This window comes from Tistrella mobilis KA081020-065 (assembly GCF_000264455.2).
GTDB lineage: Bacteria > Pseudomonadota > Alphaproteobacteria > Tistrellales > Tistrellaceae > Tistrella > Tistrella mobilis.
The window spans coordinates 1,025,589-1,126,962 of sequence record NC_017958.1 but is presented as its reverse complement, the minus strand read 5'-3'; the positions used below and the strand labels follow the sequence as shown (position 1 = coordinate 1,126,962).

The following is a 101,374-nucleotide window of genomic DNA, read 5'->3' as shown; positions in this document are numbered from 1 at the left end:
TCCTGAAATCCCCCGAGCAAAAGATGCTCAGGATGTGGGCTTCAGGTGGGTCAGTTTTACCCGCGCATCACCGCCGAAAGTGGGTCAGTTCTGGATGCGCGCCAACAGCCCGGAGAGGCGGGTGAGCTGTGGATCCGCGGGCCGATGGTGGTGAAGGGCTATTGGGCACGGCCGGATGCCAATGCCGAGAATTTCGTCTCGGGTTTCTGGCGCTCGGGCGATATCGGCTCGATGGACGAGGCCGGCTATGTGAAGGTCTTCGATCGCCGCAAGGACATGATCAATCGCGGGAGAGGCGGGTGAGCTGTGGATCCGCGGGCCGATGGTGGTGAAGGGCTATTGGGCACGGCCGGATGCCAATGCCGAGAATTTCGTCTCGGGTTTCTGGCGCTCGGGCGATATCGGCTCGATGGACGAGGCCGGCTATGTGAAGGTCTTCGATCGCCGCAAGGACATGATCAATCGCGGCGGCTATAAGATCTTCTCGGCCGAGGTCGAAAGCGAACTCTCCTTCCATCCCTGGGTGTCGGAAAGCGCCATCGTCTCGCGGCCCTGCCCGGTGCTGGGAGAGCGCACCCATTGCTTCGTGATGCTGAAGGGCGAGGGGCTGGAGAAGACCGAGGACGAGGTGGCCGCCACCCTGAAATCCTTCCTCGCCGCCCGGCTGTCGGACTACAAGGTGCCCGACTATTTCACCTTCGGCGCCGATCCGCTGCCGCGGAACGCCAACGGCAAGCTGCTGAAGCGCGATCTGCGCGACCGGGCGCTCGCCGAAGCGGCCGCCTGATCCCGACCGGTATTGCAGACAGCCACGGAACACCGTCCTCGTGACCCGACCTCTCCCCGATCTGGCCGCGGCGCTTGCCGCCGCGGCCGCCTCCGTCGAACATCCGGGCCCGCTGATCCCGGAGGGCGCGCTCGGCCCCGACTTTCCCGCCGCCCGCCGCGCCGATGTCGAACTGGTACTGAGCCTGCCCTTCCAGCGGCTGATGGGGTTCGAACTGGTGCGCATCACCCGCGACGGTGCCGAATCGCGCCTGCGCCTGGATGCCCGCCATGCCACCCCCGCCGGCACGGTCCATGGCGGCGTGCTCTACGGCCTGCTGGATCCTGCCGCCTATCTGGCCCTGCTGCCGCATCTGCCCGACGGCGCCAACGCCTCTACCCACGACATCTTCGTCAGCGTGATGCGCCCGGCCCCCATCGGCGCCGATCTGCGCTTCCACGCCCGTGTCATCCGCAGCGGCCGCCGCGTCGCCTTCCTCGACGCCGAGGCCCGGCTGGGCGACACGGTCTATGCCGCGGCACGGATCACCAAGACGGTGTTTGGGGCGTAAGGCCGCTCTGGCATCTTGCAGGCGGTGCGTGGCAGACTTAATTCATGTTCGAGCTGCGGCAGACCGAAACCTTCCGGAAGTGGCGAGCGCGGCTCAGGGACGACCGGGCCCGGGCGCTTATCGCGTCGCGTTTGAACCGTCTGGCTGCCGGTCATGCCGGGGATGTATCGCCGGTCGGCGGTGGGGTGAGTGAGCTGCGCATCCATTTCGGGCCCGGCTATCGCGTGTATTTTACCAGGCGGGGCAGCGTGGTGATCGTGCTTCTCTGCGCTGGCGACAAAGGCAGACAGGACCGCGATATCGTGATGGCAAAGCAGCTTGCGGCCAAACTGGATGATGATTATGGCTGATGTGTTGAGCATCTACGATCCGGCGGAGGATCTGGTCTCTGAGGACGGGATTGCGCTGTTTATGGCGGAGGCCCTGGAGACCGGCGACGCGGCATATATCGCCAATGCTCTGGGGGTGGTCGCCCGTGCGAAAGGGATGGCCGATGTGGCGACAAAGACCGGCCTTTCGCGAGAGCAGTTGCACATGTCGTTCGCCAGGAATGGTAATCCCAGCCTGCAGACGGTTCTCGCGATCATGAAGGCCGTGGGGCTGGACCTTACCGCCAAGCCCCACGCCGGCTGACGGCTCAGAAACGGTACGAAATCCCCCCATAGATCGCGGCGCCGTTGCCCGGATAGAACAGGGCGGCGTTGGCATCCGCGGTGGGGGCGACGCTGGTGGTGGCGATGTAGTCCTCGTCGGTCAGGTTGCGGCCGTCCAGGAACAGGGTCACGCCGCTGACCGGTTCCCAGCCGGCCCGGATGCCGAGCAGGGTATAGCCGGGCGCGTCCAGGCTTTCGGCATTGTCGACGGCATAGTCGACCGGCACCCATTCGACATTGGGCGCGATCCAGGCGCCCGGGGCCGGCTGCCAGCGCAGTTCGGCATACACCCGGTGCGGCGGCACGCCGGGCAGGGCGTTGTCGCCATAGGTCGGGTCATCGTCGAAGCGGAAATCCGACCAGGTGTAGGAGGCCTTGAGCGCCAGCGCCTCGGTCAGCGTCAGGTCGAAACCGGCTTCCAGCCCGCGATGGATCGTGCGGTCGGCATTGATGGTGGTGGTGCCGCCGGTGATCGTGCCGAAGGTCTGGAGTTCGTCGCGCAGGTGCGATTCGAACACCGCCACATCGAAGCCCAGCCGGCCGATGCGGCCGCGGCTGCCGATTTCCAGCGTCCAGGCGGTCTGGGCGTCGATATCGGCGAAGCCGGGGGCCGTGCTCGGGTTCACCTCCGACAGGGTCGGCGGTTCGGCGCTGCGCGAGAGGTTGCCATAGAGCTGCCAGTCGGGTGCCGCCTGCCAGATCAGCCCCAGGCGCGGGTTGAGTTCGTCATAGCGCGCCTCGCCCGAATCATCGCCATCCGACAGGAAGGCATCGTCATAGCCGCGGGTCGCATGCATCGCCTGCAGGCCCAGCACCAGGGTGAGGGCGGGGGTCAGGCCGATCGCGTCTTCCGCCCAGGCCTCGTAGGTGCGGCCGCGTTCGGTGCCCTCGGCGGTGAGTGCGCCGCGGCTGCCGCCGATGTTCACATAGCGTCGGGCATCGGTCTCGCCGCCGGCCAGCCGCACCCCGAAGGTGAGGCCGTGCGACATGCCGGCGAATTCCGTGGCGGTGGAAAGCTTCGCCTGCACGCCGCCATCCAGATAGTCGTAGTCGAGCACCTGGAAGATCGGGTGGTAGAGCGATTTGTCGAGCACCCAGCCGCCGAGTTCCAGCTCCGTCGCCTCGCCCAGCGAGATCGACCAGCGATTGGCGAGCCGGATCGAGGTGATGTCGCGGCGCTGGTCGCCGGTGATGTTGCCCGCCGCCGTGCTCCGCGGCCGGTTCAGCGCCTGATCCAGGGTGAGCGCACTCGGCAGTTCCTGCCAGAGATCGTCATAGCCCAGATAGAGCCGGGTTTCGACCGCATCGCTCACCCGCCAGCCGAGATTGCCGGCGAAGGTCTTGTTGTCATGGGCCGAATGCTCGCGAAATCCGTCCTCGCGGCTGAGCGTCGCCGAAAGATGGGCATCCATCCGGCCCTCGGCCACGCCGAAACCCGCATGGGTGCGCACGAAGCCGAAGCTGCCGGTCTCGGCACGGGCGGTGACGCCGGGATCGCTCAACCCCGTCCGGCTTTCCATCCGGATCTCGCCGCCCAGCATCGACACGCCATCGGACATCGCGTTGGCGCCTTTCAGCACCTCCACCTGGCGCAGGGTCAGCGGGTCGATCTGCTGGAAGTCGCCGGCGCCGTCATTGGTGTTGATCGGCAGACCATCGAGGCTGAGCTTCACCCCGCGCATATGGAAATTGCGGCTGAGGCCGGACCCCCGGATCGACAGCTTGGTCTCGGACTGGCCGAAGCGCGACTGGGCATAGACGCCGGGGACGGTCGCGATCATGTCGCCCAGGGTGAAGGCGCGGCTGTTCTCGAACGCGGCGGCCGGCAGCACGACGAAGCTGCCGGGCAGGCGCGCCTCCAGCTCGGCCGCGCGGGTTGCGGCATCGGGCGCCGTGCGCGAGGCCGTGGCCGGTGCCTCGACCTGAAGCCGGGGGAGCGCCGTGGCGGCATCCTCGGCCAGGGCTGCAAGCGGGGTTAGGGCTGCAAGCGGGGTGAGGGCGGTGACGGCCGTGGCCGACAGCAGGCAGCGCACGGCCGGCCGGGGACGGCCGCCGCGGGGCGGAAGACGGGTCATCATCTGGTCTTGTGTCCTGATCCTGGAAACCGGAAGGGGGGTCTGCGGGATCAGGGGGCGGGCGGGGCGCGCGGACGGCGACGGCGACGGCGGGTCGGCCGGTGGCGACAGGCGGGGCGCGCCGGTCGCAGGGCCCGGACATGGGCCTTTCCTGGCCGCGGCACCCATGGCGACGGGGCCGGCCTCGGCCATGGTCATGCCGGCCAGCATGGCGGGCTGGGTCAGCAGCAGGGCAAAAAGCGCCAGCCAGCCCGCTGCGCGGCGCAGAACGCGCCGTGCCGGTTGGTGAGCATGCCTGCCCTGGTCTGCGGTCCGCCGCCCGTGCCCCGTCATCGGCGCAGTGTAGGGATGCGGGGCGCCTCTCAGATCTGCGACATTACGTCGCAGCACCTGCCCTGGCGGCATCGATCCTGCGAATGAACTCCCTCAGCACGATCCGGTACAACTCGTCCTTCAGCACCGCATCCTCGACCCCGGCATCGATGTTCGGGTTGTCGTTCACCTCGATCACGAACACGCCCTCGGCATTCTGCTTCAGATCGACGCCATAGAGCCCGTCGCCGATCGGGGCGGCTGCGCGCAGGGCGGCATCGATCACCTCGGCCGGGGCCTCGTCGACGCCGAAGGTGCGGAAGCGCCCCTCGTCGATGCGGCCGTCGCCGCCATGCTTCACGATCTGCCAGTGGTTGCGCGACATGAAATACTGGCAGGCATAGATCGGCTGCCGGTTCAGGATGCCGACCCGCCAGTCGAAGGCGGTGTAGACGAAGGACTGGGCCAGTGCCAGCTCGCTGCGGGCGAAGACCCGGGCGCCCAGTGCCACCAGCTGCTCGCGGTTCTCGGCCTTGAAGACACCGTCCGAAAAGGCGCCGTCGGGGATCTTCAGCACGATCGGATAGCCCAGCGCTTCGGCCTCCAGCAGCCGGTCGCGATGCAGGATCATGGTGCGCGGCGCCGGCAGGTCGTGGGTGCGCAGCAGCTCGGCCAGATAGATCTTGTTGGTGCAGCGGACGATCGACTGCGGATCGTCGATCACCGGCATGCCTTCCTGCTGCGCCCTGGTCGCGAAGCGGAAGGTGTGGTGGTCGATCCGGGTGGTCTCGCGGATGAACAGCGCATCGTATTCGGCCAGCCGCGGATAGTCGCGCCGGGTGATCAGCTCCACTTCCATGCCGAGGGTCCGGCCGATCCTGCGGAACCGCTCCAGCGCCTTGGGGTTCGACGGCGGCAGCGGGTCGTTGGGGTCGTGCAGGATGGCCAGGCTGTAGCGGCTGCCGGGGCGCGGTTTCGGGTCGCGCCAGCGATCGGAGGTGAAGCGGTCGAGCGCTGTGTCGAACCGGCCGCGTTCGGCCGCATCCAGCCCGCGCAGGCTGCGGCTGCGCATGGAGCGCACCGTCCAGCCCAGACGGCCGCCGGCGGCCGGTTCCGACGCGCCGTAGGTGAGGTGCAGCGCCATCAGCGGCAGGCGGAACAGCTCGAAGGCCCGCCGGCCCAGCGCTGCGGTCTCGGCCTCGCAGGTCTCGCCGAAGATCACCGTGACCGTGCGGGCGACCGCGCCGCCGTCTGCCGGCGCCAGCAGATGCCGCCGGGCGATTGCCGTCAACTCGGGCAGCGCATGGGCGTAGATGCGCTTCGAGGAAATCTCGGTCAGGGCATGGGGGGTGGGGATGACCTTCTCGCCCCGGCCTTCCGCCAGCAGAGAGGCGTAATAGCCGAGCGAGAGATAATGGTGGTCCCGCACCAGGTTCACCACCTTGGCGCCGGGCTTTTCGGGCGGCGGCGCCTCGACGTATTCGCGCGCCGTCAGCACCACGCGGCCCGTGGCGGCAGGTACCGATGCCCGATCCTCGGGGCGGTCGACGATGACGATATGCCGGTGCATTGGCTCAGGAACCCGGGGTGGGAAGGGAGGAGATGAGGAGTGTGGCACGCAGCCCCGCGCGGCCATAGCGCGACATGCGCTCGAAATCGCGGCGGGGGACGGGGATGCGGATGCAGTCGATGGGGGCGCGGCCTTCGTCGCGGTCGACGAAGGGATCATGGATGTGAACGCAGGCGTCGTCCACCGCGACCACCACCACCCAATGCGGTGCCTTCTGCCGGTCGAAGCGCCAGGAACTGACCAGCTGCAGCGGGATCTCGCCCTGGCCGAGGGCCGTGGCGATGTCGTCGAGCGTGGCCGGCCGTTCGTCGAGGGTGATCAGCGGCTCGTCCGCGATCTCGCGCACGAATTCGGCCTGGACCATCTCGATCACCCGCTTCTTCTCCGGGCTGCGCACGCCGTCGACGAAGGGCACGCCCTGGCCGGTGACGTGCAGGCGGACACCGAAGCCGCGGGCGGCGGCCGCCAGCGCCAGACCATGGGGCGAGCAGCCGCCATGGCCGGAAGTCATGAAGATCGTGGTGGATTCGCGCCAGATCCTGAGTTCCTCCTCAGGGCCGGTGGCCCGTTCGGGGTCGAGCGCATGCATCGCCATGATCAGCGCCGCCGGCCCGCAGGTGAAGGGCAGGCTCTGTTCCACATAGGGCACGCGGTCGCGCGACGGATCCAGGCGCCGGGCCAGCGACTTCTCCATGCGGATCGCATCCACCGCATCTTCGTAATAGGCGACATAGCGGCCGAAGCGGCGATAGCCGGCATGTTCATAGATTGCCGCCACATCGGGCGCGTCGGCACGGACTTCCAGGCGGATGGTGGTGGCCTCGGCCGCCCGCGAGCGGGCCTCCACCTCGGCCAGCAGCCGGCCGCCGATCCCCGCCCCGCGCCAGCCGGGGGCGGTGGCGATGGAATAGAGCCGGGCGAGCCGGGTGCCGGTGTTGTAGAGCACCATCGCATAACCGGCGACGACCATCCGTCCGTCGGCACCCGCCGCTTCGGCGATCACCGTATCGGCATGGGCGCGGGTCAGCAGATGGCGGAAGCTGCGGCGGCTGATCCGGTCGTGGACGAAGGAGGCGTTTTCGATCGCCAGCAGCGCGTCGATATCGGCAAGGGTCGCGTCCCGGATGGCGATGGCGGGGCGCCGTGCCGCCGGGGCAATGAGCGCCGCCGCCGCACCCGCCGCATATCTGCCTGCCCCACCGTCATCCATGCCACCCGGGCTCCGTTCCGGCTCTGCCGTCACCGGATGGCAGAGATCTGTCTTGCCCTGACATGTTCACCGTCGGCGGCGCCGGTTCAAGTGGCAAGATCGGGACGGCCGTCCTGCGTTTCCCTCAGAGGTGCAGCAGTTCGCCGCCGTCCAGCAGGGCGAGCACGCCCAGCACGATCAGCAGGGCAGCTGCCGCCTTGCGGACCAGGCCCAGCGGGATGACCCGGGTGATGCGGTCGCCCAGGAACACGACCGGCAGGTTGGCGATCATCATGCCGATGGTGGTGCCGATGACCACCGCGATCAGCGGCGCATAATCGGCGGCAAGCGCCACGGTCGCGACCTGGGTCTTGTCGCCGATCTCGACCACGAAGAAGGTGAGGGTGGTGGCCAGGAAGGCGCCGCGGGCGGTGGTGCGGGGGCCTTCATCCTCGTCCAGCCTGTCCGGCACCAGAACCCAGAGGCCCATGGCGATGAACGAGGCGCCCAGGATCCAGCGCATCCATTGCGGATCGACATGGGCGGCGACGGCGGCCCCCACCGCGCCCGCCACGGCATGGTTGGCGAGCGTTGCAACCAGAATGCCAGCCGCCACCGGCCAGGGGGTGCGGTAGCGCAGCGTGAGCGCGAGTGCGAGCAGCTGTGTCTTGTCGCCGATTTCCGCCAGGGCCACGACGAGCGTGGAGACCGCGAGCGCTTCCATGATGTGATCTGCCTCCGAGGGTGGACGGCCGGACCTGAATTCCTGGCGCGCAAGCAGCGAGCACGATCGGACACGACACGCATCGGCCGGTCCGGCCGTCCCGTCGCGCTGGTGTCGACGGTCGATGCGATCGCGTCCGAAGGTCTCGCCGGCGCCGGGATGGTCCCCGTCGCTCGCACGCCATGCCGGATGCCGGCACACAGGGCCGGCGGGCAAGTCTGTTGACGTGCGATCCGTCCTGCCGGGCTGGTCTGCCCGGTCGCGGTCGGCTACTCCCCCTCGGAAGTGGGGGGAGCATGCCCCGGAGGCGGCTCGGGTGTCAATGTTTGCAGGCGTCATGAGCGGTCCGAGAGGGGGCGGAGGCGGTGCGCAGATTTTTTTTCGAAGGGGCGGATATGGCATTTTCATTACAGGTCAATGGTTTGGTTTCGGGCATGCCCCGGCCCCCTCAGAAATGTTGCGTCCCCATGAAAAAGACCTCTTGCGCTCCTCCCGGAGTATTGGCTATAAGACCGCCACGACGACGACGCCCGATGCGACCGTGGCGGAATTGGTAGACGCGCTAGTTTCAGGTACTAGTGTCTGTACGGACGTGTAGGTTCAAGTCCTACCGGTCGCACCACTCTCCAAAAGGAGGGTGACCATCGGGAAGCGTCATCGTCAACGAAACGCCCGCCTCGGTTCGGCGGGTTTTTTGTTGGCAAAGCCGAAATACCGGATCTTGTGTCGTTTTTCTGACGACGATGCTTGCATCCGGGACGGTTTTGCGTATAACCACGGACCACACGACACCGCTGCGACCATGGCGGAATTGGTAGACGCGCTAGCTTGAGGGGCTAGTGCCCGAAAGGGCGTGCAGGTTCAAGTCCTGCTGGTCGCACCACTCTCCCGAAGCAGGGCGAGCTGAAGATCGGATCAAGCCGGCACCTTTCATGGTGGCCGGCTTTTGTCGTTTTTAATCCCTGTCTTGGCGCGCAGAGTTCCGGCGCAGCCGCTACCCAAAGCGGGCAAAACCGGGTACGGTCGGCGAAACGGCCGTGTGCGCCCCTGCCGCCGGCCCATTTTCCCTGATCTCATGCCGGTCGGAGCCCCATGCAGACCATCTTCGTCCTTATCAAATGCGAACTCGGCAAGGCCTATGACGTCGCCCATCAGGCGGTGGCGACGATCGAGGAGATTTCCGAGGTGCATTCGATCTCGGGTCAGTACGACCTGCTGATGAAGTGCTATCTGGCGCCCGGCCGCGACATCGGGCATTTCGTGAACGAGAAGCTCCACGCCATTGCAGGCGTCAAGGACACCTTCACGATGATCACCTTCAAGGCCTTTACCTGATCCCGGGCCACCGGGACGGGCAGGCGGGTCCGCGGGGAGCGCGGGGCCGCCGGGAAAGGCTTGGCCACACCTCGCAGGGACGGGACGGGAGATGACGACGAACAAGGCGGCCTCGCGGATGATCGCGGCGGCGACGGGTATCGTGATGGGCTTCGGGCTGGCGGCGGCCCAGGCGGCCGATCCGGTGAAGATCGGCCTGCTCACCACCTTGAGCGGTGATGGCGCGGGGCTGGGGGTCGACACCCGCGACGGCTTCATGCTGGCGGTGACGGAAGCCGGCGGCAAGCTGGGCGGCGTGCCGGTCGAGGTGCTGACCGTCGACGACGCCCGCAAGCCCGAAATCGCCGTGCAGGCGGCCGATCGGCTGGTCAAGGAAGACGGTGTCAGCCTGATGACCGGCATCGTCTTCTCGAACCTGGCGCTGGCCGTGGTGCCCAAGGTCACCCGCGACGACGTGATCTATGTCAGCTCCAATGCCGGCCCCTCGCAGCTGGCCGGTGCCGGCTGCAGCCCGAACTATTTCAACGCCGCCTATCAGAACGACAACCTGCACGAGGCAACCGGTGCCGCCGTGGAGCAGGCCGGGCTGAAGCGCATGTTCCTGATCGCCCCCAATTATCCGGCGGGCAAGGATTCGCTGACCGGCTTCAAGCGCTATTACAAGGGGGAAGTGGTCCAGGAGGTCTATACCAAGCTGGGCCAGCTGGATTACGCCGCGGAAATCGCCAGCATCCGCGCGGCCGACCCTGAGGGCGTCTTCATCTTCCTGCCCGGCGGCATGGGGATCAACTTCGTGAAGCAGTTCGATCAGGCCGGTCTCAAGGGCAAGATCAAGCTCTACGGCCCCGCCTTCTCGTTCTCGCAGGACATCCTGCCGGCGGTGGGCGATGCGGCGCTGGGGGTGATCAACGGCGCGCAGTGGTCGACCGATCTCGACAACCCCGCCAACAAGGCCTTCGTTGCGGGCTTCGAGAAGGCCTATGGCCGTCTGCCCTCGGTCTATGCCATGCAGGGCTATGAAGCGGCGCATATCATGGGCGCGGGTCTGGAAGCGGTCGGCGGCGACGTCGCCAATCGCGACGGGCTGCGGGCCGGCATGAAGGCCGCAAAGTTCGACAGCGTCCGCGGCGAATTCCGCTTCGGCAACAACCAGCACCCGATCCAGGATCTCTACGCCCGCGAAGTGGTGAAGGATGATCAGGGCCGGCTGGTGAACCGCATCGTCGCGAAGGTGTTCGACGACCATGTCGACGCCTACGCGGCCGATTGCAAGATGTGATACCGGACCGGCCGGCCGCGGGGGAGGGGAGCTGACTCCACCCGATCCCGCGGCTGCCGGCGGTGATCCTGCATCCGCTCATGTCTTCCCTTGTCCTTGAGCAGGTCCTGAACGGCCTGCAGCTCGGCGTCATGCTGTTCATGATCGCCGCCGGCCTGACGCTGGTTTTCGGCGTGATGGGCGTGCTGAACCTTGCCCATGGCGCGCTCTATATGTGCGGCGCCTTCGCGGCCGCTTTCGTTGCGGCGGAGACGGGCTCGGTCCCGCTCGGCATCCTGGCGGCGCTGCCGGTGGCGGCCCTGCTCGGCTTCGTCATCGAACGGCTGGTCATCGCCCGGCTCTATGCCCGCGATCATCTGGACCAGGTGCTCGCCACCTTCGGCATCGTGCTGTTTGCCAATGAAATGGTGCGGATCCTGTTCGGGCCGCGGCCGCTCTTCCTCGACGTGCCCGCCTTTGCCGCCGGTACGGTGGAGGTGCTGCCCGGCACGCCCTATCCGGCCTGGCGGCTGGCGATCATCCTGGCCGGCCTGGTGGTGGCCGGGGGCCTCGCTTTGCTGATCGAGCGCACCCGCCTCGGCATGCTGATCCGTGCCGGCGCCCAGAACCGGCGCATGGTCGCAGCCTTGGGCGTCGATATCGGCCGGCTCTATGCCGTGCTTTTCGCGCTGGGCGGGCTGCTGGCGGGCCTTGCCGGCGCTATGGCCGGGCCGGTGCTGGCGGTGCAGGTCGGCATGGGGGAGCCGGTGTTGATTCTCGCCTTCGTGGTAATCGTGATCGGCGGCATCGGCTCGGTGAAGGGCGCCTTCATCGGCGCGATCATCGTCGGCCTCGCCGACACGCTCGGCCGGGCCTATCTGCCGCAGCTGGCGCGCGAGCTGCTGCCGCCAGCCGCGGCCGACCAGATCGGGGCCGCACTTGCATCGATGACGATCTATCTTTTGATGGCGGTGGTGCTGGCCATCCGTCCGAAGGGGGTGTTCGGTGGCCGGGACTGAGCGTCAGCCCGAAACTGCATCGACGTCGATGCATCCGGCCGGGGCGGGTGTTGCAGATGCATCGGCATCGATGCATATCACCGTACCCGGCCGCGGCGGCCGCGCGGCGATCGTTCTGCTGGTGCTGCTGGCCGTGGCACCCCTCCTCGCCGAGGCGGCCGGGGCCTCGTACCTGGTCTCGCTCACCACCCGGATCGCGATCTGGGGGCTGGCCGCCGCCAGCCTGCAATTGCTGATCGGCGGCGCCGGGCTGCCCTCGCTCGGCCATGGCGCCTTCGTCGGCATCGGCGCCTATGCGGTGGGTGTGGCCTTTCACCATGCCCAGGGCATGGAGGGCGCGCTGGGCTTCCTGGCCGGCACCGGCTCTGACAGCCTGCTGGTCACCCTGCCGGCCGCGGCGGTGGCGGCGGCGCTGATCGCGCTGCCGATCGGCGCGGTGAGCCTGCGCACGGGCGGTGCCTATTTCATCATGATCACGCTCGCCTTCTCGCAGATGCTCTATTTCGTCACCATCGCCTTCGCCGATTACGGCGGCGAGGACGGGCTGTCGATGTGGAGCCGCAACACCGCGGCGATCGGCGGTCTCGGCCTCGATACCGGCGACGATCTGGTGTTTCACTGGATCTGTGTGGCCCTGCTCGGGCTCTGGCTCGGCATCGCCCACCGGATATCGGGCAGCCGCTACGGGCTGGTGTTGGCAGCGGCGCGCGACGACGAACGCCGGCTCAGGGCGCTGGGCCGAAGCCCCTATGGCCTGAGGCTGGCGGCCTTCGTGACGGCGGCCGCGGTGGCGGGGGTGGCGGGCGCGCTCAACGCCAACCTGATCGGCTTCGTGAGCCCGACGCCGCTTGCCTGGACGACATCGGGCGAGCTGATGGTGATGGTGGTGCTGGGCGGAGCCGCGACGCCCGCCGGGGCCGTGGCCGGTGCCGCGATCATGGTGGTTCTGGAAGAGATGCTCGGCCGCTGGACCGAACATTGGGCGGCGATCCTGGGGCCGATGCTGGTGCTGGCGGCGATTTTCAACCGGGGCGGGGTCACGGGCACCCTTGGCCGGGCCTGGAGCCGGATCCGGCGGCGGGGGCGGGCATGACCGCGGCCCTGCTGGAACTGGCCGGCGTCACCCGCCGCTTCGGGGCGCTGGCCGCCGCCGACGACCTGTCGTTTCAGGTGATGCCCGGAGAGATCCATGCGCTGATCGGCCCCAACGGTGCCGGCAAGACCACGGCCTGCGCGCTGATTTCGGGCGAGATCATGACCGATGCCGGGCGGATCCTCTTCGACGGCCGCGATGTCGGTGCCCTGGGCGTGGTGACCCGCGCCCGGCGCGGGCTGGTGCGCGCCTATCAGATCGTCGCCCTGTTCCCCAGCCTGACGGCGATCGAGACCATCGAGGTCGGGCTGCTGGCGCCGACCCGCGCCGTCTGGCGGCCCTTCGCCGCCCGGGCGCGGGACCGGGATCTGACGGCGCGGGCGGCGGTGGTGCTGGCGCGCTTCGGGCTCGACCCCACCGACCGGCGGCCGGCGGCTGTGCTGTCCCATGGCGAGCGGCGGCGCCTGGAAATCGCGCTCGCCGTGGCGCAGCGCCCGCGGCTGCTGCTGCTGGACGAGCCGTTGGCGGGGCTCGGGCCCGACGAAAGTGCCGCGATGGTCGAGACCATCCGGGCCCTGGCGCGTGAGACCACCATTCTGATGGTCGAGCACGACATGGAGGCGGTGTTCGCGCTGGCCGATCGGGTGACGGTGCTGGTGGCGGGCCATGCGATCGCGTCCGGCAGCCCCGACGCGATCCGCGCCGATCCGAAGGTGATCGCCGCCTATCTGGGCGAGGACGAGGCATGACCGCGGTTCTGGAAATGGTCGGCGTCACCGGCGGCTACGGGCCGGCGCAGGTGCTGTTCGGCATCGATCTTGCCGTGCATGCGGGCGAGGTGGTGGCGCTGATCGGCCGCAACGGCATGGGCAAATCCTCGACCATCGGCGCGGCGCTGGGGCTGGTGACGGTGACCGGCGGCCGGGTCCGGGTGGACGGCACCGATGTCACCGGGGCCGCACCGCACCGCATCGCCCGCGCGGGGCTGGGCCTGGTGCCTGAAGGCCGGCAGGTTTTCCCCGGCCTCAGCGTGCACGAGAACCTGGTCGCCACCGCGCGCCCCGGCCCCTGGACCGAGGCCCGGGTGCACGAGCTGTTCCCGCGCCTGGCCGAGCGCACCGGCCAGCGCGCCCGGCTGCTGTCGGGCGGCGAGCAGCAGATGCTGGCGATCGGCCGCGCCCTGCTCACCAATCCCCGCCTGCTGATCCTGGACGAGGCGACCGAGGGGCTGGCGCCGCTGATCCGCCGCGACATCTGGGCGGCGCTGGCCCGGCTGAAAGCAGAAGGGCTGGCCATCCTGGTGGTCGACAAGGACCTGAAGGCACTGGCCCGTCTGGCCGATCGTGCCGTCGGCCTGGAACGCGGCCGCGTCGCCTGGGCGGGGCCGGGGGCGGCGCTGGCGGATACAGGCGGCGCGGCGCGGCGGCTGGTCGGGGTCTGATCCGGTCAACCGCGGGCGATATCGCCGCGGGCCGGGACTGGCGCGCCGGCCCGGGACCGGCCATGCTACCCGACATCGGAACCAGGAGTAGCCGACATGACCACCGAAAAGCCGACCGAAACCCCCGCCGATCAGCCGTCTGCTGATGGCGCCCTGCCTGACGAAGCCCTGGATCAGGCGGGTGGCGTGACCTACACCATCAATTTCAACAATCAGAGCGGCAATCAGAACGGCTTCTTCATCTTCCAGAAGCCGGCGACGCCGGATCCGGGATATATGCCGATTGCCTGGCAGGTGATCACCGGAGGATCGTAAGCCGGGAGATCGCGAGGGCATTCATCCCACAATCATCACCGCCGCCCCGGCGATGAGCGGCAGGGCGGCCAGGCCGAGCAGGGCCGGGGCGGCCCTGCGGGCGAGGGCCGGGCGGCGGCGCAGCACTGCCTGGCCACCCAGGCCCACCGCCGAAAGGGCGGGAACGGTGCCGAGACCGAAGGCGATCATGGCGAGCGCGCCGGCCAGCGGCCGGCCCGAGGCGAGTGCCGCCGCCAGCGCCGCATAGACCAGACCGCAGGGCAGGAAGCCCAGCACCAGCCCCGTGCCGACGCCGCGGCAGCCGCCGCCGGCGAGCCAGGGCCGCACCCGGGTGAGCATGCGGGCGGCGAAGCCGGCGACACCGCCGGCTGCAGGGCGGCCATGGCCGCCGGTGATCGCGTTCTGTGGCCTGACATGCAACCGGCCGAACAGGCCGAGCCGCGCTGCGGCGGAGGCGAGCAGCACCAGCCCGGCCAGCCCCAGCGGCACCGCCGCCCAGTCGCGCAGCCGGCCTACCATCGCCAGCCCGTCCCCCAGACCCTGACCGACCAGGCCCGCCACGGCGCCCAGCCCGGCATAGGTCGCGATCCGTCCCAGATGATAGCCGGGCAGCAGCCCCGCGCGGAGCCGGTTCGCTTCCGACATGGCTGCGACCGGCACCCGGGCGAGCCGGGCATCGACCTGGGCCAGCACGAAAATCCCGCACATCGGCGCACAGTGCATCAGCCCGCCGGCAAGGCCGGCGAGGGCGAGCGCACCCATGAGCGCCGCAAGCCCGCCCCAGCCCGCGGCATCGCCGCTGAAGGCCGGGCGGCACAGCGCCGCAAGCGTGTCGAGATCGATGGCATCGAACATGGGGGCCAGTCGTCCGGGTGATCGGAAGGCGTGGGTAACGGTTGTGCGACCATCCGCCGCGGTCCTGAACGCCATCCTGACCGATCCTCACCAGCCCTGTCACGACCCGCCTTGACCTGTGTCAAGGCTGTGAGCTTCCGGGCGGAATAGGGTCGCAACCATGGAGACGGGCAGGGGTGACGTGTGCCCCGGGTTCCGTTGAAAGCCGGCGGGGCGAAGCGGGCCCTTGACGCCGCCGCACCCGCAGATGGGCCAAGACTCGAGGATACGGGCATGAGCAACAGCGACAAGGGCGAGAAGAGGCCGATCGGCGCCGATGGCGTCTCGATCGTGATCGGCGCACTGCTGACGGTGGCCGGTGTGGTCGGCCTGTTCATGGCGGGACACGCCATGGACGTGGGCATCCGCATCTTCGGCCTGGGCCTGGGCGTGCTGGCGATCGTCTACATCGTCGGCGAGATCAACCGGCACTACGCAGCGGTCGAGACCGATGGCGAGGGACATCTCCCCGCCGACGGCCCCGATCTGTGACGCGCGCCCTCTGACACCGGAGCGGTGACCAAATGACGATGACCGCAACTTATGGCGACGGCACGACGCGCGCATCCGCGCCCGTGCGCAGCGCCGCCCGCTACGACGAAGAGACGGTGCGTCTGTTCGTCATTGCCGCGATGTTCTGGGGTGTCGCGGCCTTTCTGGCGGGCACCTATATCGCCTTCCAGCTGGCCTTCCCCTCGCTGAACCTCGGCCTGGAATACACCTCGTTCGGGCGTCTGCGCCCGCTGCACACCTCGGCGGCGGTCTTCGCCTTCGGTGGTAACGTGCTGATCGGTACCTCGTTCCATGTGGTGCAGCGGACCTGCCGCGCCCCGCTCTTCGGCGGCCCGGCACTCGCCCGCTTCATCTTCTGGGGCTACAACTTCTTCATCGTCCAGGCCGCCCTCAGCTACCTGCTGGGCTTCAGCCAGGGCAAGGAATACGCCGAGCCGGAATGGTATATCGACCTGTGGCTGACCATCGTCTGGGTCTGCTATTTCGTGGCCTTCATCGGCACGGTCGTGCGCCGGCGTGAGCCCCACATCTATGTGGCGAACTGGTTCTACATCGCCTTCATCGTGACCATCGCGATGCTGCACATCGTGAACAACCTCGCGATCCCGGCAAGCCTGGTCGGCTCGAAGAGCTATGTGGTGTTCTCGGGCGTGCAGGACGCGCTGGTGCAGTGGTGGTACGGCCATAACGCGGTGGGCTTCTTCCTGACCGCTGGCTTCCTGGCCATCATGTACTACTTCATCCCGAAGCGCGCCGAACGGCCGGTCTATTCCTACCGCCTGTCGATCGTCCACTTCTGGTCGCTGATCTTCCTCTACATCTGGGCGGGCCCCCACCATCTGCACTATACGGCGCTGCCGGACTGGGCGCAGACGCTGGGCATGGTCTTCTCCATCATGCTGTGGATGCCCTCCTGGGGCGGCATGATCAACGGCCTGATGACGCTCTCGGGCGCCTGGGACAAGCTGCGCACCGACCCGGTCATCCGCTTCCTGGTCACCTCGGTCGCCTTCTACGGCATGTCGACCTTCGAAGGCCCGGTCATGTCGATCCGCGCGGTCAACGCGCTCAGCCACTACACCGACTGGACCATCGGCCATGTGCATTCCGGTGCGCTGGGCTGGGTCGCCTTCGTCTCCTTCGGCGCGATCTACATGCTGGTGCCGACGCTGTGGAAGAAGAAGGAGCTGTATTCGCTGCCGCTGGTCGCCTGGCACTACTGGATTTCGACCCTCGGCATCCTGCTCTACATCACCTCGATGTGGGTGTCGGGCATCATGCAGGGCCTGATGTGGCGCGCCTATGACGAGCTGGGCTTCCTGCAGTACAGCTTCATCGAGACCGTCATGGCCATGCATCCCTTCTACATCATCCGCGGTCTGGGCGGCGTGCTGTTCCTCGTGGGCGCCCTGATCATGGTCTACAACCTGATCATGACGGTGCGTGCCGGCGAGCCGGTGGCTGCCCGCAAGCCCGCGGCCGCCGCAGCGGTGGAGGCCTGATCCGATGGCGCTCACGCATGACAAGATCGAGAAGCGCACCGGGCTTCTGGTCATCCTCACCCTCGGCACCGTCGCCATCGGCGGCATGGTCGAGATCATCCCCCTCTTCACCATCGAGACCACGGTCGAAGCGGTGGACGGGGTGCGCCCCTACACCCCGCTGGAGCTGGCCGGGCGCGACATCTACGTCCGTGAAGGCTGCTACACCTGCCACAGTCAGCAGGTGCGGCCCTTCCGGGACGAGGCGGAACGCTATGGCCATTACAGCCTGGCGGCCGAAAGCAAATACGACCATCCCTTCCAGTGGGGGTCGAAGCGCACCGGTCCCGATCTGGCGCGCGTCGGCGGCAAGTACTCCAACGAGTGGCATGTGGCGCATCTGATCGACCCGCGTGCCCTGGTGCCGGGCTCGGTGATGCCGACCTACGCCTTCCTCGCCGACCGGCCGCTTGAGACCAACAGTCTGAAGGGCCGGCTGGAGGCCAATGCCACGGTGGGCGTGCCCTATACGGCGGAGATGATCGACAGCCTCAAGGCGGATCTCGCGGCCCAGGCGGACCCGATGAGCGATGCCGAAGGCCTGCTCGCCCGCTATCCCGGCGCACGTGTCGACAACTTCGACGGTGATACCGCGAAGCTGACCGAGATGGACGCCCTCGTCGCCTATCTGCAGGTCCTTGGCACCATGGTGCGGTTCAACGACCTGACGGAAGACGAACTGCAGCAGTGAGGAGGCCACATCCATGCCTGGCTATGAGGAACTGGTCGCTGTCTATCAGTTCGTCCGCTCGTGGTGGATCGTCGCCGTCATGATCCTGCTCGTCGTGATCGGTGTGAGGGCCTTCCTTCCCGGCCAGAAGGCCGCGATGGACAGCGCCTCCCGCATCCCGCTTCGCGACGACGACGCCTGAAGGACTGGCGCCATGCCGACCAAGATCGAAAAGGATACGGCCACGGGCCGTATGACCACCGGCCACGAATGGGACGGGATCAAGGAGCTGAACACGCCGCTGCCAAAATGGTGGCTCTACGTGTTCTACGCCTGCATCGCCTTCTCGGCGGTCTGGGTGGTGCTCTATCCCGGCATCCCGCTTGGGACCACCTACTTCAAGGGCGTGCTCGGGTATTCCACCCGCGTTGAGCATGCCGAAAACCTGGCGGCTGTCGAGGCGGGCCGGGCCGACATTCTGGCCAAGATCCGCACGACCGATGTCGCCGACATCCTGAAGGACCCCGAGACCGCCACCTATGCGGTGGCGGGCGGCCGGGTCGCCTTCGCCGAGAACTGTGCCGCCTGCCATGCCGCCGGCGGTGCCGGTCAGGCGGGCTATCCGGCGCTGGGTGACGACGACTGGCTGTGGGGTGGCGACATCCATGCCATCCGCCAGACCCTGCTCCACGGTATCCGCTCGGCCACCGATGCGGATACCCGGACGTCGCAGATGCCGGCTTTTGGAGAGATTCTTGACAGGAATCAAATCCAGACCGTCGCGACCTATGTATTGTCGCTGTCAGGCGCAGCGGATCCGGCCCCGGCGGTGAAGACCGAAGGTGCCCAGATCTTCGCAGACAACTGCGCCTCCTGCCACGGCGAGACCGGGCATGGTGGCCGCGACTTCGGCGCGCCGAACCTTGCGGACCAGGTCTGGCTCTATGGCGGCAGCCTTGAGCAGATCACGGCCCAGGTCGCGCAGCCCCGCCACGGCGTCATGCCCAACTGGGGCGGCCGCCTGGACGACGCCACCATCAACATGCTCGCAGTCTACGTCCACAGCCTGGGCGGCGGCGAATAACCGCCCCCCCGCCCGGCCGGTCCCATCAGAAGGGCCGGCCGGGCCGACCTCTTCCCCGAGGAGCCAGGACCATGTCCACCGGCATCGACATGGGCGGTCACGACGACACCACCGCCCCGCCCGCACTGTTCGCCAACCGCCTGAAGGTCTATGCCAAGGCGGTTCAGGGTCCGGTCCGCCGGATCAAATGGGCCCTGCTGGTGGTGATGCTCGGCATCTATTACATCCTGCCCTGGATCCGCTGGGATCGCGGGCCGGGACGTCCGGACCAGGCCCTGCTCCTCGACCTCGAAGGCCGGCGCGGCTATTTCTTCAATCTGGAGATCTGGCCCGACGAGATCTACTACCTGGCCGGCCTGCTGATCTTCGGCGCCGTGCTGCTCTTCCTGGTGACCAGCCTCTACGGCCGCCTCTGGTGCGGTTATGCCTGCCCGCAGACGGTCTGGACCGACCTGTTCATGTGGGTGGAGCGCAAGATCGAAGGCGACCGCGCCGAGCGGATCCGCCGCGACAAGGCGGCTCTCAGCTTCGACAAGGTCTGGCGCAAGGTCGCCAAGCATGGCGCCTGGGTGCTGATCGCCGCCGCCACCGGTGGCGCCTGGATCATGTATTACCGCGACGCGCCGACCGTGACCATGGAGATGCTGACCGGCCAGGCCTCGGCTACGGTCTATTCCATGTTCGCGCTGTTCACCATCACCACCTATACGCTGGCGGGCTGGGCGCGCGAACAGGTCTGCACCTATATGTGCCCCTGGCCGCGGTTCCAGGCGGCGATGCTCGACGACCAGACGGTCACCGTCACCTATCAGGCCTGGCGGGGCGAGCCGCGCGGCAAGTACCGCAAGGGCGAGAGCTTCGATCTGCGTGGCGACTGCGTCGACTGCACCCAGTGCGTCCAGGTCTGCCCGACCGGCATCGACATCCGCGACGGCATCCAGCTGGAATGCATCAATTGCGGCCTCTGCGTCGACGCCTGCAACAATGTGATGGACAAGCTGCACCGGCCCAACGCCCTGATCACCTGGGACACCTTCGCCAATCAGGCGGCGCTGGCCAAGGGTGAGCAGCCCCGGCACATGAAGATCATCCGCCCGCGCACCCTGATCTATGCCGGCCTGATCGTGGTGCTGGGTGCCGTGATGCTGACCGCGATGCTGACCCGCACCCGGGTCGATGCCACCGTCATCCGCGACCGGGCACCGCTGTTCGTCACCCTGTCCGACGGCTCCATCCGCAACGGCTATACGCTCAAGATCACCAACCGCCGCCCCGAAGGGTCTGAATTCGCGGTGACCGTCGACGGCCCCGACGGCCTGGTCGCCAGCGTCCACACCCCCGACGGCCGCGAGCTGCCGGCCGACAATGTCGAGGTGCGCGGCGACACCCAGGGCGCGCTCCGGATGTTCATCGCCATGCCGCGCAAGGCGATCCCGGAAGAGCAGACCCCGATCGACGTGCATATCCGCAACCTCACCACGGGTGAGGAGGCGAGTGTGGCCACCGTCTTCGTGGCCCCGCCCTCGGGCGGCGACCGCACCCAGCGCGTGAACAGCGTGGCGCCCGTCCAGATGCCCTGATCATGGCGCCCCCTCCGATACCCCTCCAGGTGCCTCCGGGCACCTGGATCTTCTTTCAGAGCCAGGAGACGAGCCATGGCCCGCAGTCTTCCGATGCAGCCCCGCACCAAAGCTTCAGGCCGCAAGAGTGCCTGGATCCCCTGGGTTTTCGTCGGCGGCTTCCTGGTGGTGGTGGCGGTGAACACCACGCTGATCGTCAAGGCGCTGGACGGCTTCACCGGCGTGGTGGTGGAAAAGCCCTTCGAACGCGGCCTGGATTACGACCGGCTGGTCGCCGCCGTGGAGGCACAGGACCGGCTGGGCTGGACGGTGACCACCGCGGTCGAGCCGGGGGCACCTGCGGGCGAGAGCGATTTTGCCCTCACACTGGCCGGCCCCGACGGCCCGCTGACCGGGGCGAATGTCGAGGCCCGGCTGCAAAGGCCGCTGGACGGCGAGCGGGTGGCGCTGATGGCCATGCCGCGGCCGGGCGGGCCGGCAGGCGCCTGGCGGCTGGTGGGCCCCGGCGTGCGCCCCGGGCAGTGGGATCTGCACGTCATTGTCACGAAGGCCAAGGATCGCCACATTTCGACCCACAGGCTCTGGATCGCGCCCGTTGCGGGCGATGCCGGGGCGAAGTCGGGGCAGCCTGCCGCGGCGAAGGCGGGCGAGACGGAGTGACCTGAACCATGAGCATACCCTTGACCGGTACCGGCCGCGAGGATGCGGCCGCGGTCGCCTGCGCCCATTGCGGACAGCCGGTGATCGGGCGGGGAACCGCGGGTGTTGCCGGGAAACGGTATTGCTGCACCGGCTGCGCTGCCGCTGCCGATCTGGTCCGCGAACTGGGCCTCGACGGGCTTTATGCCCGCCGCACCCTGGACCCGACCGCCCGGCCGCCCAGGCCGGATGAAGAGCTGCCCGAACTCACCGCCCATGTCCGCACCGATGATCGCGGCCGCAACACCATCGACCTGATGGTCGACGGGCTGCAATGTGCGGCCTGCGTCCAGCTGATCGAGCGCGCGATCGCCGCCGACGACCGGGTGGCCGATGCGCGCATGAACATGACCACCCGGCGGCTGCGAGTCGCCTGGGAGGGGGCGCCGGAGCTGGCCGACCGGCTGGTCAATCCGGCCGTGCGCCTGGGTTATCGCCTGCTGCCCTACGACGCCGAGCGCATGGCGGCGGCCGACGATGCCCAGAGCCGCGACCTGATCCGCGCCATGGCGGTGGCGGGGTTCGCCGCCGGCAATGTGATGCTGCTGTCGATCGGCATCTGGGCGGCCGGCGATGCGGGCATGGGCGAGGCGACCCGCAGCCTGCTGCACTGGGCGTCCGCACTGATCGCACTGCCGGCCATCGCCTATGCCGGTCGGCCTTTCTTCAAATCGGCCTGGGCGGCGGTGTCGCGCGGGCGCACCAACATGGATGTGCCGATTTCCATTGGCGTGATCCTGACCGCCGCGGCCTCTCTGGCCCATACCTGGCGCGGCGAGATGCATGCCTATTTCGACAGCGCCACCATGCTGTTGTTCTTCCTGCTGATCGGCCGGGTGCTGGATGCCCGCGCCCGCGGCCAGGCCCGCCGCACCGTGGCGGAGCTGATCGCGCTGGCGCGTCAGCCGGTCTCGATCCTGGACCAGGCGACCGGCGCGCTGCGCCGGCTGGCGGCATCCGATGTGCGGCCGGGCATGATCGCCCGGGTGGCGGCAGGGGAGCGGATCGGCGTCGACGGCGTGGTGCTGCGCGGCGAGGGCGAGATCGACCAGAGCCTTGTGACCGGCGAAAGCCTGCCGCGGATGGTGGTGCCCGGCGACCGGGTGACCGGCGGCGCCGTGGTGCTGGGCGCACCGCTCGACATCCGGGTCGATGCCGCGGGCGAGGACGGCCAGCTGGCCGAAATGGCCCGGCTGATCGAGGCAGCCGAGCAGCGCCGCGCCGGCCGGGTCGCCTTTGCCGACCGGGTGTCGCGCGCCTATGCGCCGACCGTGCATCTGGCGGCTTTGCTCACCTTCTTCGGCTGGTGGGCGCTGGTCGGGATCAATTGGTACGATGCGTTGTCGCATGCGGTGGCGGTGCTGATCATCACCTGCCCCTGCGCGCTGGCGCTGGCGGTGCCGGCCACCCAGGTCGCCGCCGCGTCCGCCCTGGCCCGCCGCGGCGTGCTGCTGCAAAGCCCGCTGGCGCTGGAACGGCTGGGCCAGGTGGATCATGTCGTGCTCGACAAGACCGGGACGCTGACCCTCGGCCGGCCGCGGCCGGTGGGGCTGGAGGCACTGCTCGGCGATGCAGATGCCCGCGCGCGCCTCGGCCGGGCGGCGGCGCTGGCGGCGATGAGCCGCCATCCGCTCTCCCAGGCGCTGGCGCAGGCGGTGCCGGCCGATCTTCTGCCCGTGGCACCGGCGGGGGAGGGCGGGGAAACGGCGGTGGAACAGGCCGGCCACGGCATGGCGCTGGGCGCGGTGCGCCTGGGCAAGGCCGCGTTCTGCGGGCTGAGCGACGAGACGGCGGCAGCGATCCGGGCCGCGACACTGCTTGCCGGCGACGACATTCCCGGCCCGGAACTCTGGTATGTCGAGCCGGGGGCCGCGCCGCTGCTGATCCGCTTCGCCGATCCGCTGAGGCCGGCCGCGGCGGAGACCGTGGCGGCGCTGAAGGCGCGCGGCATGGGGGTGGAACTGGTGTCGGGCGACCGGCCCGAGGCGGTGGCCGCGATCGCGCGCGCGGTTGGCATCGAGCGCTGGACCGCCGAGGCCCTGCCGGCCGACAAGGCCCGGCGCATCCGTGATCTGGCGGGTGAGGGGCGCAGGGTTCTGATGGTCGGCGACGGGCTGAACGATGCCCCGGCGCTGGCCGAGGCTGCCGCCTCCATCGCCCCGGCCGGCGGTGCCGATCTGGCCCAGGGCGCCGCTGATGCTGTGTTCCGGGGCGAGCGGCTGGATGCCGTGGTCACCACACTTGCCATGGCGCGCGCCGCCGAACGCACCGCGCGTCAGAATGTCGCGGCAGCCATCGTGTACAATATGATTGCGGTGCCGGCGGCGGTGGCCGGTTTCGTCACGCCGCTGATCGCCGCCCTCGCCATGAGCGGCTCGTCGCTGATCGTGATCCTGAACGCGGTCCGGCTCGGCCGCGGCGTGCGGTCCTGACGTCCCCCTCCGGAAGGCCATCGTCCCATGGACGTTCTGATCTACCTGATTCCAGCCAGCCTGCTGCTTGCAGGTGGTGCGCTCGCCGCCTTCCTGTGGTCGCTGAAGAGCGGCCAGTACGACGATATCGAAGGCGCCGCCCATCGGATCCTGATGGATGACGATGATCAGCCCGCCGACGAACCGCCGGCGGAGAGACGGCGGCAGGGCTGATCCACCGCCGGTTCCGCTGGCGGGGCCAGTGGTCCGTCATATGGTCCGGAGACGACGGAAACGGCTGATCTTCAAGATTTCATGGGGGCCTGGGTCCATTTGGCGGACCCGGGCCTCTGCGTATGCAGGCCGGGGCTGTTAGGCTGACCCTCCACGGCCATGGTGATCGACGACCGGACAAGAACGGGTCGCGTGCCATGGCGACCGGTGCAGGGAGGAAAGCCCGGATGCTCAGAACCATGATCGGTCGCGGTCTCGCGACCTGTGCGACCGTGCTCGGTATCGCACTTGCAACCACCGGTGTTGCACGCGCCGAGGACATCGTCCTCAAGATGGCGCATGTCTACACCCCCGGCAACATCTGGTACGAGACCGCCGAAGCCTACAAGAAGGCGGTCGAAGATCGCACCCAGGGCAAGGTGAAGATCCAGATCGCCGATTCCGGATCGACCGGCGACTGGCCGCAGTCCATCGAAGGCCTGGCGATCGGCACCAACGACATCGTGCTGCAGTCGATCGGCACGCTCGACCGCTATGGCATCGTGGCTGGCGTCGAGGCCTTTCCCTATCTGATCCGTGATCTCGATCATTTCCGGAAGGTCTATGACGGCCCGATCGGTGCCGAGCTGGCCGATGCGATCGCCGCCCAGACCCGCTTCCGCATCGTCGGCGCCGGCTATCGCGGTGCCCGCCATCTGACCGCCAACCGCGCCGTACCGACGCTGGAGGATCTGAAGGGTCTGAAGCTGCGCGTGCCGCCGCTCAAGATGTATTCGATGACCTGGGCCAAGCTGGGTGCGAGCCCGGTGCCGATGGGTGTCGCGGAACTCTTCACCTCGATGCAGCAGAAGGTGGTCGACGGGCAGGAGAACCCGCTCGAGATCATCGAGAGCATGCGCTATGACGAGGTGCAGAGCCATGTCATGGAGACCGCCCATGTCATCGGCGCCATGACCTTTATCTTCTACGACGCGCGGATGAAGCGCCTGCCGGAAGACGTGCGCACCGTGCTGATCGAAGAGGGCCGCAAGGCCATGGACGATGCCAGCACCCGCATGGCGGCCATGGAGGCCGAGATCAAGAAGCGGCTTCAGGGTAAGGGCATGACCTTCGTTGCCGTCGACCGCGACGCCTTTGCGGCGAAGCTGGCCGACATGCCGGATGCCTTCCCCGATCTGAAGCCCTGGGTCGAGAAGATCCGCGCGGTCAAGTGAGCGCATGACCCCGCAGCGCGACTCCGGCCCGGGCGGCGTCGCCGTCGGGGCCGGACGTCTGGGACGCCTCGTCGAGCGTGTGCTCGACGGGGTGCTCGCCCTCATGATCGCCGCCATGACCGGGGCGATCGTCTGGCAGGTCTTTGCCCGCTATGTACTGGATGCCGCTCCCTACTGGAGCGAGGAACTGGCACGCTTTCTGATGCCCTGGGTCGCGATGGTCGGCTCGGCCGCGGTGCTGCGCGGCGGCGGCCATGTCGCGGTCACCGCCCTGATCGAGCGTCTGGGGTCGGGCCCCGCCGCCGCGATCCGGATCCTGCGCGATCTGGTGATGCTGGGGGTGGCGGCCGTGCTGGTGATCCATGGTCTGGCTTTCGCCGACCTCAATTCCTTCCAGGACAGCCCGGCTTTCGAGGTGCCGATGTCGGTGCCTTATATGGCGATGCCGGTCGGCGGCGTGCTGATCGCGATCATGGTGGTGATTGCGCGGCTGTCGCGGCCGGGTGCCGACTGGGCGCTGCCCGATCCGGATGCCCCGGTGGAAGACGAAGGTGAGGGCTTCGTGCCGGTCGCCATGCGCGCGGCCGAGGCGGCGCGTGACGGGGGCGTGCGTCGATGACCCTGGTCGAAATCCTGCTGATCCTGATCCTGGGCCTGATGGCGATCGCGGTGCCGATCGGCTTCGCGGTGATCGCGGGCGTGGTCGGCGTGCTGCTCTGGGTCGGCGACATCAATCTGATGGTGGTGCCGCAATCGATCTTCGGCGGCATCGACGGCTTCACCCTGCTCGCCATTCCCTTCTTCCTGCTCGCGGGCTCGCTGATGACCGCGGGCGGCATGACCCGGCGGCTGCTGGAACTGGCCGATGCGCTGCTCGGCCACAAGCCGGGCGGGCTCGCCATGAGCGGCGTGGTCGCCTCCACCCTCTTTGCCGGCATTTCGGGATCGGCCGTGGCCGATACCTCGGCGCTCGGCCGGATCATGATCCCGGCGATGATCAAGGTCGGCCACAAACCGGCGTTCGCCGCTTCGCTGATCGCGGCCGCCAATGTGGTGGCGCCGGTCATCCCGCCCTCGATCCCGTTCATCGTGATGGGGGTGCTGACCAACCAGTCGATCACCAACCTGTTTCTGGCCGGGGTGATCCCGGGCCTGCTCTACACCCTCGCCATGCTCTGGATCGCGCGGCGGCTGGCGATCCGCGATGCGCCGGCCGTGCGGACGGGACCACGGCCCCGCGGCACCGTCCGCCGGGCGCTCGCCCGTGCCGCCTTCGCTCTGCTGATGCCGGTCTTCATCCTGGTCGGCATCCGGATGGGCGTGTTCAACATCACCGAATGTTCCGGCGTGGCGGTGGTCTATGCGCTGTTCGTGGGCGGCGTGGTGCATCGGGAACTGAACCTGAAGCGGATCTATGCCGCCCTGGTTTCGGCCGGCCGCTCGACCGCGGTGATCATGATCGTGGTGGGTGCCGCCAAGCTGTTCTCGTGGCTGCTGGCCTATACCGGCGTCCCCCAGGCGGTGTCGGCCTTCGTGCTCGCCAATGTGTCGGATGCGCTGGTCTTCCTGCTGGTCGTGAACGTACTGCTGCTGATCATCGGCATGTTTCTGGAGGCCAATGCCGCCCTGGTGATGCTGGTGCCGGTGCTCTACCCGATCGCGCTCGCGCTGGGTGTCGACCCGGTGCATTTCGGCGTGGTGGTGGTGCTGAACCTGTGCATCGGCCTGATCACGCCGCCCGTCGGGCTCTGTCTGAACATCGCCTGCATGATCGCACGGTCGCCGCTGGAACGCGGCTCGGTCGCGATCCTGCCCTTCCTGGCGGCGGCGCTGGCCGTGCTGCTGCTCGTCACCCTGGTGCCGCAGGCCTCGCTGCTGCTGCCGGGCCTCGCCGCCGGCTGAGGCGTGCCCGAAAAACTGGAGCTTTCCGATGACCAAGCGTCTGGAGAACAAGACCGCCCTCGTCTTCGGTGCCGGATCGAGCGGCCCGGGCTGGGGTAACGGCAAGGCCACCGCCGTGCTTTTCGCCCGCGAGGGCGCGCGGGTGGTCTGCGTCGATCGCGTCGCCGAAGCGGCGGAAGAGACCGCCGGCATCATCCGCGATGAAGGCTTCGAGGCGATCGCGGTTACGGCCGACGTCACCTCTTCGGCCGAGATCGCGGCGGCGGTGGCGAAGACGGTCGAGACCTTCGGCCGGCTCGACGTGCTGCACAACAATGTCGGCATCACCGAGATGGGCGGGCCGGTGGAGCTGGACGAGGCGCGCTGGCGGCGGGCGATCGACGTGAACGCCACTTCCGTCTTCCTGGCCTGCAAGCATGCCATCCCGGAAATGCTGAAGGGCGGCGGCGGCGCCATCGTCAACGTGTCGTCGCTGGCGGCGATCCGCTGGACCAACTATCCCTATCTCGCCTATTACGCGGCCAAGGCGGCGGTCAATCAGATGACCGTCGCCATCGCGCTCGAATATGCGAAGCAGGGCATCCGCTGTAATGCCATCATGCCCGGCATGATGGATACGCCGCTGATCCGCACCCAGATCGTCGGCCAGTATGCCGATGCCGAGGACATGATCGCGAAGCGCCACGCCGCCTGCCCGACCGGGCGGATGGGCGATGGCTGGGACATCGCCAAGGCGGCGGTCTTCCTGGCCTCCGACGATGCCGGCTACATCACCGGCCACTGCCTGCCGGTCGATGGCGGGCTGTCCTGCCGCGCGGCCTGACGGCGATCCCGGACAAGGAGACGATCATGACCGGAGAACGCGATGAGCATGGCTTGCAGGATGGCCGCGTCGCTGTCGTGACCGGGGCGGCAAGCGGGATCGGCCTCGCGGCTGCCCGGTCCCTGGCCGAGGCGGGCGCCATGGTCGTGGCGGCCGACCGCGATGCCGAGGGTGCCGCCCGGGTGGCGGCGGATCTGACAGGGCAGGGGCTGCGTGCAGCCCCCGCCGCTTTCGACGTCGCCGAGCCCGAGGCGGTGGCGGCAGCCATGGCCGCGATCGCCCGCGATCACGGCCTGGTCCGGGTGCTGGTCAACAGTGCCGGGATCGGCGTCGACGTGCCGTTCCTCGACACCGATCCGGCGCTGCTCGACCGGATCATCGGCATCAATCTGCGTGGTACGATGATGCTGGGCCAGATCGTCGCCCGCGGCCTGATCGCGGCCGGCCGGCCCGGGTCGATCGTCAATATCGGCTCGGTCTCGGGGCTGCGTGGCAATCGCGGCCGGGCCGCCTATGGCGCATCGAAGGGTGCCGTCCATCTGCTGACCCAGGTGATGGCGCTGGAACTGGGCCCCCACGGCATCCGGGTCAACTGCGTCGCGCCGGGCCCGATCGACACGCCGCTGACCCGCGCCGTCCACCGCCCCGAGGTCCGCGCCTCGTGGGAAGAGCGCGTGGCGCTCGGCCGCTATGGCACGCCCGAAGAGATGGCCAGCGTGATCCGCTTCCTGGCCGGCGATGCCGCAGGCTATGTCACCGGCCAGATCATCGCCGCCGATGGCGGGTTTCAGGCGGTGGGGATCAGGGATTGAGTACGGGGCGCATTATAATCTGTTGAGTTTCTGCGGCGGGGCATCCAGTATCCGGGAAACAGACATCTCCCGAGAGCCACGATGTCCAACCTGCGGCGGGCGAAGAAAGAACAGCGGACGATCTTTTTCGTTGGGATCATCTTCGGCCTGATCCCTGTCCTGGGACACGCGTTGATTGCTGCCCTGGTGGAATTAAACCTTGTGGTGGCAATCGGGGCCTTGCCGTTCCTTGATCAGAACTGGCTGGGGCATTTTTCGCTCGTTGGCATATCAGTGGCGCTCGCCTCGTTTCTGAACTTCATGCGCCAGAAGAGATGGCCGACGCACGGGGTGATGCTGTCCTTTGCGGTGCTGGTGCTGTTCACGACACTGCTGTGGATCTTTTTCAGCGTTCTGGCCGTCTCCGGTGGACAGGTGAGCTTCGCGGTCTGGCGGCTGGGCATGGTCATGATTGTTTTGGTCGTGCTCACGGCATATATCGTGGACATGAGGATCGCTGTCTCGGAAAGCGGGGAGGACCGTCATGCAGCCTGACCTGATCAGCTTCCTGCTTGTCGTATCGGGGGCGCCGGTCATCTTCTGGATGGCGGAGCAGACCCGCCGCAGCCTGGCCGCCAAAGGGGGAGAAGACGGCGTGATCAATGCGCTCAGCTGGCCCTGGCGGCTGATGCTGCGCGCGACCGGCCGGGCCTGAGCCGGGGCGGGTCGTGGATGGCATCCTGACCGCCGGCACGGTGCTGGCGGCACTCGATCTGATCGGCACCTTCGTCTTCGCCCTGTCGGGGGCGGTGGTCGCGGTGCGCCGGGGGCTGGATCTCTTCGGCGTGCTGGTGCTGCTTTTGCGGCCGCGAGCGCGGGGGGCGATCCTGCGCGATCTGCTGATCGGCGCGGTGCCGCCGGCGGCGATCAGCCAGCCGCGCTATGTGCTCACCGCCTGCCTGGCGGGGCTGTTCGCCTTCTATCGTCATGCGCTGATCGAACGCTTCCGCAACCCGGTGCAGGTGAGCGATGCGGCAGGGCTTGCGCTGTTCGCGGTCTCGGGCGCGCAGAAGGCGCTGGGGGCCGGGCTGGAGCCGGCGATGGCGGCGCTGCTCGGCATGCTGACGGGTATCGGCGGCGGCATTCTGCGCGACGTTCTGGTCGCCCAGGTGCCGGCGGTGCTGAAGGCGGATCTCTACGCGGTCGCGGCGCTCGCCGGTGCCGGGGTGGTGGTCACCGCCCATGCCCTCGACCTGCCGGCCGCCCCCTCGATGCTGGCCGGGGCGGCGCTCTGTTTCGGATTGCGGGTCATGGCGATCCGGCATGGCTGGCAGCTGCCCGTCCCCCGCCTGCCGGATCGGGAGGACCGGAGCTGACGACCGGCCCCGACAGGACGGCACAATGGGGTTGCCATATCGGATTTGCGACACAGATCCGTATGAACGGGCCTGCGCCTCATTCCAGCCCGGTCACCGGAGACCCACCCCGATGACGGAGATGCCTTTCACCGGCCGACTCATCCTCCGGCCCACGCGTCGCGACGTCCTGGGCGGCCTGGCCGCCGGGGCGGCAGCGTTTGCTCTGCGGCCGGTTGCGGCCGCTGCTGCCGGGGCGGCGACGGCAGCCGACGGTCCGCTCCACCGGCCGATTCCCTCGAGTGGCGTTCTGCTGCCCGCGGTGGGGCTCGGCACGTGGATCACCTTCAATGTCGGCCGCGACGCGCAAGCCATCGCCGGCTGCACCGAGGTGATGCGTGCCTTTTTCGAGGCCGGCGGCCGGGTGATCGACAGCTCGCCCATGTACGGGTCGTCGCAGATGGTGGTCGGCCAGGGGCTCGCGGCGCTGGATGCCCGCGACCGCGTGTTCTCTGCCGAGAAGGTCTGGACCTCGTCGGGCGAAGACGGACCGGAGCAGATCGAGGAAACGCGCGAGTTCTGGGGCGTGAAACGGTTCAACCTGATGCAGGTCCACAACCTCCTCGCCTGGCAGGATCATCTGGAGACGCTGTTCGCGATGAAGGCCGAAGGCCGCCTGGGCCATGTCGGCATCACCACCTCGGAAGGCCGGCGCCACGACAGCTTCGAGCAGGTGATGGCGACGCAGCCGCTGGACAGCGTGCAGGTCACCTACAACCCGCTCGATCGCGAGGTCGAGGCGCGAATCCTGCCGCTCGCGGCCGATCACGGCCAGGCGGTGATCGTGAACCGGCCCTTCCGTCAGGGCGCGCTGACCCGGCGGCTGGCGGGGGTGCCGCTGCCCGGCTGGTCGCGGGAGCTGGAGGTGTCGAGCTGGGCGCAGGCGCTGCTCAAATTCATCCTGGCACATCCGGCGGTAACCTGCGTCATTCCGGCCACGACCCGCGTCGACCATGTCCGCGAAAATCTGGCGGCGGCATCGGGCCCGCTGCCGGACCGCGCCTTGCGGGAGCGGATCGCCGCGGATGTCGAGGCGGCAGTCTGATGCCCTGGACCGACTATACCCTGAACGACTTCCTGCTGTTTGCGCCTGAGACCTATCAGCGCCTGTTCATCCGCTATCACGAGGCGATCTGGCCGCTGCAGATCCCGGTGGTGATCGCCATGCTGGTGATCCCCTGGCTGATCCTGCGCCGCGGCGGGGTGGAGCCGCGGATGATGCGCATCGCCTTGCCGATCCTGGCGGTGGTCTGGGTGTGGATCGGCACCGATTTCCTTTATCAGCGCTATGGCGAGATCAACTGGGCGGCGGTCTGGCCGGCTGCCGGCTTCATGCTGCAGGGCGTGCTGCTGCTGGCGACGGCCTTCGCCGAGCCGGAACAGCCCCCGGATGTCCGCGTCCCGCCCGCCGCCCGCGATGCCGGCCTGCTGGTCATGGCCGCGGCCGTGATCCTGCTGCCGCTCGCCGCTCCGCTTTCGGGCCGACCCTGGCTCTCGGCCGAACTGGTGGGGGTGACCCCGGATGCCACCGCGCTCTTCACCCTGGGCCTGCTTGCCCTGAAACCGCTCCGCCTGCGCCTGCTGCTCCTGCCGGTGCCGCTGCTCTGGTGCCTGCTCTCGACCCTCACCCAGATCGCCATGGACTGGCCCGACGCCTGGATCCTGCCGGCCCTCGCCGCGGCGGCGGTGGCGGCGACGCTGTTGCCGCGGGAGAAGGTCGATTAGCCCGCAAATCTGATCGATATATTTTTCTGAAAAATCTACCTGGGGTTATGTAATATTGCATGTCAGATCGATGATGGGGGCATGGCATCGGAGCATGCTCCCAGGAGGCTGATGACGGGGGCTCCGCAGGTGAGCTGGGCATTATTTGTCGATGAATCGGAGCAGGATCGGCGGTACTCCCCTTATGAAGTTCTGGCCGGGGTTGCTGTCGAAGATCGCCGGATATGGCCACTGATCTGCCAGATTGCCGATGCACAACGGCACTTCTTCGGCATGCCTCTCTTTGAGGCCTATGGGACGTCACCCAATACCCGATCGGGTGATGCCAGATTGGTCGGTTTCAAGGCGGATCAGCTCTTCCTTCCCGCATTTCTCGCCCCCGCCGGCAGCAGCTCCACCAGGGCGGCGGCGATGATGCGGGTGGCGCGGCGGAGATCGTCGAGGGTGATGCGTTCATCGGCGCGGTGGCCGTGGGCGTCCTCGGGATCGCGGGGGCCGGCGCCATAGGTGATGGTGGGGATGCCGGCCGCGGCGTAGTGGCGGGCATCGGAATAGAGCGGGGAGGTGGCCTCGCCGATCTCTTCCCCCAGCTCCTGAGCGGCGGCGTGGCGGATCGCCTGCGACAGGCGGGCGACCTCGCCCACGGGGGTGAGGGGGCGGGCGAGCAGCAGGCGCGTGCAGTGGGTCTTGAGCGCACCGGCCCCGGCGCCGGTCCGTTCGACCAGGCGGATCAGCTCGGTCTCCACCGCTTCGGGATCTTCATCGGGGGTGATACGGCGATCGATCACGAAGCGGGCGCGGTCGGCGACCATGTTGGGGTTGGTGCCGGCGGCAAGGCTGCCGATCACCAGTGGCGGACGGCCGTCGGCGGCGAGCCGGTCGCGCAGCTCGTAGACCGCCTGCATGATCCGCAGCGCCGCCTCGATCGCATCTGCGCCGCTCTCGGGCCGGGCGGCATGGGCGGAGCGGCCCTCTACCGTCACCTCCAGATGCAGACAGCCGTTCTGCCGGGTGCCGACGGCGTAGGAGCCGCCCGAGCAGATCGCGAAATCGGGCCGGGTTTTCCGCCGCTCCAGGATCAGCGGCGGCCCGACCTCGCCGCCGCTTTCCTCGTCCCAGGTGACATGCAGCTCGATCGTGCCGCCGAGGCTGAGGCCGGCCTGTCTGATCGCCCGGAGCGCCAGCGCATAGGCGACGATGTCGGATTTGGCGACCGCGGCGCCGCGGCCATACATCCGCCCGTCGCGGACCACGGCGGCATAGGGTTCGATCGACCAGCCATGGCCCGGTGGCGGTACGTCGCCATGGGCGGCGAGTGCGACGGTCGGGCCGGGGCCGAATTCCTCGCGCACGATCAGGTTGGGGGCGGCGGCGACACCGGCTGCCCCGAAGGCTGCCTCGGGCACGTGCAGACGTTCCACCTCGAAGCCCAGCGTCTCCAGCCAGCCGGCGGTGACCTCGGCGATGGCGGTGCAGTCGCCGGGCGGCGCGTCGGAGGGCGTGCGCACCAGTTCGGAGAGGAAGTCGACCGCGGTCTCGTGGTTGCGGTCGACGATCCCGGCGAGGCGGGCGGTATCGGTGCGGGGACTGGCTGGCACGCTCACGGCTGGCGGCTCCTCGAAGATGGGCATCTCCCCCGGGCGGGGCTGCCTCTTCAACGCCGACGGAAGCGCAGCCGTTCCCCGAAAGCGAGATAGAGCCCGGCCGCGACCACGATGGCGGCCCCGGTCAGCGTCCACTGATCGGGCAGATGGCCGAAGATCACGAAGCCGACCGCGGTCGCCCAGATCAGCTGGGTATAGCTGAAGGGCGAGATCAGCGAGGCAGGAGCGAGGCGGAGCGCCGAGATCAGCGCAAGATGCCCGAGCGCGCCGAACAGGCCGAGCAGCGCCATCATCACCCAGGTTCGGGCATCGACCGGCGCCCAGTAGAACGGCACCGCGATCGAGGTGAGCGTGAAGCCGAACAGGGCGGCATAGAACAGCCCGACCAGCGGCCCGTCATAGGGCGAGATCTGGCGGGTGATGATCTGATAGACCGCGAAGCTGAGCGCCATGGCGAAGGCATAGAGAATGCCGGGATCGAGATTGCCCGGATCGGGGCGCACGGCGATGAGCGCGCCGCCGAGGCCGAGCAGCACCGCCGCCCAGCGCTTCGGGCCGATCGCTTCGCCGAGGAGCGGACCCGACATCAGGGTCACCATCAGCGGCGCCGTGAAATTTACTGCATAGAGCTGGGTGAGCGGCAGGCGGTGCACGGCCAAATAGGCGAAGACGGTCGACGAGATCAGCAGGGCCGAGCGGGCGAGCTGACGGCCGGGCACACGGGTGGAGATCATCCGCCGGAGCCCGAAAACCGGGATCAGCGGCAGCATCCACAGCAGATGGAAGCCATAGCGCGCCCAGACCAGCTGCGGCACCGGCTGGGTTTCCGAGAGCAGCTTGGCGATGGTGTCCATGGCCACGAACTGGCCCACCGCCACGATCATCAGGCCGATGCCCTTCAGGCGGTCGAGCGACGGGTTGGGGGCGAGCGACGGGTTGGAGGCCGCGAGCGACTGCGTTCCGACCGGCTCCGGGCCGGCGGGCGGGTTGGGGGTGGTGGTCATGGTTGGAACCGATCTGGCGCAGGGTCCGCAGCGCGGAGAAAGATGGTCCGCCAAGCTTGCCGGGGATCGGCGGCCAGGTACAGCGCTTCGTCCGCAAGGGTCCATGATCCGGCACCGGACCGGCATCCACCGACGTTTACGCAGGATCTTCAATCCACGCGCCGACAAAGCCGGACTGGTGCATACTGCATCCCAACCGGTCGCACGGGATGACGACGGCCGGAAAGGGGATGTGATGGGTGATGTGATGGCACATGTGACGAGACGCGTGCGGGCGGGTGTCGCGGCGATCGCCGTGGCGCTGGCTCTGGTGAGCCTGCCGCCGATGGCAGCCGGGCTGAACGCCGCCGAGGTGCCGGCGGTGAGCTTCGCGATCGAGGGCCGGGTGTTTTCGCTGGATCGCGAGGCCCTGCTGAAGCGGCCCGACCTGACCGTGATCGATGTGCCGGACGATGTCTCGTATCACCGGCCCATGCGCTACAAGGCGGTACCGCTGGCGCCGATCCTGGCCGATCACGGCCTGGCGGCCGACGACCATCTGGAGGTGGCGGCGCTGGATGGGTTCGTCGCCCAGCTGCCGGCGGCCCTGGTGCTGGAAACCCGCCCCGACCGCGCCCGGGCCTGGCTGGCGCTATCTACGGCTGATGGCGCCACCGCTGATGGTGGTTGGCCGACCCTGCCCGACAAGGATGCCGATCCGGGCCCGTTCTACGTGGTGTGGACCAATGCCGCGGCGAGCGGGGTGACTCAGGAGCAATGGCCCTATCAGGTGGCGAGCTTCACCGCCACCGTGCCGCTGCTGGACCGTTTCCCGCCGATGCGGGTGGCGGAGACGCTGCCGGCCGATGCGCCGGAGCGGAAGGGCGAGCAGGTCTTCGCGGTGCAGTGCGCCGCCTGCCACAAGATCAACGGTGCCGGGCCGGCCGAGCTGGGGCCGGATCTGAACCTGCCGATGAACCCCACGGAGTACTTCCAGCCGGCGGCACTGAAGCAGCTGATCCGCAACACGAAATCGGTGCGCAGCTGGCCCGGATCGGTGATGCCGGCCTTCTCTGCCGACGAGCTGAGCGATGCCGATATCGACCATATCGTGGCCTATCTGACCCATATGGCCGGCCGCAAGGCCGGGCCCGCGAAGTGACCATGGCGGCCGAGGGGCGTGGCGCGCCTGCGCCAACAGGCGTAGGCTGACCCGGCGTGCGGGCGACAGGGACGGCGCCGGAATAACAGTCAGGGGCGGTTGAGGGAATGCAGCTTCGGAACGCGATGCGGGCCCGTCGGGTGGTGACCGGAGCCGCCATGGCGGCGGCTCTGGTGACGATGGCCACCCTTGCGGCGGCACAGACCGGGCTGCCGCCCCTGTCGTCAGGTGGGGGAGCCGATGCCACCGCAGCGCCCCGCCAGTTGCCGCCGATCCTGTCGGCCGCGCCCGTGCCGGGGCCGGTGAAGACGGGTCCCGATGCGCCGTCGCCCGAGGCCGCGCGCGGCGTGCTGGAGCCGGCGGCGGAGGCGGTGATTTCGGCCGAGATCGCCGGCCGGATCGTCGATCTGCCGGTGACCGAAGGCGCGGACTTTGCCAAGGGCGCCCTGCTGGTGCGGTTCGACTGCACGCTCTACGAGGCCCAGCTGGCCCAGGCGCGCGCCCAGGCGGCCGGGGCCAAGGCCGCACTCGACAATGCCCGCAGCCTGGCGAAGCTTCAGTCGATCGGCGTGCTGGACGTGCAGCTGGCCGAGGCGAAGCTGGCCGAGGCCTCGGCCGCCATCCGGCTGAGTTCCGCCACGGTGGAGCGCTGCCGGATCGAGGCACCCTATGCCGGCCGGGTGGTGCGCCGCCTGGCACAGCCGGCCGAAGGCGTCGCCGCCGGTGACGATTTGCTGGCGATCGTCTCGGACGGGCTGCCGCGCATCCGGCTGATCGTGCCCTCCACCTGGCTGGCCTGGCTGGTGCCCGGCCAGCCGTTCGATTTCGCGGTCGACGAGACCGGCGGCACGGTCAAGGCGCAGGTCACTGCCATCGGTGCCCGGGTCGATCAGGTGTCGCAGACCGTGCCGGTGCTGGCGGCGATCGAGGGGAAACCGACCGATCTGCTGCCGGGCATGAGCGGCACGGCGCGCTTCGACCCTGCGGCACGGCCTGCCGGCCCCGCCGAAGGCGAGCCCGTGCCGCAGGCCAAACCGCAAGGGGCCAAACCGCAAGGGACGCCGAAATGAACGCCGATCCCCGGCCGCAGCCGCCCAAGATCGATCTGCAGAAGCTGGCCGCCGCGGCGGCGAAGCCGGGTGCACCTGCAGCCGGGGGAGCGGCAGCCGGGGGAGCGGCAGCCGGGGGAGCGGCAGCCGATCCGGCGCGCGGCCGGTCGGCGATCCTGTTCTCGATCATGCTGTCGCTGGAACGTGCCGCCCGGCGCGCGCCGGATGTGCAAAGCCTGCGCTATGTGATCGTCAACGAAACCCGCCGTCTGCTGCCCTATCGCCAGGCGGCGCTGGCCGAGGGCGCGATCCGCCCGAAACCCGTCGCCCTGTCGGACGTGCCGGGGGTGGAGCGCACGGCGCCCTATGTCACCTGGCTGGAACGGGTGCTGGGCCATCTGGCCGCCGCCCATCGCGACCAGATGAAGGCGCTGAAGGCGGCGCCTGCGCCTGTACCGGCGCCACAACCCCTGGCCGGCGCCACGCCGGCGCCGGCGCCCGAGGCCGAGCTGCTGAAGCCGCGGCTGGTGACGCCCGCCGATCTGCCACAGGAACTGGCCGAGGCCTGGCCGGAGCTGGCCGCCCCCCATGCGCTGCTCTGCCCGCTGACCGATCGCGAGGGCCATGTGCGCGGCTGGCTGTGGCTGGCCCGCGATACCGGTTTCGCCCCCGCCGATCAGGTTCTGGCCGCCCAGCTGGCCGATGCCTATGCCCATGCCTGGCTGGCGCTGGCCGGCCGTGGTGCCGGCCGGCGGCGGCTGCCCAGGCCGCGCTGGCTGGTGCTGGGGCTGGTGGCGGCTGCCGTTGCCGCCGGTTTCATTCCGGTGCCGCAGAGCGTGCTGGCGCCGGCCGAGGTGTCGGCCAGCGACCCGGCGACCGTCGCCTCGCCGCTGGACGGGGTGGTGCAGGCGATCGAGGTGCAGCCCAACCAGCGGGTCGACGCCGGCGATCTGCTGCTGCGGCTGGACCCGACCAATCTTCAGGCCGAGGTGGCAGTGGCCCGCCGCACGCTGGAAATCGCCGAGGCCGAACTGCGCCGCGCGCGCCAGGGCGCCTTTGACGACCGCGATGCCGGCGCGCAGATCGCCCTGCTGGAAGCCCGCGCCCGGCTGCGCCAGGCGGAGCTGGAGTATGCCGAACAGCGCCTGGCCCGGGTGGAGGTCCGTGCCGAACGCCCGGGCATCGTGCTCTTCACCCGCGCCGACGACTGGATCGGCCGGCCGGTGCAGACCGGCCAGCGGATCATGACCATCGCCGATCCGGCCCGGGCCGAGATCCGCGTGGAACTGCCGGTGGGCGAGGCGATCCGGCTGGAGCCGGGCGCGCCGGTGCAGCTGTTCCTGGATGCCCGGCCGCTGGAGCCGGTGGCCGGGCGGATGACCAGCATGAGCTATACGGCGGAACAGACCCCGGGGGGCATTCTGGCCTATGAGCTGAAGGCCCGGCTGGACCAGGACGCCGGCGAGGCCCTGCCCCGCGTGGGGCTGCGCGGCACCGCCAAGGTCTATGGCGCGGATGTGCCGCTGGCCTTCTATCTGTTCCGCAGGCCGCTGGCGGCGCTGCGCCAGCATACCGGGTTCTAGGCCATGGTCGCATCCGTGCAGGGCAGCGCGCCGGGGGGGCCGACCATCTCGTTCGGGGGCGGCGCGGGTGGCCAGCAGCAGGCCAAACCGGTGCCGCGGCTGCGCGAGGATCTGAAGCTGCTGCCGGGCCCCACCGATCTGGACGGCAGCCCCAGCTGGACGATTCTGGATCCGGCGCGCGGGCGCTATTACAGCCTGTCGCCCCAGGCGGTGGCGCTGCTGGGCGCCTGGGATCAGGGCATGCCCGACAGGGTTCTGGCCCGGGCCATGGCCGCCTCTCGCCTGCCGCTGGAGCTGAGCGATGTGGACGAGCTGGCCCGTTTCCTGATCGCCAACAATCTGGTCGCGGGCGACGAGCCGGGGATGACCGGCAGCTATGCCCGCCAGCGCAAGGCCGCGAAGCGCAGCGCCTTTTCCTGGATGCTGCACAATTATCTGTTCGTGCGCGTGCCGCTGGTCCGCCCCGATATGTGGCTGGACGGGCTGACGCCGCTCGGCCGGATGATGTTCTCCAAAGGGGCGGGGCTTACCCTGCTCACCCTGGTCGCCATCGCGCTTTATCTGGTCGGGCGGCAATGGGATGTGTTCCTGCACACCTTCACCAGCTTCCTGACCCTTGAAGGGGCGGTCTGGTTCGGTATTGCGCTGATCATCGCCAAGGTGCTGCACGAGATGGGCCATGCCCTGGCCGCCAAGCGCTTCGGCTGCCGGGTGCATTCCATGGGGGTCGCCCTGCTGGTGATGATGCCGGTGCTTTATACCGATGTCAGCGATGCCTGGCGGCTGCCGGAACGCCACCGGCGACTGATCATCGGGGCGGCGGGCATGGCGGTGGAGCTGGGCATCGCCGCCATCGCCACCATTCTGTGGACGCTGATGCCCGACGGGCCCGCGCGATCCGCCGTGTTCTTTCTGGCGGCGGTGTCGTGGTTCATGACCCTGCTGGTCAATCTGAACCCGCTGATGCGCTTCGACGGCTATTACCTGCTGTCGGATCTGATCGGCGTGCGCAACCTGCAGGGCCGCGGCTTCGCGCTGGCCCGCTGGCATCTGCGCGAAACCCTGTTCGGCCTGGGGCGCGAGCCGCCGGAAGTGCTGCCGCCGCGCACCCGCCACGCCGTGCTGCTTTATGCCTATGGCGCCTGGATCTGGCGGTTCTTCCTGTTCCTGGGCATCGCCGTGCTGGTCTATCACGCCTTCTTCAAGGTGCTGGGCATCATGCTGGCGGCGGTGGAGGTGTGCTGGTTCCTGGCGATGCCGGCGCTGCGCGAAATCGGCGAATGGTGGAAGGCGAGGGACGAGATGCGGATGAACCGGGCCATGGCCCGCAGCCTGGCGGTGCTGGCGCTGCTGATCGGGCTCGCCTTCGTGCCCTGGCAGGGCAATATCGGCCTGCCGGCGATGCTGGAGGCATCGGCCAGCCCGCGGCTGCATCCGCCGGCGCCGGCACGGGTGGTGGAGGTGCCTGTGGCGGCGGGTGCGCGCGTTACCGCCGGCCAGCCGGTGGTGGTGCTCGACAACCCCGATCTGGACCGGAAGATCGAGATGATCCGCCTGGAGCTGGACGTGACCCAGAGGCTGATCCAGCGCCAGGCCGCCAGCGCCGCCACCGCCGCCGAGGTGGGCGTGCTGGAAGGGCGGCTGGCCGCCCGGCTGGCGGAGCTGGACGGGCTGGTGGCAGAGCGCGCCCGGCTGGTGGTGCGCGCGCCGCAGGACGGCATCTTCCGCGACCCGCCGGCCGATCTGATGCCGGGATTGTGGGTGTCCCCCGCCCGGGTGCTGGGGCTGGTGGTCGCCGCCGAGGGCGGGCGGATCGAGGCCTATGTGTCGGGCGAGGATCTGCCGCGGCTGCAGGTCGGCGCCCGCGGCCGCTTCGTGACCGACGACCCCGCGCGCGACCCGCTGCCGGTGGTGGTGACCGCCGTGTCCGAGACGGCGGTGGATGCCCTGGATCAGCCGGCCCTGGCCAGCCAGAATGGCGGGCCGATCGCAACCGAGCTGGACCATGAACGCCGCCCCGTGCCGCGCGGCGCGGTCTATCGGGTGTGGCTGGAACCCGATGCCGGCGCCGGGCTGCCCGCAGGCCAGACCCTGGCCCTGCGGGGCATGGTGCGGATCGACGCACCGGCGGAAAGCTTCGCCGCCAGCCTGTGGCGCCGGGTGATCGCCGTCGCCATCCGCGAAAGCGGCTTCTGATCAGCACATCCGAGGGGCGACGAAAAAAGCGCGGCAGGACGCATGTCCGCCGCGCTCAAGTCGGTGTCGCATCTACACCACACAAGTTCGGGTAAACCTGTACGGTGGGGCCGGCGGCATCGCGTCATGCCCTCCGTCCCATACATCCCCCCGCGCCATCGCACGACCAGGCTGCGACCCTGACTATAGGGTGCCTGCCCGGAGATGTCCATCGCGTTTCGATGGTGTGGGTGATGATGTTCGCGCCCAGGGTGGGGCATGGCGATCCGGGCGGGAGAACCCCGGCGAGCCCTGACCGAAAGGGTGGGGCGGGGAGGTGTGGCGGGATGGGCGAATATTGCACCGCATTCACCGGAAGCCGGGCCCGTCCGGCCCTGGCCGGTCGATCGCCCCGGCATTCTGCGCCGGTCTGATCACCGCATGCGGCTGCGGCGTTAACCATGATATGACGCCGTTATTTTCCGGATATGTTCCTGCTTTATACGAATCGACTACAACCTAAAGGAGAGTAATTACAACCAAAATAAGAACATATTAGGAATATAACAGGAAAATCAAGCCTCCCAGGAGCTTGCAGTCTGCGGCTGTCGATCACAGTGCGATGATATGTCACTCAGCATCCGGCCGGTTGCGGTGCGGGCGTTTACCTTTTGGAAATGTTGCAATGCAGCATGGTGCGACGACATGTTTCTTGTTCTTGTGAATTGTGCAGCTTCATGTGAGGTCTGACACACGGGATGCCCGGCGCTTTAAGGAAATTTAAATAAAATGTTCGATACTTGCCCCCGCTCCGATGCCGATTGCCCCGAAAACACGCCGAAAACGTGTATGATTCTGTGCCTGTACGCGCCTTGTTCCGATGGTTTTGCGGCGCAAGACGAAACCGTTATGTTCTCGTCGGGCGGGGCATGGCCTGGCGGGGGGGGGGGGACGTTGGGGTTGCCGGTCAGAGGGTGGCGCGGATGATCGCGGTGGCCGCCAGCCAGGGCGCGCCCAGCGGCACCGGCACCCCGCCACCGGCCGGCAGAACCGCCAGCCCACCCTCGATCGCCGGGGCCAGGAAACGGCCATCGGCACGGCAGAACCCGAAAGGCCGGCATGGGCCGTGCCGGTGATGTCGGCATTGGCCAGGGCGGTGTCGGCCAGGGCGGCATCGGCCCAGAGCGCCGCCGACCGGGTGGGTCGCGGCATCGGCGCCGGTCCAGCGCCGGCCACGCAGATCGGGCAATGCGAAGGTTTCGACACCATCACCGCCATAGGTTGTGCCGATCACCGCGACAGATCGGGATGATCGGTGATGGCCAGAATCTGGCCATGGGCAAAAGCCCAGCCATCCGGCAGGGCAGTGCCGGCATAGGCGAGGATGCTTCCAAGGGGCAGGGGCATTGAACTGGCGCCTCCTTAACGGGTGGGGAGCGGGGAATGGGGGAGCCATGCATCACCCCATATCACCCTTGCCAGTCACTATACGGTTCATAATGGACATAGATCGCGGCCGAAAATATGGCCATATGGCCACGCGACGGACAAAAAAAGAGGCACGTGGATCGTCTCCGCGTGCCCCCTGATGCGTCGTCGACGGTGTGGCGCCCGGTCAGCCCCGCGGCGGATAAATGCCGTAGAGCGGGGTGATGTATTGCAGCACCGCGAAGGGCTGCATGATCTGGACCGGGACGTTCATGCCCGACGAGCCGACGGCGACCTGGCCGTTCATCTGCACCGGCAGGGTCGCTTCCGGGTCCTGCTTGGCGACGAACAGATTGGCGGGCCGGGTGGGGGAGCCGGGCGCATTGGTCTGCACGAAATTCCCGGTTCCCAGGATGACGTTGGGGGCAGGCTCGGCCTCGGTTGCATCGGTGCTGGTGATCGGAATCGCGGCCTGTAGATCTGCCGAAACCGTGTGGGTGTGATGGGCCAGATTATTGCCGGTCAGCGTGACGGTCTCGCTGCCGCCGGTCTGGCCCAGGGCATAGTTCGACAGGCCGGGCCCCTGGCCCGCGCCCAGGGGGGTGCGGCCGATCAGGTTGGGCAGGGCAAAGGTGGTCTGGCCGTCGCCGCCGAAGGTGGTGCCGATCAGGGCGAACAGGGCGTCGTTCTGCGCGATCGACAGCAATTGGCCGTTGCAGAAGGCATAGCCGCGCGGTGCAAAGCTCGGCGCCCAGAGGAACACGGCCCCCAGATAAACTCCGTCCATCGGTTCTCTCCTGTTTTCGGGTCGGGGCCGGTCAGCTGCGCGGCGGGAAGATGCCGTACATGGCGATGATGATGTTCAGGCCCAGATAGGGCTGGGTGATCGGGGTCTGGGCCGTATGGCCGGTCACCCCGAAGGTGACCGTGCCGCCGGACGCCCCCGTCGCCGAGGTGACATCGGCCGGGCCGGCTGCATAGGCGTTGACCGGGACAGATACTTCGGTGCCGTTATCGTCGAAGGTGGTGTGCGCCATGCCGAAGGCGAGCCCGGTGGCCGGCCCGTTGGTATCGGCCTGGGTGGCGGTGGCCGGCAGGGTGCCGGTGACCGGGCTGACCGCATGGGTATGGGCCGGCATATTGGGGGTCAGCAAAGTGGTCTGGTCGGTGCCGGCGATTTCGCCTTCGACATAGGTGGTGCCGGTGGTCGAGCGGCCGGCGGCCAGGCCGGCGCGGCCGCGCAGATCGGGCAGGGCGAAGGTCTGGATGCCGTTACCGCCATAGGTGGTGCCGATCAGCGAAAACAGTGCGGTGTTCTGGCTGATCGCGATCAGCTGATTGGCGCAATAGGCCCAGTTGCGGGGGGCGAAATCCGGCGCCCAATGCATGCAGAGTCCGATATAGGGGGTCATCTTTCCGAAACCTTATGGATGATGGAGACCATGTGGATGGCGACCTGGCCCGTGGATGGCGACCGGGGTGGTGCCGGCCCGGCTGCGCGGCGGAAACCGGTCAGCTGCGCGGCGGAAAGATGCCCTGCATCGCAAAGATGAAGTTGAGCGCCGTATAGGGCTGCATGATCGAAAAGGGTTGGGAGTTGCCGGTGGGGGTGGCGGTCAGATCCTCCGGTATGGTGACCGGCAGCACGGCATTGGCCTGGGCGGTGGTGAAATTCGACACCGGGAAGGTCTGGGCTGTGGGGCCGCTGCCGATGCGGACCGATCCGGTGGCGAGCACGCCGGTGGCCGGATCGGGCGCCGTGGCCGGGGCGGTCGACAGCGGCAGCACCGGGTGCAGCTGGGGCAGGGCGAAATGGGTATGGGCCGGCAGGGTCTGATCGGTCATGGTCTGGGTTTCGGCGCCGGCCGCTTCGCCCAGCCGGACCGGCGACAGGCCGGGCCCGTTGCCCGCGCCGATCGGGATCCGGCTGCGCAGGTCGGGCAGGGCGAAAGTGGTGGTGCCGTTGCCGCCATAGGTGGTGCCGATCAGCGCGAATACCGCCTGGTTCTGGGCGATCGACAGGATCTGCCCCTGGCAGAAAGCCCAGCCCTTGGGGGCGAAATCCGGCATCCAGGTCACGATGCTGGCGATGAAGGGTGCATCCATATCCGGTCTCCGTCCTCGTCCTGTTCCGTCTTGATTGTCGACATGGCTGTCGTCGCGACGTGGCGATCCGGTCGCCCGGCCGGGCCGCAGCCGGTGGCACATGCAGGCTTCAGTTGAAAATCGCTTCGTAGTGATTGCCGGGCGCCGGCCGCCCGGTCGACGGATCGACCGGCGCGATCACCGGGCAGATGAACATCATCTTCAGCAGCCCCAGCCGGGGATGGGCGATGTCGTAGCTGTTGGCCGGCAGATAGATCTGGGGGGGGCCGCGGAAGATCAGGCTGAAGCCCAGGCGGCGCTGGCCGGTCAACATGGCCTGGATACCGGGCTGGGCGGAAACCAGGGTCAGCGGCAGATTGCCCTGGGGCAGGCGCACATGGAATTCGGTGCCGACATGCGGCGCGAAGGTTTCAAAGGTGAAGTTCTCGAACATCCCACATCCCGATGGTTGACCGGCGGCAGACCCCGCGGGATGCAGCCCCGCACCAGCCTGGCCGCACCAGCCTGGATTGCATGCATCTGCGGCGCATTCCCGCCGTTTCGCTTGGCGGTTGCCGTGCGTGATTAATGTCGCACGGTTTGCGACAGGAGTCTTGCCCGTGATGTCAGGGCGAGGTTAATGGCCGTTGATATAGCTCAAATGCTTGGGATCGTTGAAAAACGCGCCGAATCAATCTTCTGGAGCACCGCTTCGCCGGGCGCACGCCCCGAAAGCCGCTTTTCGGGTCAGTAAGGTTCAGCTAGGTTAACGAAAACCCGACGAAGGTACGCTGCGTCCGGCTGGACAGGTGTATCGTTGCGATATGCGGCACTTCGTGACGAAGAACCGCCGGCGCCGCGGGAATGACAGTCAGACCGGGGGTGGAGATCATGTCGCCCGGTCGTCACGGGGTTTCGGGGGACGGGTATCATGCGCCGCTTTCGTCGTCGGGGAGATCATGCCGGCCGTCAGACCATCGGGCCGCGCCGGCCGGGGCGGCGGGGGGCGCTGGCCCAGGCGCTTGAACCACGGATGATGTTCGATGCCGCCGGTGTCGCCACCGCGGCAGAGGCGCTGCAGGACCAGGCGGCCCAGGATGCCGCGCAGGAACTGCACCCAGATACCGCCGCCGACGGCGGGGGCACCGATGCCGGCCATCCGGCCGATGCTCATGACGGCACGGCTCTGGTCGAAACCGCCGCCCAGGGTGGCGATGACGGATCGGATGTGACGGCGGCTCCGGCGGCGGGTGACCGTCGCGAGGTCGCCTTCATCGATACCCGTGTCACCGACTGGCAGACCCTGGCGGCGGGTCTGGCCGACGACGTCGAAATCGTGGTGCTGGATGCCGGCCGCGACGGGCTGGAACAGATCGCCGACTGGATGGCCGAACAGTCGGGGGCGGTCGATGCCGTCCATATCATTTCCGAAGGCAGTGTCGGCGAAATCTGGCTGGGATCTTCGACCCTCTCGGACAGGAATATCGACGACCGGGCCGGCGACCTGGCGGTGATCGGCGCCGGCCTGGCCGAGGATGGCGACATCCTGCTTTATGGCTGCGATGTCGCCGGTGGCAGCGACGGCCTGGCCTTTCTGGGCCGGCTGGCAGAGCTGACCGGCGCCGATGTCGCCGCCTCGGACGATGCCACCGGCAGCGTCGCCGCCAATGGCGGCGGCCGTTTCGGCGACTGGGATCTGGAGGTTTCGATCGGCCGGGTCGAGACCTCGATCGCGGTGACCGAAGACACCCGCGCCGGCTATGACGGGCTGATGGCGACCTTCACCGCCGGCACGGCGGCCCAGCTGGAAACCGCGATCATCAATGCCAATACCGCGGTCGGCACCGACCAGATCGACATCACCGCCAATCTCACGGTCTCTGCGGGCTTCAGCGCCATCACCGACAATGTGCTGATCCGTTCGGACGACACCACCACCCGGGTGCTGGATGCGGCCGGCCTGACCAATGGCAGCGTGTTCACCGTCACGGATGCCACGGTCACCTTTGCGCGGCTGCAGATCGAGAATGCGACCAGGACCTCGGGCGGCGGCGCCGGCATCAATTTCACCGCCTCCGGCTCGGACACGCTGACGCTGACCGACATCACCATGAACAATCTGACGGCCACGGAGGGCGGTGCCGTCTATATGGCCGGCGGCCAGCTGGCGATGACCGGCACCAACAGCTTCGTCGACAACCAGGCGACCAGCGGCGCCGGTGGCGCGATTTATATTTCCGGCGGCAATTTCATCCACACGGTCACCGGCCAGTTCACCACCAACACCGCGACCACCCAGGGCGGTGCGATCTATCAGACCAGTGCGGCCGGCGCCACGCTGAACGTCGCTGACAGCAGTTTCGATCAGAACAGTGCGACGAATGCCGGTGGTGCGATCCGCGTGGAGGGAAATACCTCCGGCAACATAACTTTTTCCGTAGCGGATAGCAGCTTTACCAACAACACGACTGCGGCGGGGGGGGCAATATCTGCCCGGACCGGCGGCGGCTCGACCACGATCGACCGGTCGACCTTCACAAGCAACGATGCGACAAGCGGCAGCACTGGGGGCGGCGCTCTCGACCTCGCGGACACGGCGACGGCGTCCGAAGCCTTCATCACCGACAGCACCTTCACGCAGAACACAGCCAATGCGACGAACGGCAACGGCGGTGCCATTTATAGCGGCGGCTCTGGGCGGATCGACCTCCAGATTGTCCGCTCGACCTTCGATCGGAATACCGCCAGTTCGGGAAGTGGCGGTGCGATCGCGATGCTCGGCACCAACAGCACCACCTCGGTGGTGAACTCTACCTTTTCGGGTAATTCGGCAACTTATGGTGGTGCGATCGAGAATTCCTCGGCGCTTACCGTGGCGCACAGCACCTTCTCGGGCAACAGCGCGACGAATGCCACCTATCAAGGTACCATCGATTCCTATGGCGGCTCGGTCAGCGTCAGCCATACGATTCTGGCCAACAACACCGGCCGGGGCGTGAACGTCACCGGCGGCACTACGACCAATGTCGGCTGGAACATCTATTACGGCAACAGTCTTGCCAATAACGGCTGGACCAGCGCCGGCACCGACAAGACCACCGATCCCAATCTGGGGGCGCTGGCGGATAATGGCGGCTATACCCAGACGATGAAGCCGGGCACCGGCAGCTCGGCGATCGATGCCGGCAATGCCTCGATCACCGGCCAGCCCGCCACCGACCAGACCGGCGCGACCCGCATTTCGGGCAGTGCCATCGATATCGGTGCGGTCGAGCTGGTGAACGACACAACCCCGGTGCTTGGCGGCTCGCAGACGGTGTCCTGGACCGAAGGCAACGCCCCGACCGTCGCGTTGCCCGGTATCACGGTCGCCGACGACGACGGCGACCTGATCACCTCGGCGAAGGTCTGGATCTCCAACCCCAAGGACGGCGACGTGCTCGCGATCACCTCGCCCGGGCCCTATAGTGCCAGCCTGGCAATGGAAGGCGGCTTCCTCGTCCTGACGCTGACCGGCAGCGGCACCGTGGCGCAGATGCAGGCGGCGCTGCGGACGGTCACCTATTCGTCCACCTCCGACGCCCCCACCTGGGGCAATACCGGATCGGCCTATACCCCCGATGCCGCCGGCTCGCGCATCCTCCGCGTCACCGTCACCGATGCCGACGGCGCCACCTCGGACGCGCTGATCGGCAGCGGCGTCGCCGTCACCAGCCTGGACGACGATCCGCCGGCGATTTCGGCCGACACCTTCGTCTATACCCCTGGTGCCTATTCAGGCAATAGCAGCTATGCGCAGTTCGCACCGGACCTGTTCCTCATCGACGACACGGCGATGATTAAATCGGCGACGGTGCAGCTGGTCGATGACCCGGACGATACCGCGGAGCGTCCGCGCATTGCGGGAACCTATGCTGGTATCACCATCTCGTATGATACGTACACCAAAACGCTGACCTTCACCGGCACGGCGTCGCTCAATACCTATCAGGAGGCTCTCCGCAACGTCGAGTACAAGAACACGTCGTCGGGGGCCACTGTCGATACGACCGACCGCACCATCCGCTATACCGTCACCGATGCCAATGATCAGGTCGGCACCTTCGATCTGACGATCGAGATCGACAAGACCCCGACGGTCGCCACCAATACCGGCACCACGGTTGCGGAGGGCGGATCGGGCAGCATCACCACCGCGATGCTGGAAGCCTCCGACGATTACGCCACCGGGGCGGATCTGATCTATACGGTGGCGGCGCTCAGTCATCTGACCGTGTCGCTCAACGGCAGCACGCTGTCGACCAACGGGACCTTTACCCAGCAGGATATCGACGACGGGCTCGTCACCTTCCAGCATGACGGCGGGGAAACTGCCGGCACCCTGACCTTCACGCTGAAGCAGTCGTCCGCAAACTATTCGGACTCGGTGCAGCATACCTTCACCGTCAGCACGACGCCGGTGAATGATGCGCCGGTGGTGAACGATACTTCGGCATCGCCGCTCTTCAGTGCCGGCGGCTCGCCGGTGGCGGTGGCCGAATCCGCTACGATCGTCGACGTCGACTCCGGCAATCTGACCAGCGTGGTCCTGACCCTGACCACCCGCCCGGGCGGGACGTCGGATCGTATCGCCATGTCGACCACGGGGGCGGACGATGCAAGTAACTACGGCATCAACGTCGCCTACAACAACGCCACGGGCACGCTGACCCTTTCGGGCACGGCCTCGGTCGCCCAATATCAGACCGTGCTGCGGGGCGTGGTCTATGCCTATACCGGCGCCGCTGCCTCCATGCCCGGCGGCGACCGTGTGGTCTCGATCGTCGCGACGGATGACAGCGGCGACAGTGCGACCCAGGCCAGCGCCGCCTTCGAACGCACGGTCGAGGTCGATGCCCCGCCGAAGGTCGACACCAACACCGGCACGACGCTGGACGAGGGTGGCTCCACCACCATCACCTCGGCGATGCTGTCGTCGTCGGATACCGAAGACACCGATCCGGCCGATGTCACCTATACCCTGACCACGGCGCCGGCCGCGGGCACGCTGAAGCGCAACGGTACTGCGCTGTCGGTGAATGACACCTTTACCCAGAAGGACATCGACGACGGGCTGCTGACCTACGAGCATGACGGCTCGGAAACCACGTCGGGCAGCTTCGGCTTCTCGGTGACGGATACGACCAACCACACCGTCAGCAGTCAGACCTTCGCGATCACCGTAACGGCCGTGAACGACGCGCCCGAAATCACGGCGCCTGCGTCGATCGACGTGACCGAAGACACCGAGACTGCGCTCACCGGCATTTCGATCAGTGATGCCGATGCCGGCACCGGCGAAGTGACGGTGACCTTCACGGTGGGTGAGGGTGAACTGGCCGCGACCAGCACCGCCGACGTCACGGTGGGTGGCACGGCGACCGCGCTGACGCTGACCGGCACGGTGGCCGACATCAACGCCTTCATCACGGGCAGTGCGCTGACCTTCACGCCGGTCGCCAATGCCAGCGGCGACGTGACCCTGACCGTCGATATCGATGATGGCGGCAATACGGGGTCCGGCGGGGCGAAGACCGACACGGCGACGGTGACGCTGGCGGTGTCGGCGGTGAACGACGCGCCGGAGATTACGGCACCGGCCACGATCGATGTGACCGAAGACGTGGAAACCGCGCTCACCGGCATCTCGATCAGTGATGTCGATGCCGGGACTGGCGATGTGACGGTCACGCTGGACGTCCTCACCGGGACCCTGTCCGCGACCAGCGGGTCGGGTGTTGTGGTCGGCGGCACGGCGACCAGTCTGACGCTGACCGGCACGGTGACCGCGATCAATGCCTTCATCGCCGCCAGCGGCGTCGGCTACACCACGGCGGCGAATGCGACCGCCGATGTGACGCTGACCGTGACCGTCGATGACGGCGGCAATACCGGCCCCGGCGGTGCGAAGACCGACAGTGCCACGATCACGCTCGACGTGACCGCGGTGAACGACGCGCCGGTCGTGACCGACCTGTCGGACTCGCCGGTCTATACAGCGGGCGGTGCGGCTGTGGCGGTTGTCGGCTCCGCGGCGCTGAGCGATGTCGATTCGGCCAATCTGACCAGTGTCGTGGTGACCTTCACCACCCGTCCTGGTGGTGCGTCTGACTATATGGGCCTGTTCGTGCCTGCGGCGAATTACGCCAACGACCATGGCATCAGCTACACCTTCAATGGAGGTGCTGGCACGTACACGCTCTCGGGCACGGCCTCGGTTGCCGACTACCAGACGGTGCTTCAGGGGCTCGCCTTCCTCTACACCGGCGCGTCGTCGACGATGCCGGGCGGCGACCGTGTGGTGTCGATCGTTGCCACCGACGACAGCGGCGACACGGATACGCAGACGAGTGTGGCGTTCGAGCGCACGATCGAGGTCAACGCCGCGCCGAAGGTCGACACCAATACCGGCACGACGGTGGACGAGGGCGGTCGACCACGATCACCTCGGCGATGCTGTCGTCTTCCGACAGCGAGGATACGGATCCGGCGGATGTCACCTACACGCTGACCACGGCGCCGGCGTCGGGCACGCTGAAGCTGGACGGCACCGCGCTTGAAGTGGGCGATACCTTCACCCAGAAGGATATCGACGACGGGCTTGTGACTTATGATCACGACGGTTCGGAAGGGGCGTCGGGCGGCTTCGGCTTCTCGGTCAAGGACACGACCAATCTGACGCTCAGCAGCCAGAGCTTCGCGATCACGATCACGGCGGTGAACGACGCGCCGGAGATCACGGCGCCGGCCTCGATCGACGTCACCGAAGACACCGAAACCGCGCTGACCGGCATTTCGATTTCGGATGCCGATGCCGGCACCGGCGAGGTGACGGTGACCTTCACGGTGGGTGAGGGTGAACTGGCCGCGACCAGCACGGCCGATGTGACGGTTGGCGGGACGGCGACGGCGCTGACGCTGACCGGCTCGGTGGCCGACATCAATGCCTTCATCGCGGCCAGCGCGCTGACCTTCACGCCCGCCGCCGACGCCACCGGCAACGTGACCCTGACCGTCGATGTCGACGACGGCGGCAATACCGGCTCCGGTGGGGCGAAGACCGACACGGCCACGGTGACGCTGGCGGTCTCTGCGGTGAACGACGCGCCGACCATCGACGGTTCGGAGGTCGCGCTGACCACCACCAACGAGAACACTCCTTCGACGACCTATTCGGTCAGCGACTGGCTGACCGATGTGAATTATGCCGATCCCGACAGCGGTGCGGTTTCGGGCATCGCGATCACCGGTATCGTCGGCAACGGCGCCTGGCAGTACACAACCGACGGCACCAACTGGTACGGGCTGGGCACGACGGCATCCGACGCTGCGGCCCTGCTGTTCGCAGCGACCACCCAGTTCCGCTTCATCCCCGACAACAACCGCGGCGGCCCGGCGTCGCTGACCTTCCGGGGCTGGGACCAGACCTCGGGCACGGCCACCAGCGGGGCCACGCTCCGGACGGGGGATGCGTCCAGCACCGGCGGCAGCACCGCCTATTCCGTGGAAGATTCCCGTGCGGGGATGGTCGTCACCCAGATCAACGACGCGCCGACCCTGTCGAACACCGATGTCACGCTGGACCCGATTGACCGCAACGACGTGTCGACGCCGGTGACCGTCAGTGACCTGCTCACCGATGCCGGCTATGGCGACGTCGATGCCAGCCCGTCTTCGGGTATCGCGATCACCGCGCTGACCGGCACCGGCAGCTGGGAATATTCGACCGACGGCACGAACTGGTATGCGGTCGGCACCGTGTCGGTGAATGCCTCGCTTCTGCTGGCGGCGGATGCCCAGCTCCGCTACGACCCGGCCGGTAACACGGCCGAGACCGCGACCATCTCGTTCCGCGCCTGGGACCAGACGATCGGCACCGCCACCAGCGGTTCCATCCGCGGCACCGCCGACACCACCATCACCGGCAGCTCCAGCGCCTATTCCTCGGCGCTCGCCACCGGCAGCATGGAGGTGACGGTCGTGAACGAGGCACCGGTGCTGACCGTGCCGGGCTCGCTGACCGTGAACGAGGACACCGATCTTCAGATCACCGGCATTTCGATCGCCGACACCGACGATCTCGGCCAGGATTACGTGCTGACGATCACCGCCCCGGGCGGTTCGTTCACCGTCACCGGCACCGCCGACGTCACCGTTGCGGCCGGCGGCCAGACCCTGATCCTCACCGGCAGCCGGGCCGATATCAACGCCTTCATTTCCGGCGGCAATGTGACCTACCGGCCGGGGGTGAACGTCACCGGTACGGTCGATCTCTCGGTCAGCGTCAGCGACCAGGACGCGGCCCTGCCGGGCACCGATGCCGAAACGATCACCGTGACCGTTGATCCGGTCAACGACGCGCCGGATGTCTACACCATCGACAACGGCGTCGATGTGGTCGGCATGCCCGAGCCGATCTCCAACCCGATCTGGATGCTGGATGCGCCGGGCGGCGGCCATTATGTGGTCAGCAGCCGCACCACCGGTGGGGATGCGTACCAGAATGTGCTGGTCTATCGCTACAACGCCGATGGCAGCATCGATACCAGCTATGGCACGGATGGTGCGGCCTATTTCACCGGCACGGTTCCGAGTGCCGTGAAGGTGCTGGACTCGGGCGAGCTGATCATTGCCGGCCGCGCGGTCTTCGACAGCTCGCTGGTGGTGACGCGTCTTGCGACCGATGGCAGCGTGGTGTCGGGCTTCCCGATCACCGTCATCCAGGCCTCATCGAGCTTCGGTCCGGTCGATATCGAAATCGACGGCAGCGACCGGATCTATGTCACGGCGACGCTGACGCCCACCTCGGGCGATACCAGCACCGTCGTATTCCGCTTCACCGCCGACGGCACCGCGGACGGCGTGTTCAATGTCGGCGCCAGCATTCCGGGCAGCGAGCAGGCCCTCGATTCGGTCATCCAGCCCGACGGCAAGGTCGTGACGCTGGCGGCCCAGGGCCGCGATCTGATCGTCTACCGCCACAATGCCGATCGCACGCTGGATACCAGCTTCGGAACCGGCGGTTATCTGATCATCGATACCGATCTCCTCGGCGGCGGCACCGGCGCCCAGGCGGTCAGCGTGCAGGCCGATGGCAGCATTCTGGTGGCGTCGGCGACCGAGGATTCCGGCCTCCCCGGCCAGCAGGTGCCGGTGATCTGGCGGCTGACCGCCGATGGTGCGCTGGATACCGGCTTTGGTGTGAACGGTGCCGTGACGGGGGAGGCGGCGCACACCGTCTCCTTCGCCTTCGCCCCGGATGGCGGCATCATCGTCGTCGGCACCATCTCCTTCGCCGCGGATATTTCGACGACGGTTCAGCGCTTTACCGCCGATGGCGTGCTCGATGCCGGTTTCGGCCGGGATGGCGGGTTCACGATCGGCGGCACCGAATTCCCGCTCAATCACACCTCGGTCCGGATCGACGCCGACACCGGCGAAATCCTGCTGGGCGGCGTCCATTACGACTCGGCATTGCAGCCGGCCGATATCTACTTCGCCCGCTATGACGCGACCGGCCAGCCGGTCTTCGATGCCGACCCGGCGGCCTATACCGAAAACGGCGCTGCGGTCGTCATTGCGCCGACGATTGCGGTCGACGATGTCGATCTGGGCGATGCCGACACGCTCGACGGTTTCACCGTCAGCCTCACGCGCGATGGCGGCGCCGACGGCCAGGATCAGTTCTCGGCAGCCGATGGCGGCACGCTCGATGCCCTGACCGAAGGCGATGCCCTTGTCGTCTCCGGCACCACCATCGGCACGGTGGTCACCAATTCGGCCGGCACGCTGGTGCTGTCGCTCAATGCCGCAGCGACCCGTGCGCTGGTGAACGAGGCGCTGCGCCAGATCGCCTATACCAATTCCAGCGACGCGCCAGCGGCCTCGGTCGATCTGGTCTGGACGGTGAATGACGGCAATAGCGGCACGCAGGGGACCGGCGGTGCGGCCGAGGGCACGCTGACGACCACCGTCGCCATCACCACCGTCAACGACGCGCCGGTGATCACCGTGCCGGCTGGTGCCACGATCACGGTCACCGAAGACACGGCCACGGCGATCACCGGCATTTCCTTTGCCGATGCCGATGCCGGCAGTGGCACGGTCGAGGTGACGCTGAGCGTCGACAAGGGCACGATCACCGCCACCAGCGGGGCGGGAGTGACGGTCACCGACGGCACCAAGGCGATCATGCTGTCGGGCACCATCGCCGACATCAATGCCTTCATCGCCGCCCAGGGCGTCACCTTCCAGACCGATACCGACGATACCGGTGATGTCACCCTGACCGTCGATATCGACGATCTGGGCAACAGCGGCGGCGCCTCTGAAACCGCCAGCGAGACGGTGACGATCACAGTCGACGCCGTCAACGATGCGCCCGATGTGACCACCATGCCCGATGGTGTGGTCGTCGTCGACGGGCCCGGGGACATGGACAGCGTCGGCGGGATCGTCGCCCTGCCTGACGGCAGTTACTACCAGTTCGGCGTCGATACCGATGTCGCGCCGAATATGATCGTGGTCGCGCGCTATGACGCCGACGGCAAGCTCGACACCAGCTTCGGCACCAATGGCGTCGTCACCCTGGACGGCGGCGGCACGTTCACGCCCGTGACCGCCCTGCTGCAGAGCAATGGCAAGCTGTTGATCTCTGGCACGGTCAGCCCGTCCGGTGGGACCACCGCCGCCGTGCTGATCAGCCTGAACGACGACGGCTCGATGGATGAGGGCTTCGGCACGAGCGGCGTCGTCCTCTTCAACGACGCCGGGGTGGAATTCTCGCTGTTCAAGGTGACGGTGGACGACACCGGCCGCATCCTGGTGGCGGGCATGAATTTCACCGGCGCCGCCGGCACCACCGATGGCCTGCTGTACCGGCTGCTTGCCGATGGCAGCATCGACGCCGCGTTCAACGGCGGTGCGCCGGTTGCGATCGATCTTGGCGGCAACGAGACGCTGCTGAGCGTCGCGGTCCAGGACGACGGCAAGATCGTCGTTGCCGGCGCCAATGACGATGGTGCCATACTTCAGCGCTACAACGCCGATGGCACGCTGGATACCGGCTTCGGCGGCAGCGGCACCGTCACGATCGACGATCCCGATATCTTCGAGAGCAGTATGATCGTTCTGCCGCAGTCCGCCGGCGGCATGGTCGTCGTGAACATCCATACCGATGCGGATACCGGACTGCCGGTCACCACGCTTGTGCGCCTGACTGATGACGGGTCGGTGGATGGCAGCTTCGGCAGCGGCGGCAGCCTGGTCTTCACCGGCAATCTGACCACCGATGCGACCCTGCTGGCCGATGGCAGCATGGTCTTCGTCGGCACCCATATGACGATCGACGGGGGCATCCCGTCCGCTACGGCCTCGATCATCAAGATCGGCGCCGACGGGCAGCTGGACACCAGCTTCGGGACCAATGGCGAAGTCACCTTCGGCGACGATCTGCGCAGCTTCACGATCTCGTCGCTCACCATCGACGACAATGGTGATCTGCTGCTGGGCGGCAGCTATCTGGGGTGCGGCTGCGGCGGCGATGAGATCTTCGCGGCGCGCTTCACCGCCGATGGTACGCCCGTCATCGGCTTCAACATGGATCCGACCCATGTCGAGGATGGCGGCTTCACCGCCATCGATCCCGAGATCGACATTTACGATCCCGAGCTGTGGCTGGTCGACAATCATGACGGCATGGTCATCACCATCACCCGCGATGGCGGGGCCGATGCCGACGACCTGTTCGGAGCGATCAGCGGCGGCACGCTGGGTGATCTGACCGAGGGTGAGGATCTGACGGTCGGCGGCACCGTGATCGGGACCGTCACGACCAATGCCGGCGGGACACTGGTCCTCACGCTCAATGCCGACGCCACCTATGATCTGGTGAACGAAGCGGCGAAGCAGATCGGCTATGCCACGGCGAACAATACGCCGCCCTCCTCTGTCGATCTGCTCTGGTCGGTCGATGACGGCAATACCGGCGCCCAGGGCTCGGGCGGCGCGCTGACCGGCACGCACGTCACTACCATGAACATCCAGGCCACGAATGATTCCCCCGTCGTGACCGACCTGTCGTCCTCGCCGGTCTATATGGCCGGTGGTGCGGCCGTGGCGGTTGTCGGCTCTGCGGCGCTCAGCGACGTCGACTCGACCATGTTGACCGGCGTTGTGCTGACCCTGACCACCCGCCCGGGCGGCACGTCGGACTATATGGGCCTGTTCGTGCCGGCGGCGAATTACGCCAACGACCATGGCATCAGCTATAACTACAATTCGGCGGCGGGCACGCTGACGCTTTCGGGCACGGCGTCTGTCGCCGACTACCAGACGGTGCTGCAAGGGGCGGCCTTCCTCTACACCGGCGCGTCGTCGACGATGCCGGGCGGCGACCGCGTGGTGTCGATCGTCGCCACCGACGACAGCGGCGACACGGATACGCAGACGAGTGTGGCGTTCGAGCGCACGATCGAGGTCAACGCCGCGCCGAAGGTCGACACCAACACCGGCACGACGGTGGACGAGGGCGGTTCGACCACGATCACTTCGGCGATGCTGTCGTCTTCCGACAGCGAGGACACGGATCCGGCGGACGTCACCTACACGCTGACCACGGCGCCGGCGTCGGGCACGCTGAAGCTGGACGGCACCGCGCTTGAAGTGGGCGATACCTTCACCCAGAAGGATATCGACGACGGGCTCGTGACTTATGATCACGACGGTTCTGAGACGGCGTCGGGCAGCTTCGGCTTCTCGGTGAAGGACACGACCAATCTGTCGGTCACCGGTCGGACCTTCGCGATCACGATTTCGGCGGTGAACGACGCGCCGGAGCTGACGGCGCCGGCTTCGATCGACGTCACCGAAGACACGGAAACCGCGCTGACCGGCATCTCGATCTCTGATGCCGATGCGGGCAGCAGCGATGTGACGGTGACCTTCACGGTGGGTGAGGGCACGCTTGCCGCGACCAGCACGGCCGATGTGACGGTTGGCGGCACGGCGACGGCGCTGACGCTGACCGGTACGGTTGCGGATATCAACGACTTCATCACGGGCAGCGGGCTGACCTTCACGCCGGATGCGGAAGCCAGCGGCGATGTGACGCTGACGATCGATGTGGATGACGGCGGCAACACCGGCTCCGGTGGCGCCAAGACCGACACCGCTACGGTGACGCTGTCGGTGTCGGCGGTGAACGACGCGCCGGAGATCACGGCGCCGGGCTCGATCAGCGTGACCGAGGACGTCGCAACCGCGCTGACTGGTATCTCGATCAGTGATGCCGATGCCGGCAGCAACGATGTGACCGTCACGCTGGAGGTCGCCACCGGGACCCTGTCCGCGACCAGCGGTTCGGGTGTTGTGGTGGGCGGTACGGCGACCAGCCTGACGCTGACCGGCACGGTTACCGCGATCAATGCCTTCATCGCCGCCAGCGGCGTCGGCTACACCACGGCAGCGAATGCGACTGCCGATGTCACCCTGACCGTGACCGTCGACGACGGCGGCAACACCGGCTCGGGCGGGTCGCAGACCGACACCGCGACGGTGACGTTGGAGGTGACGGCCGTGAATGATGCGCCGGAGCTGACGGCGCCGGCCTCGATCGACGTGACCGAAGACACCGAAACCGCGCTGACCGGCATTTCGATTTCGGATGTGGATGCCAGCACCGGCGAGGTGACGGTGACCTTCACGGTGGGTGAGGGTGAACTGGCCGCGACCAGCACGGCCGATGTGACGGTTGGCGGGACGGCGACGGCGCTGACGCTGACCGGCACCGTTACCGACATCAATGCCTTCCTCTCGGGTGGTGCGCTGACCTTCACGCCTGTGGCGAACGCCAATGGCGACGTGACCCTGACCGTCGATATCGATGACGGCGGCAACACGGGCTCTGGCGGAGCGCGGACCGACACGGCCACGGTGACGCTCTCGGTCTCTGCCGTGAACGATCAGCCGACGGCACCCGTTCTCGACAATGACGAGGTGGACGAGAACGACGCCGGCGCGGTCATCGGCCGCGTGACCGCGACCGATGCCGATGGCGATACGCTGACCTATACGGTCGATGATGCGCGCTTCGAGATCGTCAGCGTCGACGGCGTCCAGCTGCTCCGGCTCAAGGAGGGGGTCAGCCTCGACTACGAAACCGAGCCGACCGTCGATCTGGTGCTGACGGTCACCGACCCGGACAACGCCTCCAACGCCACCAATGTGACCATCACCATCCGCGACGACGGCGTGATCACGCCGCTGCCGGTGCTGACCGGCGGCAATGTCACCGAGAACGATACCGGTGCGGTGGTCGGCACCCTGCCGACGCTCGACGGCATCAGCTATACCGTCGACGACACCCGCTTCGAGATCGTCGAAAGCGACGGCCGGACCGTGCTGAAGCTGAAGGACGGCATCTCACTCGACCGCGAGGCCGCCGCCGAGGTGACGGTCACGATCACCGCGACCGATGCGGATAACGAGACCCGCACCGCCGATGTGCTGATCCGGGTCGCGAATGTGAACGAGGCGCCGTCGCAGCCGGTGCTGACCGGCGGCACCGTGGCCGAGAATGCCGCGGGGGTTGCCGTCGGCACCCTCGCCTCCACCGATCCCGATGCCGGCGACACCCTGACCTATACCGTCGACGACAGCCGGTTCGAGGTGGTGGGCAATGTCCTGAAGCTGAAGGACGGCGTGAGCCTGGATCGCGAGGCGGCGGCGACCATCGACCTTGTGGTGACGGTGACCGATGGCGACGGGCTGACCGCAGAGCGGACGGTGACCGTGACGGTCTCCAACGTCAACGAGGCGCCCTCGGTGCCGGTGTTCACCGGCGACGGGACGGTTGCCGAGAATGACGCCGGCGCGGCGATCGGCACGGTCACGACCTCCGATCCGGATGTCGACGACCTGGCCGGCCTGTCGGTCGACGATGCCCGGTTCGAAATCGTCGATGGCCAGCTGAAGCTGAAGGACGGCGTCTCGCTCGATCACGAGTCCGAGCCGACCATCACCCTGGTGCTGACCGCAACCGATGGCGGCGGTCTGACCGCCACCCGGCTGCTGATGCTGACGGTGACCGATGTCAACGAAGCGCCGAATGCCCCGGTGCTCGATGGCAATGTGGTCGTCGAGAACGACATCGGCGCGGTGATCGGCAATGTCAGCGGCGGCGACCCGGATGACGGGGACAGCGTCACCTATACCGTCGACGACGCCCGTTTTGAGATCGTCGGCGGCCAGCTGAAGCTGAAGGATGGCGAGTATCTCGATTACGAGGCCGCGACCTCGGTCGATCTGGTGATCACCGCCACCGATGTGGCGGGGCTCCAGACCCAGAGCACGGTTTCGGTCAAGGTGCTCGACGACACCAACAGTGCGGCCACGCCTGTTCTCAGCAACACCACCGTCACCGAGAACGAGGCCGGGGCCGTGATCGGCACCCTGCCGGTGGCGACGCTCAACGGCTATATCGTCGATGATGCCCGCTTCGAAGTGGTCTTCATCGGCATGACGCCGACCCTGAAGCTCAAGGACGGCATTTCGCTCGACCACGAGGCCGAGCCGACGGTGACGCTGCAGATCACCTCGATCTACGTCAACGACGATGCCAAGACCGGCACCTTCGTGATCACGGTCGCCGATGCCAATGAGCAGGTCGGCGCACCGGTGCTCGACAACGACAGCGTGGCCGAGAATGCCGAAGGTGCGGTGATCGGCCGGGTGAGCGCGACCGATCCGGATGATGCCTCGACCAGCTTCGGCCAGAAGACCTTCACGGTCGACGATGCCCGCTTCGAGATCGTGGACGGCCTTCTGAAACTGAAGGACGGCGTCAGCCTCGATCACGAGACCGAGGCGACGGTGACCCTCAACATCCAGGTCACCGATGGCGGCGGTCTGAGCGACAGCCTGGTTGCCACGATCAATGTCACCGACCTGAACGAAACCCCCTCCACCCCGGTGGTGTCGGGTGCGACGGTGGCGGAGAACGCGGCGGGTGCCGTGATTGGCACCGTCACCTCCACCGACCCGGATGCCGGCGACGACCTCACCTACACCGTGAACGACGATCGCTTCGAGATCGTCGATGTCGCGGGCGACATGGTGCTGAAGCTGAAGGACGGCGTGTCGCTGGATCACGAGGCCGCGGGCTCCGTGGCGCTGGTGATCACCGCCACCGATACCGGCGGCCTTTCGGCCGAGCGCGTGATGCTGGTCACGGTGACCGACGTCAACGAGGCCCCGACCACGCCGGTGCTGTCCTCCGACACCGTCCAGGGCGGTGACGCCGGCGCGATCGTCGGCCGCGTGACCGCGACCGATCCGGATGATGCGACCACGCAGGAAGGCCGTCTGACCTTCAACGTCGACGACAGCCGGTTCGAGATCGTCGGCGACATGCTGAAGCTGAAGGCGGGCGAAAGCCTGTCGGTGGGTGACGAGCCGACCGTCAGCCTGGTCATCACCGCAACCGACGGGCTTGGCCTCGCCTCGACGCAGACGGTCGTGCTGACCGTGCTGCCCGATGCCACGCCGCCGGTGCCGGCCCTGCCCGATGGCATCGTCTCTGAAAACACCCCCGGCGGGGTGATCGGGCCGGTGCGGTTCACCGATCCGGTCGATCCGGGTGTGGATGTGTCTCTGACGGTCGATGATGCCCGCTTCGAGATCGTCGACGTCGATGGTGTGCCGACCCTGAAGCTGAAGGACGGTATCAGCCTCGACCGCGAGGCGGAGGCCTCGGTCACGCTGGTGATCACCGCCACCACCATCGAGGGCAGCCGTTCCAATGTCGTGGTGATCGCCGTCGACAATGTGAACGAGACCCCGACCCAGCCGGTTCTGACCGGCGCGACGGTGGCTGAGAATGCGGCCGGTGCCGAGATCGGGACCGTGACCGGGTCCGACCCCGATGCCGGCGATACGCTGACCTTCACGGTCGACGACGACCGGTTCGAGATCGTCGACGGCAGCCTGAAGCTGAAGGACAGCATCAGCCTCGACTATGAGACGGAAGCCTCGGTCGATCTGGTGATCACCGCGACGGATGCGGATGGCCTGACGGCCACGCGCAGCGTGACGATCACCGTCACCGACGTGAACGAGGCCCCGGCGCAACCGGTGCTCTCGGGCTCGACGGTGGCCGAGAATGCGGCTGGCGCCGTGATCGGCACTGTGACCGGGTCTGATCCGGATGATGGCGACAGCATCACCTTCACGGTCGACGACGATCGGTTCGAGATCGTCGACGGCAGCCTGAAACTGAAGGACGGCATCGCGCTCGACTACGAGACCGAGCCGAGTGTCAATCTGGTGATCACTGCCACCGACGGGGACGGGCTCACCGCCACCCGTGCCGTGACCATCACCGTCGTCGATGACGGCATCGTCGCGCCGACCCCGGTGCTGGATGGCGGCATCGTGGCCGAGAATGCGGCCGGGGCGATCATCGGCTCGCTGCCTGATATCGGCGACGGCAGCTATGCGGTTGACGATGCCCGCTTCGAGATCGTCGAGCGCGACGGCGTCCAGCTTCTGAAGCTCAAGGACGGCATCTCGCTCGATCACGAAGCGGCGGCCGAGGTCGTGGTACGCCTGACCGCCACCGGCGGCGATGGCGGCACGGCCGAGGGTGACGTCACCATCCGTGTCACCGATGTCAACGAGGCCCCGGCCCAGCCGGTGCTCGATGCCGCGACCGTGGCCGAGAATGCGGCGGGTGCCACGATCGGCCGGGTGACCGCGACCGATCCGGACGATCCGACGGTGAGCTTCGGCCAGAAGACCTTCACCGTCGACGACGCCCGGTTCGAGATCGTGGGCGGCGTGCTGAAGCTGAAGGACGGTGTGTCCCTCGACCACGAGGCTGCGGCGAGCATCGACCTGGTGCTGACCGTCACCGATGGCGGCGGGCTCACCGCCAGCCGCACGGTTACCATCACCGTGACCGATGTGAACGAGGCGCCGGCCCAGCCGGTGCTCTCGGGTGCGACGGTGGCCGAGAATGCGGCCGGCGCCGTGATCGGCACGGTGACCGGCAGCGATCCGGATGCGGGTGACATGCTGACCTTCTCGGTCGACGACAGCCGCTTCGAGATCGTCGACGGCACGCTCAAGCTGAAGGACGGCATCGCGCTCGATCACGAGGTCGAGGCGTCGGTGCAACTGACCATCACCGCGACCGATGCGGCCGGGCTTGCCGCCAGCCGCAGCGTGACCATCACGGTCGGCGATGTGAACGAGGCACCGACGGCACCGGCGCTCGACGGTAACTCGGTGGTCGAGAACCTGCCCGGGGCGGTGATCGGCGTGGTGTCGGCCGGCGACCCTGATGCCGGCGACACGCTCACCTACACGGTCGACGATGCCCGCTTCGAGATCGTGGGCGACGTGCTGAAGCTGAAGGCCGGCGTCTCTCTCGACTTCGAGACCGAGCCCTCGGTCGATCTGGTGATCACCGCCACCGATGCGGGCGGCCTCGCCACCAGCACCACGGTGCAGGTGACGGTGGTCGACGACGGCGTGACCGCACCGCTGCCGGTGCTGAGCGGCGGCGTGGTGGCCGAGAATGCCGCCGGCGCCCTGATCGGCACGCTGCCGGGCGGGGCCGGGGTCTCCTACACGGTCGACGATGCCCGCTTCGAGATCATCGATCGCGACGGCGTGCCGACGCTGAAGCTGAAGGATGGGGTCTCGGTCGACCACGAGGCCGAGGCGAGCATCACGCTCCGCATCACCTCAGAGGTCAGCGAGGGCGACACCGCGACCGCGGAGGTGCTGATCCGGGTTACCGACGTCAACGAGGCGCCGGCGGCACCGACCGTCGGCGGCTCCAGCCTGCCCGAGAACACCGCCGGTGCGGTGGTCGGCCGGGTGAGCGCGGTTGATCCCGATGATGCGGCAACCTCTGCCGGGCAGCTGACCTATACGGTCGACGATACGCGCTTCGAGATCGTCTCGGGCGTGCTGAAGCTGAAAGACGGCATCACCCTCGATCACGAGGCCGAGCCCTCGGTCGATCTGGTGCTGACCGTCATCGATGGCGGCGGGCTTACCACCAGCCGCACGGTTACCATCACCGTGACCGATGTGAACGAAGCCCCGGCCCAGCCGGTGGTCTCGGGCACGACCGTCACCGAGAATGTGGCGGGCGCGGTGGTCGGCACCGTCAGCGGCACCGATCCGGATGCCGGCGACACGCTGACCTTCACGGTCGACGACGCCCGGTTCGAAATCGTCTCGGGCGTGCTGAAGCTGAAGGACGGCGTGTCGCTCGACCACGAGACGACCGCCGAGCTGACGCTGGTCGTCACCGCAACCGACGCAGGCGGTCTCACCGCCTCGCGGCTGGTGACGGTGGCGGTGGCCGATGTGAACGAGGCCCCGGCTGCCCCCACCCTCGACGGGTCGGTGGTGCCGGAGGGCGTGGCCGGCGCCGGCATCGGCATGGTGACAGCGACCGATCCCGATGATGACGCGCTGACCTACACGGTCGACGATGCCCGGTTCGAAATCGTCGATGGCGTGCTGAAGCTGAAGGACGGCATCAGCCTGGATGCCGAGACCGAGGCATCGATCGATCTGGTGATCACCGCGACCGATCCGGACGGGCTGTCGGCATCGGCCACGGTGACGATCACCGTGCTCGACGACGGCGTCACCCCGACCGTGCCGGTGCTGACCGGGCGGACGGTGGCCGAGAATCTGGCCGGCGGTGTGATCGGCACCCTGCCGGACCCGAATGGCGGCAGCTTCTCGGTGGATGATGCCCGGTTCGAGATCGTCGACCTGGACGGCACCTGGACGCTGAAGCTGAAGGATGGCGTGTCCCTCGACCACGAGGCCGAGGCCTCGGTTCGCCTGGTCATCACCTCGACCGCGGTCGACGACACCACGTTGTCGAGCACGGTGACGATCACCGTCAGCGATGTGAACGAGGTGCCGGGCGCGCCTGCGCTCGATGGCGGCACGGTCGCCGAGAATGCCGCCGGCGCGGTGGTCGGCCGGGTGACCGCAAGCGATCCCGACAGCGGCAGCACGGCCAATGGCCGGCTGACCTATACGGTCGACGATGCCCGGTTCGAGATCGTGGGCGGCGTGCTGAAGCTGAAGGACGGCGTGTCCCTCGACCACGAGGCCGCGGCGACGGTCGATCTGGTGCTGACCGTCACCGATGGCGGCGGGCTCACCGCCAGCCGCACGGTGACCATCACGGTTTCGGATGTGAACGAGGCCCCGGCGACGCCGTCGGTTTCAGGCACCGAGGTGGCCGAGAACGCGCCCGGTGCCGTGATCGGTGCGGTGACCTGCACCGATCCGGATGGCGATGCGCTGACCTATACGGTCGACGACAGTCGCTTCGAGATCGTCGATATCGACGGTGTCCAGACCCTGAAGCTGAAGGACGGCATCGCGCTCGACCATGAGAGCGACCCGACCGTGACCCTCGTGGTCACTGCCCGCGATCCGGGCGGTCTGGCGACGGCGATGATCGTCACGCTGGCGGTCGGCGATGTGAACGAGGCGCCGACGGTGCCGGTGGTGACCGGCGATGCGGTGCAGGGCGGTTCGGAAGGTGCGATCGTCGGCCGGGTGTCGGCGAGCGATCCGGATGATCCGCTCACCGCCAACGGCCGGCTGACCTATACGGTCGACGATGCGCGGTTCGAGATCGTCGGCGGCGTGCTGAAGCTGAAGGATGGCGTGGTCATCTCCGCGGCCGACGAGGCTTCGGTGAGCCTGGTGATTACGGTCACCGACGGTGGCGGGCTTTCGGCCTCGACCACCGTCGATCTGACCGTGCGCCCCGACACCACCCCGCCGGTGCCGGTGATCGCCGATGGCCGGGTGCCCGAGAATGCGCCGGGTGCCGTGGTCGGCGTGATCGGCTTCCTCGAGGATGTTGATCCGGGTGTGGACGTCACCGTTGCGGTTGACGATGCCCGCTTCGAGGTCGTCACACAGGATGGCAGCTTCGTGCTGAAGCTGAAGGACGGTGTGGCGCTCGATCACGAGGCGGCCGACCGGGTCACCCTGCTGCTGACCACCACCACCATCGAGGGCACCCGCTCGTCGGTCGTGACCATCGCGATCGGCGATGTGAACGAGGCGCCCTCGGCCCCTGTGCTCTCCGGGACCGTGGTGCCCGAGGATGCCCAGGTGATCGGCCGGGTGACCGCGACGGATCCGGATGCGGCCGAGACCCTGACCTTCTCGGTCAACGATCCGCGCTTCGAGATCGTCGACGGTGAGCTGCGACTGGTGGCGGGTGAGACCCTGGACCACGAGGGCGAGCCCTTCGTCGACCTGGTGATCACCGTCACCGACAAGGGCGGGCTCACTGCCTCGACCGCGGTGCGGCTGACGGTCACCGATGTGCCGGAAGCGCCGACCACGCCGGTTCTGGAGGGTGGCGACATCCCCGAGAACGAGCCGGGCGTGGCGATCGGCACGGTCACCGCGGATGATCCGGACGGCAAGGGCCTGACTTTCACCGTCGATGACGACCGCTTCGAGGTCGTGGGCGGCGTGCTGAAGCTGAAGGACGGGGTGTCGCTGGACTACGAGACCGAAGGTTCGGTGAGCGTCGTGATCACGGCGACCGCGGCCAACGGCTTCTCGGCTTCCGAAACCTATGTCCTCCAGGTGCTGGACGGCAACGACGCCCCGACGGCGCCGGTGCTGGACGGCAGTTCGGTGCCCGAGAACCAGGCCGGTGCCGTGATCGGCACGGTCACCGCCACCGATCAGGATGTCGATGACGAGCTGACCTTCACGGTCGACGACGACAGGTTCGAGATCGTCGACGGCCAGCTGAAGCTGAAGGATGGTGTCTCGCTCGACTACGAGACCGAGCCCACGGTGACGCTGGTGCTGACGGTCACCGACCGCGAGGCGGTGTCGGTGTCCACCACCGTCACCATCGGTGTGATCGACGACGGTATCGTTCCGCCGACGCCCGTGCTCGACGGCACCACGGTGCCCGAGAATGCGGAAGGCGCCGTGGTCGGTACCCTGCCGGATGTGGCAGGGGCCAGCTACACGGTCGACGATGCCCGCTTCGAGGTCGTCGAGCTGGACGGCACCTGGACACTGAAGCTGAAGGACGGCATCGCCCTCGACCACGAGGCGGCGGCGGAGATCACGCTTCGTATCACCGCCAGCGGTGCCGATGGCGGCACGGTATCCGCCCTGGTGCTGGTGCGGGTGCTGGATGTCGACGAGGCCCCGGCCGCGCCGGTGCTGGATGGCGACACGGTTGCCGAGAATGCTGCCGGCGGCGTGATCGGTCGGGTGACCGCCACCGATCCGGATGGGGCCGACACCGGCAATGGTCGTCTGACCTATGGTGTCGACGATGCCCGGTTCGAGATCGTCGGCGGCGTGCTGAAGCTGAAGGATGGCGTCGCGCTCGACCATGAGGCGGAGCCCGTCGTCGATCTGGTGATCACCGTCACCGACGGCGGCGGCCTGACCGCCACCCGCAGCGTGACCATCACCGTCACCGACGTGAACGAGGCCCCGGCGGCGCCGGTGGTCTCGGGCAGCTCGGTTGCCGAGAATGCGGCCGGGGCCGTGATCGGCAGCGTGACGGCCGGCGATCCCGACGGCGACGCGCTGACCTTCACGGTCGACGACGCCCGGTTCGAGATCGTCGACGGCCAGCTGAAGCTGAAGGACGGCATCGCGCTCGATCACGAGGCCGAACCCTCGGTCGCGCTGGTGCTGACTGCAACCGATGCCGGGGGCCTCTCGGCCACCCGGGTGGTCGTGGTGACCGTGACGGATGTCAACGAGGCCCCGGCGCAGCCGGTGCTCTCGGCCAGCCTGGTGGGTGAGAACCAGCCGGGGGCGGTGATCGGCACTATCTCGGCCAGCGATCCGGACGGCGATGCGCTGACCTTCAGCGTCGACGATGCCCGGTTCGAGATCGTCGACGGTCAGCTGAAGCTGAAGGATGGCGTCGCCCTCGACTTCGAGACCGAACCCACGGTCGATCTGGTCATCACCGCGCAGGATGCGGGGGGCCTGACCAGCAGTCTGACCGTGACCATCACCGTGGTCGATGACGGCATGCAGCCGGTAGTGCCGGTGCTGACCGGCAGCACGGTCGCCGAGAACGCGGCCGGGGCCGTGATCGGGACGCTGCCCGACCCCGAGGGCGGCAGCTTCACGGTCGATGATGCCCGGTTCGAGATCGTCGAGGCCGATGGCAGCTTCGTGCTGAAGCTGAAGGACGGTATCGCGCTCGACCACGAGGCGGCGGCCACCATCGATCTGGTCATCACCTCGACCGATATCGAAGGCCACAGCCTCGACGCCCCGATCACCATCCGGGTCACCAATGTGAACGAGGCCTCCGGCGGCGCCGGTGCTGGCGGGTGACACGGTCGCCGAGAATGCTGCCGGCGGCGTGATCGGCCGGGTGACGACCACCGATCCGGATGCGGGCGATCGGGCGAGCTATGCCGTGGACGATGCCCGGTTCGAAATCGTGGGCGGCGTGCTGAAGCTGAAGGACGGCGTCACCCTCGATCACGAGGCGGAGCCTGTCGTCGATCTGGTGATCACCGTCACCGATGCGGGCGGGCTGACGGCCACCCGCAGCGTGACGATCACCGTCACCGATGTGAACGAGGCCCCGGCGGCGCCGGTGGTCTCGGGCAGCACGGTGGCCGAGAATGCGGCCGGGGCCGTGATCGGTACGGTTACGGCGACCGACCCCGACGGCGATGCGCTGAGCTATGCGGTCGACGATGCGCGGTTTGAGATCGTCGACGGCCAGCTGAAGCTGAAGGACGGTATCGCGCTCGATCACGAGGCCGAACCCTCGGTGACGCTGGTGCTGACTGCAACCGACGGCGACGGCCTTGCCACCACCAGCCTGATCACCCTCGCCGTGACCAACGTCAACGAGGCGCCGACCGCGCCCGCGGTGGCGGGGGATGCGGTGCAGGGCGGCGAGGCCGGTGCGGTGGTCGGCCGGGTGACGGCCGGCGATCCGGACCGGGGCGACGCGCTGACCTATACGGTGGATGATGCCCGCTTCGAGGTCGTGGACGGCGTGCTGAAGCTGAAGGACGGCGTCACGCTCGACGCCGGCGATACGGCGAGCGTCGATCTGGTGGTGACGGTCACCGACCGCGGCGGGCTTTCGGCCGCCACGGCGATCACCGTCACCGTGCGGGCCGATGCCACCCCGCCGGTGCCGGTTCTGGCCGATGGCCGGGTCGACGAGAACACCCAGGGCGGCATCGTCGGCGCGGTGGGCTTCCTGGAAGACGTCGATCCGGGGGTCGAGGTCACGCTGTCGGTGAACGACGCCCGGTTCGAGATCGTCGAGATCGACGGCCAGGCGGTGCTGAAGCTGAAGGACGGGGTCTCCCTCGACCACGAGGCGGCCGACCGGATCACGCTGGTGATCACGGCGACCACCATCGAGGGCAGCCGCAGCGCCGCGGTGGTGATCGCGGTCGGCGACGTGAACGAGGCGCCGGCGGTGCCGGTGATCGACAACCGCACCGTCGCCGAGAACGCGCCGGGGGCGGTGGTCGGCACCATCACCGTCAGCGACCCGGATGCGGCGGCGAGCGATTTCGGCAGCCTGGAAGTCTCGGTCGACGATGCCCGCTTTGAGGTGGTGGAACGCGACGGCGCGCTGGTTCTGAAGCTGAAGGACGGTGTCTCGCTCGACCACGAGGCCGGGCTTGGGGTGACGCTGACGCTCACCGTCACCGATGGCGGCGGTCTCTCCACCAGCCGGACGGTCGAGATCCTGGTCACCGACGTGGCCGAGGCGCCGACGGCGCCGGTGCTGGACGGCGCGACGGTGGCCGAGAATGCCCCCGGCGCGGTGATCGGCACGGTTTCGGCCAGCGATCCGGATGTGGGCGAGCCGCCGGTCATCACCGTCGACGATGCCCGCTTCGAGATCGTCGACGGCCAGCTGAAGCTGAAGGACGGCCTTGCGCTCGATCACGAGGGCGAGCCGACCGTGACGCTGGTGCTGACCGCGACCGACGCCACCGGCCTTGCCACCAGCACGACCGTGGTGATCACGGTCGGCGACGTGAACGAGGCCCCCTCGGCGCCGGTGCTGCTCGACGATCGGGTCGGTGAGAACGAGCCCGGCGGCGTGGTCGGCGGCGTCTCGGTCGACGATCCCGATCTGGGCGACACCGTCACCGTCACGGTCGACGATGCCCGCTTCGAGGTGGTCGAGGTCGATGGTGCGCTGGTCCTGAAGCTGAAGGACGGCGTGTCGCTCGACTACGAGACCGACGGCACCATCGATCTTGTCCTCACCGCCACCGATGCGGGCGGGCTGACCGCAAGCCGCAGCGTGACCATCACGGTCGGCGATGTGGACGAGAGCCCGAGCGCGCCGGTGCTGGATGGCGGCAGCGTGGCCGAGAACGCGGCCGGCGGCATCATCGGCCAGGTCTCGGTCGACGATACCGGCGTGCCCGGCGAGGTCACCTGGACGGTCGACGACGATCGCTTCGAGATCGTCGAGGTGGATGGCGTCCAGACGCTGAAGCTGAAGGACGGCGTGTCTCTTGACCACGAGGCCGAGGGCTCGGTCCGGCTGGTGATCAGCGTCACCAATGCCGGCGGCATCACCGCCCGCAGCGTGGTCGACATCGCGGTCACCGACGTCAACGAGGCACCGGTTCTGGCCGAACCCGGGACCGTCCGGATCCTTGCCACCGGCCAGGTGGTGATCGACGGGTCGGTGCTGGAGGCGACGGATCCGGATGGCGATGCGCTGGTCTTCCGCTTCGACGGCGAGACCCGCTACGGCACCTTCTATCTGAACGGCGTGGCGCAGAGTGCGGGCTTCACGGTCTCGGCCGCCGACATCGCCGCGGGCCGGCTGGTCTATCGACCGAGTGTCGAGACCGCCGCAGCCGGTGCGCCCGGCCGGCCGGACTTCGTCGAGACGGTGACCGTGACGGCAGGCGACGGCGCGCTGGAAAGCGGGTCGGTCACCCTGACCGTTGCGATCGAGCCGATCCCGGTCGACGTCCTGCCGGAAGAGAACGAGGTGCCGGTGGCGGTGGTCATCCCGATCCCGCCGGACGTCACCCTGGCCGAGTCGACGTTCGGCCGGATCGAACTGGTGTTGCGCGATCGCTTCTATGAGACCGCGATCGTCGAATATGCCCGCGAGGCCCATCGTGCGGCTTCGGGCTTCGAGCGCGAGCGGATCCTGGGCGACTACACGGCGCTGATGGCCCGCAGCCTGATCGCGGATCTGGGTATCGACACCACCTTCGACAGCGAACTGGTCACCACCTTCTTCGGCGATCTGCTGCGCCGGCTGGACGCTATTGCGGCGAGCGGCGTATCGGTCGACAAGGTGATGATCAATGTGGTGCGCGAGGGGCAACCGGTGCCGGCCGAGGCGGGTCCGCCGGTCGTCTTCCCGGCCGAGGCACTGCCGCAGCCGCCGGCACCTGCCGAGGGTGAGACCGAGCAGGGCGAGGTCCCGGAAGGCGAGGGGCAGCAGGGGGCGGATCTTCGCGGCCAGACCGCGGACGATACGCTGGCCTGGATCGAACCCGATCTGGTGCTGCTCGCCCGGCTGATCGATGGTGACGACGCCGCGACCGATGCGGTCCTGGCGGAGGCCGGCTTCTCTGCCAGCCTGCGCCAGGCGGCAACCAGCTTCGACCGCGAGGTCGAGGCCCTGGCCGGGGCACTGGGACAGGGGCCTGCGGTGAGGGTTGCGCGTGGCTGACAGGACGACTGCGACGGCGGGCCGTAACCGGCCCGCCGGCCATTTCGGGACGGTATCGACGATCATGACGCGCGGCAGAACGACCGCGGACAGACGGGGTGAGCATATGCGGGGGCAGGCAGCAATGAACGGGATCGGGCGGCACGGCCGCAAGGCGGTGGCGGGCGTGCTGGCCGCGGCGCTGCTGGCAGGGTGCACCGTGACGCCGGAGCCGATCGCGCCTGAGATGACTCAGGCACGGATTTCGGCCGATCTTGCGCGGATGTTCTCGAACCAGGAGCCGGTGACCGGCCGGTTGAGCCTGCACGAGGCCATGGCGCGGGCCATCCTCTACAATCTGGACGGCCGGCTCCGCACCATGGAACAGGCGCTGAGCCAGCGGCAGCTGGATCTGTCGCGCTGGGACATGCTGCCCTCGCTGGCGGCCTCGGCGGGCTTCGTCGGGCGTGACAACGTCTCGGCGTCCAGCAGCGAGAACATCGCGACCGGTACCGAATCGCTGGTGCCCTCGACCTCGACCGAGCGCAACCGTCGGGTCGCAGACCTCAACATGTCGTGGAACATCCTCGACTTCGGCGTCTCTTACGTCACCGCCCAGCAGAATGCCGACCGGTCGCTGATCGCCGCCGAGCAGCGCCGCCGGGTGGTGCATACCATCATCCAGGACGTCCGCTCTGCCTATTGGCGGGCGGTGGCGGCGGAGCGGGTGCTGTCGCGCATCGACCCGCTGATGACCCGGATCGAGACGGCGCTCGCTTCATCCGCGCAGATCGAGCAGCAGCAGCTGAGGGCGCCGACCGAGGCGCTGACCTATCGCCGTGGCCTGCTGGATGCGCTGCGCCAGCTTCAGGCGCAGAAGCGCGAACTGCGCCTGGCCAAGACCGAGCTGGCGGCGCTGATCAATCTGCGTCCGGGTGAGGATTTCACCCTGGAGGCGCCCGAAACCCAGGCCGCTCTGCCGCCGGTGACGTCCACCGGGGAAGAGCTGGAAGTGCTGGCCCTGGCCAACCGGCCCGAGGTGCGCGAGCTGGACTATCAGACCCGCATCTCGCAGAAGGAAACCCGCAAGGCGCTGCTGCGGCTGCTGCCGGGCATTGAGCTTGATCTCGGGGCCCATTACGACAGCAACAAGTATCTGGTGAACAACGACTGGGCCGATTACGGCGTCAAGGTCACCTGGAATCTGCTCAACATCCTGCGCATCCCCGGCGCCATGGCGGTCGCCGAAGCGAATGAGGAGGTGGTCGACGCCCGGCGCATGGCGATCAGCATGGCGGTGCTGGCCCAGGTGCATGTCGCCCAGACCAATTACGACGAGGCGCGGATCCAGTATCAGACCGCCCGCGAACTGGCCGATCTGGATGCCCGCATCCTGGATCAGGCCAGGGCCGCGGCGGGTACCAGCATGGGCGAGCTGCAGGTCATCCAGACCGAGCTGGCCTCGGTGCAGAGCCAGCTGCGCCGGGACCTGGCCTTCGCCGACGCCAACAACGCCTTCGGCCGCCTGTTCCTGTCGATCGGCGCCGACCCGCTGCCCGAGGCGCTGGATGCCCCCACGGTGGCGACGCTCACCCAGGCGATCGACCGGACCGAGACCAACTGGCGCGAGGGTCGGCCGACTTTCGCGCCCGTGCCGGCGGCGGTGGACAAGCCGAAGCTCGCCTCCGCCAGCTGACCCACGCCATCCGATCAAAAAAGAAACCGCCGGCATCCTGGGGGAAGGATGCCGGCGGTTTTGCGTTCCGGTGCGTCCCCGAACCCGCGCGGAGGGAGGACGCAGGGAGCGGAGTGGTGCCGGAACGCCGCGGACGATGGCCGGATCACCGGTCGGGCAGGGAGGGGCTCGGGGGAGAGCGTCGGGCCTGCCCGGGGGAGGTACCGGGGATCGATATCCGGCCACCGCCTGAGCGGTGCTGCGGAAGGGTGGGGGATCAGGCCGCCATGGCGGTGATCGCCCGGGCGATGTTGTCGGGGCCGACCCGATAGGCGGCTTCAAGCGGTGCCGAATAGCCGACCGGAATGCGCGGCGCACCCAGGCGGACCGGTTTCGCCTCCAGCCGGTCGCCCAGCGCCTCGGTGACGGTGGCGACGATCTCGGCCCCGAAGCCGGCATCGCGCACGGCCTCCTGCGCCACGATCAGCCGGCGGGTGCGGGCGACCGACGTCAGCACGCAATCGGCATCCCAGGGCCAGAGGCTGCGCAGATCGATCACCTCGGCCTCGACGCCCTCCATTGCCGCCAGGCGGGCCGCTTCAAGCGCCTCGTGGACCGCCGCCGACCAGGCGACGATGGTGACGTCACGGCCGGGGCGCCGGATCGCCGCCCGGCCGAGTTCCGCCGGGGCGTCGCTTTCGGGCGCCGCGCCCGACAGCGGCCAGAGTGCCTTGTGTTCCAGATGTACTACCGGGTCGTCGCAGCGGATCGCGGCCTTGAGCAGGGCATAGGCATCGGCCGGGGTGGCGGGTGCCGTCACCACCAGGCCCGGGATATGCACCCACCAGCTTTCCAGCGACTGCGAATGCTGGGCGCCGGAGGATCGCCAGACGCCGATCGGCTGGCGGACAACCAGCGGCACCCGGCCCTGGCCGCCGAACATGAAGCGGTTCTTGGCCGCCTGATTGACCAGCTCGTCGACCGCGCAGAGGGCGAAATCCGAGAAGCGCATCTCGACCACGGGCCGGCTGCCGACCAGGGCGGCCCCGACCGCAGCGCCCATGATCGTCGCTTCCGAGATCGGCGTGTCGACCACCCGGGTCTCGCCGAAGCGGGCCTGCAGGCCATCATACTGCTTGAACACGCCGCCGCGGCCCAGATCTTCGCCCAGCGCCCAGACCCGGGGGTCGCGTTCCAGCTCTTCCGCCAGCGCCCGGCGGGCGCCTTCGATATAGGTGAAGCCGCTCATGCCAGATGCTCCGCCGGAAGGGTGTGGGCAAGGCCGCGTTCGGCCCCGGGGACCGGGCGGCCGACATCCTGGACGTCGTCGAAGGCGGCAGCGGTTTCGGGGAAGGGGGCGGCGAGGGCGGCTGCGACCACATCGGCGATGCGCCGGGTCTCGGCCGCTTCGATGGCCGCGATCTCGTCCTCGTCCAGACCCAGCGCCTTGAGCTCGGCCGCATTGCGGGCGATGGGATCGTCTTCCCACCGTGCCGCCACCTCTTCCGCCGGGCGATAGGGGGCGGGGTCGGTGACGGTATGGCCCTTCAGCCGATAGGTGCGGGCATGCAGCAGCCGCGGCCCGCCGCCGGCGCGGATATCGGCAATCAGCCGGCCGGCGGTTTCGTCCACGGCCTCGACATCATTGCCGTCGATGCTGACGGCCGGCACGCCCAGCGCCTCGGCTCGGGCGGCGATGCCGGGGCCGGCGCTCATGGTCGCGGTGCGGGTCGTGGCCGACCAGTTGTTGTCCTCGCAGACGAACAGGACCGGCAGGCGAAACACGGCCGCCCAGTTGAGCGATTCCAGGAACGGTCCGCGATTGGCCGCCCCGTCGCCGAAATAGCAGACCGCGATCGCATTGCGGCCCAGCAGGCGCAGCCCCTGCGCCGCGCCCACGGCGATCGGCAGGCCGGCCCCGACCACGCCATTGGCCCCCAGCATGCCGACATCGAAATCGGCGATGTGCATGGAGCCGCCCTTGCCGGCGCAGGAACCGCCGGCCCGGCCATAGAGTTCCAGCATCATGCCGTGAAGATCGGCGCCCTTGGCGATGCTGTGGCCATGGCCGCGATGGGTGGAGGCGATCACGTCTGCCTTGATCAGATGGGCGGAAACGCCCGCGGCCACGGCTTCCTGGCCGATGGACATGTGCACGGCACCCGCCACATGGCCGTTGGCGAGCCCCACCTCGGCGGCCCGTTCGAAGGCGCGAATGCGCCACATCATGGCGTGATGGTCAACAAGGCGCCGACGCCTGCCGTTGTCTGCGGCAGGCGGCGCCGATACGGAATCGGTCGTCACCGGTTTTTCCTCCCCGGAAGCGCCCTTGGCCCGCGTCTGGGGCGACGCAGGCCGGGCAGCATGTTCTGCTCGTTATCCAGGCGGCGCGGGGGGACCCTGCGCCCTGAGCGTGTGCCGGTGTTGCTCCCGGCGGGGTCCTTCATGCGGACCTTTCTATCCGGTCCATCATGTGGATTGGCTTTTCGCTCAAGACCAAGCTACAAATCATCTGTTACGTTGTCAAATCGACGTAACAGAGACATCATTCTGCAAGAGGATCGGCAAGACGTCCACATAGTGGACCATCGTGGACGACTTGGCGCACCCTCGCGACCTTCCCCGTGAGCGGCCCGTTCGAAGGCAGCCCGGAGACCACCGGAGGAAACGTGTCACCATGCCCGAGACCCTGACGGGCGCACCCGCCCGTGGTGCCGCCCCCGCCCGCCGTGGACCCGCGGTCCCCGCCGCGGCGCCTGCCGCCCCCACCGGAACCCAGTCGGTGGAACGTGCGATCAGCCTGTTGCGCATTCTGGCCCGGCGCGATGCCGGCGGGGCGCGGCTGGTCGACGTGGTCGCCGACAGCGGCCTGAACAAGCCGACCGTGCGCCGCCTGCTGCTGGTGCTGATGCGCGAAGGCCTGGTCGACCAGGACCCGGGCAGCCGCCGCTATCATCTGGGGGTGGAGACCTTTGCGCTGGGCTCGGTTGCGGCAGAACGCTTCGGCATCCGCAAGATCGCGGCCCCGGCGGTACTGCGCATCGCCGAAGCCTCGGGCGATACCGCCTATCTTTCGGTCCGCTCCGGCTTCGATGCGATCTGCGTGGAGCGGCAGGAAGGCGCCTTCCCGATCCGCACGCTGACGCTCGCGGTGGGCGACCGGCGGCCGCTGGGCGTGGGCGCCGGCAGCCTGGCGCTGCTCGCCTTCCAGCCCGATCTGAACGAGGTTCGCTCGATCATCGACGTGAATGCCGGGCGGGTGAATTCCTACGCGCCGCGCTTCGAGCCCCAGCGCCTGCTGACCCTGGTCGACCAGACCCGCAGCCAGGGCTATGCGTTCAATGACGGGCTGATCGTGGCGGGAATGAGCGCCGTGGCCGTGCCGATCCTGAACCGGCGCGGGGAACCCGAGGCGGCGTTGAGCATCGCCGCGATCGACAGCCGGATGACGCCCGAGCGCCGCGCCCAGCTGGTCGCCCTGCTGCAGCGAGAGCGGGAGCGGATCGAACAGCAGCTGGGCCGCACCCAGTCGCCGGGCGCGCGGGATCTGGCGCTTCGGGCGCGGAACCGCATGCGGGCCTGACTGAGTGGGGCCTGACTGAGTGGGGCCTGATCGGGTGGCCTTGACCGGCGCGCGGGCCAGGGCTGCACCAGGAACGTTAGTGACCTAATGGAATGATTTGCTAGGCTAACGGTCTCGTTCGTTCCATGAGGCCCTGCAGGTCATGCTGCCCGTCATCGATCCGGTCAATTCCGCCGTTCCCGTTCCCACCACCGGTCCGGACGCGCCGCCCAGGGCGCGCCTGGGCTGGACCGTCGCGCGGCTGGCGCGCAGCTGGCGGGCGCTGCTCGACCAGCGCCTTGCACCGCATAATCTGACGCAGTCGCGCTGGCGGGTGATGAATGTGGTGGCGACCGAGCCCCGCGCCCTGACCCAGCGGGAACTGGCCGAGCGTCTGGCGATCGAGGCACCGACCCTGGTGCGGCTGCTGGACCGGCTGGAGGCGGACGGGCTGGTGACGCGCTGCGCCGATCCCGACGACCGCCGGCGCAAGGTGATCCGGCTGGGGCCGAATGCCGCCCCGGCCACCCGGACGATCAGCCAGGCGATCACCGAGGTGCGCGACGATCTGCTGGGCGACGTGCCCGAAGAGCGCATCGTCGAGGCGCTGGCCCTGCTCGACATGATCCAGGCCCGCACCGACCGTCTGCTGGCGGGGGCCGCGGCTGCCGATGACGATCAGGGAGGTGCCCGGTGACGGCCCCCCGCGACGGATCCGACGACGAGACGCGGCTGCCCGAACCCGCCGTGACCGCAGGCCCCGCGATCACGGCGACCGAACGTCGGCTCGCCATCGCGGCGCTGATGTGCGGCACCATCGCCACCGTGCTCTCGGCCACGCTGATCAATGTGGCGCTCGCCACCTTCATGGCCGATATGGGCGTCGGCCATACGGTTGCCCAGGGCCTCTCCACCGGCTTTCTGGCCGCCAACACCATCGCCATGCCCGTGGCGCCCTGGATGATGGGGCGGCTGGGTTTTCGCAAGCTCTACATCCTGGCGATCGCGGTCTTCGTCGGTGCGGCCCTGCTCGGTGGCTTTGCGCCCGGTGCTCATGCCGCCATCGCCGCCCGGGTGATCCAGGGCTCCGCGGCCGGCATGATCCAGCCGTTGGCGATGGTGGTCATCTTCCGCATGTATCCGCCCGACAAGCGCGGCGCCGCCATGGGTCTCTACGGCCTGGGCGTGGTGCTGGCACCGGCGCTGGCGCCCAGCCTGGGCGGCGCGCTGGTCGAATTCGCCGGCTGGCGGTCGGTCTTCTTCGTGGCGATCCCGGTCTGCCTGGTCGGCATGGGGCTGGCCATGAAGGCTCTGCCCGATGCCCGGCCGGCCGGGGCGGGGGGCCGGTTCGACGGGCTGGGCTTCGTGCTGCTTGCAACCGCGCTCGTCTCGCTGATCGGGGTGTTGAGCCTGGGCAAGTCGCAGGGCTGGGTGTCGCTGCCGGTTCTGGGGCTGGTGGTGCTGTGCGTGGCGGCGGCGGCGGCCTTCCTCGCCTGGGAAAGGCGGGTGACCCGGCCGCTGATGGATCTGAAGATCTATCGCGCGCCGGGCTTTGCCGCGGCGGCGCTCTGTTCCATGACGCTCGGCCTCGGCCTGTTCGGCTCCACCTATCTGCTGCCGCTGCTGCTGGAAACCGCCCGGGGCATGAGCCCGGCCGAGGTGGGGCTGGCCATGGCTCCCGGCGGTTTCGCCATGGCGATGATGTTCCCGATCGCCGGACGTCTGGCGGACCGGATGCCGGCCCGGCCGCAGGTCATGATCGGCCTCGGCTGCTTCGCGCTGCATGCGGTGCTGATCACCTGGGCCGAATTCTCGGCCGGTTTCTGGGTGATCGCCGGCATCATGGCCTTCGGGCGGATGTCGCTGGCCCTGGTGATGCCGGCCCTCTCGGCCGGTGGGCTCCGGCTCTTGGGCGAAAGCCAGGTGGCGCAGGGGGCGGCGGCCCTGAATGTCGGGCGCCAGTTCGGCGGCGCGGTCGGTGTCGCCATCCTGGCGGTGGTGCTGGAAACCGCCGAGGCGGCGCTGCCCGGCCAGACCATGGAGGCCTTCGCGATCACCCTGATGGTGATGGCGGGCTTCGGCCTGACCGCCATGTTCGTGGCCCTGCGCTTGCCGGGCCGGGTATAGGCGGGGCGGCTCGTCTGCAGGGTGTGCGGAAGATGGGCGCATCAACCTTGATATGATAGTGTCGGATGGCTGACCCGGGCGCCCCCGCCGGAGGCCATCCGCCATGCTCGTCCGTCATCTCTCCTATTTCGTGACCCTCGCCGGCGAGAAGCATTTCGCCCGGGCGGCGGCGCGCTGCAACATCACCCAGCCCACCCTGTCGGCCGCGATCCGCAAGCTTGAGCAGGATCTGGAGGTCCGGCTGGTGGTGCGCGGCCACCGCTTCACCGGGCTGACCGCCGAGGGCGAGAAGCTGCTGGTCTGGGCCCGCCAGATCCTGCGCGATTACGACAGCCTGCGCGAGGATCTGGGCGGCGGCAGCGGGTTGACCGGCACCCTCCGGCTGGGGGTGATCCCGGCGGCGATGCCCTCGGTCGCGTTTCTGAGCGCACGCTTCATGGCCGCTCATCCCGCCGCGCGCATCGCCATTCAGTCGCTCACCTCCCGCGCCATCCAACGCGGGCTCGACGCCTTCGAGCTGGATGGCGGCCTTACCTATCTGGAGAACGAGCCGCCGGAGCATTGCCGGCTGCTGCCGCTCTATCGTGAACGCTATGTCTTCGTGACCGGCCCCGATCACCCCTTCGCGGGCCGCGACCGGCTGGGCTGGGCCGAGGCCTTCACCCAGACGCTCTGCCTGCTCAGCGAGGACATGCAGAACCGCCGGATCCTGAACAAGGTCGCTTCCGGGCTGGGGGTGACGGTGGATGCGCCCGTTGTGAGCAATTCTTTCCTCGGGGTCTGCGCCCATATCCGCCAGGGCGGCTGGTCGAGCATCGTGCCCCATACGTTTCTGCATGTGCTGGGGGCGACGCCCGATCTGGTCTCGATCGATCTGGTCGATCCGGTCCATACCCAGTCGGTCGGGCTGGTGCTGTCGGATCGCGACCCGCCGTCGCCCATGGCCGCGGCCCTGCTCGCCTGTCTGCGGGGTGCGGATTTCGAGCGGGATTTCGCCCGGGAAAACGCCCGGGTTGATAGAGGACGGTGATTAAACGTTCATTCGTTTCGATTTGATCCGGGGCGCGGGATGACCCAGCGTTGTTCGACCGGAGGTGAAAGAGGCTGGAAAGGCCACCACCACCGGGCGGGGAAGCTTTCAGGCAGATCGGTCGGCATGTCGGGGCCGGATGACGGGTCGTGGGTGCGCGCCATCGCGCATCGCCAGCCCGTTTCCCCGCTGTGCCAGGGCAGCCGGGCCCCCCGCAGATCCGCGTCGCTGGGGAGGAATTCGACGCCATGGTTCAGATCGCCGCCACCGACGGCCCGGGCGCCCGCCCCGGGCTGCTCGATCGCGAACGCATCATCGCCCGTCCGGGCTTCAATCGCTGGCTGGTGCCGCCGGCGGCGCTTGCCATTCATCTCTGCATCGGCATGGCCTATGGGTTCAGCGTCTTCTGGCTGCCGCTGTCGCGTGCGATCGGCGTGACCCAGCCGGTCGCCTGCGCCGATCTCACGCTCTTGTCGGCGCTGACCACCACCAGCTGCGACTGGCGGATCAGCGATCTGGTCTGGATCTATACCCTGTTCTTCGTGGTGCTCGGAACCTCGGCCGCAGCCTTCGGCGGCTGGCTGGAACGGGCGGGGCCGCGCAAGGCCGGCGTCGTGGCCGCGATCTGCTGGTGCGGCGGCATGGCGGTGTCGGCGCTGGGCATCGCCAGCCATCAGCTCTGGCTGATGTGGCTGGGCTCGGGCGTGATCGGCGGTGTCGGTCTGGGCCTCGGCTACATCTCGCCGGTCTCGACCCTGATCAAATGGTTCCCCGACCGGCGCGGCATGGCCACGGGCATGGCGATCATGGGCTTCGGCGGCGGTGCGATGATCGGCAGCCCGCTCGCCAACATGATGATGAACCACTTTCGCACGCCTGATTCGGTGGGGGTATGGGAAACCTTCCTGGCGCTGGGCGCGATCTATCTGGTGTTCATGCTGGCGGGGGCCTTCGGCTACCGCGTGCCGCCGGCCGGCTGGCGGCCCGATGGCTGGACGCCGAAGCCGGCGTCGAAGGCCATGATCACCCATGGCCATGTCCATCTGCGCGACGCCCATAAGACGCCGCAATTCTGGCTGATCTGGGCGGTGCTGTGCCTGAACGTCTCGGCCAGCATCGGCATCATCGGCGTGGCGGCACCCATGCTGCAGGAAATCTTCGGCGGCGCGCTGGTCGGTGCCCCCGATGTCGGCTTCCTGGACTTCGACGAGCAGCAGAAACTCTCGGCCGCGGCGATCGCTGCCGGCTTCGTGGGGCTGATCTCGCTGTTCAACATCGGCGGCCGCTTCTTCTGGGCCTCGCTGTCGGATCATCTGGGCCGCAAGGCCACCTATGCGATCTTCTTCGTGCTGGGGGCCGGCCTCTATCTGGCGGCACCGATGCTGGCGGGCGGCCATGCGCTGGCGCTGTTCGTGCTCGCCTTCTGCGTCATCGCCTCGATGTATGGCGGCGGCTTCGCGACCATCCCTGCCTATCTGGCCGACATCTTCGGCACCCAGTTCGTCGGCGCCATCCACGGTCGCCTGCTCACCGCCTGGTCGACCGCGGGCATTCTGGGGCCGCTGGTGGTCGCCTATATGCGCGACGCCCAGATCGCCGCCGGCGTGCCGCGGCCCCAGATCTACGACACGATCATGATCGTGCTGGCGGCGATGCTGGCGGCGGGCTTCCTCTGCAACCTGGCGATCCGGCCGCTGGCCGAGCGCTGGTTCATCGGCAGGACGGAACTGGCCGAGATCCAGGCGAAGCTCCGCCCGGTGGATGCCGCGCATGAGGGCTCGTTCGGCATCGGCCGCGGCGGCATCGACACCCGCGCCCCCCTCGCCTGGGCCGCCGTCGGCCTGCCGATCCTCTGGGGGGTGTGGATCACCCTCGACAAGGCGCTGGTGCTGTTCCGGTGACGCATGGCCGGGGGAGGCGGCAGTGAGCCTTTCTCCCCCGGCGGCGATCATCCGCTCAGGCGCAATCGCTCCCCGCCACCCAGATCGCAGCCAGGCGTTCCAAGCCGGCCTGGTCCTCGGTGTCGAAGCGGGCGGGGTGGGGGCTGTCCAGGTCGAGCACACCCAGGATCCGGCCGTCGCGGATCAGCGGCACGACGATTTCCGAAGCCGAGGCGGCGTCGCAGGCGATGTGGCCGGGGAAGGCGTGGACGTCTTCGACCAGCTGGGTACGGCCTTCGGCGACCGCGGTGCCGCAGACGCCGCGGCCGCGGGCGATGCGCACGCAGGCCGGCCGGCCCTGGAAGGGACCGAGCACCAGTTCGTCGGGGCTTTTCAGGAAGTAGAAGCCGGCCCAGTTCAGGCCGGGTAGCGACATCCAGATCAGGGCCGACATGTTGGCGGCATTGGCCACCGGGTCGCGCTCGCCCGCGATCAGGGCGTCGAGCTGGCGAGCGAGCAGGCGGTACAGCTCGGGCTTGGGGGTCGCGTCGGTGTCGATGGGGGCGGCGTCGAACATGGGGGCGCGGGCTCCGGCTGTCAGGCGGTGGGCGGGGTGGCTGTGGCCCCGATCATGCCCAGGCTTTCGGCAGCCGTCACGCTCTGCCCGCGGGTGGAGGCGTTGCGGATCCCGCTGGCCCTCAAGCGATCTGCGGCGGCGCTGCTGTTCGTGCCAAGCCCCTCGGCGCCGACGTCGAGCCCCAGCCCGCCGCCCAGCCCGGCCAGGGCCTGCACCAGCCGGGCGGTCTCCGCCTCGTCGATCCGCTGGATGAAACTGCGGTCGATCTTGACCCGGTCCAGCTCCAGATCGCGCAGATGGTAGAGGCTGGAATAGCCGGTGCCGAAATTGGCCAGCGCCACCCGCGCACCCGCGGCCCTCAGATCGCCGACCAGGGCGCGGACGGCATCCGGATCGCCGACGAGCGTGCTTTCGGCGATGTCGAACTCGACCCGCGATGCCGGCAGCCCGGCTTCGGCCAGGATGCCCTGCGCATCGGCGGCGAAGGCCGGATCCTTCACCTGCCCCGGCAGCAGGTCGACCGACAGCAGAACGTCGGCGGGCCAGCCTGCCGCCGTGCGGGCGGCCTCGACCAGCATCCAGCGGCCCAGACCGTGGATGAGGCCGGTATCTTCGGCGATCGGCAGAAAGCGTTCGGGCGGGATGTCGCCATGGACGGGATGCCGCCAGCTGATCACCGCTTCGAAACCCGTCACCCGGCCGGTGTCGAGTTCGATCGAGGGCTGGTAGAGCAGGTCGAGCCCGCCTTTGGCCACAGCCGCCCTGAGGTCGATCTCCAGCGCCTCGCGCTGGCGGACCGCATCGTCCATCTGGCTCTCGAAGAAGCGGAAAGCGGTGCGGCGCTCGGTCTTGGCGCGATAGAGCGCCACATCGGCACGCCGGAGGGCCTCGACCGGATCCCCGGCATCCTGAGGCAGCAGGGCGATACCGATGCCGGTGCCGACATCGTGCCGGCCGCGGCCGCTGGCGATCGGGTCGGCGAAGGCGCGGGTCAGGCGCAGCGCCACGCTGGTCGCGGCTTCCGGCCCCATCAGATGCGGGGCGAGCACGGCGAATTCGTCGCCACCCAGCCGGGCGACCAGGTCGCTGTCGCGCACCGCGCCCATCAGGCGGTTGGCGACCACCATCAGCACCTCGTCGCCGGTGCCGTGGCCATAAACGTCGTTGACCTGTTTGAAGCCGTTCAGGTCCAGCAGGAACAGGCCGTGGGTGGCGCCCGCGGCCGGCGGAGCGGCGATCGCCGCCGCGAGGCGCTCCTCGAAGCGGCGCCGGTTGGCAAGGCCGGTCAGCGGATCCTGATAGGCCAGGCGCCGGGCCTCGGTTTCCGCCGCGCGACGGCGGGCGATCTCGCGGCTCTGCTCCCGGTACTGGCGCAGCGCCACCCCCAGCATGATCAGCGCCAGCAGCACCCCCAGCGCCAGCGCCTCGTCGAGTTCCAGCATTGCGGTCGCCGTGTCGGCGGCATGTTCACTTGCTTCGAACAGGTCGAAGGCGACCGCCAAATAGCCGGCCACGACCATGACCACGGCGATGATGCCGGCATCCCTCAGGCAGATGCGCCGGCGAACCAGGCGGCGCAGAATGCGGCGGGGCCGCGACATCGACATACGGTCGTCCTCCTTTCGATCACCGGGGCAGGCGGTCGTGCATGGCCCGAAATGCGACCGCCGCCCGGATCGTCCGATCCTGGGCGGCGGCGTAAGAGGACGCAAGTGTTTCGACGTGACCTGGCGGATCACATCACATGGCACATGATCACATGGCCTTGTCGTAGACCGCATGGGTCCAGGCGGCCTCGCCCGGATCCTTGGTGATGACCGGGGCGGATTCGGCCCCCAGCAGCACCTTCACCGTGCGCTGGAAATCCTCGGGCGCCAGATAGCCCATGCCCTTCTTCGAACCGTCGAGCAGTTTGGCGACCTCCTGCATCATCCGGGTCTGGTGCTCTTCGGTCTGGGCGCCGGTGGTGTCGTTGTCGAGCACGATTTCCACCGCCTCGTCCTGGTGGGCCGCGGCGTATTCCCAGCCCTTGACGCTGGCCTTCACGAAGCGGCCCAGCTTCTCGACCATTGCCGGATCCTGAAGGCTCTTCTCCAGGGTATAGAGGCCGTCTTCCAGCGTGGCGACGCCCTGATCCTGATACTTGAAGGTGATCAGCTCGTCGGCCGGCATGCCGGCATCCAGGATCTGCCAGTATTCGTTATAGGTCATGGTCGACACGCAGGAGGCCTGCTTCTGCAGGATCGGGTCGACGTTGAAGCCCTGCTTCAGCACGGTGATGTCGGCATCCGGGCCTTCGGTCTTATAGCCCAGCGTCGACATCCAAGACAGGAAGGGATACTCGTTGCCGCCGAACCAGACGCCCAGGGTATGGCCCTTGAAATCGGCCGGGGTCTTGATGCCGCTGTCCTTGCGGCAGGTCAGCATCATGCCCGACTGCTGGAAGATCTGGGCGATGTTGACCAGCGGCACGCCCTTTTCACGCGTGGCCAGCGCCGAAGGCATCCAGTCGACCACGACATCGGCGCCGCCGCCGGCGATCACCTGCGACGGGTTGATGTCGGGACCGCCGGCCTTGATGGTCACGTCGAGCCCGGCTTCGTCGTAGAAGCCCTTTTCCTTCGCCACGTAATAGCCGGCGAACTGCGCCTGGGTGACCCATTTCAGCTGCAGGGTCAGCGCATCGGCGGCAAGGCCGGGGCCCGTCGCGGCCAGTGCCAGGGCAATCCCGGCGACCGAACCGGTCAGGAGGGTCTTGAGCGTCCTCATTCTCGTCTCCCTCGTCATCATCTGTCCCGGACCGGCCGCCGGCGGGGTTTGCCCCCGTTGTGGGGCGGCGGCGGATCGCGGGGTCTCCCCTCAAAATCATCCACGGGCGGGCCGAAGCCTCCGATGGTCCCGCCCGGGACGCCGTCTCCGCATCAGCTGGCCGGGCGCCGTCAGCGCCCGCGCATCGCGGGATGCCAGAAGGTCACGCGCCGCTCGATGAACGACAGCGCGGCATAGGTGCCCGAGCCGGCAATGGCGGCCACCAGGATCGTCGCCCAGACCACGTCGACATTCATCCGCGCGACCTCGGTGCTGATCCGGAAGCCCATGCCGACCACGGGCGTGCCGAAGAATTCCGCCACGATGGCCGCGATCAGGGCCAGCGTCGCGCTGATTTTCAGCCCGTTGAACAGGAAGGGCAATGCGTTCGGCAGCCGGGCGACCAGAAGCGTGGTGGCGTGGGATGCGGCATAGGATCGCATCAGGTCCAGTTCCTGCCGGGAGGTGGCGGAAAGCCCCGCCAGCGTGTTCACCAGCATCGGAAACAGCGTGGTCACCACCACCACCGCCGCCTTGGACGGCCAGTCGAAGCCGAACCACATCACCATGATCGGCGCCACGCCCACGATGGGGGCGGCACTCATCAGATTGGCGACCGGCAGCAGGCCGCGGCGCAGGAAGGCGACGCGATCGGCCGCCACACCCAGCAGGATGCCGGCGGTGCAGCCGATCAGATAGCCGCGCAGCGCCCCCTTCCACACGGTCTGGACGAAATCCTGCCAGAGCACCGGCAGGTTGGCGGCAAAGGCGGCGCCGATCGCCGATGGCGGCGGCAGCAGCACCGCCGGCACGCCGAAGCCCAGGCAGCCGCCCTCCCAGGCATAGAGCAGCGTCAGGCCCAGGGCGGCCGGCGGCAGCAGCCGCACCGGCAGCGAGGTCTGGGGCAGGCGCGCGACCAGGGCGATGCCGCGAAAGGCCGCGGCCATCGCGGCGAGCCCGGCAAGGGTGTAGCCCGCACCGCCTTCGCCGAAGCCGACCGTGCCGCTGCGCAGCGCCACGAGCGTGGCGATGGCGGTGAGGGCCGCCCCCGCCAGCACCAGCGGCCCGCGCATGCCGCTTCGCCGCGGCCGGAGCCCGGCCAGTGCAAAGAGCAGGATGCCGGCGATCATCAGCAGAACGGTCAGATCGGCATTGCCGATCCAGGCGCCGCCCGTGGTGGACAGGGGCAGCAGCAGGGCGACGAGCCCCATCAGGCCCCAGACGGCATCCAGACCGCGCGAGACGGGCTGGAGAGGGGCCGAGGGTGCGGTGGATGTCGTGGTCATCGCGCACCTCCGCTCCGGCGGACCACGATCCGCTCCGCCAGCGCCACCGCCTGGACCAGCAGGGCCGAGAGCAGCGACGCCGCGATCAGCGCCGCCCAGATCTGGGTGGTCTGGCCGTAATAGGATCCGGCGAGCAGCCGGGTGCCGAGCCCGGCCTGGCCGCCGGTCGGCAGTTCGCCCACGATCGCCCCCACGAGTGCGGCGGCGATCGCCACCTTCAGGCTGGCGAAGAGATAGGGCAGGGCGGCCGGAAGGCGCAGCTTCAGGAAGACCTGCAGCGGTGTCGCGTTGTAGGAATGCATCAGATCCATATGCAGCGGATCGGCGGAGCGCAGCCCCTTGGTCATGCCGATCGCGACCGGGAAGAAGCACAGATACATCGAGATCACCGCCTTGGGCAGCAGGCCGGTGAAGCCCAGATTGCCCAGCACCACCACCACCATCGGCGCGATCGCCAGGATCGGCACCGTCTGCGAGGCGACGATCCAGGGCAGCACGCCGCGTTCCAGCGGCCTGAGGGCGGCCATGCCGATCGCAAGGCCCAGGCCCAGAAGGGAGCCCAGCACGAAGCCGGCCAGGGTGGATTGCGCGGTTGCGATCACATGGGTGATCAGGTTGCGGACATTGCCCACCGGCCGCTCGGTCGACGAGGTGACGATCTCCACCACCACCTGATCGGGTGTCGGCAGCACCGGCCGCCGCTGGGTGAAGGCCTCGGTCATCAACTGGGAAAAGCCGGGGTCGGTGATGCCCTTGCGGGCCAGCTGTTCCGCCGCCTGGGGGGTGTTGAGCAGATAGGCCGCGGCATACCAGATCACGATCACCAGAAGGGCGACCGTCGTCACCGGCAGGATGTCGGCGCCCCGTTCGACCAGCGCGCGGCCGAAGCGGCCGGCACGCGGGCCCGGGGCGGTGGCCGCAAGCTCAGTCATAGGAGTGGCCCTTGGCGAGGCCCGCCCTGACCAGGGCCGCGACCCGCTGGAATTCGGCGCTCTCGCGCATCTCCAGTGTGCGCTCTGCCGGCAGGTCGCAGACGATTTCTTCCAGGATCCGGCCCGGGCGCGGGCTCATCACGATGATCCGGTTCGACAGGAACACCGCTTCGGAAATCGAATGGGTCACGAAGACGCAGGTCAGCCCGGTCTGCCGCCAGAGCGCATTCAGCGCCAGGTTCAGATGGTCGCGGGTGATCTCGTCGAGCGCACCGAAGGGTTCGTCCATCAGCAGCAGTTCGGGCGCGAAGGACAGTGCGCGGGCGATGGATGCCCGCTGCTGCATGCCGCCCGACAGCTGCCAGGGGTATTTGCGGGCAAAACCGTCCAGCCCCACCAGGGCCAGCTTTTCGCGCGCGATCGCCTGGCGCTCGGCCTTGGGGCGGCCTGAAAGCTCCAGCGGCAGCATGACGTTGCGTTCCACATTGCGCCAGGGCATCAGCGCCGGCGCCTGGAAGACATAGCCATAGGCATGGGCGCGGCGCGCCTCGTCGGGCGTGCGGCCGGTGACGGTGATGCTGCCGCCGGTCGGCTGCTCCAGATCGGCGATCACCCTGAGCAGCGTGGTCTTGCCGCAGCCCGACGGGCCGATCAGCGAGACGAAATCCCCCGGGCGGATGTCGATATCCACGTCGCTGAGCGCATGAACCGGCTGATCGGCGGTCTGATAGACCAGCGACAATCCGCGTGCGGACACTGCCGCCATCCCCGTCTTCCCCGTCATCCCGGCACTCCGTCCCCCCGGCTTCCCGGTCGGTGCAGTCACTGGCGGTCCACCCCTCGCGGGGGTCGACCGGTGTGCGCGCCTGTCATCGCGCGTCCTGTCGATGGTCATCGGTTCTGCCATGCGTCTCGGCCTCACGAGCTGGCCCGCGGCGATGTCGGCACCGGTCTCCCTCCGCTGCCGCCCGCCACTCTTTGTCTCTGCTGGTGCAATCCCCGGGCCAAGGGCGCACCTTATTTTACGATCGGGGTTCAACCCATTGTCCGCAAGAGGTTTTTACCTGACCGATCGGATAGGTTTCGGCGGGCTTTCCCCAAAAGAACGGTCGCGGCTGTACAGGTACGGTCGCGGCTGGTTTGCGTAAATTTTGGACAATTCGCCGGTCATGCATAATTGTTGTGCACGTATCCTGGCCGGCCGATCGATCCTCCCGTTTCGGATCGTAACCCGGGCGTCGCGGGGAGGCGAGGGGGAAGCCGGATGTCGCGGGTTGAACCCCGCCCCTCCGCAGCGCCCGATCCGCGGCGCACCATCCGGAATGCGCCCTCTGGAATACCTTGCGCGAAACAAAGGGGGCCGCACCGACGATCGTCGGTGCGGCCCCCGGCTTGCCATCAGGGATGGCCGGCAGTGCGGACGGGAGGGATCAATGCATGGCGCCGGTCTGATCGAGATCGAGATCGTCATCGCCGGCTTCGGCGTCCCCGGCTGCGGCGGCGCTGCTCAAGGCGGCGATCAGATCGGTGATTGCCCGGCGCGCAGTCGCATCCGAAATCGAGGCAAGCCGGGTGCTGGCCTCGATCATGCCGCGGCTGATCCGGTTGCGGCGGAGCACCTTGGGCCCGTCGTCCAGCCGGTCGAGCAGCGCCGAGGGCGGGACATCCAGGATTCCGGCCAGACGATAGAGCGCACAGGCGCTGATCCGGTTCTGTCCCTTTTCGTATTTCTGCAGCTGCTGGAAGCTGATGCCCAGCTGGGTGGAGCAGGCTTCCTGGCTGAAGCCGCGCGCCAGCCTGAGCGTCCGGATCCGCCGGCCGATGGCGCGGTTGATCTCGGTTTCTATGTCGCGGCGGTTCGCGCTCTGGGCCGTTTCCGCCGCGGCGTCATCGGGCATGGCCGATGCAGGCGTGACCGGGCCGGGCGGGGCTGTGGTCGGCTGACCGGTGGTGCAATGAGCAGAACGAAGCTCCGGCGCGGCGGCTGCCCCTCCGGGCGACCGGCCGCCCGCAGGCGGGGTGATGTCATGACGCATCTTCGACGACCTCGTCTTGGCGACTGGTTTCGGCGTGATCCTGTGCATCCGCGTGAGTGGTTGCGGCAGCTTTCAGGTTCTTATCCGGGAACTCATCCCACGGATGGCCTCTTCTCGGGCTTCAAACGTCATGATAGTGCAACGGTGGCAAAAATCCCGCATTTTCGTCGGGATTGGCGCGTTATGCGCTTATTGAATGAATGTATTTAACGTTTACGGTGGTGGACGCGTTGCATGTTGCACTACCTGCTCACTTCCTGTTGCAGGCGTCGGAAAGGTCGGCAAGGGTGCAGACGATGGGCGGCATGATCCGGCCCGATGGCGGCAAGGGGGCGTCGGCAACGTGTCCTACATCGTCGAAGCGACACTCGATGGCCTTGACCAGCGGCTGATGCCGGTGCTGGCCGTCTGGCAACGGGCGACCGGGGCGGGGCGGCCCCTTCGGCGGCGGGATCTGGATCCACTCGCCTTTCCTCATCTCCTGGCCACCAGCTATCTGATCGATGTGGTTCGACAGGGGCATGAAGACGCCGGTGGCCACCATGCGATCCGCTATCGCTACCGGCTGATCGGCTCCACGATCGTGGAGCGGCTGGGCCGCGACCGGACCGGCTGGTGGCTGGACGAGGTCTACCCGCCCGAGACTTTCCGGATGGTGGCCCGGAGCTTCGACGAGGTCATCCGGCGCCGTGCGCCGGTCCGGTCGCATGGCGACACGAGCTTTGCCAATTCGCGGGCGCATTATCTGTTCGACGCGCTGGAACTGCCGCTGGTGGGGGACGGTATGGACGATCCCGACCGGATCACCGCCATTTTCGGGGTGCTGTGCCTGACCCTGTGGCCGGGGATTGAACCCTGACGGGGTGCCGGCGGATGAACCGCTCAGGCGCGCCGCCGGTTCGCCAGCGGTGCCGCCGGCAGATGGCCGTCGACATAGCCGCAGAAGGCGTTGCCATCCATCGCGCGCGCATAGAGCCAACCCTGGCCGTAGGTAACGCCGCGGGCGATCAGATAATCCGCCTGCGCCTGATGTTCGACGCCTTCCGCCGCGACATCCAGGCCGAGCGTCGCCGCCAGCGACAGGATATGGCCCATCACGTCGTCGGCGGCAGACCCGCTGCCGATGCCGTCGACGAAGGTCTTGTCGAGCTTCAGCCCGTCCACCGGCAGGGTGGCGAGATAGGCGAGGCTGGAATAGCCGGTGCCGAAATCGTCGATTGTCAGCCGGTAGCCGGCATCTCGAAAGCTGCGCATGGAGCTTTGGGCGCGTCTGGCATCGATCAGGGTGCGCTCGGTCGCTTCCAGCACGATCTGGGCGGCCGCCACGCCATGGGTCTTGCGCAGCCGGTCCAGCCGGCCGCGCACCCGGTCGCTTTCCACATCCGAGGCCGAGAGGTTGATCGCGATCCAGACCGACGGGCGTGCCGCCAGGAATTTGCCGAGATCGGCGAAGACATGCTCGATGATCTCGTCGGTCAGCCGCTCGATCAGCCCTTCGGCCTCGGCAACCGGAATGAAGCGGTCGGGCGAGATCATGCTGCCGTCGCGCTGCTGCCAGCGGACCAGCGCCTCGCCGCCCAGGCAGGCGCCGTCGGCCAGGCGCACGATCGGCTGATAGACCACCCGGAATTCGCCGCGCGCCAGACCACGTCGGATGCGCGCGCCCATTGTGTCGCCGCGCCGGACAAGGGTGACGATCAGCCAGAAGATGAGGCCGCCGCTGGCGAGCCCGGGCAGCCCCATCAGCAGGGCCTGTTCCCGCCAGGTTTCGATCACCACGCTGACCGGTTCCGAGGCGAGCGCCATGGCGGTGCCGTCGCGGGCGGTGGCCGCCACCACCAGCCGGTCGCCCAGGCGGATGGCCTCGGGTTCGGTCTGGTTGCGGAACCGGTCGACCATATCCGACAGGATGGCGCGTTCCGGGCGGGTGCGCACCCCCAGCACCTGGCCGGTGCCGAGGGCGACCATGCTCAACACCACGCGCGGTTCCGCCAGGACCAGATCGTAGATCTGCTCGGTATCCAGAAATACCGCATAGGGGCCGCGGGCAATCACCGTGGTGCGGCTGGCGGCACGGGCGCTGTCGTCCAGCCCCGGGGGCAGACGGTCATACCAGATCCGCATGTCGCCGACCGACATGTCGGGGAGCGGCAGGGGCATCGGACTGTCGAGCCGGCCTGCTCCCGTACAGACCACGCGCCCCTCTTCCACCACCCCCACCTCGCGAACGCCGCGGCTGGCGAAGGCGGCGGTGCGCAGGCGGGCAAGACCCGCGGGCGTGCAGGCATCGCCGACCGGCACCGCCGCCATCGCGGCAAGGGCGCGGGTGGCATCCTCCTGCAGACGTTCCGATCGGGTGAGCATTTCCCGGGTGGCCCGGATCAGCAGATCGGTTTCGACGCGGCGGGCGTTTTCCCAGGCGATCCAAAGGCTGCCTGCCACCGGCAACGCCCCGATGAGCGTCGCCAGCGTCAATGTCACCGCAAGCACCCGTCTGCGCATGCCATCACCCTGGAATGCCGCTCTGCCGGCTGTCACCATCGTCCGGACGAGGGCGCCCGCCATCGGGCCCACCCTCCGCAACCCGGCCGTGCCCGACCGCAACCTGGCCGTGCACTCTGTGAACCCGGGATTGATCGATCACCGGACAATTTTCCGGATGTCTGATTGTAGACGGCTCGAGGTGACGGCGTCCACATGCAGCCGACGCGCGCCCCCCGATTCACGGGATGCAAGACCCCGGCATGTTAAGAGCATGCAAAGGCAGGAGCTATTCTTCCGTCACCCGGGTCGACTGGCGGCCCAGGCCTTCGACTTCCAGCACCATGTGATCGCCCGGCTTCAGGAAGCGCTGGGGCCTGGCGCCCATGCCGACGCCGGCGGGCGTGCCGGTGGTCACCAGATCGCCCGGCTCCAGCGTCATGAAGCGGCTGAGATAGGACAGAACCTCGGCGACGCCGAAGACCTGATCGGCGGTGGTGCCGTCCTGCCGGCGTTCGCCGTTCAGCTCCAGCCACAGCTTCAGGGCCTGCGGGTCCGGAACCTCGTCGGCGGTGACCAGCCAGGGGCCCACGGGACCGAAACCATCGGCCGACTTGCCCTTGGTCCACTGGCCGCCCCGGTCCAGCTGGAAGGCGCGCTCGGAGATGTCATTGACCGTGCAATAACCGGCGACGCCGGCCAGCGCCTCTTCGGGGCTCACCCGCTTCAGCACCCGGCCGACCACGATGCCGAGTTCGACCTCCCAGTCGGTCCTGGCGGCATCCGGCGGCAGGATCAGATCGTCTTCGGGGCCTGTCATGCACGAGGTGGCCTTGTGGAAGATCACCGGTTCGGTCGGCAGGGCCATGCCGGCTTCGGCCGCGTGGTCGCGATAGTTGAGCCCGATGCCGATGAACTTGCCCGGCCGCGCGATGCAGGCACCCAGGCGGACCGGGCCGTCGACCGCCGGCAGGCTGGCCGGGTCGATGGCTTTCAGCCGGTCCAGGGTCGCAAGGTCGAGCGTGGCGGGGCCGAGATCGGCGATCTGGCCTGAAAGGTCGCGCAGGCCGCCATCGGGGCCGAGAAGACCGGGGCGTTCCTGGCCGGGCAGGCCGTAACGGACGAGACGCATCGGGAAGTCCTGTGATCATGGGGTGGGTCCGGGGCCATCCTGCCACGAAATCCTGCGAGCGCGATGCTCCGGGTCCACGGGGCGGGCAGTCTGCCGGCGACTTTGCGCAAGACATGTGCCGCATGATAGAACCATCTCCGACGGCATCACTCCAGGCGATGGAAAAGCCCATGACCGCCCCGATCGAGTTCTGGTTCGACTTCAGCTCCGCCTATGCCTATTTCGCATCGCACGAGATCGAGGCCCTGGCCGCCCGCCATGGCCGGCAGGTGATCTGGCGGCCCTATATGCTGGGCGTGGCCTTCAAGGCCACGGGCATGCGCGGGCTGAGCGGCACGCCGCTGAAGGGGGATTATGCCCGCAACGACTGGCGGCGCATTTCGCGGGAGACCGGCATCCCCTTCACCCTGCCGCCCGGCCACCCGATCGTGGCGCTGCCCGCCTCGCGCGCCTTTTATTGGATCGAGGCGCGCGATCCCGCGGCGGCGGTGGCCTTCGCCCGGGACGCCTTCCATGCCTATTACGTCGAACAGGCGGACATGACCGATCCTGCAGTCGTGGCCGGCGTGGCTGCCCGCCGCGGACTGGATGCGGAAGAGGTTCTGGCCGGCATGGCCGATCCTGCGATCAAGGAGAAGGTGAAGGCCATTTCCGAAGAAGGGGTCGCCAGGGGCGTGTTCGGATCGCCTTTCGTGCTGGTGGACGGCGAGCCGTTCTGGGGCTGGGACCGGCTGGCGATGGTCGATCGCTGGCTGGCGCGCGGCGGCTGGTGATCGTCGCGCCGTTGCCGCACGGTCGGGGCTTGACGGCAGGGCGGGGCGGGATCAGACTGGCGCCCATGATCACGTCGCGCACCTATGCATCGTTTACGTTCTATTGGTGGAGCCCCCCGGGGGTGGCCAATCGAGCGGGTGTGCCGGCCTGAGGGCCTGACGAGATCCCGAAATCGACGGCCGCCTCCGGAAACGGAGGCGGCCGTTTCGCGTTCTGGCCCTGCGAAACCCGCCTCCCGCACCCGGGGGTGGTTCCGGCGATCCCCAGCAATGACGGCAGCCACGCGGCTGCCGGATCCGACGGAACCGCTTCAGATGACCACGATCATGGCTTCCACCGAGGACACCCGGATGACCACCCTTCGCCAGGCCGATGCCCAGGCCGACCAGCTTCAGGCCCCCGGCAGCATCGCTCGCCGCCCCATCGGCCACGGCCGCCCGCCTCTGGCCGATCGGAGCCCGGCGCCCATGGATTTCGATGTGGTGACCGACCCGGTGACGGCCTGATCCTGTCGCGGGCCGTTTCGGTGACGGTCATGTCACGGTATTGCCGCTGGGAAGCCGCGATCCGTGCGGGCAGGATCGGTGTCGCGACGTTCAAAGACGCCGCCACCAGCCAGGCCCCAGGAGGATCCGTCATGCCCGCCAGTTCCGCACCCGCGCATCGCCCCGTATCGGCCGGGTGCCCGTCTCTGCGCTTCGGACCCCGCCGCTTCCGGTCCCTGCGCCTGATGGCGGCGGTGGCTGTGCCGCTGGCGCTGGGGGCCTGTGCCGGCATGCAAGGTGAGGACGGCAGCAGCCGGCCCGACCTGCCGCTGACCGGCACGGTCTGGGCGCCCGATCCGGCGGCACCGGGGGCGGAAGCCGCCCGGTTCAGGTTTCACGAGGATGGCCGCATGTCGGCGCGCGGTCCCTGCAACCGCATGTTCGGCCGCTATCAGACCGGGGTCGACGACCTGCCGGGCAGCCTGCGTTTCGGCGGCATCGGCGCCACGCGCATGGCCTGCGACCGGCAGAAGACCGATGCCGAGATGGACCTGATCGACGGCCTGCTCGCCGCCCGCCAGGCAGAGGTAGAGGGCAACCGCCTGACCATCGTCACCTCTGACGGCCGGAAGATGGGCTTCCGCGCCGTCGACGACGCTACCGCGCCCGATCCCGGCAAGGATATGCAGTGACGGCCGGGTACGGGCGAGGGGCGGGTACGGGCGAGGGGCGGGTACGGGCGAGGGGCGGGTACGGGCGAGGGACGGGTACGGGCGATGGACGGGCTTCAGCCGCGCGGCAGCAGAACCCGGGTGACCATGCCGCCATTGCCGCGCGGGGCGATGACCAGACGGCCGCCATGCAGGCGGATCAGCGCATCGGCCAGCGACAACCCGACACCGCGACCGCGACCGCTGCGGGCGATCTGGCTGTCGGTGTCGCCGAAGGCGGCAAGCGCATTCTCGATCTCGACCGCGCTCATCACCGATCCGGCATCGATGACCTCGATCCCGGCATGGGTGCCGGTGTCGAAGGTGCGGATGGTGACCGCCGATCCGGCCGGCGCGACATTGGCCGACACGTCAAGCAGGTGTAGCACCGCACGCGTCAGGATGTCGGGATCACCCGGAACGACGATCCGCCCCTGGAGCAGGTCGGTGGCAAGCCGCACGCCGGGCCGCAGGTCTTCATCCAGGTCCAGCCCGTTCACCAGCTCGTTCAGATCGGTGGGCCGCAGCCGCACCTGAACCCGGCCGGTTTCCACCTGCGACAGATCCAGGATGTCGTCGATCAGGCCGACCAGGGTGCTTCCGCTTTCGTGGATGCTGCGGGCGTAATCGACATAGGCCGGCACGGCCGCCGGGCCCAGCAATTCGCGGGCGATGATTTCGGAAAAGCCCAGAACGGCATTCAGCGGCGTGCGCAGCTCGTGGCTCAGATGGGCCATGAACTCGCTTTTGGCCCGGCTGGCCTGTTCGGCGACCATCCGGCTGGCATCGGCCAGATCGCGTGCCTCGCTCAGGGCCCGGGTGCGGGCGAGCAGGGCGTCGTGGATCGATCGGGCCTCGCCCGCACAGCTGCGGCAATCCATGGCCTGGCGGGACAGAACCGCCTCGTCGCGCACGATCCAAAGCTGACGCCGGCCGTCAGGATCGACGGGCTGCGAGGTGATCGAAAAGCTGCGCGGCTTGACGCCCCGCATGCGCAGCACCGAGGCATGGGCCGATTGCCGGTCGTTGCCGAGCAGCTCGATATGGCTGCGAAACGAGCGGTCGCTGGCCGCCCGCTGAACCATGCCGTTCACGAGCGCGATCAGCCGCACGAAGCCCAGGCGGCGGCGATCGCTGCCGATCAGGCGACAGGCGGCATTGTTGAGGAAGCCCGAGCGGGTTTCGCCGTCGGTGATCAGCATGGCTTCGGACGCGGCCGCGACGACCGTCTCGGCGGCATCCTGCGGGGCATCGGCTCCGGTCTCCACCTGACCGTCGGTGAGCACGCCGGTCATGGCCTGATGTCCGCGAAAAAGGGGCGGGGGGTGCGGTGTCGGCGGGTTGGCATCGGTCGACAAAACTCGCATCGGGTGGGGCGGACCACGTTCACTATGACGGGAAAGCGCAGTCCTCTGCCACTGTTGTGGCGCCCGGCCCGGGCGAAAAACGCCCGATCGACCGCCGAGCTACATCTATAAGTCAGAAAAATTAAGATTTAGACACGATCTACAGATGAACGGGGCGCGGTTATCCACGCCCCGCTCCGCAACCCTTCCGCGGTCAGCCGGCGCGGCTGGTGTCCTCGGAAATCTTCACGATCAGCTTGCCGAAATTGCGGCCGGTCAGCAGGCCCTGGAAGGCCTCCACCGTCGCGTCCAGCCCGCCTTCTACGATGTCCTCGCGATAGCGCAGCTGGCCGTCGCGGATCCAGCCCGAGACGTCTCGGAAGAAATCGCCCGCCCGATCGGGATGGTCGCTGACGATGAAGCCGTTCACCGACAGGCGCCGCGAGAGCAGGTTGAACATGAAGCGCGGCAGGTTGTCGGGGCCTTCCGGCGCGCCGGTGTCGTTGTAATGGGCGATCAGGCCGCAGAGCGCGACGCGGCCGAAATCGTTCATGCGCGAGAACACCGCATCGGCGACCTTGCCGCCGACATTCTCGAAATAGACGTCGACGCCCTTGGGCACCGCCGCCTTGAAGGCCTCCAGGAAGTCCGGCGCCTTGTAGTCGACGCAGGCATCGAAGCCCAGCTCGTCCACCACATAGGCGCACTTCTCGGGCCCGCCGGCGATGCCGACCGCGCGGCAGCCCTTGATCTTCGCGATCTGGCCGACCACGCCGCCGACCGCACCGCTGGCGGCCGAGACCACCACCGTCTCGCCTTCCTTGGGCTGGCCCTTGTCGAGCAGGCCGACATAGGCGGTCATGCCGGGCATGCCGAGCACGCCGAGCGAGGTGCTGATCGGCGCCTGGGCGGGATCGAGCTTCCGCACGCCGGCGGCATCGCCCAGATAATATTCCTGCCAGCCGAACATGCCGAAGACGTAGTCGCCTTCCTTGAACTTCGGGCTCTTCGAGGCGACCACCCGGCCGGCGGCGCCGCCGACCATCACGTCACCCTCGGCCACATTGGCGGCATAGGACCGGCCGGCATTCATGCGGCCGCGCATATAGGGGTCCAGCGACAGGTAGATGACCTTGACCAGGATCTGGCCCTCGGCCGGCTCGGCCAGGGTCTGGGTCTCGATCGGCAGGTTCGCGGAGGTCGGCATGCCGACAGGGCGCGAGGCCAGGATGATGCGGCGGTTCTGGGTCATCTCTCGTCTCTCGTCAGGGGTGAGCATCGCGCCCCGGTAGAAGCCGCGGGGCGCTGTCGAAGCTGTGGGTCAGCCTACTTCAAACAAACGAGTGTTTGAAGTACGATCGACGGTCCTGGCCGGCGGGGGCGAAAACGCCCGCGATGAATGCGGATTCATCGGGGTTGCCCTGGCGCGCCGGCTGGCGGATGCTCTGCCGCGGAACGGACTCCCGCATGTCCGGGTGATCCGTGGATCATGAACCAGAAACTCAGGGAGAAACCGATGACCGAGATCGTGCTGGCCGGCGGCATGCGCACGCCGTTCGGCGACTACGGCAAGTCGCTGAAAGACGTGCCCATGGTCGACCTCGGCGTGCATGCGGCGGGCGCCTGCCTGGAAAAGGCCGGCATCGGCGCCGACAAGATGGACCATCTGGTCTGGGGCAATGTGCTGCCCGTGGATCATGACGGCTATTTCGCCAGCCGGGCGATCGCGCTCAAGGTCGGCATGGCCGAGCATTCGGCGGCGCTGAACGTCAGCCGCGCCTGCGGCTCGGGCACTCAGGCGATCCTGACCGCGGCCGAGCAGATCATCTCGGGCCATGGCCGCATGGCGCTGGCCGGCGGCGGTGAGAATTTCAGCCGCGGGCCCTATGTCATGACCGGCGCGCGCTGGGGCATGAAGCGCGGTCCCGGCCAGGTGATCGACACCCTGGACTGGGCCTATCGCGACCCGTTCAGTCGCGAGCTGATGGGCGAGACCGCCGAGAACCTGGCCGACGACTATGGCTATACCCGCGAGGCCATGGACGAATGGGCGCTGATGAGCCAGCAGCGGGCCGGCGAGGCGATGAAGAGCGGCTTCCTGGCCGCCCAGATCAAGCCGATCGAGGTGCCCGAGGGCCGCAAGACCCGTCTGATGGAGATGGACGAGTTCCCGCGCCCGGAGGTGACGCTTGAAAAGCTGGCGAAGCTGAACCCGGTCTTCCGCAAGGGCGGCCGCGTCACCCCCGGCAATTCGAGCGGCGTGACCGACGGTGCCGCCTTCGTGGTGGTCGGCGATCGTGCGGCGCTGGAAGCCGAGGGCGTCGCCCCGGTGGTGCGTCTGGTCGACTGGGCGATCGTCGGCGTGCCGCCGCGCATCATGGGCTGCGGCCCGGTGCCGGCCATTCAGGCGCTGCTCGACCGGCGCGGTCTCAAGGTCTCGGACATCGACTATTACGAGATCAACGAGGCCTTCGCGGCGGTGAACCTGCATGCCGAGGCGAAGCTGGGCATCCCGCGCGACGTCACCAACCTCTATGGCAGCGGCATCTCGATCGGCCATCCTCCGGGAGCGACCGGTGCCCGCATGACCATCACGGCGATGAACCACCTGGTGAACACCGGCCAGCGTTATGCCATCGTCTCGATGTGCATGGGTGCCGGGCAGGGCATGGCGGTGCTGTACGAAAACGTCGCCCGCTGACGGCCATTGCGAGTGCTGATACAGTGCTCGCCCTGAAGTAGAAGAAGCCCCCGGTGGCCGGCGGATGTCGTGTCGCCGGGGGACCTTGATCCGGAGAGAGCGCCCCAATGACCGAGACCGCCCGCCCGATCGGTTCGGGAACCGTCACCCTCGCCGTCGCCGACGGTGTTGCGACCATCACGCTCAACCGGCCGGAGGTGCTGCACGCCTTCAACCCGGCGATGGGCGCGGACCTCCTTGAAGCCCTGTTGACGGTCGATGGCGATCCCGCGGTCCGGGCGGTGCTGCTGACCGGATCGGGACGCGCCTTCATGGCCGGCGGCGATCTGGCACATCTGCACGGTGCCACGGGCGAGGAACGGCCGCGGGCCGCCAATGCCCTGGTCGGCGCCTTCCATGAAATCGTGCTGGCCATGGCCCGGCTGTCCAAGCCGGTCGTGGCCGGCATCAACGGCGTTGCGGCCGGCGCGGGCGTTTCCATGGCCATGGCCTGCGATCTGGTGGTGATGGCGGCAGAGGCCAAGCTTGTGATGGCCTATACCGGCATCGGCGCCACGCCCGATGGTGGCTCCACCTTCGCGCTGCCGCGGCTGATCGGGCCCAAGCTCGCGATGGAAATGCTGCTGCTGAACGAGCCGGTCGATGCCGAAACCGCCCGGGCCTGGGGGCTGGTCAACCGCATCGTGCCTGCGGCCGAGGTGCCGGCCGAGGCGATGAAGCTGGCGAAGAAGCTGGCGGCCGGCCCGACGCTCTCTTATGCCCGCACCCGGCGTCTGGTGTCGGAAAGCCTGGACAATCCGCTGGGCCAGCAGCTGGCGCGCGAGCAGGAGGCCTTCGTCGCCAACAGCCGCACCCATGATTTCGACGAGGGTCTGGGCGCCTTCCTGGCCAAGCGCAAGCCGGGTTACGAAGGCCGCTGAAGATGGTGCCGCGGGCAGCGGATCGGGTGACGCGGCGTGGCCGCTTGGGGAGGCGGGGTCTGATGCTGGCATTCCTGATGGCGGCCGCCGCCGCGGCGGGCTGCGCCCCGCTTGCGATCGGCCGAGGCCCCGATCGTCATGCGGTCGCGATCGCGACCGATCCGCGGCCGGCGGTGGGCGATATCGATGCGGCGGGCGACATGCCGCCGGCCTCTCTGAAGGGCCGGCATCCCTCGCCCGAGGCGGCGGCGATCGCCTGGAAGGAAACGCAGCTGGTGCTGGCGGAGCCCTCCAGCCCGGCGGCGATCTCGGCCGGGGCGGAGGTGGCGCCGCAGGCGCTGACGCTGACCATGGCCGACGGCACGGCCCTGCCGCTCTGGCACTGGGCCCCGCCTGCCGCCATCCGGACCCGGGCGGTGATCATCGGCCTGCACGGCTTCAACGATTATCGCCGCGCCTTCGCCCTGCCGGCCCCCTGGTGGGCCGCCCGTGGGATCGAGACCTATGCCTATGACCAGCGCGGCTTCGGCGAGGCGCCGCGCGCCGGCATCTGGCCGGGTACCTCTGCCCTGATCCATGATCTGGAAGACGCCACCCGCGCCATAGCCGCCCGCCATCCGGGGGTACCGGTCTACTGGCTGGGGGAGAGCATGGGCGGGGCCGTGGTGATGTCGGCGGCGGCGCGCATGGCCCGCGAACTGCCGGCCGAACTCAGGCCCGCCGGGCTGATCCTGGTGGCGCCCGCGGTCTGGGGCTGGTCGACGCTTCAGCCCTATCAGCGCTGGATGCTGTGGACCACCGCCCATGCCATGCCCTGGCTGCCGCTCGACGGCGGCGGGCTCGGCATCCGGCCGTCGGACAACGACGCCATGCTCTATGCGCTGGGCCGCGACCCGCTGGTGCTGAAGACCACCCGTGCCGATGCGATCTTCGGCCTGGTCGATCTGATGGAACGGGCGACGGAGGCGGCGGGCTCGCTTAACCTGCCGGTGCTGGCGCTCTATGGCCGCAACGAACAGGTGCTGCCCCGCCGGGCGGTGAAGAACTTCCGCGAAAAGCTGATCGCCCATGGCCGCGACGACCTGCAGATCAACACCTACCCCCAGGGCTGGCACATGCTGCTGCGCGACCTGCACGGCCCGCTGGTCTGGCAGGATGTCGCCCGCTGGGTGACAGCCGGGGGGTGATGTCCGGCCGTCAGCTGCCGGCCCCGCGCAGGAACAGCGTCCAGGCCTGATCGAAGAATCGGTCGCGGGCGGTTGCCGTGGTCCAGCCGGCGCGGCCCATCATGGCGTCGGTGGCGGGGCCAAAGACGATCGCATGCAGAAGATGCGTGGCGACCACCCGGGCGTCGCCGGCGGCCAGCGCTCCGGCGCCCTGGGCTTCCTGCACCAGGGCGACCAGCCGGTCCAGGATCGGATCCGTTTCCCACTGATCATGCCGGCCGTCGCCGAAGACCACCGCCTCGCTGAGCGCGATGCGGTTGAAGGCGATCATCTCCGGATCCAGGTTGACGTCCAGAAACCAGCGGGCGATGCGCTTCAGCCGCGCCAGCGCATCGCCTGCGCCGCCGGCCGAGCGGATTTCCTGCTCCAGCCGTGCCAGCGTCCGGGTCCGCAGGCTGTCGACCACCGCTTCGAACAGCGCCATTTTCGACGGGAAGCGCCGGTAGATCGTGTCCTTGCCGGCGCTGCACGCAGCCGCGACCTGTTCGATCGAGGTTGCGGCGAAACCCTGCGCGGCAAAAAGCTGCGCCGCCGTCTCGATGATCCGGCCCGAGGTTTCGGCCGCATCTTCCTTCGACGGCCGGCCCCGGCGGGGCCGTTCTGCCTGCTGTTGCGGCGCCTGGCTGGTCATCGTCCCGATCTCATCCTGATCTCCCGCCATGTCTGTCCCCGTCTGCGTGCGGGGGCGCGCCGGGCTCGTCCGTGTGACCGGGGCGGCGAAACCACCCTGGGTCGGACGGGACAGTTGTACCTCACGCGGACCGATCCCGGCCAGTTCCGAACGCCTCTCCAATTAACTGGACGGGACCGTCCCGTTTGTTTTATAGCTGCAGTTATCGCGAATGATGCGCATTCGCATTAATTGACAGATCCGCCCGGGGGCAGGTCCGCTCGGGCGGGCGACGGAGACGGGGAAGGACGGAGGCATGACGGGGGTGTTCTCAAGACGGGGTAGCGCCGGAGTGATCGCCGCAGCGGCCGTGCTGGCGCCGATGGGGGCGGTGGCCGACGAGACGGCGACCACGCTGCC

75 protein-coding genes, 2 tRNA genes and 3 pseudogenes (1 of these 80 running past the window's edge) are annotated in these 101,374 nt (G+C 68.2%); 54 read left to right on the top strand and 26 right to left on the bottom strand.

Annotation, left to right across the window (positions count from 1 at the left end):
• Positions 1-93: 93 nt before the first annotated feature.
• From TMO_RS31010 to TMO_RS28490, 5 genes and pseudogenes are all read left to right on the top strand, one after another.
• Positions 94-291 (top strand): annotated as a pseudogene (locus TMO_RS31010) (long-chain fatty acid--CoA ligase); the annotation flags it as partial.
• A pseudogene (locus TMO_RS28505) lies at positions 290-787 on the top strand (class I adenylate-forming enzyme family protein); the annotation flags it as partial. The pseudogenes TMO_RS31010 and TMO_RS28505, both read left to right, overlap by 2 nt.
• A 40-nt stretch (positions 788-827) precedes the next feature.
• On the top strand, positions 828-1,337 hold the full coding sequence (locus TMO_RS28500) for a PaaI family thioesterase (protein ID WP_014748539.1): 510 nt from the start codon (positions 828-830) through the stop codon (positions 1,335-1,337).
• Between the two features lie 44 nt (positions 1,338-1,381).
• Positions 1,382-1,687, top strand: coding sequence for a type II toxin-antitoxin system RelE/ParE family toxin (locus TMO_RS28495; RefSeq protein ID WP_014748538.1), 306 nt, complete (start codon positions 1,382-1,384; stop codon positions 1,685-1,687).
• Positions 1,680-1,970 (top strand): addiction module antidote protein, encoded by a 291-nt coding sequence (locus TMO_RS28490; RefSeq protein ID WP_014748537.1) that lies wholly within the window; start codon positions 1,680-1,682, stop codon positions 1,968-1,970. Before TMO_RS28495 ends, TMO_RS28490 begins: the two co-directional genes overlap by 8 nt.
• Positions 1,971-1,974: 4 nt before the next feature.
• On the opposite strand, the gene TMO_RS28485 is transcribed toward TMO_RS28490, so the two are convergent.
• The 4 genes from TMO_RS28485 to TMO_RS28470 all read right to left on the bottom strand — a co-directional run bounded on the left by TMO_RS28485 (position 1,975) and on the right by TMO_RS28470 (position 7,860).
• A complete protein-coding gene (locus TMO_RS28485; RefSeq protein ID WP_187297889.1) occupies positions 1,975-4,068 on the bottom strand; it encodes a TonB-dependent receptor family protein in 2,094 nt (697 codons plus the stop codon).
• A 373-nt stretch (positions 4,069-4,441) separates the two neighbouring features.
• Positions 4,442-5,947: a RimK family alpha-L-glutamate ligase gene (locus TMO_RS28480; RefSeq protein WP_014748535.1), complete on the bottom strand. Its 1,506-nt coding sequence runs from the start codon at positions 5,945-5,947 to the stop codon at positions 4,442-4,444.
• 4 nt (positions 5,948-5,951) lie between these two features.
• The gene (locus TMO_RS28475) at positions 5,952-7,157 is read right to left on the bottom strand and encodes a GNAT family N-acetyltransferase/peptidase C39 family protein (protein ID WP_014748534.1); all 1,206 of its coding nucleotides are present in this window, start codon (positions 7,155-7,157) and stop codon (positions 5,952-5,954) included.
• 124 nt (positions 7,158-7,281) lie between these two features.
• Positions 7,282-7,860 (bottom strand): TMEM165/GDT1 family protein, encoded by a 579-nt coding sequence (locus TMO_RS28470; protein WP_014748533.1) that lies wholly within the window; start codon positions 7,858-7,860, stop codon positions 7,282-7,284.
• A 535-nt stretch (positions 7,861-8,395) separates the two neighbouring features.
• Between TMO_RS28470 and TMO_RS28465 the strand changes: the two genes are divergently transcribed.
• From TMO_RS28465 to TMO_RS28425, 9 genes are all read left to right on the top strand, one after another.
• Positions 8,396-8,482, top strand: a tRNA-Leu gene (locus TMO_RS28465).
• Between the two features lie 174 nt (positions 8,483-8,656).
• Positions 8,657-8,743, top strand: a tRNA-Leu gene (locus TMO_RS28460).
• A 209-nt stretch (positions 8,744-8,952) separates the two neighbouring features.
• Entirely contained in the window at positions 8,953-9,195 is a 243-nt protein-coding gene (locus TMO_RS28455; protein WP_014748532.1) for an Lrp/AsnC ligand binding domain-containing protein, read from the top strand.
• Positions 9,196-9,286: 91 nt separating this feature from the next.
• On the top strand, positions 9,287-10,474 hold the full coding sequence (locus tag TMO_RS28450) for an ABC transporter substrate-binding protein (RefSeq protein ID WP_014748531.1): 1,188 nt from the start codon (positions 9,287-9,289) through the stop codon (positions 10,472-10,474).
• A gap of 80 nt (positions 10,475-10,554) precedes the next feature.
• Entirely contained in the window at positions 10,555-11,472 is a 918-nt protein-coding gene (locus TMO_RS28445) for a branched-chain amino acid ABC transporter permease (protein WP_041608168.1), read from the top strand.
• A 70-nt stretch (positions 11,473-11,542) separates the two neighbouring features.
• Entirely contained in the window at positions 11,543-12,565 is a 1,023-nt protein-coding gene (locus TMO_RS28440; protein ID WP_051045673.1) for a branched-chain amino acid ABC transporter permease, read from the top strand.
• On the top strand, positions 12,562-13,314 hold the full coding sequence (locus tag TMO_RS28435; protein WP_014748528.1) for an ABC transporter ATP-binding protein: 753 nt from the start codon (positions 12,562-12,564) through the stop codon (positions 13,312-13,314). Before TMO_RS28440 ends, TMO_RS28435 begins: the two co-directional genes overlap by 4 nt.
• Positions 13,311-14,006, top strand: coding sequence for an ABC transporter ATP-binding protein (locus tag TMO_RS28430; RefSeq protein ID WP_014748527.1), 696 nt, complete (start codon positions 13,311-13,313; stop codon positions 14,004-14,006). Before TMO_RS28435 ends, TMO_RS28430 begins: the two co-directional genes overlap by 4 nt.
• 96 nt (positions 14,007-14,102) lie before the next feature.
• Positions 14,103-14,321 (top strand): hypothetical protein, encoded by a 219-nt coding sequence (locus tag TMO_RS28425; protein ID WP_014748526.1) that lies wholly within the window; start codon positions 14,103-14,105, stop codon positions 14,319-14,321.
• 21 nt (positions 14,322-14,342) lie between these two features.
• On the opposite strand, the gene TMO_RS28420 is transcribed toward TMO_RS28425, so the two are convergent.
• Positions 14,343-15,176: a sulfite exporter TauE/SafE family protein gene (locus TMO_RS28420; RefSeq protein ID WP_014748525.1), complete on the bottom strand. Its 834-nt coding sequence runs from the start codon at positions 15,174-15,176 to the stop codon at positions 14,343-14,345.
• 273 nt (positions 15,177-15,449) lie between these two features.
• On the opposite strand from TMO_RS28420, the gene TMO_RS28415 reads away from it, so the two are divergent.
• The 19 genes from TMO_RS28415 to TMO_RS28335 all read left to right on the top strand — a co-directional run bounded on the left by TMO_RS28415 (position 15,450) and on the right by TMO_RS28335 (position 31,817).
• Positions 15,450-15,707, top strand: a complete 258-nt coding sequence (locus tag TMO_RS28415; RefSeq protein WP_014748524.1) for a hypothetical protein — start codon at positions 15,450-15,452, stop codon at positions 15,705-15,707.
• Positions 15,708-15,739: 32 nt separating this feature from the next.
• On the top strand, positions 15,740-17,230 hold the full coding sequence (gene ccoN, locus TMO_RS28410; RefSeq protein WP_014748523.1) for a cytochrome-c oxidase, cbb3-type subunit I: 1,491 nt from the start codon (positions 15,740-15,742) through the stop codon (positions 17,228-17,230).
• Between the two features lie 4 nt (positions 17,231-17,234).
• Positions 17,235-17,960: a cytochrome-c oxidase, cbb3-type subunit II gene (gene ccoO / locus TMO_RS28405; protein WP_014748522.1), complete on the top strand. Its 726-nt coding sequence runs from the start codon at positions 17,235-17,237 to the stop codon at positions 17,958-17,960.
• A 13-nt stretch (positions 17,961-17,973) separates the two neighbouring features.
• Positions 17,974-18,141 carry a cbb3-type cytochrome c oxidase subunit 3 gene (locus TMO_RS31005; RefSeq protein ID WP_081599090.1) on the top strand — a complete coding sequence of 56 codons (168 nt, stop codon included), beginning with the start codon at positions 17,974-17,976 and terminating at the stop codon, positions 18,139-18,141.
• 12 nt (positions 18,142-18,153) lie between these two features.
• Complete coding sequence (gene ccoP, locus TMO_RS28400; RefSeq protein WP_014748521.1) at positions 18,154-19,023, top strand: cytochrome-c oxidase, cbb3-type subunit III; 870 nt, start codon at positions 18,154-18,156, stop codon at positions 19,021-19,023.
• Between the two features lie 71 nt (positions 19,024-19,094).
• A complete protein-coding gene (ccoG, locus tag TMO_RS28395; protein WP_014748520.1) occupies positions 19,095-20,603 on the top strand; it encodes a cytochrome c oxidase accessory protein CcoG in 1,509 nt (502 codons plus the stop codon).
• Between the two features lie 75 nt (positions 20,604-20,678).
• The gene (locus TMO_RS28390) at positions 20,679-21,263 is read left to right on the top strand and encodes a FixH family protein (protein WP_014748519.1); all 585 of its coding nucleotides are present in this window, start codon (positions 20,679-20,681) and stop codon (positions 21,261-21,263) included.
• Positions 21,264-21,271: 8 nt separating this feature from the next.
• The gene (locus TMO_RS28385) at positions 21,272-23,734 is read left to right on the top strand and encodes a heavy metal translocating P-type ATPase metal-binding domain-containing protein (protein WP_041607690.1); all 2,463 of its coding nucleotides are present in this window, start codon (positions 21,272-21,274) and stop codon (positions 23,732-23,734) included.
• 27 nt (positions 23,735-23,761) lie between these two features.
• Positions 23,762-23,947, top strand: a complete 186-nt coding sequence (gene ccoS, locus TMO_RS28380) for a cbb3-type cytochrome oxidase assembly protein CcoS (RefSeq protein ID WP_014748517.1) — start codon at positions 23,762-23,764, stop codon at positions 23,945-23,947.
• A 227-nt stretch (positions 23,948-24,174) separates the two neighbouring features.
• Positions 24,175-25,161 carry a TRAP transporter substrate-binding protein gene (locus tag TMO_RS28375; protein WP_014748516.1) on the top strand — a complete coding sequence of 329 codons (987 nt, stop codon included), beginning with the start codon at positions 24,175-24,177 and terminating at the stop codon, positions 25,159-25,161.
• Positions 25,162-25,165: 4 nt separating this feature from the next.
• Entirely contained in the window at positions 25,166-25,780 is a 615-nt protein-coding gene (locus tag TMO_RS28370) for a TRAP transporter small permease (protein ID WP_051045641.1), read from the top strand.
• Complete coding sequence (locus tag TMO_RS28365) at positions 25,777-27,063, top strand: TRAP transporter large permease (protein ID WP_014748514.1); 1,287 nt, start codon at positions 25,777-25,779, stop codon at positions 27,061-27,063. The genes TMO_RS28370 and TMO_RS28365 overlap by 4 nt, the downstream gene beginning before the upstream one ends.
• Before the next feature lie 28 nt (positions 27,064-27,091).
• Positions 27,092-27,886, top strand: a complete 795-nt coding sequence (locus TMO_RS28360) for an SDR family NAD(P)-dependent oxidoreductase (protein ID WP_014748513.1) — start codon at positions 27,092-27,094, stop codon at positions 27,884-27,886.
• A gap of 26 nt (positions 27,887-27,912) precedes the next feature.
• The gene (locus TMO_RS28355; RefSeq protein ID WP_014748512.1) at positions 27,913-28,698 is read left to right on the top strand and encodes an SDR family NAD(P)-dependent oxidoreductase; all 786 of its coding nucleotides are present in this window, start codon (positions 27,913-27,915) and stop codon (positions 28,696-28,698) included.
• 81 nt (positions 28,699-28,779) lie between these two features.
• Complete coding sequence (locus TMO_RS28350) at positions 28,780-29,232, top strand: hypothetical protein (RefSeq protein ID WP_014748511.1); 453 nt, start codon at positions 28,780-28,782, stop codon at positions 29,230-29,232.
• Entirely contained in the window at positions 29,222-29,392 is a 171-nt protein-coding gene (locus TMO_RS31935; RefSeq protein ID WP_014748510.1) for a hypothetical protein, read from the top strand. The genes TMO_RS28350 and TMO_RS31935 overlap by 11 nt, the downstream gene beginning before the upstream one ends.
• Positions 29,393-29,405: 13 nt before the next feature.
• Positions 29,406-30,053, top strand: a complete 648-nt coding sequence (locus TMO_RS28345; protein ID WP_014748509.1) for a trimeric intracellular cation channel family protein — start codon at positions 29,406-29,408, stop codon at positions 30,051-30,053.
• A gap of 112 nt (positions 30,054-30,165) precedes the next feature.
• Entirely contained in the window at positions 30,166-31,137 is a 972-nt protein-coding gene (locus tag TMO_RS28340) for an aldo/keto reductase (protein ID WP_014748508.1), read from the top strand.
• Entirely contained in the window at positions 31,137-31,817 is a 681-nt protein-coding gene (locus tag TMO_RS28335) for a DUF6064 family protein (protein WP_014748507.1), read from the top strand. The genes TMO_RS28340 and TMO_RS28335 overlap by 1 nt, the downstream gene beginning before the upstream one ends.
• A 350-nt stretch (positions 31,818-32,167) precedes the next feature.
• Here the strand turns inward: TMO_RS28335 and TMO_RS28330 are convergent, their stop codons facing one another.
• Positions 32,168-33,421, bottom strand: coding sequence for a M20/M25/M40 family metallo-hydrolase (locus TMO_RS28330; RefSeq protein ID WP_014748506.1), 1,254 nt, complete (start codon positions 33,419-33,421; stop codon positions 32,168-32,170).
• Positions 33,422-33,471: 50 nt separating this feature from the next.
• Positions 33,472-34,425, bottom strand: a complete 954-nt coding sequence (locus TMO_RS28325; protein WP_014748505.1) for a DMT family transporter — start codon at positions 34,423-34,425, stop codon at positions 33,472-33,474.
• Positions 34,426-34,660: 235 nt separating this feature from the next.
• On the opposite strand from TMO_RS28325, the gene TMO_RS28320 reads away from it, so the two are divergent.
• The 4 genes from TMO_RS28320 (at position 34,661) to TMO_RS28305 (ending at position 40,394) form a co-directional block, all read left to right on the top strand.
• Positions 34,661-35,566 carry a cytochrome c gene (locus TMO_RS28320; RefSeq protein ID WP_014748504.1) on the top strand — a complete coding sequence of 302 codons (906 nt, stop codon included), beginning with the start codon at positions 34,661-34,663 and terminating at the stop codon, positions 35,564-35,566.
• A gap of 107 nt (positions 35,567-35,673) precedes the next feature.
• On the top strand, positions 35,674-36,636 hold the full coding sequence (locus TMO_RS28315; protein ID WP_145978493.1) for an efflux RND transporter periplasmic adaptor subunit: 963 nt from the start codon (positions 35,674-35,676) through the stop codon (positions 36,634-36,636).
• Positions 36,633-38,198, top strand: coding sequence for an efflux RND transporter periplasmic adaptor subunit (locus tag TMO_RS28310; RefSeq protein ID WP_014748502.1), 1,566 nt, complete (start codon positions 36,633-36,635; stop codon positions 38,196-38,198). The genes TMO_RS28315 and TMO_RS28310 overlap by 4 nt, the downstream gene beginning before the upstream one ends.
• 3 nt (positions 38,199-38,201) lie before the next feature.
• Entirely contained in the window at positions 38,202-40,394 is a 2,193-nt protein-coding gene (locus TMO_RS28305) for a site-2 protease family protein (protein ID WP_014748501.1), read from the top strand.
• A 946-nt stretch (positions 40,395-41,340) separates the two neighbouring features.
• On the opposite strand, the pseudogene TMO_RS32505 reads toward TMO_RS28305, so the two are convergent.
• From TMO_RS32505 to TMO_RS28280, 5 genes and pseudogenes are all read right to left on the bottom strand, one after another.
• Positions 41,341-41,780 (bottom strand): annotated as a pseudogene (locus TMO_RS32505) (phage tail protein).
• 208 nt (positions 41,781-41,988) lie between these two features.
• Positions 41,989-42,588 (bottom strand): phage tail protein, encoded by a 600-nt coding sequence (locus TMO_RS28295; RefSeq protein WP_014748499.1) that lies wholly within the window; start codon positions 42,586-42,588, stop codon positions 41,989-41,991.
• A gap of 31 nt (positions 42,589-42,619) precedes the next feature.
• Positions 42,620-43,213 carry a phage tail protein gene (locus tag TMO_RS28290; RefSeq protein WP_014748498.1) on the bottom strand — a complete coding sequence of 198 codons (594 nt, stop codon included), beginning with the start codon at positions 43,211-43,213 and terminating at the stop codon, positions 42,620-42,622.
• A gap of 100 nt (positions 43,214-43,313) precedes the next feature.
• Positions 43,314-43,907 (bottom strand): phage tail protein, encoded by a 594-nt coding sequence (locus TMO_RS28285; protein WP_041607687.1) that lies wholly within the window; start codon positions 43,905-43,907, stop codon positions 43,314-43,316.
• A gap of 109 nt (positions 43,908-44,016) precedes the next feature.
• Positions 44,017-44,340 (bottom strand): DUF6916 family protein, encoded by a 324-nt coding sequence (locus tag TMO_RS28280; protein ID WP_014748496.1) that lies wholly within the window; start codon positions 44,338-44,340, stop codon positions 44,017-44,019.
• A gap of 477 nt (positions 44,341-44,817) precedes the next feature.
• Here TMO_RS28280 and TMO_RS28275 point away from each other — a divergent pair, with 477 nt between their 5' ends.
• The 4 genes from TMO_RS28275 (at position 44,818) to TMO_RS28260 (ending at position 72,352) form a co-directional block, all read left to right on the top strand.
• Complete coding sequence (locus TMO_RS28275; protein WP_014748495.1) at positions 44,818-50,436, top strand: DUF4347 domain-containing protein; 5,619 nt, start codon at positions 44,818-44,820, stop codon at positions 50,434-50,436.
• On the top strand, positions 50,379-67,319 hold the full coding sequence (locus TMO_RS28270; RefSeq protein ID WP_041607685.1) for a tandem-95 repeat protein: 16,941 nt from the start codon (positions 50,379-50,381) through the stop codon (positions 67,317-67,319). Before TMO_RS28275 ends, TMO_RS28270 begins: the two co-directional genes overlap by 58 nt.
• Positions 67,306-70,677 (top strand): cadherin repeat domain-containing protein, encoded by a 3,372-nt coding sequence (locus tag TMO_RS28265; protein WP_014748493.1) that lies wholly within the window; start codon positions 67,306-67,308, stop codon positions 70,675-70,677. The genes TMO_RS28270 and TMO_RS28265 overlap by 14 nt, the downstream gene beginning before the upstream one ends.
• A gap of 124 nt (positions 70,678-70,801) precedes the next feature.
• Positions 70,802-72,352 carry a TolC family protein gene (locus TMO_RS28260; protein WP_014748492.1) on the top strand — a complete coding sequence of 517 codons (1,551 nt, stop codon included), beginning with the start codon at positions 70,802-70,804 and terminating at the stop codon, positions 72,350-72,352.
• 256 nt (positions 72,353-72,608) lie between these two features.
• Here TMO_RS28260 and TMO_RS28255 read toward each other — a convergent pair whose 3' ends face one another.
• Positions 72,609-73,580 (bottom strand): alpha-ketoacid dehydrogenase subunit beta, encoded by a 972-nt coding sequence (locus TMO_RS28255; RefSeq protein ID WP_014748491.1) that lies wholly within the window; start codon positions 73,578-73,580, stop codon positions 72,609-72,611.
• Positions 73,577-74,560, bottom strand: a complete 984-nt coding sequence (locus TMO_RS28250; protein ID WP_014748490.1) for a thiamine pyrophosphate-dependent dehydrogenase E1 component subunit alpha — start codon at positions 74,558-74,560, stop codon at positions 73,577-73,579. Before TMO_RS28250 ends, TMO_RS28255 begins: the two co-directional genes overlap by 4 nt.
• Before the next feature lie 448 nt (positions 74,561-75,008).
• Here TMO_RS28250 and TMO_RS28245 point away from each other — a divergent pair, with 448 nt between their 5' ends.
• From TMO_RS28245 to TMO_RS28225, 5 genes are all read left to right on the top strand, one after another.
• The gene (locus TMO_RS28245; RefSeq protein WP_014748489.1) at positions 75,009-75,914 is read left to right on the top strand and encodes an IclR family transcriptional regulator; all 906 of its coding nucleotides are present in this window, start codon (positions 75,009-75,011) and stop codon (positions 75,912-75,914) included.
• A 142-nt stretch (positions 75,915-76,056) separates the two neighbouring features.
• Positions 76,057-76,590 carry a MarR family transcriptional regulator gene (locus TMO_RS28240; protein ID WP_014748488.1) on the top strand — a complete coding sequence of 178 codons (534 nt, stop codon included), beginning with the start codon at positions 76,057-76,059 and terminating at the stop codon, positions 76,588-76,590.
• A complete protein-coding gene (locus tag TMO_RS28235) occupies positions 76,587-78,020 on the top strand; it encodes a DHA2 family efflux MFS transporter permease subunit (RefSeq protein ID WP_014748487.1) in 1,434 nt (477 codons plus the stop codon). Before TMO_RS28240 ends, TMO_RS28235 begins: the two co-directional genes overlap by 4 nt.
• 103 nt (positions 78,021-78,123) lie before the next feature.
• Positions 78,124-79,050 (top strand): LysR family transcriptional regulator, encoded by a 927-nt coding sequence (locus TMO_RS28230; RefSeq protein ID WP_014748486.1) that lies wholly within the window; start codon positions 78,124-78,126, stop codon positions 79,048-79,050.
• Between the two features lie 248 nt (positions 79,051-79,298).
• Positions 79,299-80,951 carry an OFA family MFS transporter gene (locus TMO_RS28225; RefSeq protein WP_014748485.1) on the top strand — a complete coding sequence of 551 codons (1,653 nt, stop codon included), beginning with the start codon at positions 79,299-79,301 and terminating at the stop codon, positions 80,949-80,951.
• 55 nt (positions 80,952-81,006) lie between these two features.
• On the opposite strand, the gene TMO_RS28220 is transcribed toward TMO_RS28225, so the two are convergent.
• The 7 genes from TMO_RS28220 to TMO_RS30115 all read right to left on the bottom strand — a co-directional run bounded on the left by TMO_RS28220 (position 81,007) and on the right by TMO_RS30115 (position 88,569).
• Positions 81,007-81,507, bottom strand: a complete 501-nt coding sequence (locus tag TMO_RS28220; RefSeq protein WP_014748484.1) for a GAF domain-containing protein — start codon at positions 81,505-81,507, stop codon at positions 81,007-81,009.
• A 20-nt stretch (positions 81,508-81,527) separates the two neighbouring features.
• Entirely contained in the window at positions 81,528-83,108 is a 1,581-nt protein-coding gene (locus TMO_RS28215; RefSeq protein ID WP_187297888.1) for a putative bifunctional diguanylate cyclase/phosphodiesterase, read from the bottom strand.
• Between the two features lie 154 nt (positions 83,109-83,262).
• A complete protein-coding gene (locus TMO_RS28210; RefSeq protein WP_014748482.1) occupies positions 83,263-84,276 on the bottom strand; it encodes an ABC transporter substrate-binding protein in 1,014 nt (337 codons plus the stop codon).
• Between the two features lie 170 nt (positions 84,277-84,446).
• Entirely contained in the window at positions 84,447-85,601 is a 1,155-nt protein-coding gene (locus TMO_RS28205; protein ID WP_014748481.1) for an ABC transporter permease, read from the bottom strand.
• Positions 85,598-86,533: an ABC transporter permease gene (locus TMO_RS28200; RefSeq protein ID WP_014748480.1), complete on the bottom strand. Its 936-nt coding sequence runs from the start codon at positions 86,531-86,533 to the stop codon at positions 85,598-85,600. Before TMO_RS28200 ends, TMO_RS28205 begins: the two co-directional genes overlap by 4 nt.
• The gene (locus tag TMO_RS28195) at positions 86,526-87,299 is read right to left on the bottom strand and encodes an ABC transporter ATP-binding protein (protein ID WP_014748479.1); all 774 of its coding nucleotides are present in this window, start codon (positions 87,297-87,299) and stop codon (positions 86,526-86,528) included. The genes TMO_RS28200 and TMO_RS28195 overlap by 8 nt, the downstream gene beginning before the upstream one ends.
• 664 nt (positions 87,300-87,963) lie before the next feature.
• Positions 87,964-88,569: a helix-turn-helix domain-containing protein gene (locus TMO_RS30115; RefSeq protein WP_014748478.1), complete on the bottom strand. Its 606-nt coding sequence runs from the start codon at positions 88,567-88,569 to the stop codon at positions 87,964-87,966.
• Between the two features lie 343 nt (positions 88,570-88,912).
• Here TMO_RS30115 and TMO_RS28185 point away from each other — a divergent pair, with 343 nt between their 5' ends.
• Positions 88,913-89,428: a PAS domain-containing protein gene (locus TMO_RS28185; RefSeq protein ID WP_014748477.1), complete on the top strand. Its 516-nt coding sequence runs from the start codon at positions 88,913-88,915 to the stop codon at positions 89,426-89,428.
• Between the two features lie 23 nt (positions 89,429-89,451).
• Here TMO_RS28185 and TMO_RS28180 read toward each other — a convergent pair whose 3' ends face one another.
• The gene (locus TMO_RS28180) at positions 89,452-91,071 is read right to left on the bottom strand and encodes an EAL domain-containing protein (protein ID WP_187297887.1); all 1,620 of its coding nucleotides are present in this window, start codon (positions 91,069-91,071) and stop codon (positions 89,452-89,454) included.
• 268 nt (positions 91,072-91,339) lie between these two features.
• The gene (locus TMO_RS28175) at positions 91,340-92,182 is read right to left on the bottom strand and encodes a fumarylacetoacetate hydrolase family protein (protein ID WP_014748475.1); all 843 of its coding nucleotides are present in this window, start codon (positions 92,180-92,182) and stop codon (positions 91,340-91,342) included.
• Positions 92,183-92,352: 170 nt separating this feature from the next.
• Here TMO_RS28175 and TMO_RS28170 point away from each other — a divergent pair, with 170 nt between their 5' ends.
• From TMO_RS28170 to TMO_RS28160, 3 genes are all read left to right on the top strand, one after another.
• Entirely contained in the window at positions 92,353-92,955 is a 603-nt protein-coding gene (locus TMO_RS28170) for a 2-hydroxychromene-2-carboxylate isomerase (RefSeq protein ID WP_041607683.1), read from the top strand.
• A gap of 315 nt (positions 92,956-93,270) precedes the next feature.
• On the top strand, positions 93,271-93,462 hold the full coding sequence (locus TMO_RS28165; protein ID WP_145978491.1) for a hypothetical protein: 192 nt from the start codon (positions 93,271-93,273) through the stop codon (positions 93,460-93,462).
• Positions 93,463-93,593: 131 nt separating this feature from the next.
• Entirely contained in the window at positions 93,594-94,133 is a 540-nt protein-coding gene (locus TMO_RS28160) for an META domain-containing protein (protein ID WP_187297886.1), read from the top strand.
• Between the two features lie 95 nt (positions 94,134-94,228).
• Here the strand turns inward: TMO_RS28160 and TMO_RS30110 are convergent, their stop codons facing one another.
• Positions 94,229-95,446 (bottom strand): sensor histidine kinase, encoded by a 1,218-nt coding sequence (locus TMO_RS30110; protein ID WP_014748471.1) that lies wholly within the window; start codon positions 95,444-95,446, stop codon positions 94,229-94,231.
• A 265-nt stretch (positions 95,447-95,711) separates the two neighbouring features.
• Positions 95,712-96,749 (bottom strand): NADP-dependent oxidoreductase, encoded by a 1,038-nt coding sequence (locus tag TMO_RS28150; protein WP_062767102.1) that lies wholly within the window; start codon positions 96,747-96,749, stop codon positions 95,712-95,714.
• A gap of 264 nt (positions 96,750-97,013) precedes the next feature.
• Here TMO_RS28150 and TMO_RS28145 point away from each other — a divergent pair, with 264 nt between their 5' ends.
• The 3 genes from TMO_RS28145 to TMO_RS28135 all read left to right on the top strand — a co-directional run bounded on the left by TMO_RS28145 (position 97,014) and on the right by TMO_RS28135 (position 100,305).
• Complete coding sequence (locus TMO_RS28145; RefSeq protein WP_014748469.1) at positions 97,014-98,198, top strand: thiolase family protein; 1,185 nt, start codon at positions 97,014-97,016, stop codon at positions 98,196-98,198.
• Positions 98,199-98,305: 107 nt separating this feature from the next.
• Positions 98,306-99,118: an enoyl-CoA hydratase/isomerase family protein gene (locus tag TMO_RS28140; RefSeq protein ID WP_014748468.1), complete on the top strand. Its 813-nt coding sequence runs from the start codon at positions 98,306-98,308 to the stop codon at positions 99,116-99,118.
• A 62-nt stretch (positions 99,119-99,180) separates the two neighbouring features.
• Positions 99,181-100,305 (top strand): alpha/beta hydrolase, encoded by a 1,125-nt coding sequence (locus tag TMO_RS28135; RefSeq protein ID WP_014748467.1) that lies wholly within the window; start codon positions 99,181-99,183, stop codon positions 100,303-100,305.
• Positions 100,306-100,315: 10 nt separating this feature from the next.
• Here TMO_RS28135 and TMO_RS28130 read toward each other — a convergent pair whose 3' ends face one another.
• The gene (locus TMO_RS28130; RefSeq protein ID WP_051045670.1) at positions 100,316-100,975 is read right to left on the bottom strand and encodes a TetR/AcrR family transcriptional regulator; all 660 of its coding nucleotides are present in this window, start codon (positions 100,973-100,975) and stop codon (positions 100,316-100,318) included.
• A 295-nt stretch (positions 100,976-101,270) separates the two neighbouring features.
• Here TMO_RS28130 and TMO_RS28125 point away from each other — a divergent pair, with 295 nt between their 5' ends.
• Positions 101,271-101,374 carry the 5' end (the start) of a TonB-dependent siderophore receptor gene (locus TMO_RS28125; RefSeq protein WP_041607680.1) on the top strand. Its footprint extends 2,053 nt past the window's final position, so only the first 104 of its 2,157 coding nucleotides appear in the window; its start codon is at positions 101,271-101,273; the stop codon falls past the right edge of the window.

What these genes read in the sequence shown, in the direction of transcription:
- TMO_RS30115 (WP_014748478.1), bottom strand. Translation starts at nt 88,569, where the DNA reads ATGCGTCATGACATCACCCCGCCTGCGGGCGGCCGGTCGCCCGGAGGG.
- TMO_RS28485 (WP_187297889.1), bottom strand. Translation starts at nt 4,068, where the DNA reads ATGATGACCCGTCTTCCGCCCCGCGGCGGCCGTCCCCGGCCGGCCGTG.
- TMO_RS31005 (WP_081599090.1), top strand. Translation starts at nt 17,974, where the DNA reads ATGCCTGGCTATGAGGAACTGGTCGCTGTCTATCAGTTCGTCCGCTCG.
- ccoG (WP_014748520.1), top strand. Translation starts at nt 19,095, where the DNA reads ATGTCCACCGGCATCGACATGGGCGGTCACGACGACACCACCGCCCCG.
- TMO_RS28150 (WP_062767102.1), bottom strand. Translation starts at nt 96,749, where the DNA reads ATGACCCAGAACCGCCGCATCATCCTGGCCTCGCGCCCTGTCGGCATG.
- TMO_RS28170 (WP_041607683.1), top strand. Translation starts at nt 92,353, where the DNA reads ATGACCGCCCCGATCGAGTTCTGGTTCGACTTCAGCTCCGCCTATGCC.
- TMO_RS28175 (WP_014748475.1), bottom strand. Translation starts at nt 92,182, where the DNA reads ATGCGTCTCGTCCGTTACGGCCTGCCCGGCCAGGAACGCCCCGGTCTT.
- TMO_RS28260 (WP_014748492.1), top strand. Translation starts at nt 70,802, where the DNA reads ATGAACGGGATCGGGCGGCACGGCCGCAAGGCGGTGGCGGGCGTGCTG.
- ccoN (WP_014748523.1), top strand. Translation starts at nt 15,740, where the DNA reads ATGACGATGACCGCAACTTATGGCGACGGCACGACGCGCGCATCCGCG.
- TMO_RS28295 (WP_014748499.1), bottom strand. Translation starts at nt 42,588, where the DNA reads ATGGACGGAGTTTATCTGGGGGCCGTGTTCCTCTGGGCGCCGAGCTTT.
- TMO_RS28495 (WP_014748538.1), top strand. Translation starts at nt 1,382, where the DNA reads ATGTTCGAGCTGCGGCAGACCGAAACCTTCCGGAAGTGGCGAGCGCGG.
- TMO_RS28325 (WP_014748505.1), bottom strand. Translation starts at nt 34,425, where the DNA reads ATGACCACCACCCCCAACCCGCCCGCCGGCCCGGAGCCGGTCGGAACG.
- TMO_RS28285 (WP_041607687.1), bottom strand. Translation starts at nt 43,907, where the DNA reads ATGGATGCACCCTTCATCGCCAGCATCGTGACCTGGATGCCGGATTTC.
- TMO_RS28310 (WP_014748502.1), top strand. Translation starts at nt 36,633, where the DNA reads ATGAACGCCGATCCCCGGCCGCAGCCGCCCAAGATCGATCTGCAGAAG.
- TMO_RS28180 (WP_187297887.1), bottom strand. Translation starts at nt 91,071, where the DNA reads ATGCGCAGACGGGTGCTTGCGGTGACATTGACGCTGGCGACGCTCATC.
- TMO_RS28440 (WP_051045673.1), top strand. Translation starts at nt 11,543, where the DNA reads ATGCATATCACCGTACCCGGCCGCGGCGGCCGCGCGGCGATCGTTCTG.
- TMO_RS28375 (WP_014748516.1), top strand. Translation starts at nt 24,175, where the DNA reads ATGCTCAGAACCATGATCGGTCGCGGTCTCGCGACCTGTGCGACCGTG.
- TMO_RS28390 (WP_014748519.1), top strand. Translation starts at nt 20,679, where the DNA reads ATGGCCCGCAGTCTTCCGATGCAGCCCCGCACCAAAGCTTCAGGCCGC.
- TMO_RS28245 (WP_014748489.1), top strand. Translation starts at nt 75,009, where the DNA reads ATGCCCGAGACCCTGACGGGCGCACCCGCCCGTGGTGCCGCCCCCGCC.
- TMO_RS28475 (WP_014748534.1), bottom strand. Translation starts at nt 7,157, where the DNA reads ATGGATGACGGTGGGGCAGGCAGATATGCGGCGGGTGCGGCGGCGGCG.
- TMO_RS28145 (WP_014748469.1), top strand. Translation starts at nt 97,014, where the DNA reads ATGACCGAGATCGTGCTGGCCGGCGGCATGCGCACGCCGTTCGGCGAC.
- TMO_RS28335 (WP_014748507.1), top strand. Translation starts at nt 31,137, where the DNA reads ATGCCCTGGACCGACTATACCCTGAACGACTTCCTGCTGTTTGCGCCT.
- TMO_RS28455 (WP_014748532.1), top strand. Translation starts at nt 8,953, where the DNA reads ATGCAGACCATCTTCGTCCTTATCAAATGCGAACTCGGCAAGGCCTAT.
- TMO_RS28210 (WP_014748482.1), bottom strand. Translation starts at nt 84,276, where the DNA reads ATGAGGACGCTCAAGACCCTCCTGACCGGTTCGGTCGCCGGGATTGCC.
- TMO_RS28195 (WP_014748479.1), bottom strand. Translation starts at nt 87,299, where the DNA reads ATGGCGGCAGTGTCCGCACGCGGATTGTCGCTGGTCTATCAGACCGCC.
- ccoP (WP_014748521.1), top strand. Translation starts at nt 18,154, where the DNA reads ATGCCGACCAAGATCGAAAAGGATACGGCCACGGGCCGTATGACCACC.
- TMO_RS28290 (WP_014748498.1), bottom strand. Translation starts at nt 43,213, where the DNA reads ATGACCCCCTATATCGGACTCTGCATGCATTGGGCGCCGGATTTCGCC.
- TMO_RS28340 (WP_014748508.1), top strand. Translation starts at nt 30,166, where the DNA reads ATGACGGAGATGCCTTTCACCGGCCGACTCATCCTCCGGCCCACGCGT.
- TMO_RS28140 (WP_014748468.1), top strand. Translation starts at nt 98,306, where the DNA reads ATGACCGAGACCGCCCGCCCGATCGGTTCGGGAACCGTCACCCTCGCC.
- TMO_RS28435 (WP_014748528.1), top strand. Translation starts at nt 12,562, where the DNA reads ATGACCGCGGCCCTGCTGGAACTGGCCGGCGTCACCCGCCGCTTCGGG.
- TMO_RS28480 (WP_014748535.1), bottom strand. Translation starts at nt 5,947, where the DNA reads ATGCACCGGCATATCGTCATCGTCGACCGCCCCGAGGATCGGGCATCG.
- ccoO (WP_014748522.1), top strand. Translation starts at nt 17,235, where the DNA reads ATGGCGCTCACGCATGACAAGATCGAGAAGCGCACCGGGCTTCTGGTC.
- TMO_RS28240 (WP_014748488.1), top strand. Translation starts at nt 76,057, where the DNA reads ATGCTGCCCGTCATCGATCCGGTCAATTCCGCCGTTCCCGTTCCCACC.
- TMO_RS28470 (WP_014748533.1), bottom strand. Translation starts at nt 7,860, where the DNA reads ATGGAAGCGCTCGCGGTCTCCACGCTCGTCGTGGCCCTGGCGGAAATC.
- TMO_RS28365 (WP_014748514.1), top strand. Translation starts at nt 25,777, where the DNA reads ATGACCCTGGTCGAAATCCTGCTGATCCTGATCCTGGGCCTGATGGCG.
- TMO_RS28135 (WP_014748467.1), top strand. Translation starts at nt 99,181, where the DNA reads ATGCTGGCATTCCTGATGGCGGCCGCCGCCGCGGCGGGCTGCGCCCCG.
- TMO_RS28270 (WP_041607685.1), top strand. Translation starts at nt 50,379, where the DNA reads ATGCTGTCGTCTTCCGACAGCGAGGATACGGATCCGGCGGATGTCACC.
- TMO_RS28215 (WP_187297888.1), bottom strand. Translation starts at nt 83,108, where the DNA reads ATGTCGCGGCCCCGCCGCATTCTGCGCCGCCTGGTTCGCCGGCGCATC.
- TMO_RS30110 (WP_014748471.1), bottom strand. Translation starts at nt 95,446, where the DNA reads ATGACCGGCGTGCTCACCGACGGTCAGGTGGAGACCGGAGCCGATGCC.
- TMO_RS28355 (WP_014748512.1), top strand. Translation starts at nt 27,913, where the DNA reads ATGACCGGAGAACGCGATGAGCATGGCTTGCAGGATGGCCGCGTCGCT.
- TMO_RS28275 (WP_014748495.1), top strand. Translation starts at nt 44,818, where the DNA reads ATGCGCCGCTTTCGTCGTCGGGGAGATCATGCCGGCCGTCAGACCATC.
- TMO_RS28220 (WP_014748484.1), bottom strand. Translation starts at nt 81,507, where the DNA reads ATGTTCGACGCCGCCCCCATCGACACCGACGCGACCCCCAAGCCCGAG.
- TMO_RS28160 (WP_187297886.1), top strand. Translation starts at nt 93,594, where the DNA reads ATGCCCGCCAGTTCCGCACCCGCGCATCGCCCCGTATCGGCCGGGTGC.
- TMO_RS28255 (WP_014748491.1), bottom strand. Translation starts at nt 73,580, where the DNA reads ATGAGCGGCTTCACCTATATCGAAGGCGCCCGCCGGGCGCTGGCGGAA.
- TMO_RS28430 (WP_014748527.1), top strand. Translation starts at nt 13,311, where the DNA reads ATGACCGCGGTTCTGGAAATGGTCGGCGTCACCGGCGGCTACGGGCCG.
- TMO_RS28490 (WP_014748537.1), top strand. Translation starts at nt 1,680, where the DNA reads ATGGCTGATGTGTTGAGCATCTACGATCCGGCGGAGGATCTGGTCTCT.
- TMO_RS28250 (WP_014748490.1), bottom strand. Translation starts at nt 74,560, where the DNA reads ATGATGTGGCGCATTCGCGCCTTCGAACGGGCCGCCGAGGTGGGGCTC.
- TMO_RS28450 (WP_014748531.1), top strand. Translation starts at nt 9,287, where the DNA reads ATGACGACGAACAAGGCGGCCTCGCGGATGATCGCGGCGGCGACGGGT.
- TMO_RS28230 (WP_014748486.1), top strand. Translation starts at nt 78,124, where the DNA reads ATGCTCGTCCGTCATCTCTCCTATTTCGTGACCCTCGCCGGCGAGAAG.
- TMO_RS31935 (WP_014748510.1), top strand. Translation starts at nt 29,222, where the DNA reads ATGCAGCCTGACCTGATCAGCTTCCTGCTTGTCGTATCGGGGGCGCCG.
- TMO_RS28280 (WP_014748496.1), bottom strand. Translation starts at nt 44,340, where the DNA reads ATGTTCGAGAACTTCACCTTTGAAACCTTCGCGCCGCATGTCGGCACC.
- TMO_RS28370 (WP_051045641.1), top strand. Translation starts at nt 25,166, where the DNA reads ATGACCCCGCAGCGCGACTCCGGCCCGGGCGGCGTCGCCGTCGGGGCC.
- TMO_RS28320 (WP_014748504.1), top strand. Translation starts at nt 34,661, where the DNA reads ATGGGTGATGTGATGGCACATGTGACGAGACGCGTGCGGGCGGGTGTC.
- TMO_RS28445 (WP_041608168.1), top strand. Translation starts at nt 10,555, where the DNA reads ATGTCTTCCCTTGTCCTTGAGCAGGTCCTGAACGGCCTGCAGCTCGGC.
- TMO_RS28205 (WP_014748481.1), bottom strand. Translation starts at nt 85,601, where the DNA reads ATGACCACGACATCCACCGCACCCTCGGCCCCTCTCCAGCCCGTCTCG.
- TMO_RS28415 (WP_014748524.1), top strand. Translation starts at nt 15,450, where the DNA reads ATGAGCAACAGCGACAAGGGCGAGAAGAGGCCGATCGGCGCCGATGGC.
- TMO_RS28165 (WP_145978491.1), top strand. Translation starts at nt 93,271, where the DNA reads ATGACCACGATCATGGCTTCCACCGAGGACACCCGGATGACCACCCTT.
- TMO_RS28130 (WP_051045670.1), bottom strand. Translation starts at nt 100,975, where the DNA reads ATGACCAGCCAGGCGCCGCAACAGCAGGCAGAACGGCCCCGCCGGGGC.
- TMO_RS28315 (WP_145978493.1), top strand. Translation starts at nt 35,674, where the DNA reads ATGCAGCTTCGGAACGCGATGCGGGCCCGTCGGGTGGTGACCGGAGCC.
- TMO_RS28305 (WP_014748501.1), top strand. Translation starts at nt 38,202, where the DNA reads ATGGTCGCATCCGTGCAGGGCAGCGCGCCGGGGGGGCCGACCATCTCG.
- TMO_RS28385 (WP_041607690.1), top strand. Translation starts at nt 21,272, where the DNA reads ATGAGCATACCCTTGACCGGTACCGGCCGCGAGGATGCGGCCGCGGTC.
- TMO_RS28420 (WP_014748525.1), bottom strand. Translation starts at nt 15,176, where the DNA reads ATGTTCGATGCCATCGATCTCGACACGCTTGCGGCGCTGTGCCGCCCG.
- TMO_RS28225 (WP_014748485.1), top strand. Translation starts at nt 79,299, where the DNA reads ATGGTTCAGATCGCCGCCACCGACGGCCCGGGCGCCCGCCCCGGGCTG.
- TMO_RS28200 (WP_014748480.1), bottom strand. Translation starts at nt 86,533, where the DNA reads ATGACTGAGCTTGCGGCCACCGCCCCGGGCCCGCGTGCCGGCCGCTTC.
- TMO_RS28425 (WP_014748526.1), top strand. Translation starts at nt 14,103, where the DNA reads ATGACCACCGAAAAGCCGACCGAAACCCCCGCCGATCAGCCGTCTGCT.
- ccoS (WP_014748517.1), top strand. Translation starts at nt 23,762, where the DNA reads ATGGACGTTCTGATCTACCTGATTCCAGCCAGCCTGCTGCTTGCAGGT.
- TMO_RS28360 (WP_014748513.1), top strand. Translation starts at nt 27,092, where the DNA reads ATGACCAAGCGTCTGGAGAACAAGACCGCCCTCGTCTTCGGTGCCGGA.
- TMO_RS28350 (WP_014748511.1), top strand. Translation starts at nt 28,780, where the DNA reads ATGTCCAACCTGCGGCGGGCGAAGAAAGAACAGCGGACGATCTTTTTC.